This window comes from Nitrospina gracilis Nb-211, assembly GCF_021845525.1.
Classification (GTDB): domain Bacteria; phylum Nitrospinota; class Nitrospinia; order Nitrospinales; family Nitrospinaceae; genus Nitrospina; species Nitrospina gracilis_A.
In genome coordinates this window covers 287,028-402,370 of sequence record NZ_JAKJKD010000001.1, presented here as the reverse complement: position 1 = coordinate 402,370, position 115,343 = coordinate 287,028, and the positions used below count along the sequence as shown (strand labels likewise).

Annotated in this window: 101 protein-coding genes, 3 tRNA genes and 1 other RNA gene (2 of these 105 cut by a window edge); 56 read left to right on the top strand and 49 right to left on the bottom strand. The window is 55.3% G+C overall.

Annotation, left to right across the window (positions count from 1 at the left end; translation table 11 throughout):
- The 11 genes from J2S31_RS01955 to J2S31_RS01905 form a co-directional block, all read right to left on the bottom strand.
- On the bottom strand, positions 1-258 hold the 5' portion of the coding sequence (locus J2S31_RS01955) for a response regulator (RefSeq protein WP_237097365.1). Its footprint begins 138 nt before the window's first position; 258 of the gene's 396 nt are visible here — the first part of the coding sequence; its start codon is at positions 256-258; its stop codon lies off the left edge, out of view.
- A gap of 294 nt (positions 259-552) precedes the next feature.
- Positions 553-936 (bottom strand): response regulator, encoded by a 384-nt coding sequence (locus J2S31_RS01950; RefSeq protein ID WP_237097364.1) that lies wholly within the window; start codon positions 934-936, stop codon positions 553-555.
- A gap of 302 nt (positions 937-1,238) precedes the next feature.
- Complete coding sequence (locus J2S31_RS01945) at positions 1,239-1,622, bottom strand: hypothetical protein (RefSeq protein WP_237097363.1); 384 nt, start codon at positions 1,620-1,622, stop codon at positions 1,239-1,241.
- Positions 1,619-2,926 carry a sulfite oxidase gene (locus J2S31_RS01940; RefSeq protein ID WP_237097362.1) on the bottom strand — a complete coding sequence of 436 codons (1,308 nt, stop codon included), beginning with the start codon at positions 2,924-2,926 and terminating at the stop codon, positions 1,619-1,621. The genes J2S31_RS01945 and J2S31_RS01940 overlap by 4 nt, the downstream gene beginning before the upstream one ends.
- Before the next feature lie 163 nt (positions 2,927-3,089).
- Positions 3,090-4,091 carry an NADPH-dependent aldehyde reductase Ahr gene (gene ahr / locus J2S31_RS01935; RefSeq protein WP_237097361.1) on the bottom strand — a complete coding sequence of 334 codons (1,002 nt, stop codon included), beginning with the start codon at positions 4,089-4,091 and terminating at the stop codon, positions 3,090-3,092.
- 155 nt (positions 4,092-4,246) lie between these two features.
- Positions 4,247-4,552, bottom strand: a complete 306-nt coding sequence (locus J2S31_RS01930) for a hypothetical protein (protein WP_237097360.1) — start codon at positions 4,550-4,552, stop codon at positions 4,247-4,249.
- Between the two features lie 156 nt (positions 4,553-4,708).
- The gene (locus J2S31_RS01925) at positions 4,709-6,250 is read right to left on the bottom strand and encodes a glutamate synthase-related protein (RefSeq protein WP_237097359.1); all 1,542 of its coding nucleotides are present in this window, start codon (positions 6,248-6,250) and stop codon (positions 4,709-4,711) included.
- Positions 6,251-6,387: 137 nt separating this feature from the next.
- Positions 6,388-6,795 carry a VOC family protein gene (locus J2S31_RS01920; RefSeq protein WP_371831638.1) on the bottom strand — a complete coding sequence of 136 codons (408 nt, stop codon included), beginning with the start codon at positions 6,793-6,795 and terminating at the stop codon, positions 6,388-6,390.
- Between the two features lie 92 nt (positions 6,796-6,887).
- Positions 6,888-8,195 (bottom strand): magnesium transporter, encoded by a 1,308-nt coding sequence (gene mgtE, locus J2S31_RS01915; RefSeq protein WP_237097357.1) that lies wholly within the window; start codon positions 8,193-8,195, stop codon positions 6,888-6,890.
- Positions 8,185-9,042 carry a magnesium transporter MgtE N-terminal domain-containing protein gene (locus J2S31_RS01910; protein WP_237097356.1) on the bottom strand — a complete coding sequence of 286 codons (858 nt, stop codon included), beginning with the start codon at positions 9,040-9,042 and terminating at the stop codon, positions 8,185-8,187. The genes mgtE and J2S31_RS01910 overlap by 11 nt, the downstream gene beginning before the upstream one ends.
- On the bottom strand, positions 9,035-9,877 hold the full coding sequence (locus J2S31_RS01905; RefSeq protein WP_237097355.1) for a mechanosensitive ion channel family protein: 843 nt from the start codon (positions 9,875-9,877) through the stop codon (positions 9,035-9,037). Before J2S31_RS01905 ends, J2S31_RS01910 begins: the two co-directional genes overlap by 8 nt.
- 394 nt (positions 9,878-10,271) lie before the next feature.
- Between J2S31_RS01905 and J2S31_RS01900 the strand changes: the two genes are divergently transcribed.
- Positions 10,272-11,006, top strand: coding sequence for a PepSY domain-containing protein (locus tag J2S31_RS01900; protein ID WP_237097354.1), 735 nt, complete (start codon positions 10,272-10,274; stop codon positions 11,004-11,006).
- Positions 11,007-11,157: 151 nt separating this feature from the next.
- Here the strand turns inward: J2S31_RS01900 and J2S31_RS01895 are convergent, their stop codons facing one another.
- Entirely contained in the window at positions 11,158-11,541 is a 384-nt protein-coding gene (locus J2S31_RS01895) for a VOC family protein (protein WP_237097353.1), read from the bottom strand.
- A 685-nt stretch (positions 11,542-12,226) separates the two neighbouring features.
- Here J2S31_RS01895 and J2S31_RS01890 point away from each other — a divergent pair.
- Complete coding sequence (locus J2S31_RS01890) at positions 12,227-14,680, top strand: ATP-binding protein (protein ID WP_237097352.1); 2,454 nt, start codon at positions 12,227-12,229, stop codon at positions 14,678-14,680.
- A 384-nt stretch (positions 14,681-15,064) separates the two neighbouring features.
- On the opposite strand, the gene J2S31_RS01885 is transcribed toward J2S31_RS01890, so the two are convergent.
- From J2S31_RS01885 to J2S31_RS01865, 5 genes are all read right to left on the bottom strand, one after another.
- On the bottom strand, positions 15,065-15,544 hold the full coding sequence (locus J2S31_RS01885; protein ID WP_237097351.1) for a response regulator: 480 nt from the start codon (positions 15,542-15,544) through the stop codon (positions 15,065-15,067).
- Positions 15,545-15,985: 441 nt separating this feature from the next.
- Complete coding sequence (locus tag J2S31_RS01880) at positions 15,986-16,636, bottom strand: response regulator (protein WP_237097350.1); 651 nt, start codon at positions 16,634-16,636, stop codon at positions 15,986-15,988.
- Positions 16,629-18,464, bottom strand: a complete 1,836-nt coding sequence (locus J2S31_RS01875; RefSeq protein ID WP_237097349.1) for a PAS domain-containing protein — start codon at positions 18,462-18,464, stop codon at positions 16,629-16,631. Before J2S31_RS01875 ends, J2S31_RS01880 begins: the two co-directional genes overlap by 8 nt.
- A gap of 6 nt (positions 18,465-18,470) precedes the next feature.
- Positions 18,471-19,034 carry a YfiR family protein gene (locus tag J2S31_RS01870; protein ID WP_237097348.1) on the bottom strand — a complete coding sequence of 188 codons (564 nt, stop codon included), beginning with the start codon at positions 19,032-19,034 and terminating at the stop codon, positions 18,471-18,473.
- A gap of 10 nt (positions 19,035-19,044) precedes the next feature.
- On the bottom strand, positions 19,045-21,189 hold the full coding sequence (locus tag J2S31_RS01865; RefSeq protein ID WP_237097347.1) for a TonB-dependent receptor plug domain-containing protein: 2,145 nt from the start codon (positions 21,187-21,189) through the stop codon (positions 19,045-19,047).
- Positions 21,190-21,480: 291 nt separating this feature from the next.
- Here J2S31_RS01865 and J2S31_RS01860 point away from each other — a divergent pair, with 291 nt between their 5' ends.
- The 4 genes from J2S31_RS01860 to J2S31_RS01845 all read left to right on the top strand — a co-directional run bounded on the left by J2S31_RS01860 (position 21,481) and on the right by J2S31_RS01845 (position 25,117).
- On the top strand, positions 21,481-21,711 hold the full coding sequence (locus tag J2S31_RS01860) for a hypothetical protein (protein WP_237097346.1): 231 nt from the start codon (positions 21,481-21,483) through the stop codon (positions 21,709-21,711).
- 117 nt (positions 21,712-21,828) lie between these two features.
- Positions 21,829-22,911, top strand: a complete 1,083-nt coding sequence (locus tag J2S31_RS01855) for a TOMM precursor leader peptide-binding protein (RefSeq protein WP_237097345.1) — start codon at positions 21,829-21,831, stop codon at positions 22,909-22,911.
- Positions 22,898-24,277 (top strand): YcaO-like family protein, encoded by a 1,380-nt coding sequence (locus tag J2S31_RS01850; RefSeq protein ID WP_237097344.1) that lies wholly within the window; start codon positions 22,898-22,900, stop codon positions 24,275-24,277. The genes J2S31_RS01855 and J2S31_RS01850 overlap by 14 nt, the downstream gene beginning before the upstream one ends.
- A gap of 21 nt (positions 24,278-24,298) precedes the next feature.
- A complete protein-coding gene (locus tag J2S31_RS01845; RefSeq protein WP_237097343.1) occupies positions 24,299-25,117 on the top strand; it encodes a SagB/ThcOx family dehydrogenase in 819 nt (272 codons plus the stop codon).
- Between the two features lie 320 nt (positions 25,118-25,437).
- On the opposite strand, the gene J2S31_RS01840 is transcribed toward J2S31_RS01845, so the two are convergent.
- From J2S31_RS01840 to J2S31_RS01830, 3 genes are all read right to left on the bottom strand, one after another.
- The gene (locus tag J2S31_RS01840) at positions 25,438-27,078 is read right to left on the bottom strand and encodes a sensor histidine kinase (protein WP_237097342.1); all 1,641 of its coding nucleotides are present in this window, start codon (positions 27,076-27,078) and stop codon (positions 25,438-25,440) included.
- Positions 27,079-27,276: 198 nt separating this feature from the next.
- On the bottom strand, positions 27,277-28,428 hold the full coding sequence (locus tag J2S31_RS01835) for a hypothetical protein (protein WP_237097341.1): 1,152 nt from the start codon (positions 28,426-28,428) through the stop codon (positions 27,277-27,279).
- 114 nt (positions 28,429-28,542) lie between these two features.
- Entirely contained in the window at positions 28,543-29,328 is a 786-nt protein-coding gene (locus tag J2S31_RS01830) for an outer membrane lipoprotein-sorting protein (protein ID WP_237097340.1), read from the bottom strand.
- A 349-nt stretch (positions 29,329-29,677) separates the two neighbouring features.
- Between J2S31_RS01830 and J2S31_RS01825 the strand changes: the two genes are divergently transcribed.
- The 6 genes from J2S31_RS01825 (at position 29,678) to J2S31_RS01800 (ending at position 36,352) form a co-directional block, all read left to right on the top strand.
- A complete protein-coding gene (locus tag J2S31_RS01825; RefSeq protein ID WP_237097339.1) occupies positions 29,678-30,829 on the top strand; it encodes a helix-turn-helix transcriptional regulator in 1,152 nt (383 codons plus the stop codon).
- Positions 30,826-31,980, top strand: coding sequence for a helix-turn-helix domain-containing protein (locus tag J2S31_RS01820; protein WP_237099882.1), 1,155 nt, complete (start codon positions 30,826-30,828; stop codon positions 31,978-31,980). The genes J2S31_RS01825 and J2S31_RS01820 overlap by 4 nt, the downstream gene beginning before the upstream one ends.
- A gap of 63 nt (positions 31,981-32,043) precedes the next feature.
- On the top strand, positions 32,044-33,135 hold the full coding sequence (locus J2S31_RS01815) for a helix-turn-helix transcriptional regulator (RefSeq protein WP_237097338.1): 1,092 nt from the start codon (positions 32,044-32,046) through the stop codon (positions 33,133-33,135).
- A gap of 3 nt (positions 33,136-33,138) precedes the next feature.
- On the top strand, positions 33,139-34,290 hold the full coding sequence (locus tag J2S31_RS01810; RefSeq protein WP_237097337.1) for a helix-turn-helix domain-containing protein: 1,152 nt from the start codon (positions 33,139-33,141) through the stop codon (positions 34,288-34,290).
- Positions 34,291-34,672: 382 nt separating this feature from the next.
- Complete coding sequence (locus tag J2S31_RS01805; RefSeq protein WP_237097336.1) at positions 34,673-35,095, top strand: response regulator; 423 nt, start codon at positions 34,673-34,675, stop codon at positions 35,093-35,095.
- Positions 35,096-35,215: 120 nt separating this feature from the next.
- Positions 35,216-36,352 carry a c-type heme family protein gene (locus tag J2S31_RS01800; protein ID WP_237097335.1) on the top strand — a complete coding sequence of 379 codons (1,137 nt, stop codon included), beginning with the start codon at positions 35,216-35,218 and terminating at the stop codon, positions 36,350-36,352.
- A 166-nt stretch (positions 36,353-36,518) separates the two neighbouring features.
- Here the strand turns inward: J2S31_RS01800 and J2S31_RS01795 are convergent, their stop codons facing one another.
- Both J2S31_RS01795 and ssrA read right to left on the bottom strand, forming a co-directional pair.
- Positions 36,519-36,689, bottom strand: coding sequence for an Arm DNA-binding domain-containing protein (locus tag J2S31_RS01795; protein WP_237097334.1), 171 nt, complete (start codon positions 36,687-36,689; stop codon positions 36,519-36,521).
- A 163-nt stretch (positions 36,690-36,852) separates the two neighbouring features.
- Positions 36,853-37,216, bottom strand: a transfer-messenger RNA (tmRNA) gene (gene ssrA, locus J2S31_RS01790).
- Positions 37,217-37,682: 466 nt separating this feature from the next.
- Between ssrA and J2S31_RS01785 the strand changes: the two genes are divergently transcribed.
- The gene (locus J2S31_RS01785; RefSeq protein WP_237097333.1) at positions 37,683-38,114 is read left to right on the top strand and encodes a hypothetical protein; all 432 of its coding nucleotides are present in this window, start codon (positions 37,683-37,685) and stop codon (positions 38,112-38,114) included.
- 72 nt (positions 38,115-38,186) lie between these two features.
- Positions 38,187-38,321, top strand: coding sequence for a hypothetical protein (locus J2S31_RS14555; RefSeq protein ID WP_272908494.1), 135 nt, complete (start codon positions 38,187-38,189; stop codon positions 38,319-38,321).
- Between the two features lie 141 nt (positions 38,322-38,462).
- Here J2S31_RS14555 and J2S31_RS01780 read toward each other — a convergent pair whose 3' ends face one another.
- The 3 genes from J2S31_RS01780 to J2S31_RS01770 are packed head-to-tail and all read right to left on the bottom strand — an operon-like array spanning position 38,463 to position 41,132.
- On the bottom strand, positions 38,463-39,224 hold the full coding sequence (locus J2S31_RS01780; protein ID WP_237097332.1) for an amino acid ABC transporter permease: 762 nt from the start codon (positions 39,222-39,224) through the stop codon (positions 38,463-38,465).
- A 2-nt stretch (positions 39,225-39,226) separates the two neighbouring features.
- Positions 39,227-40,033, bottom strand: coding sequence for a transporter substrate-binding domain-containing protein (locus tag J2S31_RS01775; protein WP_237097331.1), 807 nt, complete (start codon positions 40,031-40,033; stop codon positions 39,227-39,229).
- Between the two features lies 1 nt (position 40,034).
- Positions 40,035-41,132 (bottom strand): ABC transporter ATP-binding protein, encoded by a 1,098-nt coding sequence (locus J2S31_RS01770; RefSeq protein ID WP_237097330.1) that lies wholly within the window; start codon positions 41,130-41,132, stop codon positions 40,035-40,037.
- 263 nt (positions 41,133-41,395) lie between these two features.
- Here J2S31_RS01770 and purD point away from each other — a divergent pair, with 263 nt between their 5' ends.
- Positions 41,396-42,667, top strand: a complete 1,272-nt coding sequence (gene purD / locus J2S31_RS01765; RefSeq protein ID WP_237097329.1) for a phosphoribosylamine--glycine ligase — start codon at positions 41,396-41,398, stop codon at positions 42,665-42,667.
- Between the two features lie 30 nt (positions 42,668-42,697).
- On the opposite strand, the gene J2S31_RS01760 is transcribed toward purD, so the two are convergent.
- The gene (locus J2S31_RS01760; protein WP_237097328.1) at positions 42,698-43,078 is read right to left on the bottom strand and encodes a hypothetical protein; all 381 of its coding nucleotides are present in this window, start codon (positions 43,076-43,078) and stop codon (positions 42,698-42,700) included.
- A gap of 95 nt (positions 43,079-43,173) precedes the next feature.
- Here J2S31_RS01760 and J2S31_RS01755 point away from each other — a divergent pair, with 95 nt between their 5' ends.
- Positions 43,174-43,974 (top strand): isoaspartyl peptidase/L-asparaginase, encoded by an 801-nt coding sequence (locus tag J2S31_RS01755; protein WP_237097327.1) that lies wholly within the window; start codon positions 43,174-43,176, stop codon positions 43,972-43,974.
- 182 nt (positions 43,975-44,156) lie between these two features.
- Positions 44,157-44,232: transfer RNA gene (locus J2S31_RS01750), tRNA-Thr, on the top strand.
- A 111-nt stretch (positions 44,233-44,343) separates the two neighbouring features.
- Here J2S31_RS01750 and J2S31_RS01745 read toward each other — a convergent pair.
- From J2S31_RS01745 to J2S31_RS01720, 6 genes are all read right to left on the bottom strand, one after another.
- Complete coding sequence (locus tag J2S31_RS01745; protein WP_237097326.1) at positions 44,344-49,329, bottom strand: glycosyltransferase; 4,986 nt, start codon at positions 49,327-49,329, stop codon at positions 44,344-44,346.
- Between the two features lie 335 nt (positions 49,330-49,664).
- Positions 49,665-50,690, bottom strand: coding sequence for a phage/plasmid replication protein, II/X family (locus J2S31_RS01740; RefSeq protein ID WP_237097325.1), 1,026 nt, complete (start codon positions 50,688-50,690; stop codon positions 49,665-49,667).
- A gap of 25 nt (positions 50,691-50,715) precedes the next feature.
- Positions 50,716-50,910 (bottom strand): helix-turn-helix transcriptional regulator, encoded by a 195-nt coding sequence (locus J2S31_RS01735; RefSeq protein WP_237097324.1) that lies wholly within the window; start codon positions 50,908-50,910, stop codon positions 50,716-50,718.
- Positions 50,911-51,045: 135 nt separating this feature from the next.
- Positions 51,046-51,987 (bottom strand): MrcB family domain-containing protein, encoded by a 942-nt coding sequence (locus J2S31_RS01730; RefSeq protein WP_237097323.1) that lies wholly within the window; start codon positions 51,985-51,987, stop codon positions 51,046-51,048.
- Positions 51,988-51,989: 2 nt separating this feature from the next.
- Positions 51,990-52,817 carry a hypothetical protein gene (locus tag J2S31_RS01725; RefSeq protein ID WP_237097322.1) on the bottom strand — a complete coding sequence of 276 codons (828 nt, stop codon included), beginning with the start codon at positions 52,815-52,817 and terminating at the stop codon, positions 51,990-51,992.
- Between the two features lie 84 nt (positions 52,818-52,901).
- On the bottom strand, positions 52,902-54,203 hold the full coding sequence (locus tag J2S31_RS01720) for a tyrosine-type recombinase/integrase (protein ID WP_237097321.1): 1,302 nt from the start codon (positions 54,201-54,203) through the stop codon (positions 52,902-52,904).
- A gap of 114 nt (positions 54,204-54,317) precedes the next feature.
- On the opposite strand from J2S31_RS01720, the gene J2S31_RS01715 reads away from it, so the two are divergent.
- Positions 54,318-54,385, top strand: a tRNA-Leu gene (locus tag J2S31_RS01715).
- A gap of 160 nt (positions 54,386-54,545) precedes the next feature.
- Here J2S31_RS01715 and J2S31_RS01710 read toward each other — a convergent pair.
- Positions 54,546-61,337, bottom strand: coding sequence for a glycosyltransferase family 4 protein (locus J2S31_RS01710; protein WP_237097320.1), 6,792 nt, complete (start codon positions 61,335-61,337; stop codon positions 54,546-54,548).
- Positions 61,338-61,771: 434 nt separating this feature from the next.
- On the opposite strand from J2S31_RS01710, the gene J2S31_RS01705 reads away from it, so the two are divergent.
- Positions 61,772-61,969: a hypothetical protein gene (locus tag J2S31_RS01705; RefSeq protein WP_237097319.1), complete on the top strand. Its 198-nt coding sequence runs from the start codon at positions 61,772-61,774 to the stop codon at positions 61,967-61,969.
- Positions 61,970-62,007: 38 nt separating this feature from the next.
- Here the strand turns inward: J2S31_RS01705 and J2S31_RS01700 are convergent, their stop codons facing one another.
- Complete coding sequence (locus J2S31_RS01700; RefSeq protein ID WP_237097318.1) at positions 62,008-62,223, bottom strand: hypothetical protein; 216 nt, start codon at positions 62,221-62,223, stop codon at positions 62,008-62,010.
- Positions 62,224-62,550: 327 nt separating this feature from the next.
- On the opposite strand from J2S31_RS01700, the gene J2S31_RS01695 reads away from it, so the two are divergent.
- The 14 genes from J2S31_RS01695 (at position 62,551) to J2S31_RS01630 (ending at position 75,146) form a co-directional block, all read left to right on the top strand.
- Positions 62,551-62,623, top strand: a tRNA-Thr gene (locus tag J2S31_RS01695).
- 53 nt (positions 62,624-62,676) lie between these two features.
- Positions 62,677-63,036: a hypothetical protein gene (locus J2S31_RS01690; RefSeq protein WP_237097317.1), complete on the top strand. Its 360-nt coding sequence runs from the start codon at positions 62,677-62,679 to the stop codon at positions 63,034-63,036.
- A 53-nt stretch (positions 63,037-63,089) separates the two neighbouring features.
- Positions 63,090-63,371: a hypothetical protein gene (locus J2S31_RS01685; protein WP_237097316.1), complete on the top strand. Its 282-nt coding sequence runs from the start codon at positions 63,090-63,092 to the stop codon at positions 63,369-63,371.
- A gap of 580 nt (positions 63,372-63,951) precedes the next feature.
- Entirely contained in the window at positions 63,952-64,227 is a 276-nt protein-coding gene (locus tag J2S31_RS01680) for a helix-turn-helix transcriptional regulator (protein ID WP_237097315.1), read from the top strand.
- A 65-nt stretch (positions 64,228-64,292) separates the two neighbouring features.
- Positions 64,293-67,310, top strand: a complete 3,018-nt coding sequence (locus J2S31_RS01675; protein WP_237097314.1) for a DUF2309 domain-containing protein — start codon at positions 64,293-64,295, stop codon at positions 67,308-67,310.
- A 132-nt stretch (positions 67,311-67,442) separates the two neighbouring features.
- Positions 67,443-67,949 (top strand): Na+/H+ antiporter subunit E, encoded by a 507-nt coding sequence (locus J2S31_RS01670; protein ID WP_237097313.1) that lies wholly within the window; start codon positions 67,443-67,445, stop codon positions 67,947-67,949.
- Positions 67,946-68,212: a monovalent cation/H+ antiporter complex subunit F gene (locus tag J2S31_RS01665; RefSeq protein WP_237097312.1), complete on the top strand. Its 267-nt coding sequence runs from the start codon at positions 67,946-67,948 to the stop codon at positions 68,210-68,212. The genes J2S31_RS01670 and J2S31_RS01665 overlap by 4 nt, the downstream gene beginning before the upstream one ends.
- A gap of 1 nt (position 68,213) precedes the next feature.
- Positions 68,214-68,513 (top strand): monovalent cation/H(+) antiporter subunit G, encoded by a 300-nt coding sequence (mnhG, locus tag J2S31_RS01660; protein WP_237097311.1) that lies wholly within the window; start codon positions 68,214-68,216, stop codon positions 68,511-68,513.
- A complete protein-coding gene (locus J2S31_RS01655) occupies positions 68,510-69,040 on the top strand; it encodes a DUF4040 domain-containing protein (RefSeq protein WP_237097310.1) in 531 nt (176 codons plus the stop codon). The genes mnhG and J2S31_RS01655 overlap by 4 nt, the downstream gene beginning before the upstream one ends.
- Positions 69,037-69,489, top strand: a complete 453-nt coding sequence (locus tag J2S31_RS01650) for an MnhB domain-containing protein (RefSeq protein ID WP_237097309.1) — start codon at positions 69,037-69,039, stop codon at positions 69,487-69,489. Before J2S31_RS01655 ends, J2S31_RS01650 begins: the two co-directional genes overlap by 4 nt.
- Positions 69,482-69,859 (top strand): cation:proton antiporter subunit C, encoded by a 378-nt coding sequence (locus J2S31_RS01645; protein ID WP_237097308.1) that lies wholly within the window; start codon positions 69,482-69,484, stop codon positions 69,857-69,859. Before J2S31_RS01650 ends, J2S31_RS01645 begins: the two co-directional genes overlap by 8 nt.
- Positions 69,856-71,325, top strand: coding sequence for a complex I subunit 5 family protein (locus tag J2S31_RS01640; protein ID WP_237097307.1), 1,470 nt, complete (start codon positions 69,856-69,858; stop codon positions 71,323-71,325). Before J2S31_RS01645 ends, J2S31_RS01640 begins: the two co-directional genes overlap by 4 nt.
- A gap of 8 nt (positions 71,326-71,333) precedes the next feature.
- Entirely contained in the window at positions 71,334-73,514 is a 2,181-nt protein-coding gene (locus tag J2S31_RS01635) for an NADH-quinone oxidoreductase subunit L (RefSeq protein ID WP_237097306.1), read from the top strand.
- 135 nt (positions 73,515-73,649) lie between these two features.
- Complete coding sequence (locus J2S31_RS01630) at positions 73,650-75,146, top strand: complex I subunit 4 family protein (protein WP_237097305.1); 1,497 nt, start codon at positions 73,650-73,652, stop codon at positions 75,144-75,146.
- Here the strand turns inward: J2S31_RS01630 and J2S31_RS01625 are convergent.
- The 4 genes from J2S31_RS01625 to J2S31_RS01610 form a co-directional block, all read right to left on the bottom strand.
- Entirely contained in the window at positions 75,136-75,954 is an 819-nt protein-coding gene (locus J2S31_RS01625) for a class I SAM-dependent methyltransferase (RefSeq protein WP_237097304.1), read from the bottom strand. The two genes, J2S31_RS01630 and J2S31_RS01625, sit on opposite strands and share 11 nt — an antisense overlap.
- Positions 75,955-76,073: 119 nt before the next feature.
- Positions 76,074-76,502 (bottom strand): GlcG/HbpS family heme-binding protein, encoded by a 429-nt coding sequence (locus J2S31_RS01620; RefSeq protein ID WP_237097303.1) that lies wholly within the window; start codon positions 76,500-76,502, stop codon positions 76,074-76,076.
- Positions 76,503-76,700: 198 nt separating this feature from the next.
- Positions 76,701-78,254, bottom strand: a complete 1,554-nt coding sequence (locus J2S31_RS01615; protein ID WP_237097302.1) for a BCCT family transporter — start codon at positions 78,252-78,254, stop codon at positions 76,701-76,703.
- Between the two features lie 106 nt (positions 78,255-78,360).
- Positions 78,361-79,215, bottom strand: coding sequence for an SAM-dependent methyltransferase (locus J2S31_RS01610; protein WP_237097301.1), 855 nt, complete (start codon positions 79,213-79,215; stop codon positions 78,361-78,363).
- A gap of 51 nt (positions 79,216-79,266) precedes the next feature.
- Here J2S31_RS01610 and J2S31_RS01605 point away from each other — a divergent pair, with 51 nt between their 5' ends.
- The 3 genes from J2S31_RS01605 (at position 79,267) to J2S31_RS01595 (ending at position 82,022) form a co-directional block, all read left to right on the top strand.
- On the top strand, positions 79,267-79,488 hold the full coding sequence (locus tag J2S31_RS01605) for a hypothetical protein (RefSeq protein WP_237097300.1): 222 nt from the start codon (positions 79,267-79,269) through the stop codon (positions 79,486-79,488).
- A 505-nt stretch (positions 79,489-79,993) separates the two neighbouring features.
- Complete coding sequence (locus tag J2S31_RS01600; protein WP_237097299.1) at positions 79,994-81,388, top strand: sensor histidine kinase; 1,395 nt, start codon at positions 79,994-79,996, stop codon at positions 81,386-81,388.
- A complete protein-coding gene (locus J2S31_RS01595) occupies positions 81,372-82,022 on the top strand; it encodes a response regulator (protein ID WP_237097298.1) in 651 nt (216 codons plus the stop codon). The genes J2S31_RS01600 and J2S31_RS01595 overlap by 17 nt, the downstream gene beginning before the upstream one ends.
- A gap of 106 nt (positions 82,023-82,128) precedes the next feature.
- On the opposite strand, the gene J2S31_RS01590 is transcribed toward J2S31_RS01595, so the two are convergent.
- The 8 genes from J2S31_RS01590 to J2S31_RS01555 all read right to left on the bottom strand — a co-directional run bounded on the left by J2S31_RS01590 (position 82,129) and on the right by J2S31_RS01555 (position 89,534).
- Positions 82,129-83,817 (bottom strand): B12-binding domain-containing radical SAM protein, encoded by a 1,689-nt coding sequence (locus tag J2S31_RS01590; protein ID WP_237097297.1) that lies wholly within the window; start codon positions 83,815-83,817, stop codon positions 82,129-82,131.
- 119 nt (positions 83,818-83,936) lie between these two features.
- Complete coding sequence (locus J2S31_RS01585) at positions 83,937-84,467, bottom strand: hypothetical protein (protein ID WP_237097296.1); 531 nt, start codon at positions 84,465-84,467, stop codon at positions 83,937-83,939.
- Between the two features lie 4 nt (positions 84,468-84,471).
- On the bottom strand, positions 84,472-84,990 hold the full coding sequence (locus tag J2S31_RS01580; RefSeq protein WP_237097295.1) for a hypothetical protein: 519 nt from the start codon (positions 84,988-84,990) through the stop codon (positions 84,472-84,474).
- 52 nt (positions 84,991-85,042) lie between these two features.
- A complete protein-coding gene (locus J2S31_RS01575; RefSeq protein ID WP_237097294.1) occupies positions 85,043-85,858 on the bottom strand; it encodes a glycosyltransferase family 2 protein in 816 nt (271 codons plus the stop codon).
- A 35-nt stretch (positions 85,859-85,893) separates the two neighbouring features.
- Positions 85,894-86,478, bottom strand: coding sequence for a D-sedoheptulose-7-phosphate isomerase (locus J2S31_RS01570; RefSeq protein WP_237097293.1), 585 nt, complete (start codon positions 86,476-86,478; stop codon positions 85,894-85,896).
- Positions 86,479-86,491: 13 nt separating this feature from the next.
- Positions 86,492-88,024, bottom strand: a complete 1,533-nt coding sequence (locus J2S31_RS01565) for a PfkB family carbohydrate kinase (protein WP_237097292.1) — start codon at positions 88,022-88,024, stop codon at positions 86,492-86,494.
- Between the two features lie 15 nt (positions 88,025-88,039).
- The gene (locus tag J2S31_RS01560) at positions 88,040-88,522 is read right to left on the bottom strand and encodes an adenylyltransferase/cytidyltransferase family protein (protein ID WP_237097291.1); all 483 of its coding nucleotides are present in this window, start codon (positions 88,520-88,522) and stop codon (positions 88,040-88,042) included.
- Between the two features lie 22 nt (positions 88,523-88,544).
- Positions 88,545-89,534 carry a hypothetical protein gene (locus J2S31_RS01555; protein WP_237097290.1) on the bottom strand — a complete coding sequence of 330 codons (990 nt, stop codon included), beginning with the start codon at positions 89,532-89,534 and terminating at the stop codon, positions 88,545-88,547.
- Positions 89,535-89,934: 400 nt separating this feature from the next.
- Here J2S31_RS01555 and J2S31_RS01550 point away from each other — a divergent pair, with 400 nt between their 5' ends.
- From J2S31_RS01550 to J2S31_RS01530, 5 genes are read left to right on the top strand one after another with little or no spacing between them, the layout of a single operon-like run.
- Entirely contained in the window at positions 89,935-91,350 is a 1,416-nt protein-coding gene (locus J2S31_RS01550; protein WP_237097289.1) for a radical SAM protein, read from the top strand.
- Positions 91,351-91,380: 30 nt separating this feature from the next.
- On the top strand, positions 91,381-91,830 hold the full coding sequence (locus J2S31_RS01545) for an NUDIX domain-containing protein (protein ID WP_237097288.1): 450 nt from the start codon (positions 91,381-91,383) through the stop codon (positions 91,828-91,830).
- A gap of 23 nt (positions 91,831-91,853) precedes the next feature.
- Entirely contained in the window at positions 91,854-92,963 is a 1,110-nt protein-coding gene (locus J2S31_RS01540) for a radical SAM protein (RefSeq protein ID WP_237097287.1), read from the top strand.
- 2 nt (positions 92,964-92,965) lie between these two features.
- Positions 92,966-93,907, top strand: a complete 942-nt coding sequence (locus tag J2S31_RS01535) for a thiamine pyrophosphate-dependent dehydrogenase E1 component subunit alpha (RefSeq protein WP_237097286.1) — start codon at positions 92,966-92,968, stop codon at positions 93,905-93,907.
- Entirely contained in the window at positions 93,898-94,959 is a 1,062-nt protein-coding gene (locus J2S31_RS01530; RefSeq protein ID WP_237097285.1) for an alpha-ketoacid dehydrogenase subunit beta, read from the top strand. Before J2S31_RS01535 ends, J2S31_RS01530 begins: the two co-directional genes overlap by 10 nt.
- Positions 94,960-95,002: 43 nt before the next feature.
- Here J2S31_RS01530 and J2S31_RS01525 read toward each other — a convergent pair whose 3' ends face one another.
- Entirely contained in the window at positions 95,003-97,102 is a 2,100-nt protein-coding gene (locus J2S31_RS01525) for a cation:proton antiporter (protein WP_237097284.1), read from the bottom strand.
- 334 nt (positions 97,103-97,436) lie between these two features.
- On the opposite strand from J2S31_RS01525, the gene J2S31_RS01520 reads away from it, so the two are divergent.
- The 8 genes from J2S31_RS01520 (at position 97,437) to J2S31_RS01485 (ending at position 105,117) form a co-directional block, all read left to right on the top strand.
- Entirely contained in the window at positions 97,437-99,065 is a 1,629-nt protein-coding gene (locus J2S31_RS01520; protein WP_237097283.1) for a ferredoxin--nitrite reductase, read from the top strand.
- 109 nt (positions 99,066-99,174) lie between these two features.
- Positions 99,175-99,999: a formate/nitrite transporter family protein gene (locus J2S31_RS01515; protein WP_237097282.1), complete on the top strand. Its 825-nt coding sequence runs from the start codon at positions 99,175-99,177 to the stop codon at positions 99,997-99,999.
- A gap of 150 nt (positions 100,000-100,149) precedes the next feature.
- The gene (locus J2S31_RS01510; RefSeq protein WP_237097281.1) at positions 100,150-100,344 is read left to right on the top strand and encodes a hypothetical protein; all 195 of its coding nucleotides are present in this window, start codon (positions 100,150-100,152) and stop codon (positions 100,342-100,344) included.
- 152 nt (positions 100,345-100,496) lie between these two features.
- Positions 100,497-100,664, top strand: coding sequence for a hypothetical protein (locus tag J2S31_RS01505; protein WP_237097280.1), 168 nt, complete (start codon positions 100,497-100,499; stop codon positions 100,662-100,664).
- Between the two features lie 13 nt (positions 100,665-100,677).
- Positions 100,678-101,088 (top strand): hypothetical protein, encoded by a 411-nt coding sequence (locus J2S31_RS01500; RefSeq protein WP_237097279.1) that lies wholly within the window; start codon positions 100,678-100,680, stop codon positions 101,086-101,088.
- A 74-nt stretch (positions 101,089-101,162) separates the two neighbouring features.
- The gene (gene murJ / locus J2S31_RS01495) at positions 101,163-102,689 is read left to right on the top strand and encodes a murein biosynthesis integral membrane protein MurJ (RefSeq protein ID WP_237097278.1); all 1,527 of its coding nucleotides are present in this window, start codon (positions 101,163-101,165) and stop codon (positions 102,687-102,689) included.
- Positions 102,690-102,703: 14 nt separating this feature from the next.
- The gene (locus tag J2S31_RS01490; RefSeq protein WP_237097277.1) at positions 102,704-103,261 is read left to right on the top strand and encodes a sugar transferase; all 558 of its coding nucleotides are present in this window, start codon (positions 102,704-102,706) and stop codon (positions 103,259-103,261) included.
- Positions 103,262-103,362: 101 nt separating this feature from the next.
- Complete coding sequence (locus tag J2S31_RS01485) at positions 103,363-105,117, top strand: hypothetical protein (RefSeq protein WP_237097276.1); 1,755 nt, start codon at positions 103,363-103,365, stop codon at positions 105,115-105,117.
- Between the two features lie 26 nt (positions 105,118-105,143).
- On the opposite strand, the gene J2S31_RS01480 is transcribed toward J2S31_RS01485, so the two are convergent.
- A complete protein-coding gene (locus tag J2S31_RS01480; protein ID WP_237097275.1) occupies positions 105,144-106,748 on the bottom strand; it encodes a B12-binding domain-containing radical SAM protein in 1,605 nt (534 codons plus the stop codon).
- Between the two features lie 423 nt (positions 106,749-107,171).
- On the opposite strand from J2S31_RS01480, the gene J2S31_RS01475 reads away from it, so the two are divergent.
- A complete protein-coding gene (locus tag J2S31_RS01475; protein ID WP_237097274.1) occupies positions 107,172-107,738 on the top strand; it encodes a hypothetical protein in 567 nt (188 codons plus the stop codon).
- On the opposite strand, the gene J2S31_RS14680 is transcribed toward J2S31_RS01475, so the two are convergent.
- A complete protein-coding gene (locus J2S31_RS14680; RefSeq protein ID WP_237097273.1) occupies positions 107,716-109,869 on the bottom strand; it encodes a YfhO family protein in 2,154 nt (717 codons plus the stop codon). The two genes, J2S31_RS01475 and J2S31_RS14680, sit on opposite strands and share 23 nt — an antisense overlap.
- Before the next feature lie 262 nt (positions 109,870-110,131).
- On the opposite strand from J2S31_RS14680, the gene J2S31_RS01465 reads away from it, so the two are divergent.
- The 6 genes from J2S31_RS01465 to J2S31_RS01440 all read left to right on the top strand — a co-directional run.
- Positions 110,132-111,472 (top strand): hypothetical protein, encoded by a 1,341-nt coding sequence (locus J2S31_RS01465; RefSeq protein WP_237097272.1) that lies wholly within the window; start codon positions 110,132-110,134, stop codon positions 111,470-111,472.
- Between the two features lie 8 nt (positions 111,473-111,480).
- Positions 111,481-112,260, top strand: a complete 780-nt coding sequence (locus J2S31_RS01460) for a class I SAM-dependent methyltransferase (RefSeq protein WP_237097271.1) — start codon at positions 111,481-111,483, stop codon at positions 112,258-112,260.
- Positions 112,261-112,308: 48 nt separating this feature from the next.
- Positions 112,309-112,968 (top strand): hypothetical protein, encoded by a 660-nt coding sequence (locus tag J2S31_RS01455; RefSeq protein ID WP_237097270.1) that lies wholly within the window; start codon positions 112,309-112,311, stop codon positions 112,966-112,968.
- Between the two features lie 9 nt (positions 112,969-112,977).
- A complete protein-coding gene (locus tag J2S31_RS01450; RefSeq protein ID WP_237097269.1) occupies positions 112,978-114,210 on the top strand; it encodes a hypothetical protein in 1,233 nt (410 codons plus the stop codon).
- Between the two features lie 119 nt (positions 114,211-114,329).
- Entirely contained in the window at positions 114,330-115,307 is a 978-nt protein-coding gene (locus J2S31_RS01445) for a Gfo/Idh/MocA family protein (protein ID WP_237097268.1), read from the top strand.
- On the top strand, positions 115,304-115,343 hold the 5' end (the start) of the coding sequence (locus J2S31_RS01440; protein ID WP_237097267.1) for an acylneuraminate cytidylyltransferase family protein. The gene runs 653 nt beyond the window's last position; the window shows 40 of its 693 coding nt (coding positions 1-40); its start codon is at positions 115,304-115,306; its stop codon lies off the right edge, out of view. The genes J2S31_RS01445 and J2S31_RS01440 overlap by 4 nt, the downstream gene beginning before the upstream one ends.

Here is a 115,343-nt window from a genome sequence, read left to right as displayed (position 1 = left end):
GCAATTGCAGAGAACAATCACCGTCGTGCGCGGCCGCACCTGCCGGATGGTTTTGATGAGCGACATCCCCCACTTCTCGGAAAACCGCGGGTCCACGACCACGAGGTCGGGACCGCTCTGCAACGCCAACTGCACCGCGTCCTCCGGCTTGCGGGCTTTTTGAATACGCCAGCCACCGCCTTGCGGCGAGGCGAACCGGATCAAATCCTCGAGCAGGTCCAGCAGATCGGATTCTCGGTCGATGAGCAAAATGTCCATGGGGAACCTCCCTGATTGAGCTATATTGATATTGATAATCATTATCAATAATGAGAGGAATTTGTCAATGATTTTTTCAGAATTGCTTTTAACTTTTGAATTTAAAGGGGTTTTTAAAAAGCGGGGGATTCTCAGGAGATGAGGGAAGGGGCCGGAAGAAGGTTCAATCCGCCACTCCAGCGCGAGGCCTCATATCTGCAAAGCGGTTTCTCAATCGGCTCCAGGCTGGGTCTTGGGTTTTACTTAGGTACTCCGATCTGCTCGAAATGGAACGCGGGAACGGTAAGGAGAGCTCTAGCGCGGTTTGGCTTTTTCCCGAATCATTTGTGGGACACTCAGGAAGTCTTTCGCCTTGTCAAAATGCCGGTCGGCCCCTGCTTCCAGACATTGCTCCCGGCAATTGCCAAAGCACGGTTCGCTTAAACAATTACTGAAGGCAAACACGACGGTATTGGGTTGGATTTCCTTCAACGTTTTAATGAGGGGCATGCCCCATTCCTTGGAAAATTGTGGATCAATCACCACAAATTCCGGACCGCTTTGCAAAGCCATTTGCGCCGCCTGGTGAGGTGTATCCACAGTTTCGATTTTCAGATGCGACGTCAAAATCGAAAATTCGATCAACCCTTCTATTAAATGGAGCAGGTTTTTATCACTGTCTATCAGTAGGACATTCATGGCTTCCTCCCAGGGATTTCCACGAAAAAATATTTCCCTGAAGCAGTTTTTTAAAAGGTTTTATTTTTTTGGAATACCTTAAATTTATACCCTGAGACGAATTAATCAATCTGTATCTGCTTACAAAATGCGGAAAAACCCCCATAGGCCAACAACCGCCCTGTTTTTAAAACGGTTATCATCGAGCCCATACGGGAAAATATTTCGGGTCGGCTTCAGGGGATCAAAATTCCATGCCAATCCGGGCAAACCCCGAACGCTGGCTCACGGATTGAATCGCAATTTATAACTCGATAATGGTATTAAAGCGGATTCGGCGGGTAGTGAAACTCGTACATCGGGTTGGCGTGCGGCCCCCCTTCCCTGTCCGGCGAGGCGGCGGTGGGTCCCCGGTATTTTGCCAGGTAATCCAGAATCGATTTGCGCACATCCGGGTCCAGCTCCCACAACCCCTGCTCTTTTTGCATCCAGGTGATGAGCGCATCCCAGCCGCTTCGGCTCATGCGGTTCTGCAGAATGAGCGCGGCGTTGTGGCAGGCGGTGCAGTTGGCAATCACCGCGTCGCGGCCTTCGCCCTGCGGCAACCCGGCGTTGGGGTCAACCTCCTCGGCCCACGCAACAGACGCAGCCAATACAACGGACACGAAAACCAGCACGGCTCTCAAGACGGGAAGCGGCGGTTTCATCTTACGGTCACCGCGATGCGGTGCATGGCATTGTTGAGGTAGCCAGATGGATTCCATCCCGGCACCACCATCGGTTGCATGACGCCCGCCTCATCCGTCGCCCGCGCCCACACTTCGTAATACCCCGGCATGGGAAACCGCACCTGCGTCTGCCAGCGTTGCCAGGCGTAGCGGTTGACCGGCTCTTTCAATTGCGCGCCCTGCCAGGTGGCGCCGAAATCGACCGACACATGCATTGCCGCCACGGACCGGTCGCCCGCCCAGGCGTGACCGCGCAGAACCAGCGGCTGGTCTTTTTTGATTTCGATCCCGGTTCGAGGATGCGTGATGAGCGACTTCACCAACATCGATTCGATGATCACCGTGTCCTCCAGCGGCACCGGCGTGCCGGGCTTCACCGGATGACGCGGCACGCGGTAGTGATCCATCTTCATGCCATCGTGCACGCGGTCGCGCACCCAGATGCGCTTCAGCCATTTGGGCGACGTCGAGCCCGGCCAGCCGGGCGTGACGAGCCGCAACGGAAACCCATTGAGAAGCGGCAGGGGTTCGTCGTTCATCGCCCACGCGATCAGCGTGTGTTCGTCCATCGCCTTGGCGATGGGCGTGCCGCGGGAAATCGACACCTTGCCCGGCTGACCCGAAAGGTGCAGGTCGTCGCCATAATAGCCGGTGTACACGGCGGAGGCCTTGACGCTCGCGGCATTCAACACATCGCACAAACGCACGCCGGTGAAGCGCGCGCACCCGATGGCCCCGAACCGCCACTGGTTGCCTTTCGCCGATGGATAAAATCCGGCGCGCCCGTTGCCGCCGCACTCGATCTGCAGCGCCAGCGTGTGATGTTTGAATTTACGTTTCAATTCATCGAGGGTGAGGGTCAATGGCTTGCGCACCTCGCCGTCCACGGTGAAGGTCCATGCGCCGGGGTTGTCGGTCGCGCCCGGCGGCAGGCCGTTGTTGCGCACGAAGAAATGTTCTTTCGGTGTGAAGTCGGCATCGAGCAGGTGCGGCGGCGGCTCGGCGTTGATCGGTCGATCATTGTGCACGATCAAGCCGCTCTTGCCTTCGATGACGGGAGTGGTTTTGGATTCGGCGAGCGCGACGGGGATCAGCCCTTGAGGAATGAACCGCGCGTGAGGGATGTGCGCGCCCACGGTGAGCGCCATGAAAGCGAGCCCGGCGTCCTTCAAAAAACCGCGGCGGGAGACGGGGTCGGCCTCGCGCCCCCACAGTTCCCAGTCGGCTTTTTCGGGATCATCGCGATACAGTTCAAACAAACCGCGTTCTTTTTTTCCGGGCATTCTCACCCTCCATAAAAGGGCAACGCACTCAATACAAGAATAACCCCTTCGAGCAGGAAAGCAAAAATTTAATGGAGGGGAAACCGCTCCTCCCGCCGGAACGCGGGAAATGCCAGAATGACGGACATCAGTGACTCAACGCCACTCAGTGACTGAGCACCCGTCAGTGACTGAGCACCGCGCGGTAACGCACGTTGCCCTGCTTGAGTTTGGCGATGGCGTCGTTCACCTGGGAAAACTTGAATTGCTCGATCACCGGTTGGATGCCGTGGCGCTTGCAGAACTCCAGCATGGTGGCGATGGTGGCGGGAGAACCCACCGGCGAGCCGGAGACCGAGCGTTGTCCGACGAGAAGCGGAAACACCTGCAAGTCGAGTGGCTCCAGCACCGCGCCGACGAAATGCAGACGGCCTTTCGGTTTGAGCGCGTTGAGGTACAGGTTCCAGTCGAGCTTCACATTGACCGTGGAAATGATGAAATCGAAGTGCCCGGCGGCGGCCTCGATGACTTTCGGGTCGCGCGAATTGATGACATGATGCGCGCCCATCTCGCGCGCTTCCTTTTCCTTCGCCGTGCCGGAGGTGAGCGCCGTCACCTCGCACCCCCACTTGCCGGCGAACTGGAGCGCCAGGTGACCCAGCCCGCCGATGCCGATGACGCCGACTTTGTCGGTCGGACGGACATCGAACTGCACAAACGGATTGAACACGGTGATGCCGCCGCAGAACAGGGGGCCGATGGCGGCGAGGTCCATGCCGTCGGGCAGAGGCACCACACTGTGCGCCCGGGCGCGGACTTTGTCGGCGAAACCACCGTGATGCCCGACGATCGTCTCCTGCGGCGCGGCGCACAGATTGTGATCGCCGGTGGCGCAGGACCCGCAGGTTCCGCAAAAGCCTGCGTGCCAGCCCAGCCCCACGTGCTGACCGATCTCCAGGTTGCGCACCGCATCGCCTTTCTTTCCGACTTTACCCACCACCTCGTGACCCGGCACCACGGGAAATTGCGTGATGCCCCAGGCGTTGTCGATGATGCTGACATCGCTGTGGCACAGGCCGCAGTGCAGGACGTCGATTTCCACTTCGTCCGGTCGCAGTGCGCCGGGATCGTATTCGAACGGTTCGAGCGATTGTCCCGCCTGTTTCGCGGCGTAAGCTTTAATCATGACTACGATCTCCTGATATGAAAGGGGAGAGAAAATTTATTGAACTCCGGATCATCGTTCGCCCGCCAGGACTCTTCCCAACAAAATTCCCGCGTTGGCCCCGTTCGCACCCCGCCGGGCGTGGTTCGCTCCACGTCGTGCGTGGCGTGGCCCGGTCAGTCTTCGGCCATGGCTTCGGAGAATTCGAGGATCAGGTTGAGCGCGCCAACGACGCGGGTGCGGTCTTTGTCCAATCCATCCATGTCTTCGATCGATTCGTGATAACCGCTTTCTATCAACGCATCGCGCACCGTGCGCCCGTCGGGCAGCACGCCGTCGAGACTTTTGAAAGCGCTCATCTCCTGTCTCGCGTGCTCGACGATCACCTCGTAATCCTCGATCGCGTGGATGGACTTGTAGGTTTGCAGGCTTTTCGGGATCTGCCCCGAGTATTCATTCAAAATCGGATGGACGCTACCCATGATACAACACCCTCCTCTTTATATTTCCATGAGGAACCGGGGGCCGCAAGGAGTCTCCCGGTTCAAAAAATAAAAACACGATTCCCGACTTTATGATAAGTCCGCAGAGCCTGTCAGGAAAAAACACGACGGCAAGGAATTCACCCCCGGCATCGCTTATCGACCAGCCACACCGCTGTATGGAATGCCGGAGAGGTCGCTCATCTCGCGTTTCCACGTGGTGAGGTCGCGCATCGAAAACCGGTTGAGGTGATCGTGACCGCAGGCGCGCGCCATGACCTGCATCAACTCCACCGACGCATTTAAAAACCGCGTCAGCCGTTTCGGCGCTTCCCTGGTATCCAGAATCTTGCGGCGCTCCGGGTCCTGCGTGGCGATGCCCGCCGGGCAGTTGTTGGTGTGGCAGATGCGCGCCGCGATGCACCCGATGGCCTGCATCGCCGCGTTCGACAGGGCGATGGCGTCCGCCCCCATCGCCAGCGCCTTCACGAAATCCGGAGGCGTGCGCAGGCCCCCGGTGACGATGAGCGTCACGTGATCGTACCCCTTGTTATCTAGGTACCGCCGGGCGCGCGCCAAGGCCGGGATGGTGGGGACGGAGATGTGATTGCGGAAGAGCAGAGGCGCCGCGCCGGTGCCGCCACCGCGTCCATCGACGATGATGTAATCCGCGCCGGCCTGCACCGCAAACTCGATGTCGTCTTCGATGTGTTGCGCCGAGGTTTTGAATCCGATGGGAATGCCGCCCGTGACCTCGCGCACACGATCGCCGAACTTTTTAAAATCGTCCACCGTGTGCAGGTCGGTGAAAGTCGGGGGAGAGACGGCGTCCTGCCCCGGCTTCAGACCGCGGATTTCGGCGATGCGTTCGGTGACTTTCCTGCCCGGCAGATGACCGCCGGTGCCGGTCTTCGCGCCCTGCCCGCCTTTGAAGTGAAACGCCTGCACTTTTTTGAGAAGCTCTTCCTTATAACCGAACTGCGCCGACGCCAGTTCATAAAAGTAACGCGAGTTGTTTTCCTGTTCTTCCGGAAGCATGCCGCCTTCACCGGAACAGATGCCCGTGCCCGCCGCCTCCGCCCCTTGAGCCAGCGCGATTTTCGCTTCCTCCGACAACGCGCCGAAACTCATGTCGGAGACGAGCAGGGGAATTTTAAGAGTGAGCGGTTTCTTCGCGCGCGGGCCGATGACCACTTCGGTGCCGACTTCGATTTTTTCCTGCAGGGGTTGATTGGAAAACTGCGCCGTCAGGATCTGAATGTCGTCCCAGCGCGGCAACTCCGGCGCAGGCACGCCCATCGCCGCCACCTCGCCGTGGGGTCCGACGCGCCCCAGCCCATGCGACGCCAGTTCGTGGATGTACTGAACCGTCGGTTCCTCTTTAGTCGGCTTGGGGAGGGCCGCGTCCCCCGAAACCTGCGAGTCGGCACCCTCCTCCTCTCCTTCCTGGTCGTCTTCAGGAAGAGAGGCATGCGAGCCGTCGCAGTACGGCGCATCTTTCGTGTGTTTGCACATGCACAGGTACGCCGTATCATCCTTGTCCACCTTGAACATCTTCGGCTGGAACGACGTGCCTTTGTGCGAACCGTCGCAGAACGGCTGGGTTTTGGATCGGCCGCAGGAACACCAGGCGTAAACCTTGCCTGCTTTCAGTTGCACCTCGGCGGGTTGGGTGTCGGCCACCACGGGTTTGTCCACGATGCGCTCCTTCAAAATTTTTTAACGGTGAAGTGCCCTCAGTGTATCAAGGCCTGCCGGTGTGGGCCACTGTTTCTGGTTCGTCGCAGATCCACCCCCATTCTTTCACCGTGTCAACCACGGGAGTTCCGTTTGGCTCAATCCCGTGGACCCACCCAGAAATGCGGATTGTAGGCGATCTCCCACAGATGGCCGTCGGGGTCCTGGATGTACCCCGTGTAGCCGCCCCAGAACACCGTTTGCGCCTTGCGCGTGAGCGTCGCCCCCGCCGCGAGGCATTGCGCGATGACCTGATCGACCTCCGCTTCCGAGCTCACATTGTGCGCCAGCGCGAAATTGTGAAAGCCATTCCCTTCCGCGGAAACGTCCGCATCTTCCGCCAGCGAGCGGCTCGAGAACAGCGCCAGCCATGTGCCATTGAGAGTGAAGAACGCCACCTCCGGCGGCGATTCTTTCCGTGGGAACCCCAGCCCCTGTTCATAAAATCGGACGGCGCGTTCCATATCCTCCACACCCAATGTGATCATGCTGATTCGTGGTTTCATCATACAACTCCGGCTGTGAATAAAAGAAGCCCCCCAATCCCCTGCGACAGAGCCGAGGCGCTTTTCCCAAAATGATTACGCTGATTTTTCCATCAAAGAAATCCGGAAAGCAAGGTGGCGGTGCCGAGGAAGGAGAAGAAGCCCATGACGTCGGTGACGGTGGTGAGGATGATCGACGACGCGGTGGCGGGGTCCTGTCCGACGCGCACCAGCACGATGGGCACCAGTGCGCCCGCCATACCGGCGATGACCATCGAAATGATCATGGAGATGCCGATCACTCCCGTCAATCCCGCCGACTGGCTCCACAGAAACACGCCGAGGCAGGTGGTGGCGCACACGCCGACGCCGTTCATGAATCCGGCCTGCGATTCCTTCCACACCACGCGCACCCAGTGGCGGGTGGTGATCTCGCGGATGGCGAGGCCGCGCATGGTGACGGCCAGGGCCTGCGCGCCGGTGTTGCCGCTCTGCCCCGCCACCACCGGCAGCAGAACGGCGAGCGCGGTGAAGCGTGCGATCATGTCCTCGAACAAACCGACCACCGCCGCCGCGAGAAACGCGGTGACGAGATTGATCTGCAACCACGGCTGGCGTTTGCGCACAGCGAACGTCGCTTTCGACAGCGCGCGTTCGTCGCGGCTCGCGCCCACCATCGCCTGCACGTCGGAGGTCGCGTCCTCTTCCACCGCGCGCACCAGGGTGTCCTGCCAGATGACGCCGATCAACTCGCCGTGCAGGCCGACCACCGGGATGCTTTGGAAACGGTGCTTGTCAAACAGGGCAACGATCTCTTCCTGCGGCGTGAGCGGCTCGACGAAAATCGAAACGGGTCCTTTGATCTCGTCGAGCGACTGGTCCGGCCGCGCCGCCACCAGGGTTTGCAGGCTGACGCGTCCGCTCAATCCGCGCGAATCGTTCTGCACGAACAGCACCGGCTTCACGCGGTAGCCGGGCTGGCGCAAGCGTTTCAATGTTTGCTCAACGGTGAGTGTGCCCGCGTACGGTTCGACGCGCGGGTCCATCAAATTTCCCGCGGTGTCTTCCGGATACTGCATCAACGCCGTCAGTTCTTTTTTGACCGCGGGGGACACGCGGTCCAGATACGCGTCCGCCTGTCCGGCATCGAGCTGGTGCAGGATGGCGACCATCGCCTTGGGATCGGTGAATTCGATCACTTCCTTAACCCGGTCTTCACCCAGGTGCGGCAGGATGGCGGCGGCGGACGATGGCGATAGTTGTTCGAACACCGGGGTCAGTTGCGCCGGGGGCATTTTATTGAGCAGAGCCGCCGCCGACTCCGGATCCAGTTCCTCCAATCGCCGTGCCGCGGCGAGAGGATGCTGTTGCAGGAAACGGCGGTTGAGCGCTTCGGCCACGGTGTTGGCATCACCGTTCATGTTCGTTTTCCTTCGTGGCAGGCGGTTTGGGCGGTTCGAGAAACGGCAGGGACACCATGCCGCGCACCCACGCGGTGGCGGCGAGAAGAAACAACGGCACCAGGCTTTCGAACAAGGACGTGTCCTCCACAATCACCTGCCCCGTATCCAGCGCTTCACGCACCTGCGCCTCTTTCAGCACGCCTTCGAGTTGATGGTCCACATTGAGGACCGGCAGGGCATGGGCATGGTGCCAGGCGGGGAATGTCCGCACGGTGGTGAGCGGCGCCTGCACCAGCACCGGCTCCACCCGCGGGTCGAGCAGTTCCGTCACCTGCCGGTTCGGCGACTCCTGCAACAGTCTTGCAATTTCCACCGCACCGACATAACGGCCGTTTCTCTGCATCACGAAAAAGTGTTGTCTCTCGTTGGGCCCGGCGCGTCGGAGCTGGTCGAGCGCATCCTGCACCGTCGCCTGTTCGGACACCACCGGCAGGGGCTCCTCCATCCAGTGCCCCACCGTGTCCGGGCGAAAGGTGATCTGGCGGGACAACACCTTTTGTTTCTTTTTCGGCAACGCTTCAAGCAGGCGCTTGCGGGAGTCCGCATCGCTCAATCGCAGGACATGACACGCGCGGAACGAGGAAAGAAGATCAAGCCGCTCCGCCGCTTGTTCCGGCGTCCAGTGCGCGACGCATTGCTCCAAGTACCAGGGAAGCATCTGCTCCATCACCCACGCCGCCTCCTCCGGCTCCATGGACGCCAGGTAGGCGGCGGAGTCCCGCGAGTCCATGCCTTCCAGAACGCGCGCCGCCTCTACGGGGTACTCCGCCAGGTAACTCCGGGTGAATGCAAGCGTGTCATTCATTTTCTTTTTGACCGATCAATTGCTCCATCGGTTCTTCCTCGAACAGGCTGGCGGGGAGGATCAGGCGTCCCTCCTTGGTGGCCAGCACCACGGACGTCGGGGTGAATTCCAGAATCACGCCCTCGCGTTTGCCCCAGCGCACGCGCTGGCCCACCTGGTACTGCTTGTGCACGAAATGCGCGCCGATGAGGTTGCTGACGAAGGTGCGCCCGCCCAGACCGAACGCCAGGGCGAGACTGCCAAGGAACGCGGCCGCGCCGATGGCGATGAGAGTGGACAGAAACGAAACCTCGATGCCGATCTGGTCGAGCCCGATCACCAGCGCGGTGATCAGCGTCGCGCCCTGCGCCAGCGTGCCCAGCAGGCTGGCCTGCGGAATGCCCGCCGTGTCCGCGGTGGTGATGGTGAGGTCGCGTACCAGAACGCTCAGCAATACACCGGCAATGAGGATGATGCCGCCGGCAAGAAACGTCGGCAGGTAGGTGACGACTTGGTTGAGCCACTGCGCTACTGCATGCAGGCCAAGGATATCGGTGGCGAACTTGACGAAAAACAGGATCACCGCCCAGAACACGATTTTGCCGAACAGGTCGAGCGCGGGATGCGTTACCTGCAGGTGCGGAGCGGTGCTGCGTTTGATCGGCGTGCGGCTGAGTACCCGGTCGAGGGCGACCACGGTTTTCACGAAACCCACCTGCGCCAGGCCGGCGACCAGCCAGCCTACCGCAAGAAGCGCGGCGGCGCCAAACAGACTCGGTAAATAACCAATGAGATTTTCCAGCGCGGGAAGACTTGCCGTTTTGATCTCTTGAAACCAGGAGGAGAGGAGTTCCATGCAGGTCACCTCATCGTGTTCCAGGAAAATAGAATCGAAGCAACGCCAGGAAGCGCAGACACGCCGTTTCTGGCCCTATATTGTAACTCACTTAAAAGGGATTGAAAGGTAAAAGCAGAAAGCGTGTGCGACGCTTTAAGGAAAGAAGTTTGCGACGCGCGCCTTGCGGACCAGGGAAGGGACTGGAGGGGCAACCTGTGGTAAAATTCACCATAAAAAAGACGGCTCCCTGAGCCACGTCACCATCAACAATTCATCCAACCGCGAATATTGGACAGTGCGGCGCTCAAGACCATTCGCAACGCGGCCCCGTTTCCGCACATTCCTGAGATTTTGAACGAAGACAAAATGGTTCTGGAAATCCCCATTTCATTCATCCTGAACAAATAAGATCATGACCCGACCGATTCATTCCATCGCTTTGACTGCATTTGCGGTGCTTGCTCTCCCCACCGCTTCCGCATTCGCGGAGGTCCACGAAATCGATTCCGACTTCGATGGCAAGGTGGATCAGTGGCAACACCTGTCCGCAAGTGGCAAGCCGGAAAAAGTGGAGTTCGACAAAAGCGGCGACGGCAAGGCGGACCAGGTGGAGTATTACGATGGAAAGGGAAACCGCATCCGCGTGGAGTTCGATCGCAACCACGACGGCAGGATGGACCAGTTCCAGCACTACTCTGCTTCCGGCAAGATTGAGAAAATGGAGCTGGACTCCACCCACTCCGGAAAAATCGACTGGACCGAAACGTACAACAGCCAGGGCAAGCTGGCGAAAGCCGTAAGAGATGAAAACGAGGATGGCAAACCCGACCAGTGGCAGTTCTTCAACGCGTCGGAACAACTGGAGCGCATCGAGTACGACACCAATCACGATGGGCAGGTGGACCGCTGGGATCGGCTGAACAGCTCCGGGAAAATCGCCGAGTCGTCGTTCGACACCAACGGCAACGGCAAACCCGATCAGTGGCAGTCCTTCAACAGCTTCGAGATGATGGAGAAGGTGGGGTTCGACACCAACGGCAACGGCAAGGCCGACCAGTGGCAGATTTACGGACCGGACGCCAAAGTGGTGCGCGTGGAGATCGACCGCAACCACGACGGCAAGCCGGACCAGGTGATCAATAAATAGCCCGCCCCCACCACCTCGCGTTCACACCAGACAACTTCCACTCACAAAAAAAGCCCGTTTGCAGCGGGCCATCGGCTTTTCGGTTTTAATCGGAGCGAACGCACGTGGGCGCGGAATCATTATGATGGAGGACGCGCTCCCTCCCTGCCACTCACCCGCCACTGCCGTAAGGCCGGGTGAGGATTTCCAGCAGGTGGCCGGAAGGTTCTTCAAAATAAACGCCGCGTCCGCCATCGCGGTGATTGATCTCGCCCTGCTTCGTCTGCTGGGGGTCGGCCCAGTGAGGCAGGCCGCGTTCCTTGATGCGGCCGAAAATCTGGTCGAACTCCTTCTCGCTTACCAGAAACGCATAATGCTGGGTGTCGATGGCCTCGGTGATTTGCAGAAAATCCAGGCTGACATTGTTGCTGGTTTTTATAATGAGAAAATGGTCGAATTTTTCGGGAGCGGGCAGGCCCAGAATTTCCGCCACAAAGTGGGCGGACTTCTTTTTGTCCGCAACGTAGATGATGGTGTGGTTCAGCTCAACGCCCATGAGGTTTCCCATGCCGGGGGGATGCCGGGATCCCGACGCCCTGTGCAGACAGGTGAAAAGGTCATCCTGCTTTCTTTCCGTCATGATAAACAACCCGGCGGGCCGATTCAACGGTTTCAGGAAACGCCGGGTCGGGATCGGCCGGAACGGAGTGCCTCCACGCCACAACGCCAGTTGCAGAACCACGGCAATTGCCGCCCGGAAACAACCTCGTCTGGCACCGGAATTCACCCCCCCCACCCGGCTTGCTCCACTCAAAATTTCAAGGCCGCCCTCTTATTTTTTAATCGGAAATTCCAGCTGGCGTATAATTAAGAGACCCCAGCAATGGCCGGCAACGTCTGCGACGACGCAGAGGAGTGTGCGGAAGGACCCTTCCCGGAGCTTGAAATCAAATTGAATCTCATTGATTTTTCAAAAATAATCAAATATTCAGCCATTCTGACGCCATCCACAAATCTTTCCAGGGGCAAACGGCATCCAAAAAAATCGATGTTGAGATGTGTCGCCCGCGGCCCACGACGGCTTGCCTCAAGCCAAGGCCGCGCAACTTTATAAGAACTGAACCAACAATCTGGTCCCGGCTGGAAAGAATGTCTTTTCAGGGCGGCTTTGAATGAGCTTCCAGGTTACAGGGCCAATCCCGGCCACGTACCAGTTTTAAAGGAATGAATTTTTCAACTCTATGATTACACCATTGATCGATGGTTCCAATACGATGTCTTCCGTGGAAAACGGTTCCTTTTTTCCGGCGCGGCCCGGCTACTCCAGCGCCTGCTCGGAAAACATGCCTTCCAACCTGAAGTTGGCTTACGGGTTTTATCCGGGAATCACCGCCCACATTGAAGAACTGGAAAGCCTGCTGGCGATGGACGACGAACCCCTGCTCTCAGCCATTCGGAAACAGCAGGTCATGAGCTTCATTGCCCGCCACTACAATGACCGCGACCGCAGGACGACCCCCATCAAGCCGCAGGAAGTGCAGGATCTGGTCCGTCAGGCGGAGGGCAACTGGGAGGTTTTTTATCAAAGCCATGCGCTGGCCGACCCACAAAAACGGAGCGCTTACTGCGAACGCCTGAGGTTCGGTGTGATGACCGAAAAGCGGGCGCTCTCCACATGGGCCGCGGAAGTGAACCCGTACCCGCCCGCGGAGTACGTGGTCGTCGCCAACCGGGGCGAGGTGGCGTGCCGTATTCTTGAGGCCGCGCATGCCCTCAACAAGAAAGTCATTCTCCTGCACGATGGAAACGATCTGCCCTACGACGGATTACTGCGTGAGGGCGATTTCCTCTATTACGTCCCCTGTTTCAAGGACACCAGCCGAAGGGGCAACATCCGGTACGACATCGTCGGCATGCACGCCCTAGCCCAGGCCCTGGAAAACGATAAAATCGACCTGCATACGGTCGCGGTGCATCCCGGCTGGGGGTTCAACGCGGAAGATCCGGAATGGGTGGCGGAAGTGGAACGGCTGGGGTTCCGCGTGGTGGGACCGCATTCGCAGATCATCCGGTACCTGGGCAACAAGACCAATGCCGTGGCGTTCGCCCGCGCCGCCGGGCTGGACACCCCCATCAGCTCCGGCAAGATCGTCGGACGAAAAGGCCTGCCCACCGGCGCCGATCCCGAGACGGAATGGAACGGGGTGGAGATTCTCGTCCGGCAGTTCTTCCACCAGTGCGGCGAGCAGGGCATTTCTCTGCTGATCCTGAAAGACGCGCTGGGCGGAGGCGGTGCGGGGCAGAAACTGCTCACCCGCCCCACCGTGACGGAACTGGTCGAGGCCGTGCGGCAGTACTGGCAAACATACATTGAGTTCAGCGTGGACCAGTTCCTCGCCACCACGCGTCATGTCGAGTTCCAGGTGGTGTCCGATGTCATGGGCAACGTCCGGTTCGGCGAACCCAGGGACTGCACCCTGCAACGGGCACGCCAGAAATACAACGAAGAGACCACCGGGTTTCCCCCGGCGCTTGCAACGGCCATGCAGGAAAAAATCCGCAACTTCCTCGTGCGGGTTCACCAGAAGCTCGGCTGGCATTACACCGGCGCCGCCACGTTCGAGTTTCTTTACGATCCGGAAAGCGAACGGTTTTACTTCATGGAAGTGAACACCCGGTTGCAGGTTGAAAACTGCGTGTCCGCCTGCGTGGACGGCATCGACTACTTCCGCACGCAACTCGATATTGCCGACCGCAAAATTCTTTTGAGCCAGGAGGAATTGGATCGGCGCAGGCATGAAGACCGCGCTCATGCCATTCAGGCGCGCATCTGCCTCGAGCGCATTCTCGGTGAAGACGAACGGACGGCGCTTTCCAGATCGCTCAAGCATGAAGTCGAATGCATTCCCGTTGGCGGCCCCGGCGTATTCCTCACCCGCCTGGACGTTCCGGCGCAGCAGGGGGTTTACTTGTTCGGCGACGACCGCCTGCTCTGGCAGATTCGCCGGCAGGGCCAGGCGCCCATCCCGATGGGGTACGACTCCATGGCGATGAAAATTGTGGCGACCGGCAAAACGGCGGAGGAAGCGCGCTGGAAACTGCACGAGGCCATCAGCCAACTGGTCGTCGAAGGACCGGGCATCCATTCCAACAGGGACCTGATCCTGCTGACGCTGGAGCACGCCCATCGCGGAGAGGCGCGCGAACTGGCGCGGAGAAAAATTGCCGACGATGCCCTGGCGATCCTCCGCGCGCAAAAGGAATGGGAAACACTGGCGGCGAGGGGCACCATCCGCCGGCACGAGTTCCAGATCCTAACCCTTCGCGAAGGCGCGTTGACGGCGGAGCAGTGGGCCTTCCTGGAAACCGTTCTCGACGGGTACAATTTGAAAACGTTTTACCCAAACCGGTTCAAGATTTCCTGTCTCTGGATTGGGATGCTGAATCCCTTGTGGAGAAAACTGAACCGGTACGGCATCTCATTCGTGCATCCCACCATAGAAGTGATCATTCACGAGCGGCTGGTTTCGTTTCTCTCCTCCTTGCTGCGGTGCATGACGGGTCTTGACCCGCAGGAGATCGTGCTCCGGAAAAAAAGCGCCGGCCTGTTGCCGCGGGACCTCGTTTCTTTTTCCGGATGGGATCAGGCGAAACTAAGAAGTTATTTCCGGCAAGCCACGCTCAGCGGACTTTGATTCCCGCTCACGCCCCGTTACAGTCCGCCGACCGTTGGGATTCACGGACACAATGAGGAAAGAAAATGAAACGTGGCGCGTCGATGCGGCCGCCTCCCCAACGGACCCGCACTCGAAAAATAAAAAGCCCGCTATACACGGGCTTATGGACCTGCTCGGATTTCATCGGACTTGAATTTGGTGGGCGGGGACTCCTGAAAGAACTATACACCCAATTTTTTAAGATAGTTTACCCAGATCGGACCTTGAACCCCGCCCCCCAGAGTTGTCCTCGCTCAACGTTTTCACTTCTACCATTCAGATTTTTTATCAAAGCTCCCTCTTCCAGGATGGCATCTCTTTAGGAAAACGATTCACTTGCCCCCATCACAAATTCCCACTTCGTCAACCTGCCGAGACTGTGGAATATTTTATTATGGACACCGGCTGCTTCCCCATTTTTTCCCGCAACAGTGTCTCCAGAAGGCGGGACTGATGGTAAAGTTTCAGATGGGTTTTGATACGCGCCTGAACAATGGAAATGTTGATAGGCTTGGTGATGTAATCCATGGCCCCGACTTCGAACCCTCTCGCCACCTCCTCAATCCCATGCAACGCTGACAGGAAAATAACCGGAATGTTTTTTGAAACAGGGTGTGCCTTAAGGTACTTACACACTTCATACCCGTTCATTTCCGGCATGCAAATGTCCAGCAAAATCAGATCCGGGGGCTTGTGCGACTGGGCCAGCCGGAGCCCCTGTATCCCGTCCAGGGCGACCTGAATTTCGTAGTCATTCTTCAATACTTCGACCATGAGCTTCAAATAATCCAGCGAATCATCAATCAAAAGTATTGTGGGTCGGGTGGTTTCTGAATGAGTCATGATGCTTTTCTTTCTCAAGAGGGGGTATTGAGCTGGTTTCGGCCTCCGATTCAACCTCTATTGGCCCCAGCCGTTCTTTTCCTATGAGATAAATTCTATATCTTAACTGAGACACGGACAATCGTCTGGCTTGCTATTGATTTTTAGAATAAACGAGGAACAACCTAGTAGTCTTAAGGGGGTAAATAGCGCTTATACTAGGCTGGGAATTCACGAAAAAAGAGGGGGGACTTCACTTGATCTAATCTACGGGAATTCAACAATCTTGAGGTTCTACCTGGTGGGTTCCAACCTTCTCCGGTTGGCAAAATCCATCAAACCCTCGCTGCGTAACCAAAAACCGGGTGAACGACTCAAAAAAAGTTGAATGGGGGCTTCCAACCAAACCTTAGGGTCCGGTTATTTTACTCAACCGGGACGGCTATTGAAATTCTGTATTAATTAAATGATTCCATTTTTCAGGGCGTACTGGATGATGTCCGCATTATTTTTCATTCCCATTTTTGCCAGGATGTTTCCGCGGTGCGTGCTGACGGTGGTGATCCCCAGCGCCAGCTCATCGGCGATTTCTTTTAATTTCTTTCCGGCCGCGATCTGGCAAAAAACCTGGAACTCACGATCCGTCAAGGTCTCATGAGGGAGCTTATCCGAACTGCTGTCCAGATTGAAAGCCAGTTTTTCCGCCAGGCTGGGACTGATGTATTTGCCCCCGGCGGAGACCTTCCGCAGGGCATCCACCAGCAACTCCGGCGCGCTGGACTTGGTCAGGTACCCGGAAGCGCCGGCGCGCAAAAAGCGGAGTGCATAGTGATCTTCCGAATAAATGCTCAAAATTATGATGGGCAGTTCGGGAGTCTGGATTTTTAACTGAACCAGGGTTTCCCAACCGCTCTTTTCCGGCATGTCTATGTCCATCACCACCACATCGGCTTTGACATTTTTTACCAATTCCAAAACTTCATTTCCGTTTTCCGCTTCTCCGCACACGACCATATCTTCCGTTTTGGACAAAACCTGAATCAGTCCCTTCCTGACGATGCCATGGTCGTCTGCAATGAGAACATGGATTTTTCCGCGAACAACACTATTCATAATTATTTACCGGGATGGTCACATGCACAATGGTTCCTTTCCCCACTTCTCCGCTGATAACAGCCTCCCCTCCCCAATGGAGGGCGCGTTCCTGGATGCCGATCAACCCAAATGATTTTGGATCCGCCATCTGACTTTTTGTGATGCCCGCCCCATTGTCTTCAACTCTCAGCACCAGCTGGTTGTCTTCGTTGAATAAATGGACCTGAATCTTAGTTGCTTCGGCGTGCCGGGCGACATTGGTCAGTGTTTCCTGAAAAATCCGGTAAATGGTCGTGGCGCAGTCCTTGTTCAAATCGGTCAGGTTGTTCTCAATAATCATCTCACAGTAAATCCCGGTCCGCTTTTGAAATTCGGTGGCCTGCCATTCAATAGCCTCATTGATGCCGAAAATATCCAGTATCTGGGGCCTGAGTTCTGTGGTGATGCGTTGTACCGTTTCTATAGTTCTATCGACCAGGAGGGACATTTCCTTAATTTTGTCCTTGATAGGCCTCTGGTCCGGTGGAAGGTCGCTGTTGACATTCGTGAGGTCGATTTTCAACGCGGTCAGGGTCTGCCCCAGTTCGTCATGGACTTCCCTTGCGATGCGTTTGCGTTCGTCCTCCAGCAGATTTTGCGCATGAGAATACAACTTCCGAATCTGCTCACGGGAAACCTTGAGAGCCTCTTCATTATTTTTGCGCTCGGTAATGTCCCTGAACGTTCCAACAATCCGGGTGGGATTTCCTTCCTTATCCCTGGCAACGATTTTACCCCGCACCAACGTCCAAAGGTGGTATCCGGACTTCGTGATCAATCGGCTCTCGTACTCATATAGAGGCGTCTTCCCCTCCGTATGAGCACGGGTCGCATGGACAGCCAGCTCCATGTCATCCGGATGAAGAAGGCTGCGGAAAGATTCAATGCTGGTTTCGAATCCGTCCGGTTCATAGCCCAGCATGGTGTAACACCCCGGGCTGAAGAATACCTTTCCGGTGGTGACGTCCCAGTCCCACACACCATCTGTAATGGCCTCCAATGCCAGCTTGAGCCGTTCCTCACTGTCCCGCAACGCCTCCTCGGATCGCTGACGCTCCAACATCTCATTCATCAATTGCCGGTTGGTGGCGGAGAGCGCGGATTCCCGCTTTTCAATCTGGGACACCATTTCGTTAAAGCCATTGAACAGAATGCCCAGCTCATCCTGGTTCTGGTGCTTGACCCTCAAGGAGTAATCGGGCTCTTGTGAAATTTTCCTGGTTGTGTTCGCCAGGGAAAGGATGGGTTTGGAAATGATGCTTTGAAGCTTGAATGCGATGGCCACCGATACCAGGATGGTGACGAAAAGAATGCTCCCAATCAGATAAATGTAGTTGGACAGGACTTCTTCATATTCCTTCAGGTGAGCCTTCAGGTAAATCCGGCCTATGATTTTCCCGTTCAGCTCAATGGACCGGATCAGCTCCAGGCTGTTGTTATAGGAAGCCTGCCCTTCCTGGTTGACCGGAAAAACGGGGGGCACGATGTTGACGGTTTCATCGCGCCGGTACGTCACAAAGGAATTGCCATCCGCATCGTAAAGAACCGCGAAAAGGATTTGAGGATCCACTTTAAGAGAAGAGAGGATGTTTTCCGCGGTGTTAGGATCTTCGAAATAAACCGCGGCACGGCTGTTGGCGCCAACCGTCTTCGCCAGAATGTCCAGGTTCCGCACCAGGCTCTTTCGGAACAGGTTCAGATCGTTATAGAGGAAAATCGCACTGCACAGGGCAAAGGTGATCAAAGTCATAGTCAGCAGGATAATGATCAGCTTGCTTTTTATGGAAAGATCACCAAAGTTTTTCATGGCCCGTCACTCATCAACCAAAATGGCTAAGTTTAGCAGTTCCGAACTAATTCGGATATCCCTGTCTTCCACGGCCCTCCGATTGATTTTAAACCGGATCCTGTTATTTAAAATCACAAAATTGATTCCCACACCGCGCTGAGAATATCCTGGCGTGTCACCGACAAACAGGATGGGCCTGCCCTTTGTGCGATGAAGTACCTCTTCCAAATTCTCATTCTCCGATTCACCAATATAAGCCAAATGGCAGGAGTCCAGATCGGAGCCCGACGAAAAGTTTTTGACAATCAGCTTGTTCCGGAAGACACCCTCCTGCTGAGCCCGCTGAAACAGGTTACCGAAAGGGTTGCTGCCCACGATACACAGGACAAACTGGGGCTCGCTGTTATGAATCATTTTTTCTTCCGGCCATTTTATGAATTCAAAGATTTTCAAAATGATACTGGTTTTCAGGACATATTCACGCGGGACGGATTCCTCACTGTAGGCGTATGGCGTTTTCTGGGAAAGCACCGCCATAATGGCCAGGAAATAACAGATAAATAGTTTAAAAAGGTCGCGCCTTAGCATTCAGTAAGTGTCAGTCAAAATTATATGTGACTTTAAAGTAGAAGCTTCTCTGGGTTTCAGTGGAGGCTTCCAGCAATTCGGTCAGTTCAGAATGAGCATTGTCCTGAAGGTTTTGGGCCACTAGGGACAGATCTAGAGAATCCACAGGCTTCCATCCCAAGCGCAAATCGACCCGCGTGTAAGCTGGTATTTTCCGGCTTGAATTCCTGGATATGTAATAAAGGAAAGAATCGAACTCCAAATTGTGAGGGAGGTTCAGGTAGGAGCGGATGTTAAAAATGTGTTCGGGTTCGCCTTCCGCGTCCAGGTCCCCTTCGCTGTTGAAGGAACCCGGGTTGAACACGTTTGACAGTATGGGCTTGAGGTCAATTTGGGTGAATGTGTAACTTCCCGCAATACGCCAGTTGGTGAGAGGCTGCCATTGTGCGGCCAGCTCAAAACCATAAACCTCCCCCTTCAGGGAATTATCGCTTTTGAAGGGAAGAACCAGGTGCGGCGGCGGTGGGCCGGCCTCAAAAAAAACCGATCCGGTGGTGAACTCGATTAGATTGTCGTAATCGAAATAATAAGCCGTGGCATCAAAATTCAATTCCTTTCGAGGCTTGAAACGATACCCCACCTCATAAGCGAGTAACTCTTCAGCATCCAGGTTGTCCTGGTTCCGCTCCCGAAGCAGTAAAGGGGGCGCCCCCGGAATCAATGCGCGATTGACGGTGGCCGTGGCCTCCGTGACCGTCGGGATCCGCACGGCGCGGGAAACGGCGGACCACAAGGTATGCCGGGAATTCGGAGTCCATACGGTGCGAATGCTGGGTTGAAATTCAAAACCGGAAAACTCGTTGTGCTCGATCTTGATGCCGGCAATCAAATTCCAGGTGTCGGGAATAAGGGAAATTTCATCATGAATGAAAAAGCCGAAGAGGTTGGTATCCCGTTCAGGGAGGTCGAGAATGGCGGTGCGGTCGAAATCGAATCGCGTGTAACGGTAGTTGAGCCCCCACGAAATATTGTGTTTCTTGTTCCAGAACTCGGTTAAAAAATCATACTGGAACTCGAAGTCCGCCTGCTCGACCAGGTTGTCAAACGGAACGCCATCGGCCTTTCTCAACAACCGGTCGTAATAAGCCTGCACCTTGAAGGCCGAAGCATTTTCCAGTGACCGGTCCCAGCGCGTCAGGAAGTTATAACCTCGTTGCGTGGTGGTTCCCTGAAAGGGAGCGTTTCCCTGAGACAAAGACACAAACCGGCTGTTGAAATCCAACCCGGCATCCAGGCTGTAATGGTCTCCTTGAAAAGTCAGGTGATTTTCCGGGTTCACCTGCCAGTCCGAACGAAACCCACCCTGATACATTTGTTTGTCATCGATACCGTTGTTTCCATCCGGCCTCAGCCCTTCGTCACGGTCCCGGTATCTTGCATAAAACCGGTAATTCAGCCCCTCCTCCAACTCACCCGCATAGCGCATGGAGCCGAACCCTTTTTCTTCCGTACCGGCCCCCCCAGACACCAAAAGCCCGTCGGTTTCGTGAGCGGACTTGGTTATGATATTGATCACCCCCGCGACGGCATTGGACCCCCACAGGGCTGCGCCCGGTCCGCGGATGACTTCAATGCGGTCGATATCCTCCAGCATCGTATCCTGACCAATCCAAAATACACCGGCCGCTGACGGGCTATATAAAGTGCGGCCGTCCATAAGAACCAGCAGTTTGTCCGAACCCAGTCTGCGGTTGAAACCACGGATGGAAATAGCGTACCGGTTCTGATTGATCTTTGAAACCTGAACACCCGGAACGATGCGCAATGCTTCCATGATGTTCACCGCACCGGTTCTCCTTATGTCCTCCTGCGTGACGACATAAATCGCCGACGCGGTCTCGTGAAGTTTTTGAGGACGCTTGCTTACGGAGGTCACCACCACCTCCGTTTGCATCAGTTGCTGGAGGTCCATTTGGAAAAATTGCTTTTCTTCTTCCGTCAAGGTTCCGCTTTGCTGGGTGAAAACGGAATGGTTTTCCTGGGGATAGGCGGGGTCAATGGGTATATGAAAAACGGAAAACCAGACCAGGAGCAAAACAAAAATCTTGGACTTTGCTAACTTGGCTGTAAGGAAGGGGCCGAAAGGATACCTGATTGAGGGTGCTAGTGAAGCCATACCGTTTTTTTCTCCATTTCGGACAAGCTTTTTTATCCTGGCGGTACAGGATTTTAACACAAAAATGAATGACTTAGCCTTTAAAAACAATAACTTATAGTAGCTATACTATCAAAATATAGTAGTTTCGAGGATTGAATATTAGTACCCTAGGCATTACGTTTGGGGCGCAAATTGTGATTTGTTAGGACTTTTCGTTGACCGGATTCCTAGTCTTCAAAAAGTTCTAAAACACGATTCAAAGTGGATTATTCCAACCGAACCCATTACAAACCTACCAAGGGGGACACCATGACCCACAAGAATCTCCAGGACGCTTTGGCCAAAATCTCCAGTGATGCCGATTATTGCGAAACCATTGTTATCGACCCGGAACGCCTGAAAAAGGACTTCGGGTTGGAATCTGAGGACTTGGATTTCTTGAAGACCGGCGGAGTTCCCGGCATGAAGGATGGCGCGATCCGTCCCGTAGCTATTTGTTGCACCTGCTACGCAGCACCTTCGGATCCGTCTCGGAACTGATCGTTCCGAGTTTTCACAATTGGCATCTCAGCCCAACCGGGGGCTCTGCATTTTCTTCATATTCGCTTCCGGATTCAATGTAACTATCCTTAAAATCCTCTACTTCATGGGTGTTCTATGAAGGGAGTCCAATACACGCCGTCGGATTATCTCGCCGTTACTCTCCCGAGCCGGCCTTGTTTGGCTCCTTGGGCCACATTGTTGGAACTTGAAGACGGCCGTCTTCAGTTTTGTGGAGCAGAATTCGATTACGCTCTACGGAACGATCTATTGATCGAAGCGTTCCACACCATCCAGCCTCTGCTGGATGGAAACCACAATGTCGATGAGATCGCCAATGCCGGGGGCAACGAAATTCTGCCCACCACGATCGTCTTTCTTCTCAAAATCCTGAGGGCGCATGGCTTGTTACAGCAAAGCCTTGCGCCCTCTTTGGATTCGGCTCCCTCCGGGGCATTTCATCAAGGAAACGGCGAAATCCAATTCTTTTCCCATTTTGTATCCGATGCTCCTGGTTCCCTGGACAAATTGCAACAATCCCGGGTAGGAGTGGTTGGAGCCAAATCCCTGAAGGACTCGGTCGAAACCTCCCTGTTTTCCGTCGGAATTGAACAAGTCATTAAAATCGGAATTTCCTCTGCAAATCCTGAATCAAAAACCCTGCAATCCAGGGCGCTGATGAATTTCCTGAAAGGCGTGGATTTTCTCATCGCCTGCCAGGACGCACCGGCATATTCTTTTTTCGAAATCGTCAATGCCGCCTGTCTGGAAGCGAAAAAGCCCTGGTTGCATCTCGCCATCGAGGGCACGAAAGCATTGCTGGGACCGACGTTCATCCCGCACCAGTCGGCCTGTTATGTGTGTTTTGACAAACGCCTCGCTTCCAACGTGCCGGACCTGGAAACACACGCCGCTTACCAAAAGCAATTGGCCGCCCAGCCGCATTCCAGCAACGAAGGCGTGTTCCAACCCCTGTGGTCTGTCCTCGCCGCTCAGGCTGCCATGGAAGTGAGCCGCAACCTTTCCGGATATGCACCGCCTGTCACGATCGGACGGTTTTATGAAATGCCGTCCACCTCGCCTGTGGCGGTGGGGCACGATGTCCTCAGGCTTCCCCGTTGCCCCGCCTGCAACCCAAAACGTCCCCGGCACGAGGCGTGGGACAGCACTTCACCCGTGAAGAACAATGGAAACCACTGAGACCATGCTGGAGGCCCGGCACGCACCGGCCGGCACCACCACGCCGTCTTTACAGGATAGCTTGAAACGCGCCCGCCGGCTGGTCAGCGACCGTACCGGCATTATTCAGAAGGTCGAGTTTGAGGAGCTGGTGTGTGGCGAGCCCAATGTGTTTTTCGCACGCAGTCATCCCGCAAACCTCAAACCCATCTGCGGCCAGGAAGCGTTGAACAACGGCGACGCCGCCTCCACCGATCCCGACCGCGCCATCATGAAAGCCGTGGGCGAAAGCATCGAGCGTTATTGCAGTGCCCAATACGATGAAGACGACCTCCTTCTCTCCACATACTATGAGTTGGACAGCCCGGCGGTGCCCCCCCAGGCCTTTGCCCTGTTCAGTGAAAAGCAATACGCGTCACCGAATTTCCCCTTCACCGCTCCCGGGACCAAAACCCCTCTATGCTGGGCCCAGGGATACTCGTTGACCCATGAAAGGCCGACCTACGTCCCCGCCGCCTTCGTGTATGTGCCCTATTATTACAGGGCTCCGCACGAACCGCCCGTGCAGGATTCCATCTCCACCGGTCTGGCCTGTGGACCCAGCCTCGCCGCCAGCGTGTACAAGGCCATTTGCGAGGTGATTGAACGGGACGCGTTCATGATCGTCTGGCAAAACCGCCTGCCCCGTCCGCGCATCGATCTGGCAACCGTCCACGACCCCTTCGTCCATCAATTATTGCAGGCCTTGGACGGCATTCCCGTTACCTGCGAAGCATTTGTCCTGACGCTGGATATTCCGGTGCCGGTCATCGCGGTCATGTTGCAAAGCACCGAGGGGCACATTCCCCATACCGTCATGGGACTCGGCACCTGCCTGAATCCCAACAAAGCTTTGTCGCTGGCCCTGGAAGAGGCGTTGCTGACGTACATCGGGATGAGCCGGTATGCGCGGAACAACCCGGATTTTCAACCCGACCCGGACTACAGCAATGTGGACAAGCCAACCCTGCACGCCCTGGCTCATGCCCTGCGCCCGGAGCTTCGAACCGCCATGGATTTTCTGATGACGTGGCCGGACAAGATCCCGATCCAGAACCTGACCAACCACTTTCAGCCTGATATGTCCGCGAACGTGCAGTTTCTTACAAACCAACTGAAAAAATACAACCTCGAGACCGTGGTGCTGGACTTGACCACATCGGATATTGATGAAGCCGGGTTTAAAGTGGCGCGGGCGGTGGTGCCCGGCATGCAGCCCCTGGATTTGAATCATGCCCGCCAGCATCTCGGTGGCCGCCGATTGTACGAGGTGCCCCATCGACTGGGATTGGTCGGACGGCCGAGAACCGAGGACGAATTGAATCCTTACCCACACCCTTTCCCCTGAATTGTGGAGGCATAGCGCATCATGGCCGATATGCTCAAACCCGTCATTGCCCTCGGACCTCGAAAAGACCCGGAGAAGGTCTCCCTCTCCGAGCTGTATCACGAGAACACGAAACTCCACCCGGATCTGCTGGCGGGGATGATTCCCAGTTCCTTTTCACGTACGGAACTGGTCGCCATGACGCACGGCTACAAACAGTATTCGCATGCCAAAAAAGTGAAGCTGATACCGAAGGAAGAATTGAGCACAAACGACCGGCCGTTTGACGAGACGATCACCACACGCCGCTCCATCCGCAATTTCGGGAGAGCGCCGCTGAGTTTCTGGGAGCTTTCCAAAATCCTGCACCAGAGCTACGGCATCACCGGGGAGATGCCCATCCCCGGCGGCGGTGTGCAGACGTTGCGATCCGCCCCCTCCGGCGGCGGCCTTTATCCCGCGGAAATCTATCTGGCGGTGAGGAAGGTGGAATCCATCGAGCCCGGCATTTATCATTACAACGTGCCCCGGCACGAACTCGAACTGTTGATCCCCGGCGACCCCACCGACTCCGTTTACGAAGCCTGCTGCAATCAGGAGCACGTGCGCCGGGCGGGTGTGGTGGTGTTGATCTCCGGCGTGTTCCAGCGCACCAAACGCAAATACGGTGAGAGGGGTTACCGCTACGTCCTGCTGGACGTCGGGCATCTGGGCCAGAACATTTATCTTTCCTGCCACAACCTGGGGCTCGCGGTCATGACCACCTGCGGCTTTTTCGATGACATCGCCAACGATCTGCTCCGCCTGGACGGCGTCGACGAAACCATGCTCTACGTCGCCTTCCTCGGCAAACGCAAATAATCCAACCAGCCCTCACCCCATCCCACCGGGGGATCCCGGCGTCGGCTTCGAAGCCATAAAAAAAGCCCGCTTTTACACGGGCTTATGGACCTACTCGGATTTTATCGGACTTGAAATTGGTGGAGGCTTGGCGAAAAAGTTCGAACCAGGCTTGGGCGAATCCCCATGCACTGCGAGCCGCCCATCGAACCTGAAAAACGGAACCAGTGTCACACGGGTGGGCGGGGACTCCTGAACAAATCCCATAAATAATTATGCTTAAATTCTTTGAGTAATTAAAAATTTCTGACCTGCCCCCAAACTACTTAAAGAAATACTAATTATATCGGTAGGTCAAAATAGAAGGTGCTACCCATTTCTTTTTCACTTTCCACTCCCATTTCCCCGCCATGAAGATTTATGATTTTTTTTGATATGGCAAGCCCTAGGCCAGTCGCTTTCTCCCCTCCCGTTGGCTTGGCGCTCAGCGTCTGGAACTCCTCAAACGCCAGGGCCATTTCCTCTTTATCCAGACCGGGCCCTTCGTCCTCCACCGAAAACCTCCATCGGTTTCCGTTTTTCCGCGTCGAAACAATCACCCGGGCACCCGGAGGGGAAAACTTGATGGCATTGCCGACCAGGTTGTCAACAACCTGGATCATGGAGCATTTATCAACGGCCACATCAGGCAATTCGTCGGGAAAAAACTCAAGGCGGATTTGCTTTTTATCAGCAAGTTGCTGGCTCATCTCCACCTGGGACTGAACCAGCAAATTGAAATTTGCTGGTTTCTTATCCAGATGAAACTGACCGCTTTCAATTTTCGAAATATCCAGCAGATTGCTCAGTAGATCCCGCATGTATTCTCCCGAATAGATGATTTTGTCGATGATTTTTTCCTGCCGGTCGTTCAACTTTCCCAAAGACCCTTCGGCTAAAATACTGCAATAAGTCAAAATCAAGTAAATGGGATTTCGCAAATCGTGAGAGGCGATTCCAAGGAACCGGTTTTTCATAAAATTGAACATTCTTAACTGCTTGTTCTGCTTTTGGATTTCCTTTTCATATTGACGGTGCTTGATGGCGTTTCCTATAAGCGCCGCAATGGAACGAAGCACATCCCGGCTACCTTCGTAGCACGGAGGAGATTCCGGAGTGTAAAGAAACAGAACGCCCATCGTTTCATTGCGGCATTTGAGCGGGACGATGTAGGAACCGTATTGGTTTTCCTTCCCAAAAGGACCGGGCTGCTGTGGATAAAACATGCACCAGTCCCGCACCACCATTTCTCCAGATGTGAAACACCGTCCATAGGGAATGTTGTAAAAGGGAATCTCCTTCAAGTTTTTAAGAAAGCCGGCGGGGAATTTCCCTATCCTGACCGCGAGGCGCAACACCTGCTTCTCCTGGTCGGCGAGAAAAATCCCCGCCTTGTTTTCAACATGGAGCTCCTTGCTTCGACTGATTGCCCCCAGCGCTTCCCGCAACATGGCTTCCATGCTGTTCGAGTTCTGAAGCGCCTGCGCCACTTCATGCAGAATCTTGTATTCTTCTTCGCGCAACTGGGCCTGTCGGATGGCGTTCTTGCTTTCCGTGATGTCTCGAATGATCCCGGTGAACACGACCCGGCCGTTCTGACGCGAGGGCACGATGGAAATTTCGACAGGAAGCTCACCACCGTTGCGATGCAGTGCGCTCAATTCCAAATGCTGATTCAACACACGGGCTTTACCCGTATGCATGAAACGCCGCAAACCCTCGGTGTGGGCGGCACGGTATTTTTCCGGAATGAGGACCTCGGAAAGTTTTTTGCCAACCACCTCTTCGGCTTTCCAACCGAATGTGGACTCCGCGCTCAGGTTCCAACCCAAAATCGCTCCCTCGGTATCAATCGACACAATCGCATCGAACGAGTGATCCAGCAGGGCCTGATGCATATCTTTAAGATCCAGTTGACATTCTTTTTCGTCGATGGGAACCATGGCCATCCCCCTTCCTCCCGCTTGCTCGAAGGAAGCGTCATCACCTTTTTTATGGGTCCATTCTAGATTTGGACCCAAGCCGGGTAAATAGCCTGAAAAAGTCATTTTTGCGGAGACGGAAGAAAAACGGTCCGACGGTGTTTCCCTGATGACGGGTTTATCCTGAAGGGGCAAATCAATGAGGATCTTTGAGTGCTGTCAAAAATGGTAGGCAAGCGTGATCTGGCCAAAATCTTCATCGCGCAGAAATATGAAGGGATCGTCGTCCGGTTGATCCATGATGCCGCGCAATTCCACGGTCAGGCGCCAGTGTTCGTCCAGCCGGGAGCTGGCCTCGATGAAAAACGCCTTGCTGGGGTCTTCCAGATCCTGAATGAAAGCGAACAAGACTTGCGTTCCGTTGATATCGTTCCAACCCCAGCGAAAGCCAAACGTGAGGTCATTCTGAAACAGCGTGGTGGCGCGGGACTGGCGCTCGTCGTACGACCACTCCGTGAGCACACCGATGTCCATGCCCGTGCCAAACACGCCGGAGAAGGTGTATTCGTAGCCAAACGTGGTGGCATAAAAATCCTCCGGACGCATGTCCCAGCGCTGGATCACTTCCAGCTTCCAGATCCAGTTCGCATAGATGTAAAGCAGGTCCAAACCCACCTGATGAATCTGCTCGTAAAAGGGAACGAGAACGGGGGAGCCCGATGGCGACACGCCGAGATCAAACGTGGGCTCCCGGCCGGTACCGGAAAACGCGGACAGGCCGATGTCCCACTTGCCGATGTTCTGGAAATAACGGACGGCGAAATCGGTGTGCCATTCTTTGGCGGAGCTTTCGTAACGGGGGTTGTCGATATCGACGAGGAGCGGTGGCCGCAGGCGGCCCCCGCCGCCGGGGAAGGTGCGCTCGCGGAAATACGGCAACACGAAAAAATCCACAATGCCCCAGTCGGTGACCAGGGCGACGTTCACCATGGGCTGGCCCAGCTTGTCCTCCCCGTCGAGGCCTTCCAGAAAATCCGTCTGGTTGACGATGTCCACGAGGTGCACCGTCTCCGTAACGCCCCAGAACACCTTGCGCACGCCCACCCGTGCGCTCCAGAAACTGCCTGAAAAAATGAAATCGAGCTCGCGTAGATCGAAATGCGTGCGCTCGGAGTCGGCATGATCGTAGCGGTAAAACGGGATGAGGTAGAACTGCGTGCCGCTTTCAAACTCGTGAAAGAGTTCCGGGTTGAGGGCGACGGATACGGTGTGGTCTTTTTGTCCAGGAAAACTGGCCGAAGTGAAAAACGGGCGGGCTTCACCTTCCACAAAACCGCGCAGGTCCCAGGCATGAGACGGATCATTCCACATCAGGGCAAAAAAAATTCCGACCGTCCATCGACAAAGGTGCTGGTGTGATTGTCTCCCCAACCAATCCCACATAGAACACCCATTTTTTGAACAAGGAACTTGAAAGTTTACCAATCAACGGATGTTCTGCAATCCATTCACCGTAAACTGGCTCTCTTTCAAACCAATATTGAATCTCCAGTTGATGAAATCTGAAACGGTCACCTCTCCCGTCCGGTGGTCCGTCAACTCGTGCCGGTCCCAACGCCAAAATCGATCCTTATACAGTTTGTAACCGAAAAACTTCAGCGTTTTGACATGGTTTCCGGAAAGGTCGTAAGAATCGATCTGTTGAAAGCGAAAATGATCGGTGTCGATCCACAGCACCTGCCGGGAGTAGATCGTGCTTTTTTCTTTTGGAAAACGATTCACCAGGTAACATTCCAGCTCCCCGCAGGATTTGGTTTCCAAATACTCGTAGGTGTACTTTTCCGGCTCGGCGCGGATCAGGTCCTCAGTCTGGAACTCCGTGCCCATGAAGTTGCTACCCTTGGTCTGGGTGCTGATGCGCTTCACCCGGCGCCGGTCGGGAATGTACACCCACAGATCGTCGAAGGTGTCCTTGTGCGTCCAAATTAAAAAAGCCATGCCCTTGACGTCCGCCGGATGATAAAACTGCATGAGCGCCTTGTCGGTGTTCTCTTCCGTCACCAGAACCTTCAACGACATTTTTCGGGTGATCGTGGTTTGGTTATTTTTTTTTATATGAATGGCCACTTCGGCCGTGTTGTCGTTGAATTTGTCGAAGGTTTCTTCTGCCTTGAAGGCGATGGCCCGGCCTTTTTCCCGGGAAGATCCGGAAGGCAGATCATTGATGGTGGGTGTAAGGGCAAGCAGAATTGTCAGCGTGATGATTTTCATGGGCGTCTCCTCCCCTGCCCACAATATATTCCTTTCGGAAAAAAAAATGCCAGAATTTTTACTTCACTGAATTTTTATTCGGAAAGGCTGTTCCTTTTCGCAAGAGATTGTAGCCAAAAACAATGGATGGCTGTAAAGCTCAATTGTTAAAAGGCATTGCTCGAACAAACTGTAGTTTGGTTTAGACTTATCCGCATGCCCCCGTTCCTGTAGTCTTTAACAACGTGATCTGTGGGGAATCCATTCAATGCCCCCACTGCCATTGTCTTTTCTTCAAATCCCTATAAAATGGACATACCCCCTTCTTCAGAATTTGGTATTCGAATAGTTTCAGTGAAAGGATAAGGTCATGTCTTCATCCTTTCAGGTGTTGAGCGAACGGGATTACCTCAACCTCATTGAGTTGATCCACAAACTTGAAGAATGCGAAACGCAATCCGATCTCGAGGGGGTTGTCCGAACGCATCTATTTCCCCTGTTCCAGATTGAGGCGTTCGGCAGTGCGACGCTCGCAGCCAACCCTGAAAATCCTTCCGCCAGCACATTGACCCCCATCGCCACCGCGGGGTATTCGCCACAGGAAATCGAGTGGGCGTTTCTTTGCCAACCCTACATGGAAGATTTCACCCGGCTGTATGCCACCGGCATGCGCGCGGTGCTGGCCACCGGCACCGATCTGCCCGGCGACACTCTTTCCAACAGCCTCCATCGTTTTTTTGAAGACCATCCGGAGATCGATCCCAACGACGCCCCCACTTTGAAGAATATGAGCGGGCATTTATCCATAGTGAATGGGCCGGAGGCTTCGCTTACCGTCGGCTTAAGCCGGGTGCGGAATGACAAGCCGTTCACCTACCGCGAATTGCGCATGGCCGAGTTGGCGCAACCCAGTCTTTTGCACGCCTGCCAGTACGTAGCGCTTCGACGCGATCTGCATCACTTCAGCGCGCTGGCCGACCACTTGGCCGACACCTCCACTCCCATCGCGCTGGTTCAGCCGGAGGGGCGCATTCTTTTCTGCAACGGTTCCTTTCAGAAACGGTTTCAACTTCAGCAGGGAGAGCGGTTGCCGGAAGAGATTCGGGAATGGATACAGAAACAAGACGACCTGTATTCCCCGGCGGAAAGGCTTGATGAACTGTCACGGTTTTCTCCCTTTTACAAACACAAAAAAGAGGTGTACCGCCTGAACCTGACACGGCTGGACCCGTTGCAGGATTACGACAACCGCTGTTATCTATTGCAGTTCAAATCCGCACTGGGGCCGCAGTCGCGCGTGGGCGTTGCCATGGATGAGGCGCGCCTGACGGCGCGGGAGATCGAAGTGGCGTCCCTGGTGTGCGACGGGTTCAGCGACAAGGAAATCGCAGAGCGCCTGTTCATCAGTCCCAACACCGTCAACAACCACCTGAAACGGATATTCAAGAAAATGGGAGTGCACACCCGCGTGCAACTGCTCCACCACCTGCAGGGCATCATGAAGGGGAGGGCCACACAATGAAACCAAGCGGAGACGTTCCTCCATCCCTGCCGGAAGAAGATTATCTGCGAGTCATAGATCTGATCCGGCATCTACAGCAGTGCCAAACCCGAAGCGATTTAAAGACCTGTTGCAGACAATACGTGCTTCCTTTTTTTGAAGCCGATGACATCAATTTGTTGAACATTTCTTTCATCGGCGGCGAGGCTATTCCCGGTAGAAATCTCGACAGCATCATGATTCCTGAAGAGTTGTTTCAGGTAATCGAAAAAATAAGAGAGTATATTGTTTCCATTCCCCAATTCTTCGCCCGCACCACCCGCCAGGTCATTGCTCATGATGTGGACATTCCCCGTGAAACCCTGCAGGCGGAACTCGAAAATTTTTTCAAGGATCACCCCGAATACGCGCCTTCGGATATATACCCCATAAACGTGGGCTATCGGACCTCGCTGGCGGCTGTCGACCGTGCGGAAAATCTGGCCATGGGACTCAATCGCTATGGCCAGAATGATAAGGTCTGGACAAGCCGCGAAATCCGCCTCATGGAACTCCTGCGCCCCAGTTTTTTTAACACCACAATGCGGGTTGCCGTTCAAGAGGAACTGCAAACCTACAAAGCCCTGGTCACGGCTTTGGGAGAAAACGGCACACCGTTTGCGCTGGTGCAGAAGGACGGCAGAGTGCTGTTCCGTAATGATGCCTTTCATGCCGCGAATCCCGTCGAACCCGGAAACCTGCTTCCGAAAATGTTATGGGATCTGGTCGAGCAACAGTTGGTTTTTCTGAGCCTCGATCATCCGCCGAAAACCAGCGCGCCGCCGATGGCATTTTATCAGGATGGTGACAGGGTTTATCGGCTCAGCATAATACACCTCCGCCCCGAGCAAGATAAAGTGAACCCCGCGTGGCTGTTGAGCCTGCAGACGGCGGACGATCCGCACACCCAACTCCATTATAAATTGCAGGCGGCCGAGCTCACCCCGCGCGAGGTGGAGGTCGCCATTTTGGCGGGCGACGGTCTTGATGATGGCGACATCGCGCAACGGCTGTTCATTTCCTCCAACACATTCAAAAACCATCTCAAGAATATCTACAGAAAACTGGACGTCCATTCCCGCACGCAACTTGTGACGCGCCTGCGGTCGACCCCTGCTGAACAGGAGTTCTAAATTATGGATAACAACGGACCCCATTCGCTTCCAGAAGAGGATTATCTTAAAATTTTTAAGATCATGGAGAAGCTGTATCAATGCCGCGCCAAGCCGGACCTGCGCTTGTGCATGAAAAATGAAATCAAGCCCCTTTTTAATTTTCAGATCGGGGGTTATGCCTGGACGGACCTGAATTTGTGGAAAGGCATGGTAAAACCCGCGCAGGCCATCGATATGATCGGACTCGACCCCAGCCAGTGGCCCTGGGCGAACAAATTGCATACCTATTTAAGATCTTTGTTTGACATTTCTTATAACGCGAACCGTCCGGTTATTGCCCACGATATCGATGTGCCGAGGGAAGTATTGCAGAAGGAACTGAAACAATTTATCGAGGACCATCCTGAATTCAACCCCCGTGATTTTGTGGGATTTGAGAGCTACAAAGCCACCATGGCGGCATTGGACCGTGAGAACCATATTGGCATCGGGCTTCACCGGCATGCCCCCAATGATCCATTCTGGACACCTCGCGAAGTTCGTCTCCTGGAGCTTCTTCTGCCCAGCTTTGCCAACGCCATCAAGGGGGTGGCCATTCAGGATCAACTACAGACATACAAGGCGCTGATCACCGCGCTGGAGGAAGGCGGGGCGCCCCTGGCGCTTTTGCGCGAGGACGGGCGGGTGATCTTCCGCAATGCTGAATTTCAGGCCTTGATTCCGGTGGACTCTGGAAAATTTCTGCCAAAAGCACTGCGGGATCTGGTCGAACAAAAAATTGCTTCAGACGTTCCCGATTGGCTTCCGGAGTCCGCCAAGCCTCCCATGGCGTTTTATCAGCATGGCGACACGGTGTACCGGCTCAACCTGACACAACTCCGCCCCGAACAAGACGACTCGGAACCGGTCTGGCTCCTGCGCCTGCGCACGGTGGACGATCCCTATTCCACTCTGCACCACAAACTCCAGCAGGCGGATCTGACTCCCCGCGAGGTGGAAGTCGCGGTCCTGGCGGGCGACGGTCTTGATGATGCCGACATCGCCGGACGCCTGTTCATTTCAACTCACACGCTCAAGAACCACTTCAAAAGCATTTATCGAAAGCTGGATGTGCATTCACGCACACAACTGATGGCGGTTCTCCGGCCGCCCGCCGCTGAACAGGAGTTATAGACAATGAACGACACAGTGACTTCTTCCCTTGCAGAAGAGGATTATTTGAAAGTTTTCGATATCATCAATAGTTTGACACGGTGCAAATCCATGCACGATCTCAAACAGGTTCTTGAAATCCAGCTTTTTCCTTTAATCAAGGTAGAGATGGGCGGGTTCGTTTGGAGTGGCCGTGATTTTCTCAGCGGGGGAAACCCTGTTCAGGGATTGATCTGCTCTGTAGGTATTGAGGATCAGGAACGGGATCAAGCCTGCCTGCTGGAAGTTGGACCGTATCATAAACAATTTATGAGTCTTGTCACCACCACTCACCGGAATGTGCTTGCCGGCGATGTGGATTACCCGCGTGAGACCTATAAAAAAGAAATCCGGGAATTTTTAAAGGACCATCCGCGGTTTGAAGGAACCCGGTACGCCCAGTCACATGTCACCATTGCTCTGCTCGACAGGCCGGAATTTAACGTCGGCCTGGGGTTATGCCGGATCCATCCCAACGAAGACCCCTTTACCCTGCGCGAAGTGCGCATTCTGGAGTTGTTGCATCCCGGCCTGATCAGCACGGCGAAAACCATTGCTCTCAATACCGAACTCAAAACATGGCATGCTTTGATTGAGGGGTTAACGAATAACAGGGACCCATTTGTGCTGGTCCGCAAAGATGGCCGGGTGCTGTTCCGCAACACCGCGTTTCGCGCCATCGCGCCGGTGGAGGCAGGAAGCCTTCTGCCAAAAATGCTGCGGGAGCTGGTCGAACAGAAAATTGCGTTAGACGTTCCAGATCAGCCTCCGGAGTCTTCTATTTCTCCCATGACGTTTTATCAGTATGGTGACACGGTGTACCGTCTCAACGTGACGCAACTCACTCCTGAAGAAGGCAACGCGGAGCAGGTCTGGTTGTTGCGCCTGCAGACGGCGGACGATCCACATACCCAACTCCATCATAAATTGCAGACGGCCGAGCTCACCCCGCGCGAGGTGGAAGTCACCATCCTGATGGGCGACGGCCTGGACGACGCCGACATCGCCCAGCGCCTGTTCATCTCCCCCCACACGCTCAAGAACCATCTCAAGAATATCTACCGGAAACTGGACGTCCATTCGCGCACGCAACTGGTGGCGCGCCTGCGGCCCCCTGCCTCATCACAGGAGGGATAGAGCATGGACGATCCAGCGTAGACCTCTCTACCTGAAAAAGCTTACCAGGCCATCAGAGGCGGAAGTGGCGGTGCTGGCGAGCGACGGGCTAGAGACGCAGGCATTGCCCGACGCCCGTCCATCAGTCCCCACACGGTGCAGTTGGTCACCAGGCTGAAGCCGGTTTGACCCCACGCCGCCTCCCTTCTCGGCCGACTCTTTTTTAACGCGTCCTACTCTGTAGCTGATTTGAGCCATTTTTTATGGCGGGTTTTATTTGACTGATTTGGGTTATTTACTTTCTTTTGTGTAATTTCTATTGTTAAGGCAAGTTCAATCCTTCCGAAATAAATGACGCCTTTGGGGGGATGCGTGTCCAACAATCAAATGAAGGGGAATGATCATGTCTATCATAGATGACTGCGCAGGCACTCACGGGAAAATTTTGATTATTGAAGACGACCCCGACATTCGGGAAGTGCTCCGGATCCAATTGGAGCAGGCCAATTACAAAGTGATCGACGCCGAAAACGGGGAAGAAGGCATCGATCTGATGAAGAAGGGATCCAACCTGTTGCAGGTAGGCCTGATCATTACCGATATTCGCATGCCTAAAATAAATGGGGTCGAGACCATCGAATACATCAAGGCGAACGCCCCGTCTATTCCGATCATGGTGATCACCGGATATCCGGATACGGATTTAGCGGTGGATTTACTTCAAAAGGGAGTCAAGGATTTTCTAGCGAAGCCGGTGGGAAAGGAAATCCTGTTGAACAAAGTGGCCAAGATTCTTTCTTCGCCGCAGGAATTCAAATACGCCTGAAGCCGGACGGGTCGTTTCGTAGCCGTGGGCCGAAAACAGGGTTTCACCGTACCCATTCAAACGGCCGGAAAAATCGAACACATGATTCCCAACGGTTTCTGGAAATACTGGAGGTGTGCTATGCGAACTCCAACTCGAATTCTGCTGCTTCTTTGCATACTTTCATGGGCATGGATGGCCCCTGTTATTGAAACCTCCGCCGAGGACAGTGTACCTCTCGACGGAGTGCCCCCGGACCGGGTGGCACACTACCTTCATTCAGTTATTGAAGGAAGTCGAACCATCTATTCCCAATACCTGGTCGAGCGCCTCAAGGAAACCGTTGGACTGGATGCGACGGAAAATTGGGAGGAGGACAATACCCTGCCCCTGCCTGCTCAGTTTTTGGCGATGACGTCGGAACATGTGCGGTCTCAAAACCTGGGCTTGAGCTACAAGCTGATGAGCCTGTGGCCCATCAACCCGAAGAATGGTCCTGCTAGCCTCCTTGAGAAAAAAGGACTGCAGGACGTTCTCGCATCCCCGGACGACCCCTTTGTCTGGATTGAAGAAAATAAAAACAGCCTCTCTTACAACACGATCTTTGCAGACAAGGCCGTGACCCGCCAGTGTGCCGCCTGTCACAACAATCACCCTGAAAGTCCCAAAAAAGATTTCAAACTGGGGGATGTTTTGGGAGGCATCCACATTCAATTTCCCATCCATCGCAGGACGGAGGGTGGAAAGACCGACCATTATGTTTTACCTGAAATGGCGGCCGACTACATCCACGCCATTTTGGAAGCCGACCGCACAATCTATGCTCAATATGTGGTTCATCGTCTGGAAAAAAAGAAGGTCAATTATGCATCGGCAAACTGGTGGGAAAACAACGCACTGCTCCTTCCGGCCCAGTTTCTGCTCAATGCGTCGGAGTTGATCAAAACACTTCGGCTGAACTTTGATTACCGACTGATCAGTTTGTGGCCCATCAATCCCAATAACAGGCCGGCCAATGAGTTTGAACGGACCGGATTAAAGTTTATGTCGGAATCGCCGCACCATCCGGTCAAAGGCATCATGCGGTCCGGCAACCAGAAATATTTTCAGGCGATTTATCCGGACCGGGCGGTCACGACTTCCTGCGTGAAATGCCACAACGCCCACCCAGATAGCCCCAAGAACAATTTTCTGCTGAACCAGGTGATGGGAGGCATTGTGGTGAGCTTTCCTCTGGACAGGGAGGAGGGACTGGTGTCATTCACCCCGGGGGAATAGTAATTTTAGGGGTGGGTGTATGAACCGGCTGACTGCTGAAGAAGGCATCGGTTAAACACATTCATTCTGATAGAGGTTCTGCTCGATCTTAATCAGAATGCCGTTCCGTGGAACAGGCTTGGGTGTGAACTGGGGAGAGCACATCCATTAAGGCAAAGGGACTGGCTCACGGAACAAAAAGGCCCTGCACCTTGAAAAAGATGCAGGGCCTTTTCTCAAATCGCCACCACTTCCCGCCATTCGGGGAAATTTCAAGATACAGGCCACGTTCATCGTAAAGGCGGAGGGTTTTCGCGGAGGGCTTGGCGTTTTTGACGGCAGTGCTGGCAAGAGCCATTTGGGGGCAACTCCTTTTTGAGTTCCATTGTTGCCCCCAATAATGCCCCCAGTTGCCCCCGGATGTCAATACATCCCATCGGGTGAGCCCGGACCCCATAAAAAGAAAAAGCCCGCATTTACACGGGCTTACGGACCTACTCGGATTTTATCGGACTTGAAATTGGTGGAGGCGGGGGGAATCGAACCCCCGTCCGGAAGTCTTCAACAAAAGGCATCTACATGCTTAGTCCGCGTTTTGGATCTCACCGGAATTACTCCCGCGAACAGGATTGCATTCCGGCCAGCCTCTAAAGTTTAGCCACACACTCCCGAGACGCGAAGTGTACAGCGAGTCCGCAGAGATGACGTCCATATCCTCCTCGCGGACCGAAGAGAACGGGACGGTAGCAGGTAAGGGTTAGTTACGCAGCTACAGCTACTTCATAATCATTGGCGATTATGTTTTTTACCGTTTTTTAAGGGGCCAACGGTATCCCCTGCATGCAACCTTCGTCTCCTTACTCCCGTCGAACCCAGATCGCCCCCAAATGGGTGAAGCGCGGGTGAGAGCACAAACGAAGTGTTCCTATACTATTAATATAACACCGCCCTTCCCGTTTCCCAAGGTGACAAGTTACTTTTAAGTATCCCCGCCTCCGCCATTCGTGGAGGGCCCATGCAAACTAAAGCACCCCCCCAACCCGCGATTGGAGGGTGCGGCCAAAAGGAGAGGGATGGCGGAGCCGGGAGCTTCCCAAAACCCTTGCGGCTCCGTTTGCCAAGCCAGGCCCAACCGTCCACCGGCCGCACCCGTTTTAATTATCGGAAGCGCCCCGTAAAAAGTTGATTTTATTCGTTTTATGCCATAACATAGAACCTCTCCGAAGGGCTCGCAGAGCCCGGAAATTCATTGATTTATGCACTTTTAGGACTTGGAGGAAGCATGCGTGGTTTCAGGTTGGCTGTGATTTGGATGATGGTTTGGGGACTCCCGGCAACGGCATTTGCGGATATGGACCCGAAATATTCTTGCCTCGACTACTTTTCGCGCCAGGTGACGGTGGTGAAGGCAAAGGACCGGAAAGCCCCGGCGGTGGAGGCGTCGTACACCTTCCGCGGCCTGCCGGTGCTGAACGTCAACTTCCACGCGCTCGCCGCCTTGAAACCGAGCACCCTCATGCAGGAGTTCATGTACTACCGCGAATGCGGCCGCCATGTGCTGGGCTTCGTCGTCAACCCCGCCACCACGGCTTTCCAACTGCGCAAACAGACAGAGCTCGCCGACTGCTGGGCGGTCAACCGCCTCTACTACTACAACGGCACCAACAAGGAAACGGTGATGAAGGTGCAGGAAGTGCTCAACGCCCTGCCGCGCGGCCACTGGCAACACTTTCCCGGTCCCATGCGCATGGTCGATTTCCCGAAGAACTGCTACCTGCGCTGATGGGAAGCGGTTCCGTTTCCCAGTCCTTGGGCGCGGTGTCGTCTCGCGGATGATATGTGCTAGAGTGAGCGCATGGATAATGATTCCCCAAAACCGCCGCCGAAGCGACGCGAGAATCCCATTTTTACCGTCTGGGTGCACGTCGGCTACACCATCCTGGTCATCTCCATGATCGGCTGGATGGTGTACATGGAATTCTTCATGTAGCGGAGTGCCTCCGTAGGCAGATGGCTACTGCTCAACAATCCCTGCGATGGTCGGTGGGCGCGATTCAGATTTCAGTGCATTCAATACACATTACCCGATTGCCGCGGGCCATGCCCGCCGTTGGCTTTCGGCGCCGCCGGGTCAATGGAATGCCACGCGGCGTTCCAAGAGATCCACCACTTTCGAGAACAGCAGGGTGAGCAAAAGGTAGGTGAGTGCGACGTAGGTGTACGTCTCGAAGTAATTGAAGTGCGTCGCCGCGTACTGGTTGGCCACGCGCAGGATGTCGCTGATGGCGAGCACCGAGACGAGGCTGGTGTCCTTCAACATGCCCAGCGTCTGGTTGCCGATCGCCGGGATGATGGTCCGCCACGCCTGCGGCAGGATGATTTCAAACATCGCCTGTTGTGCGTTCATGCCGAGACTGCGCGCCGCCTCGCCCTGCTCTTTCGGCACCGCCTCGATCCCGGCGCGGAACACGTCCGCCATGTACGCGCCGTAACTGAAGCCGAACCCCAGAATCGCCGCCAGCAGTTTCGGCACCGAAAAGATTTCCCCCAGCGCGTAATAGATGTAAAACAGAAACACGAGGAGCGGTATGCCGCGCAGGGTTTCTGTGTACAAGGACGCGGCCAGTTGCAATGGACGCCTGCCCGACAGCTTGCCGAACGCGACGACGAGGCCGACGAAGATGGCGGCGAGGCTGCCCGCCACCGTCACCCCCAGCGTGTACAGGATGCCGATCGGCAGTAGTTCGGCCAGTCCGCGGTAACTGCCCGGCACGGCGCGTCCCATCAGCGCGTCTTCTGCGGGCAGGTAGACGAGCAGGATGAAACTCGCCGCCACCACCAGGTTCCACGCCAGTTGCGTGACCGTACCGGAAGGTTTGCGCGCGGGCTCCACGATCAGTTCTCCTTACCCGACGCAACGGTTTTCGGCACCATCGCCGCCTGACCCAGCTCCCACTTCTCATGCAGGCGTTGCACCGTGCCGTCGTCCAACAGTTTCTTCAACGCGTCGTTCACTCTCTGCAACAACTCCGTCTCGCCTTTGCGCGCGACGATGCCGTAATGCTCCTCGGTCAAAATGTCGCCCACCATCTTGATCTCGCGGAACACCGCCGCGTCGTTGTTTTTGTAATACAGCGTACCCGTGCTCTCACCCAGCACGGCGGTGATCTCGCCCTTGATCAAATCCTGAATGGCGTGACCGTACAACTCGTACGCCTGCTTGTTGAGTTCGGGGTAATCTTCGAGATAAAAGAATGCGGTGGTGGCGCGTTGCGCCCCGACGACGCCGTCCTGTGCCTGCACGTCCTCCAATGAAGTCACACCTTCCGTATCGCGTCGCACCACCAGCGACAATCCGCTTTGCAGGTACGGCACGCTGAACGCCATGCGTTCCTTGCGCTCCTCCAGGATGGTGACGGAACTGATGACAAGATCGTATTTTTTCGTGATGAGCCCGCCGAACAGCCCGTTCCACTCGACGTTGATGAGGTCGTACTCGAATCCCGCTTCCCTCGCCACCGCGCCGATGAGATCGACTTCGAATCCCGCGAGTCGATTCTGGTCATTCAAAAATGACATCGGCGGCAGGGTGGCGTCGGTCGCCACGATCAATTTGCGTTTTGCGTTTTGCGGTTCTTCTCCCCCGCACGCGGCAAGCAACACCATCGCCGCACAAAGAAGAAGAATCAAAATTTGTCGCATCTCACGCACTGGCCGCCTCGTTTTGTTCGCGTTCATAAATCAACGTGTCCTCCGCCGCCACCTGCACCCACACCGCCATGCCCGAACGGAGGCCCGCATCATTGCCGTGCCGCACCTGCACCGTCACCGCACTTCCGTTTTTGAGCGCCACCCGGTAGCGCGTGTGACTGCCGAAAAACGATTTGCGCTCCAGCACCCCTTCCAGCAGGTTCCTGCCACTTTCGTAATTCGGAGACGAACACAACACCGCCTTTTCCGGACGGAAGAACACATCGACGAGCGCACCTGATTTGAGCTTCCTGCCGTCCGCAACCGTCATGACTTCACCGCCGCCATCGAGCCGCACCGTGCAACCGTTTTCCATTGCGCTTTCCACCACGCCGGGCAGGCGGTTGACGCCGCCCAGAAACTCGGCGACGAAACGGTTTGCCGGCCGGTCGTACAACCGTTCCGGCTCCCCCACCTGCAGTAATCGTCCGTCTTCCAGCACACCCATGCGGTCGGCCAGACTCATCGCCTCTTCCTGGTCGTGGGTGACGAACAGGAAGGTGATGCCGAACGCCTTCTGCATCTCCACCAGTTCGTCGCGCAGATTCTGCCGAAGAGTAGCGTCGAGTGCCGACAGCGGTTCATCAAGCAGCAGCACCTGCGGCCGGTTGATGACGGCGCGCGCCAGGGCGACACGTTGCGACTCGCCGCCGCTCAATTGACCCGGCCACGCATGGCGCAACGCACTCAAACGCGTGATGGTCAGCAGGGCGTCGATTTTGTCGCGGATGTCCGCCTCCGCCTCGCCGCGAATGCGCGGTCCGACGGCGATGTTGTCGTACACGGTTTTGTGAGGAAACAGGGCGTGGCGCTGGAAGATGAACCCGACGGGCCGCCTCTCAACCGGCAGGGAATTGACGACGCGGCCCTGAATGGAAATGGTTCCGGCATCCGGTTGTTCAAACCCGGCGATGCAACGCAACAGCGTGGTTTTGCCGCATCCACTGCGGCCCAGAAGAACGAAGCGTTCTCCTTCCGCGATCTCCAGCGACAAATTCTGGAGCACGGGTTTGCCGCCGAACGATTTGGAAAGTCCTTCGATGCGGATCATGCACACCTTCGCGGATTACAGCCACGGCGCCCGGCGGACGCCGTCAATAGGAAACAGGCTGATGCTTTGCGGGCGAACGAGGGTTCCGGAGAAAATTTCCAAATAAACCCGTCCGCTGTGCGCCAGGCGCACCCGTATAAAAATAGCATGGAATCCCGGCGGCGGGGCGGCGCACGATTAAAATTGTACGGGGTGCCGTTTTTCTATAAAATTCAGGCCAGCCACGAAATCCGCACTCATTCATAACAAAGGAAACAAGGGTAATGAAAATACTCGTCATCGGCGGCGGTGGCCGCGAGCACGCGCTGACGTGGAAAATCAAGCAAAGCCCGCTGGTGACGGAAGTCTTCTGCGCGCCGGGCAACGCGGGCACCGAATCCATCGCCCGCAACATCGCCGTCTCCGCTACCGATCTCGACTCGCTTCTCGCCATCGCGATGGAAAATCAGGTCGATCTCACCGTCGTCGGCCCGGAACAACCACTCGCCATGGGCATCGTCGATCTGTTCCAGAGCCAGGGATTGAAGATCGTCGGCCCCACCGCCAAGGCGGCGCTCATCGAAGGAAGCAAGGCGTTCGCCAAGGATTTGATGAAAGCGAACAACGTACCCACCGCCGATTTCGAAGTGTTCGAAGACATGGAAGCGGCGAAGGCGTATTGCCGGGGACGCGGCCCGGTGGTGGTGAAGGCCGATGGGCTGGCCGCGGGCAAGGGCGTGTTCGTCTGCAACGATGAAGCGGAGGCCATCGACGCCGTCGAGCAGATCATGGGCGCCAAGGCGTTCGGCGATTCGGGCAAGCAGGTGGTCATCGAGGAGCGGCTGGAAGGACAGGAGGTGTCGCTCCTCGCCTTCACCGACGGCCACATGGTTCTGCCGCTGGAAGCGGCGCAGGATCACAAGGCCGCCTTCGACGGCGATGCCGGACCCAACACCGGCGGCATGGGCGCGTATTCACCGACACCTATTTTCACCTCCGCTCTCAAGGACGAGGTGGTCGAGCGCATCATGCTCCCCGTGCTTCGCGGCATGCAGAAAGAAGGCGTGCTTTATAAAGGCATTCTCTACGCGGGGCTGATGCTCACCGCCGACGGACCGAAGGTGCTGGAGTTCAACTGCCGGATGGGCGACCCGGAAACGCAGCCGCTCATGATGCGCATGAAGTCGGACATCGTGCCGCCGCTCAAGGCCTGCGCCGATGGCACACTGGAAAAACTGACGCTGGAATGGAAACCGGATGCGGCGGTGTGCGTGGTGATGGCGGCGGGAGGTTACCCCGGATCATACGAAAAAGGCCATACCATTACCGGTATCGAGCAGGTGGCGTCGATTCCCGAAGCGCAGGTGTTCCACGCCGGAACGAAAATCGATGGCGACCACATCGTCACCCACGGCGGCCGCGTGTTGGGCGTCACCGCATTGGGTGCGGACATCGAACAGGCCATCAACAACGCCTACCGCGCTGTCGATAAAATCCGCTGGGAAGGCGCACACTTCCGCCGCGATATCGGGCAAAAAGCAGTAAAAACGAAATGAAGGGTGAGTGCGGCGCAGGGGTTGGAGGGATCAGTCCAACTGCGGTTCCTTGAGGGTGTGGACGTCTTTCATCTTGCGGCTGAAGACCTTCGCCGAGCCCCACCAGGTGAGCCAGGCGACGCCCAGCACCAGGCTGATAGCAACGGTCGCCCACAACCCCACGTTGCCGGAGGCGGACGCGCCGCGCAGAAACACGAACATGCCGAGCGGCAGGGCCATGACAAAACCGAAGCAGGTCAACAGCATGGAACTGCGGGCAAAATATTTCGGACGCACGTCGATGTTGAGCTGGCTCAGGTATTTCTGGTTTTCCGGCACGGCGGCATCGAGCAGTTCGATGTTGCCCTCGCAGTTCGGGCAGAACTGGCCTCCCCAGAAAGCGTCCTTGCATTGCAGGCAGAATTTGACCATCCGTCGGTCTCCAGCGAAAATGGTACCTTATATATAACGATGCCTTATCATAAACCATCCCGGCGCCCGGGACCAAGCGGAAAGCGGCTTTTTTCATGACGGCACACCGATATGCCCTGCTCGCCCACGGCGGCGCGGGCTCCGACAACGCGAATTCCGACGGCACCGACCGCGCCTGCGAGCGCGGCCTGGAATTGATGCAAAGCGGTTCCTCGGCTCTGGATGCCGCCTGCGCCGCAGTGGAAGTGCTGGAAAACGACGGCCGCTTCAACGCGGGCGTGGGATCGCGCCGCCGCGACGACGGATCCATCCAGATGGACGCGGCGTGCATGGACGGCGCCCGGCACAAGTTCGGCGCAGTGGCGGTGGTCGAGGGATTCCAGAACCCGGTGCACATTGCCCACGCCCTGCTCGACGAACCGTATCACCTGTTGGCCGGGGACGGCGCGGCGCGGTACGCGACAGAACGCGGCTTCACCGCGCTGGATGAAAGCCGCGTACGCGGCACCGGCGCCAAGAGCTCGGACACCGTCGGTGCCGTCGCGTGGGACGGCAAACAGTTCGCCGCGGCGCTCAGCACCGGCGGGACAGGCAAAAGCTGGCGGGGACGCGTCGGCGACGTGCCCTTGATCGGATGCGGCCTGTACGCCGGTCCCAGCGGAGCCGTCGCCGCCACCGGGCACGGTGAATCGATCGCCCTCAACATGACCGCCTACCGCGCGTATCAACTGCTGGAGGCGGGCGCTCCCGCCGACACCGTCATGCAGGCGGTGTTGAGCTGGTTCGAGGCGGCGCAGGATATCGGCATCCTGGTGGTGGGCGCAAAGGACTGGGCGGGCGGCTCCAACCGCAGTATGGCCTGGTCGGGCAGGCAGGGCCTACAACAAACGGGCTGATTTCCGGCGGGCGAACGATGGCCGGTGGGCGCAGGCTACGCCTGAGGAGAATGGCTAATACGTTGAGGGCGAACGATGGCCGGTGGGCGCAATTCAAGGTGAAGTGCTTTGCAGGCCGGCGCGATTTCGGCATTGATTTTCGAGGCCAAAACCGCTTTAATACACAATTCCAACCCAAGCAAGCCGACGTAGCTCAGTTGGTAGAGCAACTGATTCGTAATCAGTAGGTCAGCGGTTCAAGTCCGCTCGTCGGCTCCATTTTTTAAATAACTTATGAAACCGTCCCACAGGCCCCTATTGATTTTGTAGACATTATGTAGACTAGTAACTTATGCAACCTTATTTATCCTTAGAATGAGCATTAAGGCCTTAGGTATAACCTTGTAAAGATTTCTGGATAAACTCAGAAAAATCGCGAGCAATTTTGGACCAAACTAGATGCGGGGAAAGGCTTTTTCTAAAATTATCCGCATTTTTATATGCCGAGCCTAAGTCCGATAAAACTTCGTTTATTGCCTTGGCCCACCTATCCGTTACTTCGTCGTCATTACCCGAAACTGACACGACACATTTCTTTCCCATCCCAGGTGGTAGCTGACCCTCAATATCCATTGTAATTAGCATCATACCGAGCCCGCTTTCATCACTAACCAAGACAGGAATTCCGGCAGAAATTGCTTCCAAACCTACCAACCCAAAACCCTCTGACCTGGAAGGCATGATTAAAATACTTGAACTTTGAAAATCTTTGAGAATTTTTCCGATTTCTTCCTCGTAAGGTAGGGGCTCAAAGTATTGCTTAATAGTTGAATCCTTAATGCCAAAACTATCAAATTTTAGATTAGGATCTAACCCACGAATCCTTAATTTAGGCTTGTAGGGCTTTCTATACAATTCCTTATCATGAACTTTCTTTAAAATATGCAAGGCATAATCCAACCCCTTCAACGTGGGGTCATCACCCATTCTTCCGATAATCAATATAATGGGTATTCTATCCCATGGATCATTGTGAGTTAAATTCATAAACTCTTTATTTAAACCAGGGCAAAGCTGGAATATTTTATTAGTATCCACATGACTTTTTAGGTTGTAACCAATCCTTGGACCTATTGGAACGACAAAGTCGGCTTTTTTACAGAGTTCCATTTGCCTTTCATCTCTTTCAATACCTTCCTTGTATTTGTCGGAATCCTCATTGTGATTTTTATAAATCTCTATTTCTTTCGGTAAAGTGTGAACAAAGTAACAAAATTTACTATCTGGGAAAAAGGTGCCAGCTATATGATTTGCACCCGGGCCTAGTTTTGGTCCATGGCCAAAAATCACCTCTGGAGACAAGCCCCCAAAATCATCTTTCTGAAACAATAAAAGTCGATTTATTCCTTCTACTCCAATATTTTTTGGCGCACCAATTAAATTCACATTGTTTGATTCAGCGTCAGCAATCTCGTCCTCTGTGGGATCTAAAACGATACAAGTGACCCCGTGCCCTAATGCAGAAAGGGAACAACATATATCCTTATTTAATCGAGAAATACCACCTTGCCTTGGAAACCATTCATCCGCAACAGCCAAAATTTTTAGAGATGAAACAGGTATGCCTTGACTTATTCTTTCTTTCTCTAGCCCTTCTTTCTGTGTTTTGGGGACTGTCAAACGATCATCTTGAGGATCATATTGCTTGTCATTTTCCATTTCCTCATAATAGGAAATGATAGATTCCTTTGTACTTATTTGCCTATACTGGGGAACCTCTCCAAATATTAAAGTTAATATTTCCTTCGGGGAAAACCAGAACCAAACATTTTTATTATGATTCTGCCTTGCTTCTTTTACGCTCCATTTTAGCCATTTTTTTTCAGGTAATTTTTGTGATATTTTTTCTAGAGCAAGTATCCCATCATATGTCCCATCATTAACCAATTTATCTATAATTGTTTTGTTCAGAGAAAGCACATTTTCTTCTGAAGTCACAAAATGGGCTTCACCGTCATTATTTTGTTTCTTTACATCCTCTTCAAATTTTTCGTCGGCCCATATGTATATGTCTGCTAATTGGTTTGAATTAATTTTTGAAACAAAGTCATAGTTACCCCACAACCGGAAGCCAGTGGAAACCATTTTCCAAATTTCTTTTGCCTTTTGATTATTTTTCTGGGCTACTTGCCAAAAAAGAGGCAAACCAATTTCAGGATTAAATTGAATTAACCTAGCCGGCCCTATAATTTTATTTTTCTCATTCTCAGAAACTGTAATCCCTTCGGCTGTTATTAACTCGTAAAATTCGGTTTTAATTTTATCGATGATCCCCAGATTTCCTTTTTCAAGAAGAATCTCAACTAAGAGCTCATATTCATTTTCACCTTTTACTCCCTTCATAACCTTACTCAATAGCACATTGGCTATTTTTTGATCATAACAATATTTAACGATCTCCTTTAATTTAGTATAGTTTTCGTTCTCTATGACGCTTTTTAATGAGGCCAGAAATTTTTCAGGCGCCTTTTTATACGCGTCCCCCGTAATTTTGGAAAATATTTCTCTCTCTTCATCATTTTTGAAGTTGGTTACAAAACCAACAATAGCTGGGGTCCAGGTTTCCCAAATAGGCTCTTTCAAACTATAATATCGGTCTTTATCTTGACCAAATAATAATCTAAATGCTCTATATCCAGCTTGAGCTGGTCGATGCACAGTATTTTTTTCAAAGCATTTCGAGAATTCAATTTCATTTTCAATTAAATAATTTTTTGCAACTTCAATTATTTTTGCTTTTTCCTTATCGCTAGATTTAATCCACCCTGAGGACTCTAAAAGGTTACTTTCAAATTCATCAAGCCCATTACCAGGCTCCTCTGAATCCAACAATGCGAGATTAAGACGCCACCAATTAAAGCTATCCTGCTCACATTCTTTTATAAGGGTATTTATTACCTGCCTTAAACTCGGTCGCTCTTCTTCTGTTGCTACATTCTTATTATGCTGGTATTCCTCTCTAAGCCACCTGGCATGCTCTGAATCTAGATTTATTACATATAGGCCTTCAAGAATTGAATTCAGTTCTTGGTTTTTCTTAGCAAGATCTATTACCTCGGGGATATCATCTGGTTTTTTGTCTCGGATTAAGTTAATTAATAATTCGATAAAATATTTTTCCTTTATGGATTCTCTTTTATTTTTAAGCTCCTCGACCAACCAAGCCCTATCTACATCAAAAACCAATTTCCATGGCCACAAATTAATCCACCCCGGGCTAATACCTTCTTCTGAAAATTTTTCCAATATTTTAATTACAAAAGCCCTGCGTATTTCCAGTTCACTTTTTTCATATAGGGGACTCAAATCGGCCAAGGGTGCAATATGGTATTTATGCTCCCTAATAATATGAACAAATACTACAGCCATCTTCTCTAAAACCCTGGGAGCTTCCACAAATTCCCATGCTCCAAATAAAACCTGTCGAATAACATTTTGAAAATCATAATCTGCCCTTTTATTTTTTATGGCATATTCAAGCCATTTCAGGCCTTCCAAAACATCTTCCTCGGCCCATTTTTCAAAATTTATTTTATGGAGAAAATACCTATATGAGCCGAGAAAATTTTTCGCTTTTGGAACTATTAAATTATTAAATAGCTCTTTCTTATTAAGATATTTAGGCCATAGACTTGTTATCAACTCCCCTTTAATTTGATCCATTGGATCATCACCTATTCCCGAAGACAAAATATCCTTTAATTCTTCTTTATATGAAGAGATATCCAGTTTCCTTATTGCTGAAATTGCCTCCTTCCTTATTAAATGGTTATCCTTTTGATTTTTTGCAATTTTTAAAATTTCCCCTCCTAATTCTTGCAATCCACATGCTTCTGCAATATTTATGGCGACTCTTCTAACAATTATCCCCCTCTGTAGGTTTTGAATATACGGCTTCAATTGCTCTGTAATTCCCGGATGAATTAATTCTTCATACCGGACTCTTTTGTCTTGCCAAAAATCGTGAATTTCCTCCTTATCAAACTTTTTTAATAGCTCATTAAGAAGTAATTCTTTAATGTCATAAGGAAGAGATGCAACGTCACTTGCCAGCAATATTTCGGGATCAATCTCAATTATGCGTTTGCAAAAGGATGACTTAAATACCGCTAACCATCTAACAACTTCTCTAGTTTGTGGAGGAATTTGAATTTTTTCGTCATTTACAAAACTGACTAAGGAAAGAATTTTTAGATCTGACAGACCATTAACGACCAAATAGTACGCAGCTAAATATTCTGCGAAAGATAGATGGCTCCATTGATAAAGGTCAGTTTTTATGCTGTAGAAAAGCTCTGTATTTAATACCTCTCTAACAGCCGCCTCATTTACAACAATCTCTTTATTTAAATAAACTTCTTTTCCCCCACATATTTCAGAAATAGCCAAACTCTTATCTGGAAAATTTTCTGAATATAACCCAGCCCAGATATAATTTCGGTTTGATAAAATGGTTAAAGTAGCAATCCTACCAGCAATAAGATTCCTTTCTTCCACATCCAGCAATCCGGTTTTCCCTATTTTTCTTCTTGTCCCGCTGGATTCTTCAAGTGCAGCCAAAATACCTCTTTTAAATAATTCGGCCTGCCCACTTGGCAATTCTTCTCTATTCCTAAAAATTCTTAATAACATTTGAAGAGTTATAGGTCTCCGAGCAAACCCATGCAATCTAAACACTTCAATTATTTCTTCATACTTATCTTTTTGTTCTTTGAAATTTGAGGCAATTGCGCTCTTAATTTCATAATCATTTAAAGGCAGCAAATAAAATTGCCTTACCTCCCTTTCTCCAAGCATTCCTTTTAATTTTTGCTCAAATTCCTTCGGCCACTCTTCACTTCTACAGCTAATTCTTATATAAATTTTTTGGGCCTTACTTTTTTCCCTTACTTCCTTTATATTTTTTATTTTTCTAATTATGGCTGATGTAAGCTCATTTATATCTATGCGACTTTCATCAAGCCCATCAAAAAACAAATAAACTTCATTAGAAGGATCATTAATTTTTTCAATTTCATATTCTTCTTTGAAAATTTCATTTAGGGTATCTTTAGAGGATATCTGATTAATTGGAATGAATACGGTAATCTTGCCCTCCCCCTCTCTTTTTATTTGTTCCTCTTTTAACAAAACCGTCTTTCCGATTCCTGGGGGGCCCAAAATCACAGCACATTCATAATCGTCTAAAGAATCAATAGTAGTTGCTTTTATTTCTTTTAAATATTCACTGGAATTAAGCTTATCTTCATCTATTGAAGTAATTTCTGGGTTTTCTGGCATTAACGTTCTTTTCAATTTAATTTTGATTTTATTCATGAGCTTCATTTTCCAGTTATTAATTAAAATCAAATTCGTACCATTTTGGTACAAAAGTGCGGTATTACCAATACCGCACTTATTTATTTTGGAATCAGATTTTGCCTTCTAAGAGGGGCTCACCAAAGGGAATCATTGATTCCCTTCTCCGCCCCCCCCGGCCGGGGTGAGGGGGCGGCTCCGAAGGGAATCAATCAGCCCTCCTCTAATATTATTCATTCTAATCTTGCCGGCCCTTCGGGCCGACCACTGAATAAATAAACTTAGTTGGGGAATAATATCTAATTTTAGAACTCAGGATTTTCTTTATTACCCCCCCCCCCCATAAAAAGTTATTAATCTATTTTAGGTAAATAAAGAAGGCCACTTTCTATTGCCCACTTTGGAACCCTAATAAATTCCTGATCCAAAATATTTCGGATAGGAATTAAGTCCTTATCTGGATTATTTCTGGGGATTCCAATATCAACACCATGCTTTAATATTTCCCTCCTATAACGGTAAAAGGTATTTTTGGCTAAAACAGCTTTCAAATCCGTTCCACTTTTCCAAGCTTCAAATACCACTTGAAGTCTAGGTTTTAAAAATCTGTATTTTTCACCTGTTAACCTAAATTGATCAGCTAGATCCAACTTCTTTAAAAAAGACCTTAATAGGATGTTTGGCGTTTTAATATTCCAGGCACCTGCATAATCCAATTCTAATTCCTCTAATTTTGGCCTTCTTAATACCAACTCATATCTGAGTTTATTTTTTGAAAATCTAATCAACTTTTCATTATTTGGTAAATCTGGGGAAATCCTGTGGCCTCTAGCCATTATTTCCTCTCCTTTACAATAGAATTTCAGTGAATACCTTCGAGAATGTTTCCCAAAGTATAGGGTCCCGCCGGTTGTTATGGGACGTCCATGCCGACTTTTCGATTGAAACTGAGCCGCGCTAAGCCAGCTCGTTACATCCTCCATGCAACGAAATTCCCACATATCGGCACAATCTACTCTCGTCACCCTATATAATCCGCCTCTCCAAGAATCCAGATCCTTTTCACATGGTTTAAATTCCCAAATATCTGAAAGACGTATCAGAACCGAATAGACCAAACCCACCAGGTCATTGGATCCAAACAAATTGTGACCTTGTAACCATTTAATTGGGTTCCCATCTACTTTGATATGCATTCCGGATGAAATAGGGTAGCTACTTATCCTGATATTTGAATCATACGAGCCGGGTATGGTTTTACCGATTTCCCTGGACCATTCCACTTTTCCGTCAACGTTGATTCGGCAAATGTGCCCATCATTCAATCTGGAAATATTCAAATTTGAACAGGGAATGATTGCCGTCACCCAATCGATCATTTTGGAACCTGAAAGAAAGGGTGATTTAATTGTCGCTAGTTGATTTTCTTATGCAGGACTTTACGTATGCCTCTAAGGCGGACAACTCATATCGGACCGCCCGCGAGCCAATACGAACGAAGGGGATTTTTGCGCCTGCCCAACGATCCCTCTCAAGAAAGGCTTCACTGACACCGAGGAACTTTGCTGCCTGTTTGGTAGTTAAGAGGTTATTGTCCATTTTGTTCTCCAAGTAAAAGTTATTAACTGGAAAACAATTTATAGACTTGGATATTTATTGAATAGAGCGCCTGCATGCAGACGTACTATTTTGGTAGAAATTAGATATCCTTCTGCATGCACAAGGTGGGAAATGTTACTTTTTTATACAGGCCTTAAATGCAGCTAAATCGGCGGGGTTTTCTGTCCTATGAATCATTCGATGACAATTTGAACAAAGAACTGCAAAATCTTTTCTAGGGTCTCGATCTACGATTTTTCCCTTCAATTGGGAAATTGGGGTTAAATGATGGGCCTCAATATACTTTTCCCCTAATTCACCGTAATATTTTTTAAAATCAAAGCCACAGGCCTGGCAAATATAACCGTGAATTTTTTTTGCTTTTTTAGTAAGCCTAGAAGGCCTCTCTATCCCCCAGTGGAATTTGAATTTAGTTAAATCTTCCTTCTCCAATCCAATATAAATGTCATCATTTTGGAATCGCTCCTCCCCTTGGGCTTGATTTTGAATTAAAGCTTCATAATGCTTCAAAATATTAATGAGGTCCTTTTCAAATTGCTCATTAGAAGGCAGATAATTCTTTGGATAGTATTTTGCAAAAATATTCCCTTTTTCATAAAAAGCCGCAAGGTCTCCTGAGTTTTTAATTGTGAGATCTATAGCAATTTCTGGAAAAGTATTTGGATTTGAACCGATTTGAGCTCGAAAATCCTTTGCTTTTATTTCTAATACTTCTTTTGGGTTTTTCTTATATTTTTCCCTAATTTCCGTAACACCCTGGTTTAAGGATAAATAGACCCCGGACATATCTCCTTTAAATAGATAAACTGGGTAAAACCCTTTATGAGCTGTCTCCGTTATCAGGGTGTCTAAAATAACCACTCCAGGACAGCGTGACCATCTCCCTTGGCCTGCCAACCCCTTAATTAAATAAGGTTCTGTATTTGAAATTAATCCTCCGATTGCAAGGGGAAATTCTTTTCGAATAAATTTAGCCAAGGGATGCTTGGGAAAGGGCTCTTCTTTTGCGTCTAAATAATTATTTAAAACCTCCTCGATGCATTCTCGTAAATTCATAATCAATTCTTCTTTATATCTTTAATAGAATTAACCAAAAACCTTTCAACATTGTCTTCGCTTAAACACCCCTTTTTATATTCCGATAACTCTTTATAAAAATTTCGTGCTGCAGCAGCTTTAGTCAAATGCAGATTTTCTAAATAAAACTCTCTAAAATCTTCCTTTATTTCATTGGTTATCTCATGACGTTTTATTGCCGCTTCTTGATTTCTTAAACTAATTTGTTTTTTAGCCCCTTTTTCCACAAGGACCTTTAATTTTTCTTGGTTATTAAATATTTCTGCAAAAGAAACTGCCTCCATTGCATTTAAGAGAAAATGATTAAAACAATAATATTTGTTTATCTCAGGGTCTTCATCCCCAATTTGCGAGGCATGCATTGGGTTCTTTAATTCCTTTATCAACACCTCGATAATCGCCAGGGCCATAATTGCAAAATACTCAGCGTAAATTGCATTAGGGAATTCAGTTTGATTGCTAATGTCATACTTGCCAATTTCATTCAATAGCATCATTGCCGGCGAATAATAGGCCGATGTATTCGTTTCATCGTTTCCAATTTCTATTTTTACCGATTTTGCAGGAATCTCCCTATCTTTTGTTGAGGGTGATTTAGTAGAAACAAATTCAATTGGGTCATTATTAATATCAGCCATTTCCATGATCCAATTGACCGTCTTAATTGCATAATCCAATTCTTTTCTTTTTCTACCCTTTAATATTGATCTTGCCTTATTAGCAATATATTCCAGATTTCTTTTTTCAAATTCAGGCAATTCCCCTTCAATGGGGTCGAATTCTGAAAAAGGCTGAAAATAATATTCCATAATTTAAGAAATGAATTAATCAATTAAGCTTTAAAACGAGATTAATTATATATTTTCTTAAATTTTAAGGAAAGGATGGCGTGCTCACGGTTGTTCAAAGAACTGCATACGGGAGGCAGGCTTGGGGCCTGGTTGGGAAGGGGAATAGGTGGGATTTTGTTTGAAGGGGCCTGAGGAATCTAATAAAAATTGTGAAATCTCTTCCATCGGTTTTCGGAGGCGTTCGATATCTGAAATGATATAACCGGCCGTCACATCATCCCTCAGTTTATGATTGGCCAGTCTTTTGATGGTATAAGGCGAAATATTGAGGCTTTCCGCAACCGTGATAAAAGTACGCCTGAGATCATGAAGGACAAAATCTGCCTTGAACTCCTTTATCACATGGGCAATTTGGCGCTTGGGTTCGATCAGGTACCCCTCCCCTTCCTTTCCCGGAAAAACGTATTCGTTGATTCTTTCTTCAAACCGGGAATGAAGCAAATCTCTCAGGAAACCAGAAAGAGGCAAAGTAAGAGGAATTGAGTTTTTAGGGTCTTGAATCAATACCGATCGATCCTTAAAATCCACATTCTCCCAAAGGATCTTGGCCGCTTCCTGGCGCCTGAGGCCTGTGAAGAGCAGGAAGATCAAATAATCCCCCACCGTTCTTGAGAAATAAGATTTTTCCGGACCTCTCAAAGTATCCACCGCCTGGAACCATGCCGGCAACTGGTGAGATTTTAGAACCGTGCGCCTCCGTTCCAATCGATACCAAGCCCGAGTTCGGGTGAGAACGCAGACCGGATTCTCCAAGAGAATGGAATGGCCGTTTTCACTGTCGTAGTGGGCCATAGCAAAATTGAGGACGGACCTTAAAAACCGCATGGAGAGGTTGGCATAGGCTGGCCCCCGCTTATCCCCCAGGGCTCGGTGTTTTTCGGCCACCATCGATTTGGAAATCTCCACCAGGGGCTTTTGGGCCCAATCCTCAAAGGCCACCTCCATAAGCCGCTCATAATCGTAAAGGGTTCGGGGCTTGAGGTTCTTTCGGGCTTTTAAGAATTGCTTGTAGGCTTGTTTTAAAGTGGTGCTGTGCAGACGACGCTGGCGACTCTCGGCTTGGGGATCGATCCCCTGAGCCACCTTCCCCAGGTATTGCAGGGCCATCTTGCGGGCCTGCTCCACGGTCAACTCTCCAAAGCGGCCCAGGGTTTTCCGTTTGACCTTGCCGTTGACCCGTTTTTCTATAATGAAGGCTTTGGAGCCGGAGGCGGTGGCGCGAAGGCCAAACCCCTTAAGGAAAGTGTCACGCAGGAAGGCTTGGCCGCTTTCTGGAATAGGGAACGCATCGACCGTGGACTTGGTGATTTTGACCTTCTGATTGCCGGGTTTTGTAGACCCCATGTAGACACCTCGTTTAAAACTCCTGACAGGGAGCTTAAAACAGGGTCAGCCGGGAAATCAAGTAAAATAGGGGTTTTCAAAGGGTTATCCAACAATTTCAAAAAATATCAAACTGCCTAAAAGGGCACAAAAACGGATTCGTAATCAGTAGGTCAGCGGTTCAAGTCCGCTCGTCGGCTCCATTTTCCTATCCGCTTAAATAATTCCGCTTCGGAAAAACCAGCTCTGGGCCCATACCATGGCTGGCGAATGCATCGACCACTGCCTGCTGGTTTCCCCCTGCCCCGCTTCATCTCAGAGGCAACAGACTCATCCTGCTCGGGGCCCCGGGAAAAGAATGCCTCAACGCCGGATGGTTTCAAGGTTTAATAACGGGACGACGGGGGAGTCGTCGTATATATCGAACAGGGCGTTGATGTGATCGCGCAGTTCCCTCTCTATGACGGTGGCCCGCCTTCGAGACGCTTTTGGAATCACGAGAATGTAAGTCAGCTCGCTGACAACGGGCAATTGAGGACCACCCCCCGATCCGGTATTGATCCGGTGGCGCTGGTGGTTGATCCGCACCCATCTGGTGATCTGCCGTTTCATGCGCGCGATTTTCATGAACAGGTCGCGGCCGCTCATCACCGATTTCACTTCGATGGCGTGCTCCGGGCTGAACAGGAAATCCTGAAGCTTCAACGGCCGTCCGGCGGCGTTCAGGCCCAGCGGCGACACGTAGCGAATTCGTTCCCCGAAACGTCTGAGTGTTTTCAACTCACCCAGAACGCCGTTGATGTTTCTCCACCGCGGCTTGCGCTGGGGCGACCGCGCCGCCAGTCCGCTCCACAAATCGTGCAGGATGCGCAAGCGATCGTTGGCTTCCAGTGTCATCGGATTGCCGGCGAAATCCAGCGGACGCAGGTCCTGCACCAGGCGGCGGGCGTGATCGCAGTCCTGCAGGACTTCAATCAGCTCCTTGGTGATTTTGCCGTCGGGACAGAAGTTTTTGATCAGCTTCACCGCGCGGTGGGGGCCGGAAGCCGCGGTGAAAGCCATGAGCCCGCGCAAAGCGGTGGGACTGATTTTGGGAGCCGCATCCTCCATAAACCGTGACAGGAATCCCATGGATTGACCGAGGATGATGTTTGCCCGAAGACGCTGGTTGGGGCCGCGCAGATGAATGTTCCACTTCATGGCGCTGGAAGACCCGGCCACATCCGAGTCGTAAACGGTTTCCAGCATACGCAGGAGTTTTTCATCGCGCACATTGGTGGTGCCCCGCAGGCGGCGGAAGAACCCGCACAACTCCTGAATATGCTCCGCACTGAAGATCGCGGGATTGAACATCTTTGCCAGGATTTCAATGCGCGTGGTGACGGTGCGGAGGGCATCGTTGATGGCCGGGGTGGCGCCTGCCAACGCCAGCGCGGCGGGTGTGGTGTTGAAGTCCGGCGGCCCCGGATACGGCACACCCTGGAAGTGCCCCATGATTTCGTTCAGGTGGTTGTCCATGCCCTCAAAGAAAAACTCGATGAAATCCTCGCCGAGCAATCGCTTCAACCCCGACAGCTCGTTGATGGTGACACCCACCTGCACGGCCTGACCGATGCGGATGCCGTGCATCTCCACCAGCAGTTTCCGTGCGTAGTAGCCAATGTAGCGGGCCACGCGCATGCTCTCCGGTGTCGCCAGGCGGCGCGCCAGGGACATGAGTTGTTTGATCACCGCCACCACCGCATTCGGCGCGGCCGCCGCCCCGGCGGTGAAGAACTGCGCGACGTCCAGTCCCAGTCCCAGAACCGAAAGCCAGAACACCTTCCAGTCCGGCTCCCGTCCGCCCGGCACGCAGTAGGCCAGGTTCTTGATGATGTCGCGCAAATCCCCCCAGCCCAGCATGCCCGCACCGAAATCCCCGGCGAACCCGACAACGGTCCGGCTTTCTCCGAACAACACGCCGTTGGCCAGATCCGACACGTAATGAAACACGCGCACCGCCTCCGGACTCAACGCGGCGATGTCCGCCGATTCCCAATCCGTTGAATCGCAGTAACCGAAGGTCATCTTGCCCCACGGCGCGATGGGGTTGTTGTGAAACTCGTAATCGGTTTGCGGCGTCTGGCGATCGACCTGGTAGCGTTGCACGCTTCCATCGAAGTGGGTGACGACCCACGGCGTGCGCATGCCGTCCTGCCGCACGAAGTTCAACGTGTCCGATTGCAGGTAACTGTATTTGAACTCGTGCAACCAGCATGCGCCGCGGTCGGGAATGCCCACGGACATGTGGTACACGGGGCCCGGAAGAAAGTTGAAGCCGCTGATCTCCCGGACATAGGTCTGGGCACCCGCACCGCGGCCAAAGGTCATCCGCACGTAGGTTTTGTTTTCCTGCATGTTCGGCTCGACCTGCACCTTGACCGCAATCCACTGGCGGGTGGGTACGGATTTGACAAACCGGCGCATGCGGGCGCGGCCCAGCCCCCGGCACCCTTCCGCTTCGAACTCCACTTTCACGTGGGTGATGACCTGATCGTTGTCAACAAAGGACAATTTCAAGAATCCTTTTTCCGGTAACCGGTCGCCGTTGGCACGACTGCCTTCGATCTTGATGCATTCGCAGATACAACGCGGATCGCCGCGGAGAATGATCGAAAACTCGAACCCGGGAGACGCAGGCATGGACGCTCCATAGCGGTACGCACCCAGAGCCGTCCCCATGTGGGTGCCGACCACACCGGGGGTCACCCGAAGCGCGGCGGTATCGGTTCCCAACGGCGGCGCCAGCCGGGTGGACAGACTGGTGTGGCCATAAATGCCGGGGGTCAGCCCCTGGGTTTCCAGGGTCGAGGTGAACGGCAACTGCGGGTCCGCCGGAGCGAGGTTGTTGAAGCTCGGATTCGGGTTGCTGTCAGCCGTTCCCGAAAGGGAAAAGTGGACGATGTTCTTCACCTGCAGGCGTTGCCGCAACTCGATCAATCCGGTTTTGTTGGCCGCGCCGTGCACTTCGACGGGATCGTTGGCACCGGGGGCCGTGACCGGCGTGCCGAGGACGTCCGCCGGCCGCGCCACCCACTGGAAGGTTCTCTGCTCGACGAAGGGCATGCCGGCGAACAACAGGCGCAACCTGCGTTCGATGGAACGGACGCTGTCGTAATCGACTTCAAACATCGCCGCCCCGCCGCCCACGGCCACATGCAGATTGGCGCGTCCCCAGGCGTCGAACTTGAGGATGTTGCGCGATCCGTCGGCGTTGTAGCAGACGGGAGTGAGCGTGATGCGCGCCCGGCCCTGGCCGTTGAGCTCCACCACCGCGTTGGGCCCGAACTTGTTGTTCTTGTCCTGAACGGAACCATCGGAAACGCGCAGGTGCACTTCCGTCCCGGCGGGCAGGTTCACCTGCTGTCCCTGTTGATCCAGATAAACGCGGACGTCGATGGAGAACCGTTCGTTGCTGGTGAGGGAAGTGATGCCGCGCGGACGCAGGTCGGACTCTCCATGGATGGGAATCAATTCGAATTGAGCGGCGGCGAGTTTGTCGCCGAGAAAAAATACCTTGTTGCCGATGGTGAACTTGATGAGGGATTTCAGAACGGACTGGCCTGAGTCGGTCCCTTCTCCCGGCTCGTACTGGAAGTGGGCGGTGCCGTGTTCGTTGATCTCGGCCTCGTCGCGCGCACCGGCGCGGCTTCCCAGACCCAGGGAGCCGTCGCCAAACAGGTCGGCATTGATCGGCGTGCCCACGGGCAGGAGGTTGCCGAACCGGTCGTGGACCCGCAGGGAAATGCCGAGACGCTCGATGCGGTCCGGCGCATCGGCCTTGAACCGCGACCAATCCATGGCGAACTTGCCCCAGGAGTTGGCGGCACTGTTGGCGGCGGGATCGTTGTAAACGTCGCGGCCGTTGCTGGTAAACTCGTGGATCTCCACCCACTCGTTACTGCGGGGCCGCCCCGGATATTGCAGGCGCGCCTCCACCTTGTCCGCTTCCCCCGGACGCAGCTGGATGTCGTCGATGGTACGGGTGAGATTCAGTCGCGATACATCAATCGGACCGTTGGATCCGTAATAGCTGATGCTTTCGACCGTCCCTTCCACGCGAATCCGTTCCGAAGGATCCCTTCCCAGGGAATATTGCGTGGAGAAGGCGTCATTTTCACGGTGAGGTCCCGCCGCGCCGCGTCCTCTCCAGTTGATGACGGGACGGAACACGAACTGCGTCCAGCGGGTATGACGTCCCCCTTCCAGTTTGAAATCAACATGGCCGGACACATCCAGCACCCGTTGATCGAGGGACAGGACCGGGGCCGTGTCCTGCTCCGTGGCGTGCGGGTCTTCATCGCCCAACGCGTCGCTGGACAATTCGAAGCCCACTTCCACCGCCTGGAAGCGGAACGTTCCCATCGCCAGCGGATTTTCATGGTCGGTGATGGCGCGCGCGGCAATCACGTATTCACCGGGCTTGAAGGCGCGCACGCGGGCTTTCTCCTGTTTCGATCCATACGGATCGATGACGATGCCGCCGAGCTTCGGACCGTAAATCACCTCCCAGGCAAAACGACGGACGTCCCCGGCGCCGTCGCCGGTGACGGCGGCCTCGAACTCGTGTTCCAGGTTGCGCACTCCCTGCGGCTCTCCGGTATCCGGGTTTCTTTCATAAGAGAGAAAACAATACGGCTCGCCGGTGACGGAAACCCGGAACAGGGGAATCTCAAACGGGCAGTCCGGATACGCCGCGTTCAAATGAGGATCGTGGTCCACCTCGTTTTCCAGGCGGAACACGTGATCTTTCACGCGACCGGGAGGCGATTGTTGGCTGTCCGGCCAGAACCCGTAACGGGACAATACACAGAATGCTTCTGGGTCGATGGAAACCAATTCGCCACCGTTGTTGCTGAGCACGAAGGGAACGTTCTCGACGGTCCCCGTTTCCGCGGGCGGCGCGGTGCAGTCGATGGCCGTGAGACGGTAACGGGCCGTGTCCGGGAGCACCGCCGGCAACGGACGAGATTCGCCCGCAGTCCAGAACGCGGCGAACGAGTCCATTAAATTCCGCACACCGGTTTCCTTATCATTGCGGATGGGGTCCAGTGCGGTTTCCAACTCCTGGTGGAGCGTGTTCAGCGTGGCTTCGTCGAACTGCGAACCGGTCTGCATGTAATCCTCCACCCGGTCGAGCCACTGCTGTTTTTCCTGCTCCATGCGGTGGTCGATGTCGTCGAGCAGGGACCAGTAGTCGCTCGGATAACGCACGGTGCCGGTGAGGATCTGGATCGCCTGCGCACCCGTGTGACCGGTGACTGACAGTTGCAGGGTATGACTGCGGATTCCTTTCAGTGTCACCTCGAACAGAAACGCACCATCGGCCGCAAGCTCGATTTCATCCTCGGCAAACTCCAAGCCGGAAGTGCCTTCAATTCTCAGGATCAGCTTTTCCACACCGAGAGGATCGACCACCTGGCCCGAAACGGTGAACCGGCCCTCAAAGTTTGCCAGACTGGTTCCCTGGATGTTGCTGAGAAGTCCCAGCTCGTCTTCACTGCCGGAGACCACAGGGGTGTGCAATACGATGGAAGGAGGATGGCCCAGAATACCCACGCTCTCCACCGATTCGAGTGTGCCGAGAGCGACACCGGGTTCCGGCACCGAAAGCGTGTCCTGGTCCGAACACTTCTTCTTGCCCGTATCCAATGTGACCTTGACCGTCGGGCATCCCGGCTTGACGGCACGGTAAGTGATCTTTTCCGTACCCTGCCCCGTCAGAATCCGCAGTTCGGATCCGACGGTCCAGTTCAGAGCGCCGGCGCCCTTTTTGATTTCCGCCTCCGCCGAGCCTTCTTCACCCAGGCACAGGTAGTCTTCATTCAAAGTCAGCTCGACCTTGCACTGATGGTCGTCGGGCGGAGGCTTGTCCGTGTAGATATAGTCTTCGTAATCCAGATAGTCCGGGTAAATCGGCTCGTAAACGGGATCGTAAACCGGGTCGTACACCGGATCGAACGGCGGGTAAACCGGATCGCCTGTTTCCGGGTACACCGGATCGATGGGAAACAGCGGAATGCCCTGCGGCGGTGGCACCTGCGTGCCGAGATCGCCGCGTTCACGCAGATTCGGGAAAAAACGTTTTTTGCCGGCCGGTTTGTTTTTCAGCACCCGCTCATAAATGGCGACGTGCTCCAGCGTCTTGTTGAGGACGTTGAAGTGTTCCAGCGCAAACTCCCGGTTCAGTTTGCGAAGCGACGCGATTCTCTCCGGTTCATTGAGCACCGGGTGCAGGTCGCGCACGATGGCGTCGGCGATGGCATGCCGTCCGGAAACCTCGGGCAGTATCGAAAAGTCCAGCGTCTTCTGCCCGGCGAGCGTGCGCAGTGTGGGTGGATGCACCAGGCCGTGGTAGGCGCGGCCGAGGATCAGGCCGATGGCGCCCGTCGCCATGCCTTCGCGCAGGGACTGGCCAATGCCCGCGATGAACGTCAATCTCTGCATGGGGGGCCGGGGATCCATGAACCAGCCGAGGTACTTGACATGGCGCGGGATCAACGGCCGCGGACCGGACCCGATCAGCACCATCTCCAGGTTCAAACGTTTCGCCGCCTCGGCCAGCGCCAGAAATCCCGGCAGACGCGAGGGATCGACACGGCCCACGTAACCGAGCCGCACAGCCGAAGACGGTTTCACGGCCCGGTAATGATCGAGGTCCACACCCAGACGGATGACGTGCAGCTTGTCCGCGTCGATGCTGGTGATCGAGTTCGCCGTGGTCGGTCCCGGAGCCAATATCGCATCCGCCGCCTCCAGCAATTTGCGGTAGGGAAGCTGGTCGAGCCCCACGCCGTGGGCGGTGAGCACAAAGCCCGCGTTCGCCGCTTTCGCAATTTTTTTGGCGAGACTCCAGGTGGTGGAGGAATGCGCGTGCACAATGTCCGGTTTGAAGCGGCGGATCTGGGACACCAGCTGATCGAACCGGTTTGCGATGAAAACCGGAACCCCCGCCTGGTGCGCCGCGCGGAAGATATGGGAATACCGGGGGAAGGAGATGGGAGACAAGTAAGCCACCAGCGGCTCATGACCCAGCTTCCGCAGGGAGGCGGCGAGGGTGTCGACAAACGTTGTCTGCCCGCCGGGATAAAACCGGTTCAAAAGCAAAATTCGCATGGCTGACTTTCAAACTAGAGTAGCAGAAAGACTCTGGGAGGAATCAAAAGGTAAAAAACCCTTCCGAATACGGGCACCGAATGACCGCCCCCCTCCATTCGACCATGCGTGCCGTCACGCCATTATTTTAGCTTTAATATTGCATATCCGAAGAAGGCCCAATCCTACCACAATTTTCGGTTTTTGAACGATTCAAGGGGGGAATCCTTAGCGGCTCATGGGCACCCGCATAGGGGGAAAATTTTAAATACCTGAATTCGATGCCCTTAATCCATGCCCCCGGCTCGACGCTCATCCTTCTCCGGGCCCGCACATTTCCCGAAATCGTCCGTTCCGTTGCCCCGATCCTCCACGCCCTTCAAAAATAGTGGCTCCCGCCGGGCACAGTTCCTATTTTCATACATATGATGAACGCATTCGCAAAGGAGGGCATCATGGCCGACACCACACACCCCACTCCGCAAACCCAATCCCCGCGCCCGCCGGGCAGGAAAAAATTCTTCCGCTACCTCACGTACAAGGAACCGCGCTGGTTCCACATTTTCATCCACACGGGATTCCTCTTCGCCATCGCCATCGCGCTCATCATCATCGGCATCGCCTTGTGGATGAACCCCGAAATGGCGCACTGATTCCCGCGCGCTTCTCCCTACGGCAAACGCGCACGCCGTCATTCGAAAATCGTGAAGGCGTACTGCAACTGCACGCGGTGATCGGCGAAGCGTTCGTCGGCGCGGTCGGCGGTGATGACACCGAAGCGGTAGCGGACGGAAAATCCTTTCAGCATTTCCTGGAAGCAGTACAGGATATCGAAGTTCGTCTCGGCGGAATCCGCGCCGCCCACTTCTTCCGGCAGGTCGTAATGCGCGTGGCTGAGCTTCACCATCACCTGCTCGCCGTAACGGTAGATGGCGGTCCGCCTTCACCGCCCAGCCGGCCTGCACGGTGGGCTTCACGGTGAGGCCCCGCATCATGCTGTTGGTGAACAGCGCGTCGGTGGAAAAGTTATACGGCGACAAAAAGCTTCCGCTCCGGAACGCGGCCGCGCTCGGCGGGGTGGCACAACATCCCCACCGGGCGCGGGGGATTGTCTGCATGAGGTGCGTGGGCAGGGAATGGCGGACAGGGCTTTTAAATTTCGCAGGTTGAGATATACTTAGCGGAGAACTTGCAGACGGAAGTTTCTGATCTTTCCTGAAATCCAGCCAAGCATGCCGGTGTAGCTCAGTTGGTAGAGCAACTGATTTGTAATCAGTGGGTCGGGGGTTCGAGTCCTCTCACCGGCTTCATATTTTATTGACTAGCACTCCTGCTCCTAATTTTTAGGGCTATATAAGAATTGAAATACAACAAAAAAACATATGTCTTTCTGGCGATCATAGGATTTCTTGCGGTTTCTATTTCATGGCTAATTCCCACGACGGACCTAATGAAAGGCATTATTGCAAGTCCCGTAGCTGGCTCTTTATTCGCAGCCTTATATCAAATATTCCGAGACCAAGCCGCATTTGAAAAACAAAAATATTTTGAACTGCGAAAACGGGTATTTGATATCGGCGCAACGTCTCATATGGCCAACACACTTTTTGATAAACACGTCATTTTTTGTGAGAAGTACATTGAAGAGCTTTACAAAACTCTTTTAACTCTTTTCAAAAAGGACCAACAAAAGAAGCTGTCGACCATGCGAACCAATTAACTTTACTCAGGCAAGAATATGCAGCATGGCTATCAAATGATATTACTTCTGAGTTGGAGCTATTCGAATCGGCATTAAGGAAATTTGGCGCTGAAGCTGGCTTTGTCGAAGATACACTTGGCGTACCTGAATATAATAAAGATAGACAAGAAACCATAAAGAGAAACTATGAGATGGTTAGCAAGTTATTGGGAAGAGTAGATAAAAAAGAAGTTGATGAAACCTATGCAATAGAATCAGTGATAGAAAAAGTTAAAAAGATATTAGGTATTGAGGAACTTACAAAAATAAGAAAATTCTTAATAGAAGAAGCCACAAAAGTACTAGAAGGATAAACTGCTACTGAAAATGAAGCTCCCCTTTCATATAAGGATCATTGAAGCGCCGTCCCCTCTTTCCTGATTTTTCACCCACTTTCCATTCCCGCCGAACACTCTAATTGCAGAAATCCCACCCACGTGCCGCATGGTTCCCGGATTTCGTTTTCTAAAATCGATCGTCCTCCTTTCCAAAAAATGCCCGTCCCCTTTAAGGGCCGGTGCTGGGCCTAGCAGGAAACTCTGTCCAAGGTCGGCGGCTGATTTCGACATTTCTCCGAACATACCCCAAACACCCCCTTGAAACTCACTCTTATTAAAGGGGTTGTGCTTTTTTCATAACTCCTTTTTCTCGTGGGAGGCAATCCTATGGCGCTTGTGGTTCGGGTGCCGCTCCTCCGCGGAGCGGAGGTGCTGCAACACCTGAAAAGCGCCCATCCCACAGGCCCTTTAATTTGGTTGACTTATGAAATCCATTTCATGTATCGTATTTCTTCTATAGGTAGATCGAATTCATTCTATTAATGGAATCGCCGGTGGGACCCTGGAAACATGGCGGGGTCCTGATGGGGTTGTGGTGGAAGAGGACAGAAAAACAGTGACTCCGTCGTGGACGTTTTTGACGAACCATGCGCACGTTCTGTTGTGCCTGGCCAAAAACCCGTCTGAACGGATACGGGAAATTGCGGTGGAAGTGGGCATCACGGAGCGCGCCGTGCAACGCATCATCGCAGAGCTGGAGGCGGACGGCTACCTGAAGCACCAACGGGATGGCAGGAGAAACGTGTACCAGGTTTTCAGCCGCAAGCCGCTCAGGCATTCCATTGAAAAACATCGACAGGTGCATGACTTGATCCGGATGATCAACAAGTGACGGAACGCACATCGGAAACCCTGCTTGGACTAACTTGACAAGGCTGAAAGAATGGGTCGCTCTCTATGAGTACTGTTTCAGTGAAGCCCCTTTCCCCGGAAGATCGCGACCGGGTTCGGCAAATTGTGCTGGACGCCTGCGAGCCCATTGCGCCGTTCTGGCCCATGCGGACCATGGTCGCGCAGAATCCCCTGCACGGATTGGAATACCTTCCGTTTGATGAGGCGGTTCGAAAAGGCAAGGACCTGCTTGGCGGGAATGGGTATCTCGCCAATGAGGAGTACCGCCGGTTTTACCGCAACGGCCGCATCACCAGAGAAAGCTTCGAGCGCGCGTTCTTAAGGACCGGGCCTCGCCCGGATGAGCCCGCTTCCATAAAAGTTGGAAGCCGAATCATCACCGCCGAAGAGGTCTGGCAACTGCACGTGCTTTTCGGCTTCGAGGAACTGCCTCTCCCGCTCCTGGAATGGGAGCTGAGCGGAGGCCGCGCGACAAAACGGTTCCGGCAGGACCTGCCCGAAGCATCCCGCCAACGCATCATCGAGCAGACCAGCAAGCAAGGTGATCCGGGCCGAAGGCATCCGGAAGAAGCCTACCTGACGGATTTATGGAAGAGCGCATTATCCGCCCTGGAGCTGTTTGATTGGCATGCGCCCTCTCACGTCTCCGAGGAGGCGCATTCGCAAACCGGCGCGCCCGTTTCCCTGCCGCCTCAGCGCACCCTCAGCGATTGGGTGGACAGCTTGACCGGGGGCGAGCTGGTCGAGCAAATCAACAACCAACTCATCAAATGGGTGACGGCGTTTCTCGATGAAGGCCTGGCCGGCTGGGAAATGCCCGGCCGGGAAGAAGGTTTCTACCAGGCATGGCGGAACCTGGCGCCGGAGGATTTTTCGGCGCGCCTGCTCGGGATTGACGACTTTTCCGAAAAAGTTCAAAACCTCCCCGAAGCTCCCGAGGACGCGATCCTCGCCTGCCTGCACCGGCTCGAAGTTCCCCGGGAACGATGGAAGGACTATCTCTCCCGGCAACTGTCCTCATTGCCGGGCTGGACGCGGTACATACGGTGGCTTGGGGAACACCCGGCCTACCATGCGCAACGCGAACATCCCATCGACACCACACAATACCTGGCCGTGCGTTTGTTCTATGAAGTGGAGTTGAGCCGCATCAAGTGCCAGGAGGAATGGGGCATCGATGGAACGGTTTCCGCCCTGACGGCATACTGGAATGATCGACCTGAAGAATATGACCAGCGAGCTGGACATGGAGAGCCATCCGGCAATTCCATCAAAGAGATGGCATGCCGGCATGCCTGGCGATTGTTTCATTTGGCACAGTTTCTTGAGCTGTCCCCCGGAGACGTTCATGATCTGCCGCTTGCCGATGCCCGGCGGTTGTTGCAGTGGTTGGATGAATTTCCGGCCGATCGGCATGGGCGGGTCTGGATTGAGGCATACGAAGATTCCTTTCGCGAGAGGTTGCTGAGAAAAATTTCAGCGCATCTCGGAACGGTTCCGGAATCGGACACACGCCCCCGCGCACAACTCGTCTTTTGTATTGACGTCCGTTCGGAATCGTTTCGCCGCCACATTGAAGCCCAGGGCCCTTATGAAACGTTTGGGTTTGCAGGTTTCTTTGGCATCCCCATCAGTCATCAGCCTTTTGATTGCGATCAGCGCGCCTCTTTATGCCCGGTGTTATTGACTCCCAGCCATGCGGTGATGGAAACCCCGCGGCCGGAAGGAAGCGCGGCGTTGGAAAATTATTCTTCCGGCTCCCGCTGGTGGCAACTGGGCGATCATCTTTTTCACGATATGAAGCAGAATCCCATTGGATCGATGATGGTGATCGATGCACTGGGATTCTTTTTCAGCCTGGGGCTGGTGGGCAAGACCCTTCTGAAAAAAACATTTCGGCGAATGACCTCTGCCGTTGAAAGCTGGTTGACGCAACGGGTTCCGACCCGGATCTCGATTTCCAAACCATCCGACCCTCAGCACACAAGGATAGGAGAAGTGATTGCGGAAGCGGTTCCGGACGGGCTGGCTCCTGGCTTTTCTCTTTCGGAGCGGGCGGGGTTCATCGAAAACAGTTTGCGCGCCATGGGGCTCACCAAAAATTTTGCGCGGCTGGTGTGCCTTTGCGGGCATGGCAGTGAGACGGACAACAATCCCTATTACGGCGCGCTGGATTGCGGGGCCTGCGGGGGCAAACCGGGTGATGCCAATGCGCGGGTTTTTGCCGCGATGGCGAATGAACCGGAAGTTCGCCGCATTCTGAGGGAACGGGGTTTGCCGATTCCCGATGACACCTGGTTTCTTCCCGGAAAACACAACACGACGACGGATCGGGTTGAATTTTACGACCTGGAAGAATTGCCCGATTCGCATCAGGAAGATTTGCGGGCGTTGCAGAAGGATCTCGAGAAAGCGGGTGCGATGCAGGCGCTTGAACGATGCCGCCGCATTCCCAAAGCTCCGACGGAAATTTCTCCGGAGCGGGCTTTTGCGCATGTCGATGAACGCAGTTGCGACTGGGCCAACACCCGGCCGGAATGGGGATTGGCGGGCAATGCCGCGTTTCTCATTGGAAGACGAAAACTGACCCAGGGGTTGGATTTGGGCGGCCGGGTTTTCCTGCATTCTTACGATCCCATTGCGGATCCTCAAGGCGCCATTCTCGAAAAAATCATGACCGCCCCATTGATCGTCGGCGAGTGGATCAATACGGGCTATTACTTTTCCGCGGTGGATCCATGGAAGCATGGAAGCGGAAGCAAGGTGTTGCACAATGTCGTCGGGGGTGTCGGGATCATGCTGGGAAGCCAGAGTGATCTGCAAATGGGATTCCCCCTGCAAACGGTCAATAACGGGAGCAATCACTACCACGAACCGATGCGGCTTTTGGCCATCATCGAGCAGACACCGGACGTGATCTCATCGATCATCCAGAAACATTCTATCCTCCAGCAGTTGCTACACAATCAGTGGCTGAATCTTGTAGCCCTGGACCCGCACCGGCTTGAGTTTCATCGATACAACCCGACTGCGACATGGGAAAGAATCGTGTTTCATGATTAGACATCAATTGAAGATGGGCGTCTGGACTGCGGCAGGAATGCAGATGCTACATGCTGAATCTCTGGTTGGTTTTTCACAGCAAAAACCCGAATGGACTGATATTCATCGGACAAACCCGTATCGGATAGTTTCATGATAATTCGACCCAGGCCCATATCATCTGGATTCCTGTTCTTTAAAACCATGGCGCTCTTTGCGTTTTGGATTTTGCTGTCTGCCAGCTTTGACTGGATTCATCTTGGCTTGGGGCTGGCCCTTTCCTTCGCCGTAGCCTGGATCAATGCGGGCCACTCCCCCTTTGTTCCGAAATTCCGCATATGGCACCGAATCCTTCTGTACCTGCCATGGCTTTTTTACAAAATCTTTCAGAGCAGTCTTCACTTGTCCAAGCTCATTCTTCACCCCGCGCTTCCCATTTCACCCCGTTTGATTTATGTGGAATCAAACCTTCGTCACCACGGCGCGGTGGTTCTCCTTGGCAATTCCATAACATTAACCCCTGGAACCATTACCGTAGAGGTGGATCGCAACAACCTCATTGTGCACGCGGTGGACGAGGTTTCAGGCGAAGATGTTACAAGCAAGCTGATCGAATCAAGAATTGCGGATATTTTCAAAGACGAAAAACCGGATTTATGAAAATTTTTCTTTTCAGTGTTTTGGTGTTGCTGGCCGTTCTCATTGGCGCGTATCTGTACCGTGTCCTGCAGGGGCCCACAATTTTCGATCGCGTGCTGGGTCTCAATGGCATTTCCACCAAGGCAATCATTTTGCTTATTGTCATTGGAATGTATTTTGAACGAGTCGATATGTTCATCGACATCTCGACCGGATACGCCCTGCTGAATTTAGTCGGCGCGCTTGCCGTGGCCAAATATCTGGAACAACGGGGGCATCATTAGCATGGACATTTTTTCCATTATTTTTATAGTCGCGGGATCATTCTTTCTGATTGTCGCCGCAATTGGCGTGATTCGATTGCCCGATGTGTTCAGCCGCTCTCATGCCGTATCGTTGACAGACTCTCTCGGGGCATTTCTGGTTTTGGTTGGAATCGCCTTTCATGAGGGGCCGGACAAAAATTCGCTGAAAATCCTGGTGGTGCTGGCCCTGCTGTACATTCAAAATCCGGTCATTGCGCATGCCACGGTTCGCGCCGCTCTCCGATCTGGCTTAAAACCCTGGAAAAAGGAGACCTCATGACCTTTTCATATGAAATTCTTCTGCTCCTTCTTCTGATTGTGACCGCCGCCGGCGCCATTCTGGTTAAGGATTTGATGAGCGCCGTTCTGCTCCTGGGTTCTTATAGTTTTTTCCTGTCGCTGGTCTGGGGATTGCTTGGCGCTGTGGACGTCGCCTTTGTGGAGGCCGTCGTAGGGGCCGGGCTGGCTACGGTTCTTTTTCTATTGACCCTGTTCGGCACCGCGCCCAAGGACACGCGCCTTCGACGCCCTCCCCCCTCTTTGACGACGCTGATTGTTTTTCCTCTTCTGGGGGTTCTCCTGCTCTATGGCGCGAACGACCTTCCGGAATTCAGGGACCCGAATTCTCCAGCAAGCGCTCATGTTTCTCCGATCTATCTCGAGCAGAGCTATCAGGACGCCCACACTCCGAATGTTGTGACTGCGGTACTGATGGACTATCGATCGCTCGACACGATGATCGAAACCGTGGTGATTTTTGCAGCGGGCATTGCTTGCGCCTTACTGCTTAGGAGGAATGCCAAATGATACGGCCACACGACAGCATTATCGTTCAGACTTTAGGACGCTTTCTCATTCCGGTGGTTCAGATTTTCGGTTTGTACGTGTTGTTTTTCGGTCAATACGGACCCGGCGGAGGGTTTGTTGGCGGGGTGATTCTGGGCACGGGGATGATCTTGTCGGTTTTGATTTTCGGCCATGATGCGTCCCGGAGCCAATTTGGCAAAAGCATTTTACATGGCGATGGAATCGGGATGCTGATCTATGCGGGGGTGGGGGGCTTATGCATGATTGGAGGTGGAGAGTTTCTCAATTACGCGAATCTGCAAATCCCAGGCCTTGAAACAGCTTCACGCAGATCTTTGGGAATCGTCCTGACGCAAATCGGTGTGGCGGTGGATGTCATGGTAACGGCCGTCTCCATTGTTTTCAGTTTGTCTGCTGAAGAGATCATCGAGGATTCAATAAATGGTTGATGCAATTTTCGCGGTTTTCCAGCGGCCCAACTTTTTGACCTTTGTCATCATTTTCCTGTGGGGCTTTTTCATCATGATTACGCGGTACAACCTCATCAAGAAATTGATCGGGATGTATTTGGTGCAAACCAGCGTGATTTTTTTCCTGGTGTCTATCAGTGCGAAGAAGGGAGCGACGGTTCCTGTGCTCTTATCAACCACGGAACCGGTGCAAGCGGCAACTTATGTGAACCCATTACCTCATGTCTTGACGCTGACGGCTATTGTGGTGGGCGTGGCCATCCAGGGCGTGGGATTGGCTCTGTGCTCGGCAATTTACAGAAAGTATGGAAGCCTGGACGAAGAAAAAATTCTTGAGAAATTAGAATGAGCCACCAACTTCCCGCAATTTTATTTCTTCTCCCCTTGTTTGCCGCTATTTCGATGCCGGTGGTGTGCCTGCGACACCGTCATTGGAGCTGGCCCATTTCCGTGGCAGTGCTCACGATCATGGTCCCGGTCTCCATCTGGAACCTCCACAACGTGATTGATCACGGAGAGGTGCGGTACATGTTCAGTGGCTGGACCGCACCCCTTGGCATTGAGTGGGTGGCGGATGGCCTTTCAAGTGTCATCATGGTGTTATTGAGTGTCCTGGGTTTGCTGGGTGTGTTGTTTGCCGGATCAACGGCCCCAAGGGCTTTGGGCGGCCGAATTGTTCATTACTACACGATGATTTTGCTATTGGTTTCCGCTCTGACCGGCATTGTTTTCGCCAGGGATTTATTCAATATTTTCGTGTTTCTGGAAGTCGCCTCCATCTCGAGTTACGCACTTGTTGGTGTTGCTGGCGGAAGAGCGCTGTTCGCCTCCTTCCGCTATCTCATATTAGGAACCCTGGGTGGTTCCCTATACCTTCTGGGAGTGAGTTACCTTTATGCATTGGGCGGCACACTGAATATGGCTGACATGGCTGACAGGCTTTCTCATTTACTGAGCTCGAAAGCTTTAGTGAGCGGACTGCTTTTCATTTTTATTGGCTTGGGGATCAAGATGGCCCTGGTTCCGTTTCATGCCTGGATGCCCGAAGCCTATACCCATGCGCCCGAGTCCGCTGTACCCATCCTAGCCCCACTCGTCACAAAAGTGGCGCTCCTGGTGTGGATCAGAATCATATTCTGGGTCTTTAACGCATCCATGATTATCAACACCCTCCCGATTCTGTTGCTGGTGGCGGTGGTCGGCGCCTTGGCGGCGGTCATAGGTGCAAGCCTGGCCCTGGCCCAGCGCGATATCAAAATGATGTTCGCTTATGGCGGGATTTCACACATCGGCATCATTCTCATCGGAATCGCCCAAGGCAATCAAACCGGATTTGCCGGAGGGGTTTTTTATTTATTGAACGATGCCGTTATGCAGGCGGCCTTGTTTTTTTTGGCCGGCGTGGCGTTTTTTCTTTATGGGGTCAAAACCATTGACGACCTCGGGCGTATTGGAAAACAAACTCCATGGATTACCGGATCTTTGATCGTTGTGGCTTTGGGCATGATTGGCCTGCCTCCGACGGGCGGATTTTTTGGCAAATGGTACATCATTCTCGGAGCGCTGGAAGCGGAAGATTATGTTTCCGTCGCGGCGGTGGTGCTCTCCACCCTCTTGACGCTTGCTTATTTCGTCAAACTGTTTGAGCGCATTTTCCGCCAACCTGCAACTCCATTGGACGTTCCACCGGGGGAGATTCCCTTTTCATTCAAACTGACTCTGGGAGTCACGTCTGCGGCGATCATGGTTCTTGGTATCTTCAGCGCTCCTATTGTTCAGCTTTTGTTGAACCAGGCTCTGCCACCGCATCTTTGAGGGAAAGAATGACTCTTTTTGTTCTCATTCCTTTGCTTCCTCTCCTGGCTTCTCTCATTCTTCTGCTTGGAGGGCGCCGCTGGGGTGAAAGCGGTCACCGGATCGGGATTCCCGCCATCGGCCTTTCCTTCGGCTTATCCGTCGCCGCATTCATTGATGTGTTGCGAAATGGTCCGTTTACGATTTCCCTTTATCGCCTCTTTCAATCCGGTTCCCTGACCATTGACCTAACCCTGTTTGTTGACCAACTGACGGTTCTGCTTTTGCTCCTGGTCACCGGAGTGAGCGCGATTGTGCATGTGTATTCTTCCCGCTACATGATAGGCGAGCCCAGATATAATCGCTTTTTCGCCATCATTGCGTTGTTCACTTCCACCATGATTTTGTTGGTCATGAGTGGCAACCTTCTGATGTCACTGGTTAGCTGGGAAGTGATGGGAATCTGTTCTTATCTGTTAATTTCTCATGCCGCGGAGCGGCCTTCCGCCTGCCGGGCCGCCACCAAGGCTTTCCTCGTGAACGCGGTCGCGGATGTCGGATTCAGTTTTGGCATCATTCTGACCTTCTTCACCTTTGGCACCCTCGATATCCAGACCATTCTTGCCCAGGCTGAAGGCATGCAGGACCACACCGTCAACATCCTTGCGTGGATGGGATTGGATCTTCACATCCATCCTGTAACGCTCATCCCCTTCTTTCTCTTTATGGGGGCCATGGGAAAATCCGCGCAAATGCCGTTTCACGTGTGGTTGCCCTTTGCGATGGAAGCGCCGACGCCGGTATCGGCACTCATTCATGCCGCTACCATGGTGAATGCGGGGCCTTTTTTGTTAGTGCGCCTGAGCCCGCTGATTGCCCTCTCTCCATCCGCCATGGCGTTCATTGCAATCATTGGCGCCACGACCGCCGTATTTGCCGGAATCGTTTCCCTGACTCAGTCGGACATCAAAAAGATCCTGGCCTATTCCACAATCAGTCAAATCGGGTTCATGGTGATGGCCTGTGGATTGGGCGCGTTTGCGGTTGCGATTTTTCACCTCCTGGCCCACGGCTGCTACAAAGCATACTTTTTTCTATCTACCGGCAATGCGTTGCGATCCGTGGAACGACACCTTGAACACGGTGGCCATAAACACCCTGCCCCTGAAAGAATGGGGAGCTTGCATGGCGGGGCCTTGTTGCTGGCGCTGATTCCACCGTTCGTATTGTTTTCCGGTTCGTATGAAAACCTGTGGGGAGTTACCGGGTTCGCTTCCGCCACGATTGGATTCAAGGTCATCGGCTTGGTCACGGTGTTTGTGGCTTCTCAATATATTTTTAAAGGCGTCGCTTCGCTGTTTGCTCACGGTCCAAAGACGTACTGGCCCGCTTCGGGACAGCAGGGTTTGCGGACGCAATCCGTCCAGCCACGGTTTTTGAATGTTCCCCTTCTGGCCGGTCTTTTCCTGGCTACGGTTTTTGCCGGTGGGTTGTTGACTCTGACCTGGGAGTGGTTCGCCAACTTTCTGGCTCCGGCCCTGGGCCTTCCGGGGATCACGGCAGACCAGGGTGCCGCCCAGCCTGGCTTTCCAGTGTGGCTTGCGGTTTCCCTTGGCGTGGCAGTGGCGGGGTGGGCCTATGCTTACTCAACGCAGATTCGACCTCGACATCAGGCCTCGAGAGCAAATGCAACAGTCCATCGATTGTATGTCCTGTTTTGGAATAAAGGCTACTTTGATGAAATCTACGACGCTTATCTGGTCACGCCAACCGTTCGGCTCGCACACTGGCTGTGGCGTATTGTTGACTTAAGGCTCATAGATCGTTTCATTCATTCCATCGCGACTTATTCCGTATCTTTCGCCAGGTTGCTGTGGCGAATCGTTGACATGCGGGTGATCGATCAATTCATCCATTCCGTCGCGACATACTCCGTGTCATTCGCCAGGTTGCTGTGGCAAATCGTTGACATGCGGGTGATCGACCGTTTCATCCATTTCATCGCGAATTATTCTGTCGTTTTCGCCAGGTTATTGTGGCGAATTGTCGATATCCGGATGCTGGATCAGAAAGTGGAGCGCGTGGCGGGACAGGTCAATACCGCGGGTCAATTACTGCAGGAGATGGAATCCCGCACGATCGAGCGTCAATTGCTGGTAATGATATTTTGGTTGGGGGCAATGACAGCCCTCCTGTACTTCTTGGTTTAATGAGCTTTCGGTTTGTATTTCTGTCATGAACAATGGATCCGATTATGAACATCCTCAATCATGTTTCCGGTACCGACTTGAAAACCGCAAGCCCGCTTCCTTCTTGGAATAGAGGTTTCTAAAATGGCCATATTGATGGATAACCTGATCAGTTGGATGATTGCCGTTCCATTTTTAGGAATCGTCATTCTGGGATTTGTGCGTAATGACGAATCGATTCGGCGAATTGCCTTCGGCGCCACAATGGTGGAATTTTTCCTTTCCCTGATCCTATGGAAAAATTTTGATTTCAGCCTGAAAGACATGCAGTTTGTGGAACGGGTGGAATGGATGCCCACGTTCAACATTCAGTATGCGGTCGGTGTTGACGGCATCAGCATTTTGCTGGTGATCCTCACCGCCCTGCTTTGTCCACTCTGCATCCTTTGCTCGTGGACGGGAATCACAACGCGAGTACGAGCCTACCTCTCGCTGATCCTGTTGGTGGAAGGCGCCATGATCGTGGTCTTCACCGCCCTCGACCTGTTCCTGTTTTTCATGTTGTGGGAACTCACCATGATTCCCATGTATTTCATGATCATCCTCTGGGGCGGGCCGAATCGCATTGCCGCCGGGCTCAAATTCGTTTTGTACAGCCTGACAGGAAGCTTACTGCTCCTGGTGGGAATACTGGGTCTTTATCTTGAGGGCGGGCATACCTACGACCTGCTGGTGTTGACGGGGCAGACTTATTCTTCCGACACGCAGTTCTGGTTATTCCTGGCGTTCTTTCTGGCTTTTGCCATCAAGATGCCAATGGTTCCCTTTCATACCTGGCTCCCGGACGCGCACTCCGAAGCGCCGACGGCTGGCAGTGTGATCCTAGCGGGGGTTCTGCTGAAAATGGGAGGATACGGGTTCTTGCGTTTTTGCTTGCCGATGTTCCCGGGGGCTTCGGAGATTTTCGCCCCGTATATTTTGTGGTTATCGGTCATCGCCATCATCTATGGTGGGTATATGGCCCTGGCGCAGTCCGATCTTAAAAAGCTCGTGGCCTATTCTTCCGTTTCCCACATGGGTTTTGTGACTCTCGGAATTTTCGTGTTCAACAGTCAGGGCATCCAGGGGGCCGTCCTGCAAATGTTCAATCACGGAATCACGACGGCCGCCTTGTTCATTGCTGTCGGGCAATTGTACGACCGCATGCACAGCCGGGCGATTTCCGATTACGGCGGCCTGCATAAAACCATGCCGCGGTTTGTTGCCTTGTTCTTTTTGTTTTCGGTCGCCGCCTTTGGCCTGCCCGGCACCTGCAATTTCATTGGAGAGTTTTTGGTCCTGGTGGGAACTTCCTATGTCAGCTTTGCCATGGTTTTCATCTCTATCGGCGGGATTCTTTTGGCCGCCTCCTATATGCTGTGGATGCTCCAAAGGGTGGCGTTGGGAGAGCCTTCGACGAAAGCCGCCAAAGCGCTCCCGGATTTATCGAAATGCGAATTGGCCACGCTGATTCCACTGGCCATCCTGATATTGGGCATTGGCTTGTATCCCTCACCCTTGATGGAAACGATGGATGCGAGTGTGATTCACCTCATTGAGCAAACCACAGGACTGCAGGTCGATAAAGCGTCTTCACTTCAGATCAGCCCCTGAACAAGCCTCTATCCCTCCCGTGCAGTTCCAGAGGCATCCACCCGCTCACCACTCCTCTCTGGGCGGTGAGGGGAAGAAAGCCGTCGAGATCGGCAGCGATGGTCTGCATGAATTCTTCCGCCTTTTCCTGATCGTCGAAGCATTCGTACACGTCGTCCAGGAACCCGCTCCTCAGTAGCGGATGATCGAGGAACTCCTTGCCGGGTCCGGTCTGGATCTCCAGCGGCCACTCCACCGTCTCTATATTTTCCATTCCCAGCTCGCACAACCAGCCGCGCGCGTCGTCCGTGGACGGCCGTTCGTCGAGGTAATCGTGGAAGCGCTCGAGTTCCGCGGTGAGGGCGCGCGACTGCATCTCCTGTTCCACTCTCCGCCACAGGGAATCGAAGGTGCCCTTGGTGGGCCAGGTGAGGACGATCTGCCCGCCGGGCTTTAAAAACTGCACGAGATTTTTGAGTGCGGCGGGCCGGTCCGGGCGGAAAAACATGAAGGCGATGTTGCCGGTGATGCGGTCGAACTTCGGCAGGTTGGGCGGCAGGTGGCGCATGTCGCCGACTTCAAACTGGAGCCAGGGCATGCGCGTGCCCTGCATGCCGCGCGTGCGCAAAACCTGCGGATGGTGGATGTCCACCGCGAGCACATGCCCCTGCGGCCCGACTTGATCGGCGATGTAAAACGCAGGAATGCCCCCGCCCGCGGCGATGTCCAGCACCCGCGCACCGGGAAACAGGTCGAGATGGTGCAACAAGGCGTGCGCGAACGGCGTAGACCAAGGATTGCCCTCCGGCAGGGCCCAATGCGATTCCATAAAATTTCCCCCCTCAAATCTTACAGGACTGGACAGCGGCCGCACCCCCCTCAGAATGCGCCTGCCCGTTGTATCCCTTACTTCTACTGCCTACGGCATCGTCTGCCGCGCCTGCGGACTTACTTTTTCAGCAGGTACTGCGCGCCTGCGGAGGCGACTTCGTGATCCTTTTCCACCGCATCGCCGGACACGCCAATGGCGCCAACGATGTCCCCATCCTTCGTCTTCAGCGGCACACCGCCGGGAAAGGTGATCAGCCCGCCGTTGCTGTGCTCGATCTGGTAGAGCGACCCGCCGGGCTGGCTGATGTTGCCGATCTCACCCGTGGGCATGTTGAAATAGCGCGCGGTTTTGGCCTTGCGGATGGCGATGTCGATGCTTCCCATCCACGCACCTTCCATGCGGAAGAAAGCCTTCAGGTGCCCGTCCGCGCCGACGACGGCAACGTTCATTTTCGCGTCCAGTTCACGGGCTTTCGCCGTGGCGGTGCGCAGGATATGCCGCGCGGAATCGTCGTCGAGATCCTTGTAGCTCTTTAGCTCTGCCATGTGGGTGTCCTTTCCTGACAATTCAGATCTAGGGGGGGAATGAATTGCCGATTCTTTTTCAAGTTCCAGTTAAATTGTATCGGCACGGTATAAAACTTCAAGGTTTTTTAGGCTGAAAAAACAGTGAGGGATTTCCTATGCCCGGCGCAACCTAAGGGGTTGGAAAAAGCTGGGTTGGAGCCGGTTTTCCTAGGCGCCTCAGGCTTCCTGCTCGCGAATGGCCTGCTCCCGTTTCTGGGCGCGGCGTTCGTTGAGCAGCGCGATGCGCAATCCGTAGATGAGGCCGATCAGCACGATGGCGAACGGCAGGCCGGTGGTGATGGCGGCGGTCTGCAACGCGTTCAGCCCGCCCGCGATCAACAGCACGGTGGCGATGACGCCCTCGGTGACGGCCCAGAACAGGCGTTGCAGTTTGGGCGGATCGGGGTCACCCCCGGCGGTGATCATGTCGATCACAAAACTGCCGGAGTCGGACGAGGTGACGAAGAAGGTGATGATGACCACCGTGGCGATGGTGGCGGTGATGGCATCCAGCGGCAACGACTCCAGCATGAAGAACAGCGCGGTGCTCACGTTCTTGTCCACCGCTTCGGCGATCGCTCCGCCTTCGACCAGGTCCAGATGAATGGCGGTGCCGCCGAACACGCTGAGCCACGCAAACGTCGCCAGGCATGGCGCCAGCAGGCATCCGAGGATGAACTCGCGGATGGTGCGGCCGCGCGACACGCGCGCGATGAACATGCCGACAAACGGCGACCAGGCGATCCACCACGCCCAGTAAAACGTCGTCCAGCTCGAACGCCATTTGACGTCGTACATGGTTTCGCTGGCAACGCTGAGCACGAATAAATTCTGCGCGTAGTTGGCGAGCGTAGTGCCGAAGGTGGTGAGGATGTAGAGCGTCGGCCCGGTGAGAAACACGAACAGGAGAAAAAGACCCGCCACCCACAGGTTGAAATGACTGAGTCGGCTGATGCCCTTGTGCAATCCGAGCATGACGGAGACCGTGGCGATGAGCGTGATGAACGCGATCAGCGTCACCTGCACCCACACCGATTGCGGCACGCCGGCGATGAAATGCAGGCCGGAGTTCACCTGCATCGCTCCCAGCCCCAGGGACGTCGCCACGCCGAACATGGTGCTGACGACGGAAAAGATATCGATGACGTGCCCGAACGGACCATAGATGCGGTCACCGAGCAACGGGTAAAACGCGGAGCGGATGGTGAGCGGCAGTCCTTTGCGAAACGCGAAGTACGCCAGCGCCATGCCGACGATGCAGTAGATCGCCCAGGCGTGCAGGCCCCAGTGGAAGAACGTCAACTGCATGGCCTGCTCGGCGGCGCGCTCGGTTTCCGGCACGCTGATCGGCGGGTTTTTGTAATGGCTGATGGGTTCCGCCACGCTCCAGTAAATGAGGCCGATGCCCATGCCCGCGCTGAACAGCATGGCGAACCACGTGGCGAAGCTGAACTCCGGCCGGTCGCTGTCTTTGCCCAGCCGGATTTTCCCGTACGGGCTGAACAGCAGAAACAGCGCAAAGAGCAGAAGCAGGCAGGTGGTGATGGTGAACACCCAACTGAAATTGCCGGTGATGAACGTCTGCACGGCCGCGAAAACATCCTGCGCCGTTTTGGTGAACAGCGTACCGTACAGGATGAACAGAAACATGATGGCCGCGGCGCTCACGAACACGGGTGGATTCGTGCGCGTGAAAAACCACAGCGGCCGGGTCGGGATTTCCTGTTTCATGAGGGGACCTCAATCCCCGCCCACAGTCCACCGGAACGAAAAGGCTTCGTTTTGGGAGTGTCCGGGACGGTGGAATGACGGAAGGCGCTCGAATGAAACCGCACGCTCACGAAGCCGCGGGTTTCTCGAACAGGGTGATGCCCCAGGCCAGGCGGCCGCTTTTGCCCGCGTCCACCCAGTGGCCGAGTCCGGTCAGCATGCGGTCGATGTAGTCCTGTCCGCACAGCTTCACCACTTCGTCGTAGTGCTTCAGGGTCTCGTCGCGCACGCGGCTGTAGTGCCGGGTGAGCTGATTCGAATGGTCCTCCATCCGTTTCAGGCGGAATCCCTGCTTGCTGGCTTCGTCGTAGTAAAACCGGAACGATCCCAGCGTGGACAGGTGAATGCGCGCGAGGATGGGACCGAGCACGTCGTCCGGACAATCGTCCTTCTTCATGATGTCGGTGAAGATGAACAGGCCGCCCGGTTTCAGCACGCGGTACGCTTCCGAAACCACGCGCGCGCGGTCGGCGCTATGCAGGAACGAATCCTGGGACCAGATCACATCGAACGATTTGTCCTCAAACGGAATTTCCTCGAAACTGCCGTGCGCGACATCGACGAGGCGGTCGAGCCCGCGTTCCTTGTTGAATTCCCGGTTGCGGTTGTTCTGTGTCTCGCTGAGGTTGAGGCAGGTCACATGGCACCCGCGCTGGGTTGCGAGGTAGCGCGCACCGCCGCCGTACCCCGCACCGAGATCCAGAACCCGCTTGAATATATTCAGATCCAGGAGGCTCATCATGTGGTTCACGATGCGTTTGCTGGCGATGCCGATCGGCTCCTCATCGTAGTTGTACTGGCCGATGTGGATGTGCTCGCCGCCCCAGATTTTGAAATAAAATTCGTCTGCGTTGGAACTGTCGTAATACTCCTCCGCTTTTTCCACCGCGGTGGCCGTATCGTTTTTGGTCAAACTGCTCATTGTGCATCCCCCAGATAAATGAACGCTCACGCGCGATTTCGATTGGGTCGTGTGAAAATCACGATTCACAAAGACATGATGGAGAAGCGCGTGGGACAAAAATTAGAAGTGAGAACCAATTATATGGGTTTGATGCTGATTTTTCAAGGAAGCGGGGCAGAGTGCGCCCCGCGCAACCGGCTCCAACCGCTTTTGAATGAGGCGATTAACGCGGAATTCCTTGCGCTGAAAAGAAAACCGCAAGGGAGCCGGGATTGTATTCACGGACGGTGAAATGCCCTCGAAAACGAAGTCAGAGTCGCTCCCGCTACGATCGAATTGATTCTATCGAGAATTAAACAAAACAATGATGGATTGGGCCTTGCAATGCGCCTATTTTAGAATACTTGTGGGGCCTTCATTTATATCCGGAGTTCGGATAAAGCGCGGTCACCCGGGGGGACGCGGTGCCGTTGCCAACCGGAAACACGTTAAAAAAGAAATATTTTTGACGATCAGCCTGTCAAGACCCTGTCGACCGGAAATGCCATGCGAACGCCTCCCCTTGAGATACTTGAAATTATTAACGTGACCGGTGACTTGTCTGGTACCATTGAAAGCCAGTAGCGGTATGATTTTGGCAAGTTTCAGCCATTTTGCGGGACCGGCCCCTTCACCTGTTTTTAAAGATTTTGCAATGGTTTTGAAGAAGTCCTTGCGGCCGCCCGACAAAGTGGCTGGTATTTTCTAACGGTTTATTTTGGGCCTTTCCGGCCCGGCGGCCTCGCCATCTCTAGCCATGAAACTGGGGATTTACAAAGTCAAACTGGAAACATCCCATTGGTGGATTCCCATCGCCAATATTTTCCTGGGCATCGCCATGCTCGCCATGATGGGCTTCAGTTTCTGGAAGGGGCTGGAAATGAATACCGTGTACGCTCCCCTCATCAACGCCGACACCGAGGTCAAATTGAAGGTGGTGGCCGCCCACATGTGGGTGGAGGAAATTTTGGGCGGCGACCAGACCAAGAGCATGGAAGGGGTTTGGGATTTTCTCGATCAGGCGGACTGGTATGCGGACGCCATGCTGGAAGGCGGCCAGAATGCCGAAGGCACCATCATGCCGCTCAACGACCCGGAAATCCGGGCCGTGATACGCGAGGTCCGCAACAACATCGCGGAGTTCCGCAAAATCGCCCACACGCGCCTGTCCAACCGCGCCACCTCCGGTGCCGGTTCGCCCATGGACAAGTATTACGACGAGGTGTACCTGAGCTTCAACCGCAAGGCCGACCGCATCAAGCACCGCCTGCAGGAGCTGATGGCCACGGACCTGCAATACTTCAAAGTCACGCAGATCACGCTGATGGGGGTCATGTTTCTGCTGTCGATGTCGATGGCCCTGGTCGTGTTCCGTTTCGAGCGCTCCCGCGACAAATGGATCCACGCCCTGCACGAGGCCAACCTGAACCTGGAAAAGGAAGTCGAGGAACGCAAGCAGGCGGAGGTCAAGCTCACCGAATACGGCAACCAGCTCCGCCGCCTGACCAACCAGTTGCAGTCGATCCGCGAGGAAGAAAAAACCCGCATCGCACGCGAGGTGCACGACGAGTTGGGACAGACGCTCACCGCGCTCAAGATGGAGCTCGCCTGCCTGGTCAACGATGTCAATAAAGGTTCCGACGAGGTGCCCCAGCGCACACGGTCAATGAGCCAGTTGATCGACAGCACCATCCAGTCGGTGCAGCGCATCGCCACGGAACTGCGGCCGCAGATTCTCGATGTGCTGGGTTTGTCCGAGGCCATACGCTGGGAAACGGCGGAGTTCGAAAAGCGAACGGGCATGCACTGCCATGTCAAATTCACGCCGGAGAAGGTCATCCTCGAGCGCAACCTGTCCACCACCCTGTTCCGCATTTACCAGGAAGCGATGACCAACGTGGCGCGCCATTCCGGCGCGAAAAACGTGACCATCCATGTGGAAGAAAAAGAAAACGAAGTGGTTCTGGAAATCTGCGACGACGGACGCGGCATTCAGAAGCATCAGTTGTACAACTCGCAATCCCTCGGTCTGCTCGGCATTCAGGAACGCGCACGCGCTCTGGATGGCGATACGACCATTGAAGGCAACCCTACGTCCGGCACCACCGTCCGCGCCGTGATTCCAGTGAAACAGTATGAAAACACACCCTAATAAAATTCGAATCTTTGTGGTGGATGACCATGCCGTCGTCCGCCAGGGCATCAAACACATCATCGTGCAGAACTCGGACATGGAGGTGGTGGGCGAAGCCTCTCATGGCAACGAGGTGTTGGAAAAAATCAAGAACCTGAAAGTCGATGTCATGCTGATGGACATCGAGATGCCGGAAAAAAGCGGGTGGGAGGTGATGTCGCAGTTGAAATACAGCCATCCCAACCTGGGCGTCATCATCCTCAGCATCTTTCCGGAAGACCACTACGGTGTACGGCTGATCAAGGCCGGCGCCTCCGGCTACCTCACCAAATCCAGCGCGCCGGAACAACTGGTGCAGGCCATTCGCACGGTCTCCGGCGGCGGCAAGTTCATCAGCCCGTCACTGGGCGAAAAGCTGATTCAGGAACTGGACAAGAAGGAGGGGCAACCCCTGCACGCGGTCCTTTCCGAGCGCGAGTTCCAGGTATTCTGCATGATCGCCTCCGGCAAGAAGACGAAGGAAATCGCCGACGAGCTGTCACTCAGCATCACCACCATCAGCACACACCGTTCGAACATCCTGGAGAAAATGAGGATGAAGAACAACGCGGAGCTCATCCACTACGCGCTCAAAAGCGGGCTGGTCCGCTGAAACGCCCCCCTCCCAGGGGGGAGGGTACGAGGCGCGCAAGTGAACGCTCCTTCTGCGCGGCAATCATTTTCGGAGAAAAAGAAGATCGGGGAGGAACCCAGCCGGATCAGCTGGGGGAGGACCACCGCAGCCATTCGGCACGGCCCTGTTGCGGCCGTTCCTTCGACTCGCTGTCCGCCACGGCAACGGAAGGCTCCGTCTCCGAGGGTTGCGCGTCCTTGGGCACGCGCGCACGGCGAAAGGTACGGTCCTTCATCTTCACATCTTTCGGAGCCGCTTCCGAGCGGCCGCGTTTCAGAAACGCGAACACCGCGTTGCCTACAAACGGCGGCAACATGGAGAACAGCAGGTTGGTGCCCAGGATGAACGCCATGCCGGTGAGCGACGCCACCTCGCGCGGTTTCAACAACCAGTTCGGCGGCAGGGAAACCCAGCCCACGCCCTTGTCGCGGAGCATGATGGATTTGACGATCTTCCACTGGAAGTAGTATTGCAGGTTGCGGCGGATGATGTCGCGCTTCAACTCGAACTCAGTCACACCCTTCGGCACGTAGGCCAGCGGCATGGTGTCGAAGATACTGCGGGTGATCGACAGCGTGCTGTTGAAATTGCGCCAGCCCTCCAGGATGTGCAGGCGGCCTTCCTTCTGCGCCACGTCGTAAATCGGCGTGCCCGGATACGGAATCAGGTTGTTGAACTTGACGAAGCCCACGTTCGCGCCATTGACCACCCGCCACGACTCGTCGCGGTCTTCCTTGCTTTCGCCGGGGAAGCCGTAAATCATGAACAAGGACACTTTGAAGCCGTACTTCTTGCACAGCTTCACCGCTTCCATGTGCTGGGCCACCGTCTGGTCCTTGTTCGCCTCCTTGGCAATGCGCTCAACGCCGGTTTCCATGCCCATGCCGATGGTCTGGAAATTGGCGCGTTTCATCGCCGGCAGAATCTCTTCATATATGTTGTCGGCGCGGGTCTGCACCGCGAAGGCGCACTTCTCGTGCAGTCCGGCTTCCACAATGCCGTCGCACAGCTCGATCACCCGGCGCTTGTTGACGCTGAAGATGTCGTCGTAAAACGTAATGTTCTCAATTTTGTATTTGTTGACCAGGATCTTGACGTTCTCGATGATGCGCTCCATCGAGTGCCAGCGGTAGGTCAGACCGGTGAGGATGCGCTGACTGCAATAACTGCATTTGTAGGGACAGCCTCGGGCTCCGGTGAGGAATCCCATGTCGTATTTGGGGTGCTCAAACAGTTCGTAAGGGAAAATCGGCACGTCGTCCAGGTTGTCGATCAGGTCGTTGTCCTCGTTGGAAACGAGTTCGCCGTCGTCGCCGAGAAAACTGATGCCGCGGGTTTTCTTCCACGCGTCGCCCCCTTCGCGCAGGGCGAAGTGCAACTGGCGCATGGTCTCTTCCCCCTCGCCGCGCACTACGATGTCGGCCGATCCGTTGCGCAGGGGTTCCTCCGGCAAAGCGGTGACGTGCACGCCGCCCATGACCACCGTGCAGTCCGGGTACGCTTCCTTGTACATGCGCCCGATGGCGTAGGCGCGGCCCGCCTGCGCCGTAAGCACAGTGATGCCGATGATCAGCGGCTGTTCCAGACCTTCGGTGAACTGGCGGAAGTTGTCCTCGGTGATGGTCTCGATTTCCTCATCGACCACACGGATATTCTTCACGCCGTATTTGCGAAGATACGCGGAAATGACGCCAATCGATACGGGAATGCCGACCGGGATGTAACGGGACAGCATGCCGCCGAACTTTTCGTAAGCCGGATTGATGAACAGCATGGGTTCGGAACCTTTCGTATATAGGGGGCTCGAACTTACACGAATGCCGGGATTGCGAGGCCGCCCTCCTGACCTCTTAAGGAATGTGTCTACCTATAGTAAAGGATAACGGAATAATTTCAATCAAATTCACTGCGTTTTCCGAGAACAATGCGTTTGGTCAGCACAATCGCCTGGGAAATCCACAGCATGACCGGCTTGCCGATATAATACCGCCCGTCCCGTTCCACGATCTGCCCGGTTCCGAGCAGTCGTTGCAACCGGATTTCCACCATATGCGAGGCGTTGTAGCGGCCGAGCAACTCCTCCAGCGCCAGCACCCCTCCCGCCTCGTGCAGTTCGCGGAGCAGGCGGATGCGCCGGGCGGTTTCACCCAGATTGATGAAATGAAAGTAGCAGTAGCCCAGCATGCCGTAAGTGGCGACGTTGACAAACAGCAGCGCCACGGAATCGGTAAGCGCCAGGCCCGATCCCTGGGCGATCACCCATTCTCCGGCCAACAGCGCCCCCAGGCCCGCGGCGAAGCCCAGGTACACGGATTTGAGCAGGCCCCATTTCCCCCACCGCGCCACGGCGATCTGGACCACCACATTGATCGCCAGGCACAGCACCGGGCTCAGAACGTGGGCGATTTCGCGCGCCGTCACCATCGCCTCAGCCTCCCTTCCCGGCTTTGAACAAAGACCGGTACACCACGAACAGGCGCGCCATCAGGCGGCCTTTCGGCGTCAGGCGGTAACGCCCGTCCTCCAGCACCGCCATCTTGTCGGTCAACAGATCGCGCAGGCGCGGTTTCACCAGCACATCATCGTTCATGCGTTCAAAAAACGTTTTCACGGGCAGGCCCGGCTCGCCCGCCTCGGCGACCACCTGCACCATCACCAGCGACGGGCTGTCCGCTTCCAGCCCGGAGTAGGTGATCATGTACGCCAGTGTGAAAGCGGTGAACAACAGGGCGATGTGCAGGAACTGCGTCCAGCGCGTGGGCGCGGTGACGTCGAATAGGGACGCCTCCGGGTTCGCCCACAATACGGCGGAACCCACCCCCAGCGTACCGAAGAAGATCTGCAACAGCACCTTGGTCTGCCGGTGCGGCAGTCGGATTTTCCACACGATGAGGTGCAGGGCCAGGGCAAGAATCAGGAGCGCCAGACCCCAGACGAGAACTTGCATGAGAACGGATTTAAAGGAAACGGGTTAAAAACAGGTCGCGGCCGCACCGGGCTCACTTCTTGACCTTGTACAGGACGTTTTCAGTGGCATACCGGCGCGAGGTGGAACTGCCCGCGACGAAGTCGTCCTTGTCCACCTTGCTTTTCTTGCTGAAATAAAAATCGCGCACCAGCTTCAAATAGCCCCGCGCCACGCGCACAAGCGACGGGTACGACACCGCCTTCGATTTCCCCTCCAATCGAAGGCCCAGCCGGTACGGCACTTCCGCAAACAGGTAACCTTTTTTCACCGCGCGGATCAGAATGTCGGTCTGGAAGAAAAAGCTGGCGCTCCGGTATTCGAGCTCCTTCAGGATGCACTTGCGATAGAGCACGGTGCCGTTGGTGTAGTTGAAGTTGACCATGAAGGTGGAGTTGATGACACTGCGGTACACGAACGACAGAATGTTGCGGAAGGCGCTGCGCACGCCGCGGTTGTACACAAAGGGAATGACGATATCCACATGCTCGAGCAGGCGGAAGTACTGCATGATTTCCCAGGGATCGTTTTCGTTGTCGCCGGGAAGCATGATGACGATTTCGTTGGCCGCATCGTCCACCCCCTCCCAGAACGAGGCGCCAATACCGCGCGGGGCGTCGTGATGGATCACGCGCACCCGCGTGTCGTGGGCCATGAACTCTTCAATGATTTGCGGTGTGCGGTCGCGACTGCCGTCGTTGACGGCGATGATCTCGCCCGGAATGGAAAAGTGGTCCAGGGCATCCAGCGTATTCTGCAAGGCGAGCGCGATGTGCGCCTCCTCGTTCAACGCCGGCATGATGACGCTGAGCGTCGGATGTCCTCCCATATATTTGTCTGTATCCGGCATCCCCTGCCCCCTCAGGTTGGTGCCTCAGGCAATGGCTACCCGTCGGCCTGCTGGTTCATGATCATGGTGTCGAGGATGCAGTGGCAGATCGCATGGTGCAAAACCTCGACCGGGCCGTATCCCGGAAACGGCACATAAAAATTGAGGTCGCCCTTGGACCGCAACGGGTTTTCCTCCTTGAACCCGGAAAACGTGACCACGTGACAGCCCCGCTCGCGCGCCGCCTTGATGCCGTTGTGGATGTTTTCCGAATTGCCGGAACTGCTGATGGCGAACAGGATGTCGCCGGGATCGGCCAGGAACTCGATCGGTTTCTGAAACACATATTCGTAGCCGAAGTCGTTGCCGATGCAGGTCAACAACGCGCCGTCGTTGAACGCGGTGGCGCGCTTGCCGCCGGCTTTGGTGAAATCCGTCGCCATGTGGCTGGCAATAGAAGCGCTGGCCCCGTTGCCGATGAACATAAGACGTTTCCCCGCCTGCGACTGCTTGTTGATCAATTCCACCGCCGCCACCACGCCATCGGGAAAACTGTAAGCCTCTCCGTTCTGGCCGGTCACGCGGATGCCGTCCATCGCCTTTTTCAAATTGCCAAAATACTCCTCAACCATACGCTGCATAAAACAACCCCTGTTATTTGGCCAGTGAATGAATCAGTTCCAGAACTTCGTTTTTCTCGACCGAGCGTTTGTTGCCCATGATCTGCACCGCCAGCGCCCCCACCGCATTGCCGACGAAGGTGACCATGTCCATCGGCATCGACTGCGCCACACAAGGCGCGGTGTAGGCGAAGTAAGCATCGCCCGCGCCGATGGTGTCCACTACGTTCGTCGAGAAGATGGGCGTGCGAAACACCTGTTGCCTGCCGTTGACGCCCAGCGAGCCGCGCTTGCCCAGCGTCACCACCAGGTGGTTGGCCCGAATCTGTTCCTTGATGGCGAGTGCGATTTCGTCGATGGCGCCGTGCTTGTCCTGCGCCGCCAGCCGCACTTCCGGTTCGTCCAGGCAGACGTAATGCGGTTGGGCGTACTTGGTGATCAGATTGTAACCGGAGTTCGCGGCGTTGGTCTGCGTGTTGACCGCGAGCACCTTGGAATTTTCCACCAGCGCCCGGTAGATGGCCTCCGACACGAAGCCATGCCCGAAATCGGAAAGCAGGACCAGATCGTATCCCTGAACCTGCTGTTTCAGATAGTCCGCCACTTCCCGGTCCAGTGACGGCGGCAGTTTGGTGTCGTTGATGTAATTGACCTCGAACAGCTTCTGGTTCAGGTACTGGTGCACGAAGCGGGTCTTGGTAATGGTCGGACCGTCGTCGCGGTAAAAGAACCGCGTGGTGACGTTCGGCTTCAGGTTGTCGCGGATGAACTCGGCACGCGGGTTGTCCAACCCCAGCATGGTCACCAGGTGCACCTCCTTGCACAGGCCCGCCACGTGGTTGGCGATGGCGAATGCGCCGCCCGCAAACACCTCGTGGCTGAGAAAACGGTTGACCACCAGGTTCGCCTTGCCCGCCTTGCCCATCGGTTCGCAGTAATGGTATTCGTCGATGATGCCGTCGCCGATCAAGCACACGCGCAGGCTTTCCATGCCGTGCAGGTAATCGGCGATTTCCTTGAAGGTGTGGCGCTTGAAAAAGTTCTTGAGGAAGAGCTTGGTGTCTTCCGGGTACAGGTCGAAGAAATTGCGCAGAATGTGCGACGAACGCATGGAGAAACCGTCGGTCTCGCGGATCTGGATTTCGCCCCAGAACAGGTCGCGTTCCTCCTCGAAGATTTTGCGGTTCACTTCCTGGTCGCGTTCCTGGTGCGCCTGCCCCTTGGCAAACACGTCAGGATTGAGGATGCGCACGCATTCGAACGGGCGTTCGTCATCCACCAGGCAGACGTAGTCGACCTGCGCGAGCGACGCCACGTTGTTGAGCCGCAGGACTTCCGGGAACACCGGGCGGCCGGGACCGCGCCGGACGTCCTTGTCCTTGATGACCGTCACGATCATCACGTCGCCCATGCTTCGGGCCGAGTTGAGGTGCTGGATGATTCCGGGATGAATGAGATCGAACACGCCGTGCGACAGCACCACCTTCTTGCCTTCGGCCTTCAGGTCGCGCACTTTGGCGGCAAGGTCTTCAAAAGAAAAGATTTTGTCCTGCGGATCGACAGCCATATAGCCCCTGCCCGATTATTTGATGTATTTGTTGATGAGTTCCGTGGAGGAGAACACGATCTCGTGGGTGAAGCGCATCTCGGCGCCGATCTCCTCCAGCACCCGGAACTCTCTCTGAATCTTGCCGGTCTTGTCTTCCAGCTTTTCGAACTCCTGCCCCTTCACGTAGATGTCGGGCCTCAGCAGGCGCAGGGTTTCCTCCGCCGTCGGCCACTCGTTGATGCCGGCGTAATCGACGCATTCCAAAGCGGCCAGCGACTCCGCCCGCAGGCGCTCGCCGAACACCGGACGGCCGGGTCCTTTATCGACATAGCGGTCCGGACTGACGGTGACCACCAGCACGTCGCCCATCTGTTTCGCCGCCTGCAGGTATTTGATGTGGCCGGGGTGCATGAGGTCGAAACATCCGTGGCACAGCACCACCTTGCGCCCGCGGGCTTTTTCTTCTTTCAGCTTTTCCGCCAGTGAGGTCAACTCGAAGATCTTGCTATCCGACATTCCGGAGTTCCTATAAAACAGCTTAACGGGTTTTTGCCGATTTGTGTTCCAAATTTTGAATCGCCTGCCACAGGGCGGGCACCGTATCCGCGTGCGAACCCTTCACATAGTGGCTGTCACCGCCGTCGGCGACGGTGCGCACCAGCATGGTCTTCCACGGGCGGTAATAATACCCGGCACTCGACCGGGGCGCTTCCTTGCGGAAGTTGGACGGCAGATCGTGCAGGTCGCACACCAGTGTGGTGAAGCGCCGCACTTCCTCGCCTTCCTGGTGTGCCAGGTTGCGCGCCATGCTGAGCGCCTTGAGGTACACCTCCGGCGCCATCACCGCACTGCCGAAATTCATCACCACGCCGCCTTCCAGCCGCCTGACGGCCGCGGCGAACCGGAGAAAATCCGTATACGACAACGCCCCCGTCGCCGCGCCGTCGAAGTTCGGGTGCTGATGGATGATGTCCTGGCCGATACACACATGCACCGTGGCGGGAATGCCCAGCCGCTCGGCATGAGCGAACAGGCTGATGTCTTTGTGCGGGAACGCGCTGCCGAGGATGGCGCGTCCCACCGCCTGCCCCAGTCCGAGGTGAGGATCTTTTTTATACGCGGCGTTGACGATGTCGTTCAGCTCCGCCGTCTCCTTCCAGAAGCCGAACTCCCCGGTCTGGATGTATCGCGCCACGCTTTCGGTGGTGGCGCCGATGCGCGCAAACTCGTAATCGTGAATGATGCCCGCGCCGTTGAACGCCAGGCAGTCGAGGTAGCCCCGCTCCATCAGGTCGATGAGGTAACGCTGGACGCCGGAGCGGATGACGTGCGCCCCCATCATCAGAATGCGGGCACGGCCGGTTTCCTTCGCCCGCATCAGACATTCCGCCACCGGCTTCAGCACCTCGACCATGAGCGGCGACGCACCCCTTTCCAATCCGCGGATGCAGTCCACTTGCAGATCGTGCCTTCGTTCGGCCAGTGGCTTGATTTTCAGGGAGGTCAGGTTGAGTGACGGTGATTGCATCGGGCAGCCCGTGGCCGGTCAAAGAAAGACAGGAACCCGCCTCACAGTCCAACCGGGTTCCTCTAAGTCTGTGAATTGTATAATTATAGGCCGCATCTGGCAAATTGGAAATCTTTTCTGCCCTGCCTCCCTTTCCTTTTTTACAAGGGCAGGTTGCCGCGGATAAAACGAAAAGGCTCCCGGTCCCGGTTCATCAATGGAAACCCCCTCTAACCTGTTGCCATTTCAGGAGTTCCTATTTGGTTTTGATTGATTTCAAGGGTGTTCCTTGGCATAATAGCGTGATGGCCAAACAGCCTGAAGGCGCGCATCCGAAAAAACCCGACCCCGCTACGGTTTTCGCGCGTTATCGGCCGAAACCCGATTGCACCAACAACCCTTAGTCCATAAAGGCACGCCAATGAGTGACTCTCATTCGAATAAAAACCGTTTTGGTCTGGACGCAAACACCCACATCCCCAAGGACGTTCCCTTGGCCAAAACGCCGGGGCATAAACTCCGCACCTCCAACACCATCGTCGATCGCAGCGCCCTGCATCAGGCGCAGATCAAATTGAAAGAGCAATCCGTCGATTCCAAGAAGCTCGACAAGATGGACGATCAGGAATTCGAGTACGTTCAGTTCGAAGACCAGGTGGGCGTGATCCGAAAAAGCGCGGGAGAAGAGGAAGAAACCAAAGCCGAGCCGGTGCCCAACATGTTCACCGGACCCAGTTACCGCAACCAGAAAGAGCGGTTCCGTTTCGACGGCCACAAAATGATGCACCACCTCGACCGGGTGATGTCCTGGATGCAGGGCGGCCGTTTCGCCCCCATCCACATCGACATGGGCCTGACCAAGTTCTGCAACACGGCCTGCCTGTACTGCTACGCTGTGGTGCAGAACATGACCAAGGGCACCATGATCCAGCGCGACGCCCTGCTCCGCTACATCGAGGACTGCGGCAAACTGGGCGTGCGCTCCATCGGCTTCATCGGCGACGGCGAGCCGACGCTCAACCCGGCGCTCTACGACGCCACCGTGCTGGCAAAACAGATGGGCGTGGACACCTCCATGGCCACCAACGGGCTCATCATCGACATGGACCGCGCGCACGAACTCCTGCGCGACATGACTTTCATCCGCATCAACCTGTCCGCGGGCACGCCGGAAGGCTTCCGCCGCGTGCACCAGTCCACCGAGGAAAACTTCCACCTGCTGGTGGAAAACATCCGCCAGCTGGTGCGCATCAAAAAGGAAAACAATTACCCGTGCACGATCGGCCTGCAGATGGTGCTCATCCCGGAATGCTTCGAGGAAGTCATCCCGGAAGCCAAGCTGGGCGCGGAGCTGGACGTCGATTACTTCGTCATCAAGCACTGCTCCGACTCCGAGTACAAGGAGATCGGCATCAATTACGAAAACTACCTGTCCATCGAAGACATCCTGCACGAAGCGGAAACCTACAGCAACGACAACTACGTCGTGCAGGTGAAGTGGAACAAGATCATGGCGGCGGGCGAATCCGACCTGTACAAGGACGGCTACCGCAAGTACGACGTCTGCTACGGCACGCCGTTTCTGCTCCAGATCTCCGGCAACGGCAAGGTGTATCCCTGCGGCCCGTTCTTCAACAAGGACCGCTTCTACATCGGCGACCTGCACACCGACTCGTTCTACGACATGGTGATGGGCGACCGTTACTGGGAGGTGCACGAGGATGTCGCCAACTCGGTGGACGTGCACAAAGACTGCGCCATCGGGTGCCGGCAGGACTACGTCAACAAGTTCCTGTGGGACCTGAAGAACGCACCGGAACACGTTAACTTCATCTAACAAGCCGCACCCCCCGGGGGAGGGGAACGTGTGACCGATTCCAACAAGAGCGAATCCCTGCCCGTGTTCGTGGGCGCGATCGTGAGCGACCCCGATGGCCGCGTCCTGTGCCAACTGCGCGACAACAAGCCCGGTATCCAGTATCCGGGGTACTGGACCTGTTCGCCGGGCGGCCACGTGGAGCCGGGGGAACCGCTCACCGACGCCATCCTGCGCGAACTGCACGAAGAATTTGAAATCGAGGTGGACGGACTGCAACCGCTGACCACCCTGCGTTACACGGCGGCCGATTCGGAACCCCCCGGCGTGTACAACGCCTTCACCGCCCGCCTCTGCACCCCGGTGGCCGAAGTGCGGTGCAACGAAGGACAGAAGGTGGACTTTTTCCACCCGGACGCCATCCGGAACCTTCACGTCCACCCCATCAGCCTGCGGTTTCTCGATTTGTTTTTGACAGGGAAAACCGAGGCGTTATCCTGAACAGGAGCACTCGAAAGGAAGCAATGGCAATCCAGATCAACGAAAAGACCGAAACCGTAAGCGACAAACACAAAATCGACGGGCACAAGCTGAACTACCACGTGGACCGCGTCAACGAATGGCTGTCCGGCTCGCGCGCGGTGTACCCCATCTATATAGAAATCGCCCCGACCGGCGCCTGCAACCACCGTTGCACCTTCTGCGCCGTCGATTACATCGGCTACAAGGTCGTCCACCTGGACACGGACATTTTGAAAAACCGGCTGACGGAGATGGGCCGCCTGGGCGTGCGCAGCATCATGTATGCGGGCGAAGGCGAACCGCTCCTGCACAAGGACCTGCCGGACATCATCCAGCACACCAAGAAGTCCGGCATCGACATCGCCATCACCACCAACGCCGTGCCCATGACCAAGAAGTGGTCCGAGGCGGCACTGGACGCCATCACCTGGATCAAGACCAGCATCAACGCCGGCACCGCGGAAACCTACGCGCAGGTGCACCAGACCAAGGCCGACGACTTCAACAAGGTGTTGAGTAATCTCGAGAACGCCGCCAATCTGAAAGCCCAGCGCGGCGACGCCTGCACGCTGGGCGCGCAGATGGTCCTGCTACCGGAAAACGAGCACGAAGCGGTCACGCTGGGAAAACGCATGCGTGACATCGGCATGGACTACCTCGTCATCAAGCCCTACTCCCAGCACAAGAAAAGCATCACGCGCAAGTACGAGAACATCGATTACTCCAAGTCCATCCAGTTGAAAGACGATCTGGCCGCGCTCAACACCGACAACTTCTCTGTCGTCTTCCGCGACAACACGCTGACCAAGCTGTTCGAGGAAGGCCACTACTACCAGAAATGCTACTCGACGCCAAACTTCTGGGCCTACGTCATGGCCGATGGTGCGGTGTACGGATGCAGTGCGTACCTGCTGGACGACCGCTTCAACTACGGCAACATCACCGAAAACACCTTCCAGGAAATCTGGGAAGGCGAAAAACGCATGGCCAACCTCGAGTACGTCGAGAAAGAACTCAATATCTCCGAATGCCGCAAGAACTGCCGCATGGACGAGGTGAACCGTTACCTGTGGGACATCAAGCACCCGCCCGCCCACGTCAACTTCATTTGAATATGATCCAGAAAGAAAACGCACGCGACCTGTACGAAAACCTGATCCGCATCCGCATGACGGAGGAAGCCATCGCGGAAGAATACGCGCAGCAGGAGATGCGCTGTCCGGTGCACCTGTCGATCGGGCAGGAAGCGGCGGCGGTCGGCGTCTCCGCCTGCCTGGAAGACACCGACGTCGTCTTCAGCACGCACCGCTGTCACAGCCACTACCTGGGCAAGGGCGGCAACCTGAACGCGATGATCGCAGAACTCTACGGCAAGCGCACCGGTTGCGCCAAAGGCCTGGGCGGCTCCATGCACCTGATCGACCAGAGCGTCGGCATGCTGGGCGCGTCGGCCATCGTCGGCGGCAGCATTCCGCTCGCCGTGGGTGCGGCGTTGTCTTTCAAGATGGACGGCACGAAGCACGTCGCCGTCGCGTACTTCGGCGACGGCGCCTGCGAGGAAGGCGTGTTGCACGAGAGCCTCAATTTCGCCTCGCTCCACAAACTGTCCGTGCTGTTCGTCTGCGAAAACAATTTCGTCGCCACCTCGTCGCACCTTCTGGCCAGGCGGCCTCTCGACAACATTCATGAACACGGCAACGTGTTCGGCGTGCCCGGCATCCGCGTCGACGGCAACGACATCGGCGAGGTGGTCAGCGCCACCCAACGCGGCGTGGCCCGCGCGCGGGAAGGACTCGGCCCCACCCTCATCGAGGCGCGGACGTTCCGCATGATGCGCCACGTCGGACCGCAACAGGACAAAAGCACCGGCATCCGCACGGAAGCGCTGTGGGAGGAATGGCAACAGAAATGCCCGGTGCGCCGCTTCGAGGATTTGTGCCTCAAGAACGGCTGGCTCACGCAGGAAGACATGAACGGTATCCGCAAGGGTATCCAGGAAGCAATCCAGGCGGCCTTCGAGTTCGCCAAATCCAGCGAGGACGCGGTATGGGTGTGAACAACGATCAACGGATTCTCAAATACCGCGAAGCCTTGAACGAAGGGCTCACGCAGGCGATGGAGGCGGACCCCGGCGTGTTCGTCATGGGATGCGGCGTGGACGACGAGGGCGGCATCTTCGGCACCACGCGCGCCGCGTTCGAAAAGTTCGGCAAGGAACGGGTGATGGACGTGCCGCTGGCGGAAAACGCCATCGCCGGCATCGGTGTCGGCGCGGCGCTGTTGGGCAAGCGGCCGGTCATCGTGCACGCGCGCAACGACTTTTTGCTCCTCGCCATGGACCAGATCATCAACCACGCCGCCAAGTGGGAAATCATGAGCGGCGGCAAGATGCAATGCCCCATGCTCATCCGCGCCATCATCGGCAGGGGCTGGGGTCAGGCGGCGCAACATTCGCAAAGCCTGCAGGCGTTTTTCTCACACGTGCCCGGCCTGAAAGTGATGCTCCCCGCGTCCGCTTACGACGCCAAGGGCCTCCTGATGGCGGCGCTGGAAGACACCGGCACCGTGCTCTCCATCGAGCACCGTTTGCTGTATGAGACCGAGTCCCACGTGCCCGCAGAAAAGTACACCGTGCCTTTAGGTAAAGCCGCGGTGAAACGCGAAGGTGCGGACGTGACAATCGTCGCATTTTCGTTTATGGTGAAGGACGCTTTGGACGCCGCCGGTCCTCTCAGTGAAGAGGGCATCGATGTGGAAGTCCTGGATCCGCGTTGCTCCAGTCCTCTGGATATGGACTGCATTCTCGATTCCGTGCGCAAGACGGGACGCCTGATCGTTGCCGACACCGGCTGGACCAGTTTCGGTATTACCGCGGAGATCGCGGCGCGGGTTCAGGAGCTCTTGTTCGATCATTTGAAAGCCCCCATCCTGCGCGTGGCGCTTCCCGACCGGAACACGCCGTGCAGCGGTCCCCTGGAAAAAGATTTTTATCCCGGCATGGAAGACATCTGCCAGGCCGCGCGCCGCGTCACCGGCGCCACCGGTGACGTGAAAGCCGGCGACCGCACCGCCCCCCTCGAACACTCCACCTTCCAGGGCCCGTTTTAAAAATCACCCCGGACCATTCGAATCGCGTTCCACCGTCTATCGGCTATTTCCATTGCGGACGTTTTTCGTCCTGACGGGCACTCGACTCGAGTTCCTGTTCGAGCCGATTGAACACGTCGCGGCTGATGACGGCGTGTTCCAGCATGCCCTGAAACTCCAAATCCTCCAGCCGCAGGGCGACCTGCGACAGGTACCGGTTTTCCAACCGCTCGGCCTCGGCGGGGTGTTGCCGCTTCAACGTCGCCAGCGCGTCTTCCATGTCCCGGTAGCGGCGTTCCAGAATCTGTGACAGTTCGCGGCCAAGCTCGTCTCCCATCAATACCGACAATGCGTCGATGCCCTGACCCTGGATGCTCTTCAGGATTCGCTTCTGTGAGATGAGAAGCGCGAATCGATTGTCCAGAAGTTCTGAGAGCCAGCGCGGAAATCCCAGACGGCTCAACCCCTGGGCCGCCATGCGGAGCCCGCCGTTGAAATCGAGACTCCGCTCGCAGGCGTGGACGTAGCCTTCCACCGACCGTTGACGCAGACCATCCAGCAAATCCTCCACCCGCGCCAGCAACAGGCGCGCCACCTTGGCATTGACGAGTCCTCCTTCCAGTAATTTCAAATAGCCGTACCGCTCCTGTTGTGTCAGCACGGTGAGCCCGATACGCCGCCAGTCGTCCTGCGAAATGGTGTCGGATCGTTCCCGGCCGGCCTTCATCTCTTCGGCACGCTTGCGGTACGTTTTCACCAGCGCCCTCACCCGGTCGGGCGCCACGTCCATGTCCTTCACCGCCGTCTCCAGCCGGTCGGAAATGTCGAGGAGCGCCACTTCCATGGCGCGGTGATGGATGGTCTGGTCGGCGGGCGACAACCGATGCAGTCCGAAAAAATGCATGACGGCGTTGAGCGTGGTGCCGTTGACGAACAGGGTGAACAGCACCAGTCCCGTCACCAGAACGCCGATGAACCCGCGCACCGGTTCGGGATAGGCAGGATTTTCCATCACCGCCAGTGCCAGCGCCAGCGGCACCGCACCGCGCAGTCCCCCCCAAAAGAGGACGGTCTTGTACGCCGTGCTCACCTCCGCCACCCAGTTGCCAATGGTGAATGCGGGCAGGATGCCATACAGGATCAACGCCCGCGCCGCAAACGCGGCCACGATGAGCACCAACAACCAGACAAACTCCTCACCCGTCATGGCCAGCATGATTTCCGGAGCGGCGATGCCGACCAGCAGGAAGATGAACGAGTTGGCGCCGAACCCGATGTGTTCCCATATTTCACCGAGCGTCTGCCAGGTGGAAGGACTGATGACCGCATGGCCGATGGACCCCATCACCAGTCCCGCCGTCACCACCGCCATCACGCCCGATACGTGCAGCACGTGCTCGGCGATGGCGAAGGACAGGTACGCCAGGCAGATGGTGAGGGTGATTTTCATGACCCGGTTGCGCGGGATGCGGTTGAACAGGGCGCACAACAGGCGCGCCAGCACGTACCCGGTCAGTGCGCCGCCGAAAAAAATTTCCAAAAATGCCGCCGCGCCGCCCATCAGCGAGGGATCTTCTGTATGCAAAACCATGCCGCTGAGCAGGGTGAACAGCACGATAGCGGTGGCGTCGTTGAACAGGCTTTCGCCTTCGACCAGGATGGCCAGGCGTTTCGGCGCCTGCAATTCCTTGAACAGGGCCATCACCGCCACCGGATCCGTGGCCGACACAATCGCCCCCAATAGCAAGCAGACCAGCAGGGGCCTGTCTGCGACGGCGAATAAACTGTATCCGACGATACCGGTGGACACCAGCAGGCCCACCACGGCGAGCGCCAGGATGGGAATCAGGTCGTGCATCAGGCGATGCACGTTGATGGCGATGGCCGACTCGAACACCAGCGCGGGAACGAAGAGGAACAGGACAGCGTCGGAGGTGATCTGGAAATGCCGCAGAAAGTGAAGGAATTCGCCAACGATTCCCGGAGTGGGCGTGTCGCCGGCTCCCGCGGCGATGCCGCCCAGCAGGCATCCCACCAGGGCCAGCAGGATGGTGTGCGGGATCTTCAACCGCTTTGCCACCGGCAACATGAGGACCGCCAGCGCCAACAGGATCGCCAGGCCGAGGACCGTGATGGGAAGTTTTGGAAACGTGTCTGTACTCATCAATGCAGTCATCCCGTTCCCATCAACCTTAACATGAAAGCCGGTGACCGCACCCGCTCCACCGGCACAACTGCTTGAAATTGCGACATTGCCTCATTTTGTGACTTCGTTTTAGGCAGGTCCGCATGGCGGAAATTGGCCCCACCCTCGCCCCTTCCCCCCTGCAACGCACTCCAGTCTATTTGCCATCCCTCCCGTACAGCCCGGATTTAAAGGGCTTTGCAGGCCTCCCGCTTTATTTTCAAAAATTTTCCCCTTCTCCCCCGGTTGCGGCACCGTTGTTGCGATAGTCCTTGGTTTTAATCATCCGCACGGGAAAGGGCACTCTGACGGCATGAACAAGATCGAGGAATTGAAACTGGAAAAGGATGGGCTGGACATCAAGGCCGACATCGCGCGCTTCGCTAAAGAGGGCTGGGACTGCATCTCCGAGGACGACCTCACGCGGCTGAAGTGGTACGGCCTGTTCCTGCGCAAACCGACCCCCGGTTTTTTCATGCTCCGCGTGCGCATCCCGAACGGCTACGTGCCTTCGTACCAGTTGAAGGCGCTGGCGCACATCGCCGGACGTTTCGGCAACGGGCAGATCGACATCACCACCCGCCAGCAGGTGCAGTTGCGTCACCTGAAAATCGACGACGTGCCGGCGGTGTTCGACCTGATGGACTCGGTCGGCCTGACCTCCATGCAGACCGGCATGGATAACGTGCGCAACATCATGGGCTGTCCGGTGGGCGGCCTGCACCCGAAAGAAATACTCAACGCCTTTCCCGTCATCGAGGCGATGAACGCATATTTTCTGGAGAACCGCGAGTTCAGCAACCTGCCGCGCAAATTCAACATCGCCGTCACCGGCTGTCCGGACTCCTGCATCCACACGGAGACGCAGGACCTGGCGCTGGTTCCGGCCTCGCGCGAGGAAGACGGTGAAACGGTTTACGGCTTCAACCTGCTGGTGGGCGGAAAAATCGGTTCCGGGGGCTACCGCATCGCTTCCCCCCTCGACGTGTTTGTGAAACCCGGCGAGGCGGTCGAGGTATCGGCCGGGGTGGTGACCCTCTACCGTGATTACGGTTACCGGGACGTGCGCACGCGCAACCGTCTGGCATTTCTGATCGAGGATTGGGGCGAACCCAAATTCCGCGAGATGCTGGTGCGCACCCTGGGCCGTGATCTTCCCCCCGCGGGTGAGGACCTGAGGAACGACCACGAGAACCCGCACATCGGCATCTACCGGCAGAAACAGCCGACGATGAACTACGTCGGCATGAAGGTTCCGGTGGGCCGCATGGATCACACGCGCATGGAAAAGCTCGCCGTGCTGGCGGAGAAATACGGCAACGGCGAGGTGCGGCTGTCGCCCGCGAACTCGGTGATCGTGCCCAACATCTCCGACAAGAAGCTGGGCGATTTTCTGGAAGAGCCCCTGCTCAAGGAATTCGATTACAACCCGAACGCGCTCATCAAGGGTCTGGTCAGTTGTGTGGGCAAGGACTACTGCGGCATGGCGACCATCGAAACCAAAGGCACGGCGATGGAGGTGGCGAAGAAGCTGGAGAAGAAACTGGACGGCATCCGCCCCATCACCATGAACTGGTCGGGATGCCCCGCCGGGTGCGGCAACCACCTCGTCGCGGACGTCGGCTTGATCGGCAAGCGCGCCCGGGTGGGCGGCCAGACGGTGGATGCGGTGGACGTTTTCGTCGGCGGCCGGAGCGGCAAGTACCCCGCGCCCGCGCTCAAAATCCTGGAAGACATCCCGTGTGACAAACTGCCGGACGTGCTGGCACAGATTTTGCCCTACCACGCCCGCGAAAAGATGCACCCGGTTAAGAATTACAAGAAGAAAAAAAAACCGCAAACCGAGTCCCGGCCGAACCGGTCTTCAAACGCTCCCGTGAATAAAGCGAACGCAGACGCACACACTCGACTGCACGCGACGGACTCGGTTCTCAAAAACTGAAGGAAGCATGGCATGGTGACTTGATAGGGACAAGGAAGGACCGGTATTCGATCCGATATGCTTCCACTCAGTTGCCATGCCATCGCGCTCCTTCTACAAGGGAGTCAATATGTTTGATACGGACATCGACAACCTTTCCGCGCAGGCGGAAAAGAAAATCGCATATTTGAAGCGCTCGCCGGGCGGCTACTTTCTGCTGTCGGCTCTGGCGGGCATTTATCTCGGTTTCGGCATCGTGCTGATCTTTTCGGTCGGCGGTCCCATTGCCCAGTCCAGCGGCGCGGCGTACCTGAAACTCATCATGGGCGCCAGCTTCGGCATCGCCTTGAGTCTGGTCATCTTCGCCGGCTCGGAGCTGTTCACCGGCAACAACATGGTGTTCGCCGTGGGGCGGCTCTCCAAACGCATCGGCATGGGACCTATCCTGTATCTGTTCGCGCTGTGCTTCATCGGCAACCTGGCGGGCTCGGTATTCCTTGCCTGGCTGGTGACGGAAGGCGGCAGTCTGTCCACTGCATCGCAGGAGTTGATCGTAAACGTCGCGGGCATGAAGATGAATCTGAGCGCGAAGGAGGCGTTTCTGCGCGGCATCCTGTGCAACTGGCTGGTGTGCCTGGCGGTGTGGATCGCCCTGCGCACGAAAAATGAAACGGCGCGGCTCATCATGATTTTCTGGTGCCTGTTTGCCTTCATCGCCAGCGGCTACGAACACAGCATCGCCAACCAGACTCTCTTGAGCCTCGCTCTCTTTCTGCCGCACGGCGCGGAGGTGAGCCTGAGCGGATTCGTTCACAACCAGCTTTGGGTGACACTCGGCAACATGGTCGGCGGCGGCCTGCTGGTGGGCATGGTGTACTGGCTGGCACACTCGCAACCGGAAACACAGACTGACCCGTCACTGATACAGGAAACCCTGCAGGAAGAGCGGGCGTGACCACAAATAGCCAATGCCGTTCTGCCTCCCGTTCGAAAGAAGGGGGTCGATGGGAGGCGGGACGGCGGCTTTCCGCTCAACTGAAAGCCCCAGGCGGCATTCCACTTTTTTCCCCTTTCCCGGAACCACTCCGGCCCGCATACTGGAAGCATGACACGATCTCCGGAAATCCATGCTTCTCCATTCAACGCGCTCGAGTTCATGGTGAGCTTCCTGTACGGCATGGCCACGTTCGCCGCGTTGACCCTGCTGTTCGCCGCGGCGGTGTTTCTTTACATCTATCTCATCTTCGACGTGCTCCCCTTCATCGGCCAGGAATGTAAAAATTTTTCCTGCATTCCCTGATTCCGGCAACACCCCGGCGTCGCACCAAGCCGGGGAAATTTCAAAGCTTCTCCATCCCCGCTTCCTCTTTCTCCTGCGGCACTCCAATTTTTTTGTGCCCGGAACCACATTTTTTTCTCTCCGTATGCCGATGATGCCCGCATAATGTTTCCATGACCTGGCCTCAAGACGCACCGCCACCGCCTGCAACGTCCCGGTTCCATGCCCGGGATTTCTTCAACAGCTTCCTGTACGGACTGTTCACTTTCATGGGCATCGCCGCCATCGTCGGTGCCGTCATCGCGGTGTTTCTGTTTTACGTAATGGAGAAAATGCCCTGACCGGGAGCGATGCGTGAAATTATTTCCACCCCTCATTTTTCAAAGCCGCTGGAACATCGCCGGATTTGTGCTGGGCTTCGTCACCCTGCCGCTTCTGTGGTGGGTCCTTTCCAGCCTGGACAGCGGTGGGGACAAGCTTCAGCGCTTTTACAGGTCGGAGGCGCACTCGGTGCTGGGCGGCATCTACTGGACCTGCAAGATGCACTGGGACGACCATGACCCGCAAAGCGAGTGCACGCGCGAAATCATCACCAGCGACGACTACCCGTTCGAACCGGCGGACCTGGTGGAGTTCGAACTCAAGGGAAACGCCACCACGTTTCGCGCCACGGCGCGGCACACCAGCGACCCGCTTCATATCGTTTACTCAATCGACGCCGACGGCAACATCCACGACGGTGCGCCCGCCACCGGGCCGGGTTGATTTTCATTCCGCGCCTTCCACGGTACAATGGTGCGCGGCCTGAAGGCCGCGTTGCCAACCCGGGGCTATTCTCAATGGAGCAAAAATCCGTTCTGCACCAACTGCTTTCGGCGGGCCTGTGGGTCTCCGGCGGCGTCCTGCTGGGCCGCATTGCGGGGTTCGTGCGCGAGATCGCCATCGCCTCGCGGTTCGGCGTCACGGGGGACGCCGACGTGGTGCTGTTTGCGCTCACCCTGCCGGATTTCCTGATCAGCATCCTGCTGGGCGGTGCGCTGGCGGCGGCGCTGATCCCGCAATACCAGCACCACTCGCCAAAAGAAAAAAACGCCCTGCTGGTGCAGTCGGGCGCGGTGGTCGGGCTGGCTTTCATCGTGCTGGCGCTGGGATTGATTGCTGTCGCCGATATCGTGGTCGCCGTGTTCGCACCGGGATTCGAAGGCGAGGCGGCGCGCACGGCGGAGTCCCTGCTCGCCATCGTGCTGTGGCTGTTGCCGCTCACCGCGCTGGCCGGGGTGACCACGGGGTTTCTGCAGGCGCAGGGGCATTTCGCGGTCCCGGCGCTGGGCACGCTGATCTTCAACCTCACCTTGATCGCGGCGTTGTGGGGGGTCATGGACGGACCCAATGGCCTTGTGCTGTTCGCCGGGGCGATGATCGTCGGCGGCCTCCTGCGTCTGCTCTCGCAGGTGCTGTGCCTGCCCAAATTCGGGTTGATGCAGGGCACGGCGCCGGGATGGTGGATCGACAAACCGCTCTTCCTGCGCTACCTGCAGGCGCTGAGCGCGGGAAGCCTCCTGCTCCTTCTACCGGTGATCGCCCGCGCGCTGGCGTCGCTGGAGGGACCCGGCGGGTTCGCCTCGCTCAACTATGCGACCAAGCTGGTGGACCTGCCGATGGGCGTCGGTCTCGGCGTGTTCTCGGTGGTGCTGTTGCCGAAGCTGTCCGAATGCTTCGCCCACGGCCGCGATGAGGAAGGGGTGTCGCTCGCCAGAAACGGCATGCTCGGCATCTTCGCCATTTCGTACACGCTGATCCTGATTTTCGCGTGGTGGGGCGAGACGCTGACGGAGATCGTGTACGGCTGGGGGGCGATGTCGGAGCAGGATACGCATGAGATCGCGTTTCTCGCCGCGCTGGGCATGGCCCTGCTTCCGGCGCAGGGCGCGACCACCCTGCTGGCCGCCACCGCCAACGCGCGCAAGGACACGGCGTTGGCGCTGCGGTCGAGCCTCGCAGGCCTCGCGGTCTTCGTGCCGGTGGCGTGGCTGGTGAGCGAGCGCCTGGGCCTGACGGGTATCGTGGCAACGCTCGTGCTCACCTACTGGGTGGTGATGGCCTATCAATCGATTCTGCTCAACCAGCGGCACGGGATACGTCTTTTTGACGGCGCGCTGGCGCTCGATTTACTGCGCATTGCGCTCGTCTGCCCGCTGGCGCTGGCTCCGTTTGCGCTGGCCACCACGGCACTGGAGTCCGGTCCGCCCGGCACCCTGCTGTTCGCGACGCTTGCCGGAGTGACCTTGCTGTTCGCCAGCGGCGCGGTGATCCCACGTTACCGCGAATATCTCATCAACCGACTGCGTCCGCGCCCGGACGTCTGAACCAGGGTGGTTTCGTGAAACGACTGTTCGATCTGGCCGTCAGCCTGTTTGTCCTGCTTTCCCTATGGCCGGTATTCCTGGCGGTGGCGGTGGCCATCCGGCTGGATTCGCCGGGCAATGTGTTTTACTGCCAGGAGCGGGTGGGGCTCGGAGGGCGTCCCTTTCTCATGTTCAAGTTCCGCACCATGGTGGCGGATGCCGACAAGATGGGATCGCACCAGACCGCGTTCGGCGATGCGCGCATCACACCGGTCGGTGTTTTTCTGCGCAAGACCAGCCTCGATGAACTGCCCCAGTTGCTGAACGTGGTGACCGGCGACATGAGCCTGGTGGGGCCGCGCCCGGACGTGCCGGCCCAGCGCAGTGACTACACGGAAGAACAGTGGGCGAAACGGACGTCGGTGCTTCCCGGCATCACCGGCCTGGCGCAGGCGACGAAGCGGTCGCTGGCCACGCCGGAAGAACGGCTGGCGCTGGACCTCGAATACGTGGACCGCCGTTCTTTTTGGCTTGATATGAAGATCATTCTCCTTACAATCAAACAGGTCCTGAAAATCAAAAGCGCCAGTTGAGCAAACCAAATACACCATGCCCCGGCCCCCGGCATGAAACAGACAGAGCTTCCGATTTTCTTTCTAACCCGGTTTCCTAAACCCAGACTTCCTTGACCTCTTTGCCCGCTACATCCAAACCCTGGAAAGACTACGCAAGCCTCGTCGGCGTGGCTCTGCTCGCGCACGGGCTGGTGCTGGTCAACGACGGCAATTACGCGGACGGCTGGCATTTCAACTTCTTTGTCGAGAATGGGTACTGGGACAAAATGAAAAGCTGGGGGTACGATGTGGGACGCCCCCTGCTCTTTTGGTGGGTGTATATTCCTTTTAAAAATTACTTCAACATTTACCTGTTCAAGTTCCTGTCCCTGCTTCCGCTGGTGCTGGTGAGCTTTATCCAATTCCACTTTCTGCACCGCTTCACACCGCTGTCCCGGAAAACGGCCTGGTTCGTGGCCGCCTTCACGTTGTGCTGGCCGTTTTACCACATGATCGTCTGGGGACAGTACCCGGATCACCTCCCGCCGCTGTGGTTCTTCGGCGGCTGGCTGTTGTACTTTCTACATCTGGAGCAAAACGGCAACCCATTATTGAAGTGGGTGTCGATCGCGCTCCTGTTCGCGTCGTATTTCTACCAGGCGTTCCTGGTGTTTCATTGCGTGATCGTTCTTGTGTTGTTCGCGTACACAATGGACTATCCGCCGCGTCCCGCATGGGCGGACATCCGGAAGCGCCTGCCCGATTTTTTGAAAGCGCACTGGGCGATCGTGCTGGTGCCCTTCGTTTTCTTTTTTGCCAAGCCGTACCTGTTTCCCGTCGTCGGCCGCTATGCGGGGTATTACAGCATCGACTTCCTGTCGCTCAAGACGCTGACGTTCTTTGCGGGAAGCGTGGCCAACGCATTGCTCGCACCCATCATCGGGCTGGGTGCGTATTACGCATCACTTCCCCTGTTGCTGATCGTGCTCGCAGGTGCGTATTGGGTGTATAAGAAAAAGGCGGGCGAGCCCGCGTCCATCCCCGCCGCGCGGCTGTGGTGGTATCTGATTTCGGGATGCATATTGATCGCCGCCCTCGCCTACGCGCACGCGGCCAATCACAAGATGGGCATGTTGTTGTCGTACCAGGCGCGGCACAACCGGCAGATGGGGCTGGGCGCGGCGTTCCTCACGCTGGCGGCGATCGGCTACATCGGCAACCGGTACGCACATTTGCGTTGGCCGCTCACGCGCTTTCTTGGATTTTCCGCGCTGGCGGTGTTGGTATGCATCAACGTCAACATCTACCTGACGTACCAGGCGCACTGGGCGAAGAACCAGGCGGTGATCCACCAGTTGAAAAATCAGGAGCCTCTGCCGGGGGTGAGCATGTACTTCATGACCAACCATCTGCCTATGGGCATGGGCGTCGATTACCATTACGCGGAAGTGTCGCTAACGCTCAACGCCGCCTGGGGCGGCGAACGCTTCCTCGGCGTGCCGCCGTATTTACAAAAGCACCGTTACGATCGGGAGTGGGTGGGCATCGTGTTGAATGAGTTGAAGCAGGGTAAGAATCCCCTGCCCGCGTCGGAGGCCTACCTGAACGAACCCATCGCCCGCATCGATGTGGCCCAACGCATGGGAGAAGAATGGCGGCAGGGACTCGGCTTCCGCGCCGGCTCGAAAAACTTTCAGCCCGGCGGGTGCCTGGGGGAAGTCATTGTGCACGCCAAAGAGCTCATGGCGGAGCCCCTCGTCGCGTTCCGTTACCTGTGGCGGCGCATGACGGCGCCGGAAACCCTGCCCGCGCTGTACGACCGGCTGGCCACGGTCAAGTTAAAGCCGCTGGGCATCGATTCTGCCGGTAAGCCGTGTGGAAATGGATTGAAGTGAGGGGGGGCAAGCCGTGATGGATCCCGTCACGCAAAGCTCTTTATTTTGAAACGGGATTCCTTGATGGGAATCTGGAATTCGCCCAGTTCCACATCCGATTCCTTCAATGGGATCACCTGGATGCTGGATTCCTTCGCGCCGATGCCGTCGGAATACTTTGCGGTGTCGATGAAGTCGGTGGGGTTCACGAACCACCGCCACAACAAGCGCATCAGCGGAATTTCCCAGTCCATCCAGTACAGCCTGCGCTTCCAGCGGAACTGAATGAACTTGCTGTACAGGCGGAACACGAACTTGGGAACGGGAAGCTTCTGGCCGTACCGTTCCGCCGTCTGCACGAACAGGCTGGTGAAATACAGGAACCGGATGACCCGCACCCTTTTGGCGTCCAGCCACGGGCGCTCCTGCTTGCCGCGCGTGATGTTGATCCACCCTTCCAGCGTTTCCGGCTCCTTGAAGCCGTAATCCCGGATGACCTGGTGCAACATCTCCGTTCCGGGCAGGGGCGTGACGGGCGAGAAACTGTTGATCACGGCCTTGGGGTTCGTGTTCATGATATGAAGCGCGAGATCGATGGTTTCTCCCAACTCATCCAGCGTTTCATCCGGAAAGCCCACCATAAAATTCACCTGGCAGTGAATTTTCGTTTCGTTCAACCGGCGGGACACTTCCTTGACCTCGTCCACCGTCTGGTTCTTCCGGATCCGCTCCAGAATACGGGGCGCGCCGGATTCGATGCCCGGCATGGCGTAGATCATGCCGCACCGTTCCATCTTCTTCAAATCGACGCGCAACAGATCGTTGACCCGGCCCTGCACCCCCCAGGTGAACTTGCCGTTGATACCTTCGGCAATGTCCGTCGCCCATTTGGCATTGACCAGGAACTCGTCGTCAAACAGCAGAATGTGATCGAGGTTGAACTGGTCCACCATCCAATGAAGATCGTCCAGTACTCTTTTGGCCGACATCATCCGGTACTTCGAAGTCAGGATGGGTTGCGAACAGTAGGTGCAGGGGAACGGACACCCTCTGCTGGCGATGAAGGACAGCAGGCGCGACACTCCCGGGTAAAGATAAGAGGAAGGCGTGGTGTATTCTTCCACATTCACCAGATGCCAGGGCATCCGCGGCAGGCTGTCCAGCTCCAACGGCGTCCCCGCCGGGGTGGAATAAATCTGTCCGTTTTTCTTGAACGTCAGCGCCGGGACTTTTTCCAGATCGGGCGACGGGCCGGTGATTTCATCCACCAGCATCTTGAAGGCGACTTCCCCCTCGCCGCGGATCACATAATCGATGTAGGGTTTCGCCACCGTCTGCGCGGGATACAACGTGGCATGCAGACCGCCCCACACCACCGGCACGCTGAGCCGCGCCTTCACAAACTTGCTGATTTCGATTCCGTGATATATTTGGGTGCCGGTCAGGCTGGTGATGCCGACGACGCGGGGTTGCGCCTTGAGAGCGGACTCGAGGTCGCCCCAGAAGTCATCCGTCGCGCGCTGGTCGACGATCTGGACGGAGTAATCCTCTAACAGCGGTCCGGCGAGAGCCAGCAGAGACAACGGCGCGGTGATGGTGACACCACGAATGTCATTTCCGGATGTAGGGCATATCAATAGGACGTCAGCCATTACCCCCTCCTCCAAATTGCCAACGAATTGCAGGATTTGACATGCAACAATTTAAAACATTTGGTTTTCCGATACAATGAAATTAACGGGTTTTGCTTATTTTTTCACTTTGCCCTGGAGCCATTTGCAAGGGTAAAAAGTCAAAACCAGACTGAATTGGTGAATTCATTCTCAATCCAAATATTTTACAGGGTCCCGCCCAGACTCCAAACAACTCTTTTTACCCGGCCCGTCCTCGCCCTTCCGGGCGCGGGGGGAGGACCGGCCGCCGCCCCGGCTCAATTTTTTTCCCAAAATACCGATTTTTTTTGTTAAGGGATTGAAAACGGCGCCACCATCGGCGAAGCCAAACGCTCCAGACATTGCACCAGGATTGTGACTTGGATTTTAAAGTCGAAACGCAAATAACAAGGGAGGAGATGCATGAATCAGGAAGGCAACCAAGCGGAGGGAGGGGAAATGGCTTATTCCCCAATGCTGATCACCAAAAACGGCAAGTACTATTTCCACATCCGGGAGTTGAGCCTCATTTCAAGCGGTGATTCGGTGGAGTCTGCCTACCGGAATCTTCTGAAAGACAAAGAGGCCAAGCTGGAAACATTTCGGGAAATCGACGGCATGGACCATGTGCCCGCCCCTGAGGGGAACGTACTGAATCAGACCGAAAAATTTCTGGCGGGCAATTACAAGGTGCGGGTGATCGTGGATCTCATGAAATACACCGCCATTGCTCTCATCTTCGCCTTCGCCTTTCAGTTTGCGGCAATAGGTGTACTGAACAAGGCCCGAACCATGATGCACATGGACCTTAAAGGCGCAAAGTTTAAACTCAAGGAGAACCTGATCAATCCTGAAAAAATCAGGCGGAACAATGAAACACTGAAGGAAGGCATCAAAAATTACGAGCCCGTGATTCAGCAGTTTTTTGCTCTCTTGCCCATAGAACAAAATACTTCCTCACAAAACCTCAACGACGGTAAAGAACCATAAATAAAGTTGGATTCCGAAGCCAGGCGGCAAAACCAATCATGCCCAGCACTCCAATCAGAATGTGCCCGTACAATAAAAAATGATAAGGCGAGTCGTATTTAAAAAGAATTTCGTGCCGGCCCGGTTCCAAAGGAATCGCCTGAAAATTCGGAGGAACTTTCCTGATGGGCGTTTCCTTTCCATCCACCCAGGCCTTCCAGTTGGGATCGTAGTTCTCCAGCCGCCACAACAATCCCTCCCCGCGCATATCCACGTGCACTTCCAACTCGCTCAGGTTTCCAGAGGGACGCAGAGCTATTTTCCCCGGTTTTTGAAGCGGTTTTGGGTTCGAAAAGATTCTCCAGTCTCTTCCTTCCGGCAATAATTGAAACAGAGGCCCGGAATGACGGCTCAGCTTATCTTCATCAATCAAATACTTTTGTGATAAATCTCCCGCATTCACCGGAAACAGGTTTTCCTGGATCAGAAAGCCTGCAAAGTCCTTCTGCAGATAAAACGCGTAGGCCGGGTGGTGCACGCTCCAGGCCGCTTCCTTGTTCAGAAAGGGATGCAGGTTGAAAGGCATGGGGGATTCCTGGGAAGGGTACACACTCCAGGTCACGGGATAGGAAAATTCTTTTATTTTCTGAGGTTCGACTTCTGGGGTTTTAGTGTATGCGATTGTGTTTATGGAAAATCCCCCCAATTGCACTATCGTGATCAACAACAGCCAGAATCCACATATATTGATGAGGTCAGGCTTCCGCTTTCGGACCAACAAACTGATCAACATCAAAAGAAGTACTGCCAGGAAAAGATAAATCACAAAGCTAAGGCGGCAGAATATAAATAAAACCAGAGTAGAAAACAGGATTGCGGTCAGTTTTCTTGCAAAAGAAACCTTTTCATCTACAAGAGCGGAAAGCCCCAGCAGCCCCCCCATCAAAACACAAAAGGTCGCCAGCCGCCCGAATGGAAACGCGTTTCTCAGCATGTCCAGCAACGGTACATTTTTCACCATCCATCCCCACACCGGGGTCTGCTCGCCCAGGCTCAAAACGGCGAGCACCGCCGCCAAACCGGTGAACAGGTGGTTGCGTATCAGGAAGAACGAAGCCAGAAACCCCAGTCCGGGCAGAACGCCCAGGTAAAACGTATTGTGGGTGGCGGTGTAAACGTCTTCCGGACGGTCCTCGAAAAAATCCACGATCTTTTTATAATGCTCCGGAAGGACCGACACGCTGGGAATGTAACTCTTTTCTCCCAGCGTCCCGCCCTGCGTGAAGCCGCGCGTCGGCGAAACATAATCCCGGGTCTCAGCGTAAGAATAAAACGCGGACCCTGCCGCCAGGACGAACAGCGCCACCCCCAGCGCGATCGCCTTCGGCCGACCCAGAAACGTTTGCGCGGCGGCCAGAAACTTTTTCTTATAATCCGGAGCGATGCCCGGCACACAGGCCAGCAATGCCAGTATCAGGAAAATGCCAATGGCGATGGAATGGTACAGCGGGATGTAATACGCCGCGGACATGCCGAGCAGCACGCAAAAAAACACCACGTTTTCCACGCGCTTGGTTTTGTAAAAATGGATCAGGAAAAACAGGAGGTAGGTCAGGAACGTCAGGTACATCAGGCCCAGCGGGCACCCCAGCTCCGACTGGAACATCCCGCCGAACACCATCGAAGCGAACCCCAGCAGGCAGATATAATAATTGGGATTCAACAGACGGATCAACAGCAGGGAACCGGTGCAGACATTCAAAAAGGTGAAGACAAAGACCAGGTTGAAAAATTCCCGGTTGGAAAGATCGAGTCCGAACAGATCGAACAGGTAATGACAGAAAAAGGTGGGGAAGACGTTGAGCAGGTTGTTGAAAATGGCAATCGGTTGCCCGCCGCCGATATACGGGTTCCATCCGAATTCATTCCCCGACTCCAGCCATTGCCGGAGGATGGTCGCGAACAGCTCCGTGGACCAGAAAGAGTCGTGGTAAACCCCCGACTCTCCCAGCACAAAATCATGATGGATGAAAAGGAAAAGGAGGTAACAAACCAGCGCCGGCAGGGCGAGAGGCCGGGTCAGAGGCCAGGCATACACCGGGAGCAACGCCACCACTGTGATGAGAGTTGCCGCAAATATTATGGAGAACACTCTGTCATCCTGTTCAATCGAATTCCGCAAGCTGGCATGTGCAAACGGCAAATCCCGATTATAATAGTACAACCCGTTCCGGTTTCAAAAAAATGTTAGGCATGCCGGATGCGGGGCCGCACCGCTCCCCGCAAACGCGATCCCCTTCCTTGCTCCCGGCCGGGAGATCTGAAATAATTGCCGGGTGCGGCGATTCGCGGTATAACAGGGACCGCATACGAATTCGTTTCCTTATTAACATCTCCCAATCTCACCGACCCTTATGACCGATTCCAACGTGGTCCACATCGTCCACGCCATCGACACCGAAGGCCCGCTCTACGAGCCGCTCTCCGCCACCTTCGAGCGCCTGCGGGACACCTTCGGCATCGGCCTCGACCCCACGCATGCCAACCTGGAAAAGCTGAAGAACAGGCAGGTGCCGCTGGACGGGCGCGAGGACGTGGTCGCGGATTTCCTCAACCCCTTCCGCATGAAATACCACGAGACATGGGCCCGCATCGAGGCCATGCTGGCAAACATCATGGGCGACAAGTTCCGCCGGGAGTTGACGGATTCTTTCGGTGGCGGCTGGGTGTACAACTGGCACTGCGTCGATCACGTCGGCTACACCTCCAATCCGCGCCACAAGGACCTCGGCTTTCACAACATCTCCGACCGTTACGAGGAGTTCCTCGACAAGTACAACAGCCGCGACCGGGACGCCATCGAATGGCATTTCCACCCCATGTCCACGTACCAGGAAGCGCACCGCTGTGCGACGTCGTACGAAAACTCGCCGCACCTGCACGAGGGGCTGTGCCGCAAAATCATCGAACGGAATTTCTTCCCCGTGGTGTTCCGCGCCGGGTTCCACACCGAGCGGCCGGACAGCCACTGGTTCCTCGAGCAGTGGATTCCCTACGACTGCTCCAACATCGCCACCGACAACGCCGAGCAGCGCGAAGCGCAGAACGATCTCAGGAACGGCCGCTTCGGCGACTGGCGCCGTGCCCCGGCGGACTGGTCCATTTACAACCCGGATTTTTACGACTACCAGAAGCCCGGCGCGTGCCGCCGTTACATCGCGCGCTTCTTGAACATCGACAGCCGGGTGGCGCGCATCACGCAGGAGGAAGTGGACAAAGCGTTCCGCCGCGCCGCGGGCGGCGAGCCCACGCTGATGGGCGTGCTCAGCCACGACTACCGCGACATCGCCGTCGAGGTGAACATGGTGCGCGAACTGATCGCCCAGGCGGCGAAGACGCACCCCGGGGTGAAGTTCAAATACTCCACCGCGCGCGAGGCGTTCAAGCAGGTGGTGCATCGGGGACAACACGAACAACTGAAGCTGGACGTGAAGCTGGAAAAAACCGGGCCCAATTACCATCTGGAAGTGCGGACGCGGCAAAGCACGGTGTTCGGGCCGCAACCGTACCTCGCCATCAAGACCCGAAGCGGCCGTTTCATCCACGACAACTTCGACTTCGGCCTCGACGGCCAAAGCTGGCATTACGTGTTCGATGCCGACAGCGTGCTGAGCTCGGATCTCGATGTCGTCGCCGTTGCCGCCAACAACCGTTTCGGCGATACGTTCATCGAAACCCTCCGCGTTGACGAGTGAGGGCCGGTATGGACCGCAAAGAATATTGGAATAAAAATTACCTCGAGTACTGGAAACAACGCGTCGAGGAAGCCGATGCCGACCAGGCGGAAAGCCGGGTGGTGCCGAAGGACCCGGTGACGGGAAGCGACAAAGTGATCCGCGACCTCCTGGCACGTCACGCATTCCGCCCGGGCAATGTGCTGGAGGTCGGGTGCGCGTGGGGACGCTGGTTCGGTTTCTACCGCGAACACGGGCTGGAGGTGCACGGCGTGGACATCTCCCGCGCCATGATCGAGGCGGCACAACAAGACTGGCAGGGCAAAGACGGCATCGGTTCCATCCGGGAAGCGGAAGCCGAGGCCCTGCCGTTCGACGACAACTCCTTCGACAACGTCACCTGCCTCGCCGTGTTCGACGCCACCTTCCAGCACCGGGCGCTGGCGGAAATGGTCCGCGTCGCCAAACCCGGCGCGCTCATCGTGGTGACAGGCAAGAGCGACCGGTATTTTGAAGACGACTCGGCGGCGCTGGATGCGGAAGCCGGAGCACGGCGCAAACAGCATCCCAATTTCTTCACCGACGTCCCGGCCATGCTGGAACAGATCGCGGCGCAATCACACACGCTGTTATCGGCGTATTACTTCCCGCGCCGCGGCGATTTCGGGCAGGGCCGCTTCGCCACCGAAACGGAACAACCGTTTTACGAATACATGCTGTTCTTGGAAAAAGGGGGACACCGGTTTGCATTCACTCCGTTCTCCTCGGATCATTCCAGAACCTTCAGCACCGTGCGCGGCTTCCGGTGAGGCCCGCGCGCCGATGAACCTATTGCTTCGATTCTTCGGGTGACCCCGATGGACCTGTCCTTAACCCGGCCGGAACTGCTTCAGTTCACCGTCGACCAGTTGAATCATTTCTTTCCCGACCCGCATCCCGCCCTGCCGGATGAGGTGCAGAAGGCGTTCGACCAGTCGCTCGAACGGCTGGAGCATTGCTTCGCGCGCGTGCGCAACCCCCATTTCCACAAGGACGGCAATCCCCGGTTCAATCACCTGAACTCCGACCAGTACGCCATGTACCTGTACACCCTGTCGCGCCTCCTGCATGAAAATGAAGGCGACCCGGCACTCTGCGAAAAGATTTTTTATTTGAACAAGGCCCTCAACGGCATCGACTGTTTTTTTACGGTCCAGCTTCCCGACGTGTTCCTGTTCATGCATCCGTTGGGCACGGTGCTGGGCCGGGCGGAGTACGGCAACTATTTCTTCGTCTCGCAGAACTGCACCGTAGGCGACAACTTCGACGGCGCCTACCCGCGGCTGGGCGAGGGCGTGGCGCTGTACGCCGGGGCCTCGGTGATCGGCGCCTGCGACATCGGCGGCAACTGCGCGGTCGCCGCCGGCGCTTCCATCTACAAAACAAAAGTCGAAAGCGGCCGTATCGTCTTCGGCAAGCATCCCCACAACGAGATGCGTCCGGTCACCACGGATGTCAAAGCCAAACACTTCCGCTGATCCACCACCATGCCTGCTAAAAAGAAAATCCTTTGCGTCGCCTACGGCGGCGGCCACGTGAACATGATCGTGCCTGTCGCCCACGCGCTCCGTGCGAATCCGGAGTACGACGTCACCGTGCTGGGCCTCACCACCGCCGGAACCGTTCTGGAGCGCGAGGGCATCCCGCACATCGGTTTCCGCGACCTCGTGCGCGAAGACGACCGGCGCGCGCTGGAAATCGGTGAACGTCTGGCCGAAGGCCTCTCCAACCCCGCCGTGCCGCACGCGGAGACCGTCGCCTACCTCGGCCTCTCATACCAGGACCTGATCGAAAAACATGGCGAGGCGGAGGCGGCGCGTTTGTACGAAGAAAAAAATCGCCGCGCCTTTTTACCCACAACCGTATTCAAGCGGTTGTATGAAGAGATGCAACCCGACTTCGTCGTCGCCACCAACTCGCCGCGCGCCGAGCGGGCAGCGCTGATGACGGCGTCGAAAATGAACATCCCCTCGGTGTGCATTGTCGATTCGTTCGCGCTCATCGAATACGAATGGATTCGTGAAAACGATTACGCCACCAAAATCTGCGTGTGGCTGGATTCGATCAAAGACTTCCTGGTGGGGAAAGGCCGCAATGCGGACGACATCCTGGTCACCGGCAACCCGGCATACGACTTCCTCGCCCAGGAAGATCTCGCGCCACAGGCGCAGGCGCTTCGCCGGCAAAAAGGCTGGGGCGACCGCAAAGTCATTCTGTGGGCCTCGCAGTTTCTGCCCGCCGTACATCCGCGCACGGGAAAGGCCGGCGACTCCGATCTGCCGCGCAAGGTCGATGCCCGGCTGTTCGAACTGCTTGAGCGCCACCCCGACTGGCAGTTGGTCCTGCGCCTGCATCCCAGCGAAACACGTCCCGTCGATGCCCTGCCGGACCGCGCCGAGTTCAGTCCCTTGGCCGACGACCTCAACGTCCTGCTGAAAGCCTGCGACGCCGTGGTCTCGTTCACTTCCACCGTCGGGGTCAAGGGCATGCTGTTGGGCGTTCCGTTCATCACGCTCGATTTTTCCGTGTACGCGGAAGACGCGCCATTTTCCAAACTGGGTCTTGCGCGCGGCGTGGAAAACCTGGATGACCTGGAAACCGTATTGACGGAAGTCCTGAAAGAACAATGGAAGCCTGCTGTGTCGCTCCCCCATTTCGGCCGCGCCACGGAAAACATTCTCGGTGTCATCGCATCCATTTTGAACCGCGGCAATTCCTGATATCCAAATGCCTTTCGACTCCGCTGTTTTCTCTTCTCCATTGCCTTTCCATCGTTTCCGGTTATCCTTAATATTTGGGCATTCAAACCCGCACACCGCGTTATTTGAGTGATAAGAGCATGCGAGCCCTGATCATCGGCACCGGGTCCATCGGCGCCCGGCACGTGGAAAACATTCGTGAACTGCATCCCGAAACGGAGTTTGTATTCCTGCGCCGCGAAGCTGCGCGCGACCCACTCGCCGAGGCCTGCCGGGCGGAAGTTGTCACCAATTTTTACGAAACACTGAATCCGCGCCCCGACTTCGCCGTGGTGTCCACGCCCTCCGGCCTGCACATGGACGCCATCACTCCGTTGATTGAGGCGGCGATTCCGTTCTACCTGGAAAAACCCGCCGTGACGCGGCAGACCGATGTCGATGCCCTGCGCCGCCTGCTCAAGGAAAACAAATTCAGCGGCCCGACGCTGGTCGGGTGCAACCTGCGGTTTCTGGAATCGATCGCACGCATCCGCAAAATTCTGAAGGAAGGCTCGCTCGGCACCGTGGTGCGCGCGCAGTTGACCGTCGGACAGTGGCTCCCGGACTGGCGCAAGACGCAGGACTACCGGCAAAGCTACAGCGCGCGGAGCGATCTCGGCGGCGGCGTGATCTTCGACCTCATTCACGAATTCGATTTGGTGCGCTGGTGGTTCGGCGAGTTCGAACACGTCACCGGCCACTCCGGCAAGTTCAGCATGCTCGACATCGATGCGGAGGACACCGCCACGGTCCTGCTCAGAAAGAAAGAGGGGCCGCCGCTGGTGACGATCAACATGGATTACGTATCGCGCCGTCCCGTGCGCCGGTACGAGCTGGTGGGCGACCGCGCCACGCTGGTGTGGGACCTGGCCGATCGGTCGCTCAAAAAGATCGGCGCGCGCGAAACAGAGGTCATCGATTGCGGTGAGGCGGGGTTCACCATGGCGCAGTCCTACAAGTCCGCGATGCGCCATTTCATTGAGTGCGTCGAGACCCTGCACCCGACCTGCCTCGACATCGCCGATGGCTTGAAAACCACCGAACTCGCACTGCGGGCCAGGCTGGGGAGCGTGCTATGACCACCATCGCCACCATATGCGCCCGCGGCGGCTCCA

Bases quoted from the DNA above. Each gene is read 5' to 3' on its own strand.
- J2S31_RS01920 (WP_371831638.1), bottom strand. From the start codon at position 6,795: ATGAAACCACGAATCAGCATGATCACATTGGGTGTGGAGGATATGGAA.
- J2S31_RS01880 (WP_237097350.1), bottom strand. From the start codon at position 16,636: ATGAATAGTGTTGTTCGCGGAAAAATCCATGTTCTCATTGCAGACGAC.
- J2S31_RS01450 (WP_237097269.1), top strand. From the start codon at position 112,978: ATGCCTGCTAAAAAGAAAATCCTTTGCGTCGCCTACGGCGGCGGCCAC.
- J2S31_RS01575 (WP_237097294.1), bottom strand. From the start codon at position 85,858: ATGCCGGATACAGACAAATATATGGGAGGACATCCGACGCTCAGCGTC.
- J2S31_RS01645 (WP_237097308.1), top strand. From the start codon at position 69,482: ATGGTTGATGCAATTTTCGCGGTTTTCCAGCGGCCCAACTTTTTGACC.
- J2S31_RS01730 (WP_237097323.1), bottom strand. From the start codon at position 51,987: ATGAATTTACGAGAATGCATCGAGGAGGTTTTAAATAATTATTTAGAC.
- J2S31_RS01895 (WP_237097353.1), bottom strand. From the start codon at position 11,541: ATGGGCGTTGAGCTGAACCACACCATCATCTACGTTGCGGACAAAAAG.
- J2S31_RS01840 (WP_237097342.1), bottom strand. From the start codon at position 27,078: ATGGTTCCCATCGACGAAAAAGAATGTCAACTGGATCTTAAAGATATG.
- J2S31_RS01700 (WP_237097318.1), bottom strand. From the start codon at position 62,223: ATGGTGAAGCTCAGCCACGCGCATTACGACCTGCCGGAAGAAGTGGGC.
- J2S31_RS01475 (WP_237097274.1), top strand. From the start codon at position 107,172: ATGAATCAGGAAGGCAACCAAGCGGAGGGAGGGGAAATGGCTTATTCC.
- J2S31_RS01565 (WP_237097292.1), bottom strand. From the start codon at position 88,024: ATGGCTGTCGATCCGCAGGACAAAATCTTTTCTTTTGAAGACCTTGCC.
- J2S31_RS01885 (WP_237097351.1), bottom strand. From the start codon at position 15,544: ATGACTCATTCAGAAACCACCCGACCCACAATACTTTTGATTGATGAT.
- murJ (WP_237097278.1), top strand. From the start codon at position 101,163: ATGGAGCAAAAATCCGTTCTGCACCAACTGCTTTCGGCGGGCCTGTGG.
- J2S31_RS01665 (WP_237097312.1), top strand. From the start codon at position 67,946: ATGAAAATTTTTCTTTTCAGTGTTTTGGTGTTGCTGGCCGTTCTCATT.
- J2S31_RS01560 (WP_237097291.1), bottom strand. From the start codon at position 88,522: ATGTCGGATAGCAAGATCTTCGAGTTGACCTCACTGGCGGAAAAGCTG.
- J2S31_RS01850 (WP_237097344.1), top strand. From the start codon at position 22,898: ATGGAAACCACTGAGACCATGCTGGAGGCCCGGCACGCACCGGCCGGC.
- J2S31_RS01720 (WP_237097321.1), bottom strand. From the start codon at position 54,203: ATGGGGTCTACAAAACCCGGCAATCAGAAGGTCAAAATCACCAAGTCC.
- J2S31_RS01710 (WP_237097320.1), bottom strand. From the start codon at position 61,337: ATGCGAATTTTGCTTTTGAACCGGTTTTATCCCGGCGGGCAGACAACG.
- J2S31_RS01760 (WP_237097328.1), bottom strand. From the start codon at position 43,078: ATGGTCAAATTCTGCCTGCAATGCAAGGACGCTTTCTGGGGAGGCCAG.
- J2S31_RS01810 (WP_237097337.1), top strand. From the start codon at position 33,139: ATGAACGACACAGTGACTTCTTCCCTTGCAGAAGAGGATTATTTGAAA.
- J2S31_RS01805 (WP_237097336.1), top strand. From the start codon at position 34,673: ATGTCTATCATAGATGACTGCGCAGGCACTCACGGGAAAATTTTGATT.
- purD (WP_237097329.1), top strand. From the start codon at position 41,396: ATGAAAATACTCGTCATCGGCGGCGGTGGCCGCGAGCACGCGCTGACG.
- J2S31_RS01855 (WP_237097345.1), top strand. From the start codon at position 21,829: ATGAAGGGAGTCCAATACACGCCGTCGGATTATCTCGCCGTTACTCTC.
- J2S31_RS01625 (WP_237097304.1), bottom strand. From the start codon at position 75,954: ATGGAATCGCATTGGGCCCTGCCGGAGGGCAATCCTTGGTCTACGCCG.
- J2S31_RS01530 (WP_237097285.1), top strand. From the start codon at position 93,898: ATGGGTGTGAACAACGATCAACGGATTCTCAAATACCGCGAAGCCTTG.
- J2S31_RS01595 (WP_237097298.1), top strand. From the start codon at position 81,372: ATGAAAACACACCCTAATAAAATTCGAATCTTTGTGGTGGATGACCAT.
- mnhG (WP_237097311.1), top strand. From the start codon at position 68,214: ATGGACATTTTTTCCATTATTTTTATAGTCGCGGGATCATTCTTTCTG.
- J2S31_RS01655 (WP_237097310.1), top strand. From the start codon at position 68,510: ATGACCTTTTCATATGAAATTCTTCTGCTCCTTCTTCTGATTGTGACC.
- J2S31_RS01555 (WP_237097290.1), bottom strand. From the start codon at position 89,534: ATGCAATCACCGTCACTCAACCTGACCTCCCTGAAAATCAAGCCACTG.
- J2S31_RS01520 (WP_237097283.1), top strand. From the start codon at position 97,437: ATGAACAAGATCGAGGAATTGAAACTGGAAAAGGATGGGCTGGACATC.
- J2S31_RS01945 (WP_237097363.1), bottom strand. From the start codon at position 1,622: ATGAAACCGCCGCTTCCCGTCTTGAGAGCCGTGCTGGTTTTCGTGTCC.
- J2S31_RS01770 (WP_237097330.1), bottom strand. From the start codon at position 41,132: ATGATCCGCATCGAAGGACTTTCCAAATCGTTCGGCGGCAAACCCGTG.
- J2S31_RS01875 (WP_237097349.1), bottom strand. From the start codon at position 18,464: ATGAAAAACTTTGGTGATCTTTCCATAAAAAGCAAGCTGATCATTATC.
- J2S31_RS01930 (WP_237097360.1), bottom strand. From the start codon at position 4,552: ATGGGTAGCGTCCATCCGATTTTGAATGAATACTCGGGGCAGATCCCG.
- J2S31_RS01860 (WP_237097346.1), top strand. From the start codon at position 21,481: ATGACCCACAAGAATCTCCAGGACGCTTTGGCCAAAATCTCCAGTGAT.
- J2S31_RS01940 (WP_237097362.1), bottom strand. From the start codon at position 2,926: ATGCCCGGAAAAAAAGAACGCGGTTTGTTTGAACTGTATCGCGATGAT.
- J2S31_RS01585 (WP_237097296.1), bottom strand. From the start codon at position 84,467: ATGGTGACGGCGCGCGAAATCGCCCACGTTCTGAGCCCGGTGCTGTGC.
- J2S31_RS01905 (WP_237097355.1), bottom strand. From the start codon at position 9,877: ATGGAACTCCTCTCCTCCTGGTTTCAAGAGATCAAAACGGCAAGTCTT.
- J2S31_RS01580 (WP_237097295.1), bottom strand. From the start codon at position 84,990: ATGCAAGTTCTCGTCTGGGGTCTGGCGCTCCTGATTCTTGCCCTGGCC.
- J2S31_RS01540 (WP_237097287.1), top strand. From the start codon at position 91,854: ATGGCAATCCAGATCAACGAAAAGACCGAAACCGTAAGCGACAAACAC.
- J2S31_RS01800 (WP_237097335.1), top strand. From the start codon at position 35,216: ATGCGAACTCCAACTCGAATTCTGCTGCTTCTTTGCATACTTTCATGG.
- J2S31_RS01505 (WP_237097280.1), top strand. From the start codon at position 100,497: ATGACCTGGCCTCAAGACGCACCGCCACCGCCTGCAACGTCCCGGTTC.
- J2S31_RS01795 (WP_237097334.1), bottom strand. From the start codon at position 36,689: ATGGCTCTTGCCAGCACTGCCGTCAAAAACGCCAAGCCCTCCGCGAAA.
- J2S31_RS01455 (WP_237097270.1), top strand. From the start codon at position 112,309: ATGGACCTGTCCTTAACCCGGCCGGAACTGCTTCAGTTCACCGTCGAC.
- J2S31_RS01705 (WP_237097319.1), top strand. From the start codon at position 61,772: ATGGCCGACACCACACACCCCACTCCGCAAACCCAATCCCCGCGCCCG.
- J2S31_RS01465 (WP_237097272.1), top strand. From the start codon at position 110,132: ATGACCGATTCCAACGTGGTCCACATCGTCCACGCCATCGACACCGAA.
- J2S31_RS01675 (WP_237097314.1), top strand. From the start codon at position 64,293: ATGAGTACTGTTTCAGTGAAGCCCCTTTCCCCGGAAGATCGCGACCGG.
- J2S31_RS01835 (WP_237097341.1), bottom strand. From the start codon at position 28,428: ATGTGGAATGATCCGTCTCATGCCTGGGACCTGCGCGGTTTTGTGGAA.
- J2S31_RS14555 (WP_272908494.1), top strand. From the start codon at position 38,187: ATGGATAATGATTCCCCAAAACCGCCGCCGAAGCGACGCGAGAATCCC.
- J2S31_RS01745 (WP_237097326.1), bottom strand. From the start codon at position 49,329: ATGAATAAAATCAAAATTAAATTGAAAAGAACGTTAATGCCAGAAAAC.
- J2S31_RS01570 (WP_237097293.1), bottom strand. From the start codon at position 86,478: ATGCAGCGTATGGTTGAGGAGTATTTTGGCAATTTGAAAAAGGCGATG.
- J2S31_RS01740 (WP_237097325.1), bottom strand. From the start codon at position 50,690: ATGATCGATTGGGTGACGGCAATCATTCCCTGTTCAAATTTGAATATT.
- J2S31_RS01775 (WP_237097331.1), bottom strand. From the start codon at position 40,033: ATGCGACAAATTTTGATTCTTCTTCTTTGTGCGGCGATGGTGTTGCTT.
- J2S31_RS01445 (WP_237097268.1), top strand. From the start codon at position 114,330: ATGCGAGCCCTGATCATCGGCACCGGGTCCATCGGCGCCCGGCACGTG.
- J2S31_RS01510 (WP_237097281.1), top strand. From the start codon at position 100,150: ATGACACGATCTCCGGAAATCCATGCTTCTCCATTCAACGCGCTCGAG.
- J2S31_RS01670 (WP_237097313.1), top strand. From the start codon at position 67,443: ATGATAATTCGACCCAGGCCCATATCATCTGGATTCCTGTTCTTTAAA.
- J2S31_RS01650 (WP_237097309.1), top strand. From the start codon at position 69,037: ATGATACGGCCACACGACAGCATTATCGTTCAGACTTTAGGACGCTTT.
- J2S31_RS01630 (WP_237097305.1), top strand. From the start codon at position 73,650: ATGGATAACCTGATCAGTTGGATGATTGCCGTTCCATTTTTAGGAATC.
- J2S31_RS01515 (WP_237097282.1), top strand. From the start codon at position 99,175: ATGTTTGATACGGACATCGACAACCTTTCCGCGCAGGCGGAAAAGAAA.
- mgtE (WP_237097357.1), bottom strand. From the start codon at position 8,195: ATGAACGGTGATGCCAACACCGTGGCCGAAGCGCTCAACCGCCGTTTC.
- J2S31_RS01845 (WP_237097343.1), top strand. From the start codon at position 24,299: ATGGCCGATATGCTCAAACCCGTCATTGCCCTCGGACCTCGAAAAGAC.
- J2S31_RS01755 (WP_237097327.1), top strand. From the start codon at position 43,174: ATGACGGCACACCGATATGCCCTGCTCGCCCACGGCGGCGCGGGCTCC.
- ahr (WP_237097361.1), bottom strand. From the start codon at position 4,091: ATGATTAAAGCTTACGCCGCGAAACAGGCGGGACAATCGCTCGAACCG.
- J2S31_RS01910 (WP_237097356.1), bottom strand. From the start codon at position 9,042: ATGAATGACACGCTTGCATTCACCCGGAGTTACCTGGCGGAGTACCCC.
- J2S31_RS01525 (WP_237097284.1), bottom strand. From the start codon at position 97,102: ATGAGTACAGACACGTTTCCAAAACTTCCCATCACGGTCCTCGGCCTG.
- J2S31_RS01735 (WP_237097324.1), bottom strand. From the start codon at position 50,910: ATGGACAATAACCTCTTAACTACCAAACAGGCAGCAAAGTTCCTCGGT.
- J2S31_RS01830 (WP_237097340.1), bottom strand. From the start codon at position 29,328: ATGAAAATCATCACGCTGACAATTCTGCTTGCCCTTACACCCACCATC.
- J2S31_RS01865 (WP_237097347.1), bottom strand. From the start codon at position 21,189: ATGGCTTCACTAGCACCCTCAATCAGGTATCCTTTCGGCCCCTTCCTT.
- J2S31_RS01820 (WP_237099882.1), top strand. From the start codon at position 30,826: ATGAAACCAAGCGGAGACGTTCCTCCATCCCTGCCGGAAGAAGATTAT.
- J2S31_RS01460 (WP_237097271.1), top strand. From the start codon at position 111,481: ATGGACCGCAAAGAATATTGGAATAAAAATTACCTCGAGTACTGGAAA.
- J2S31_RS01535 (WP_237097286.1), top strand. From the start codon at position 92,966: ATGATCCAGAAAGAAAACGCACGCGACCTGTACGAAAACCTGATCCGC.
- J2S31_RS01890 (WP_237097352.1), top strand. From the start codon at position 12,227: ATGATTACACCATTGATCGATGGTTCCAATACGATGTCTTCCGTGGAA.
- J2S31_RS01590 (WP_237097297.1), bottom strand. From the start codon at position 83,817: ATGCTGTTCATCAATCCGGCTTACGAAAAGTTCGGCGGCATGCTGTCC.
- J2S31_RS01785 (WP_237097333.1), top strand. From the start codon at position 37,683: ATGGACCCGAAATATTCTTGCCTCGACTACTTTTCGCGCCAGGTGACG.
- J2S31_RS01815 (WP_237097338.1), top strand. From the start codon at position 32,044: ATGGAGAAGCTGTATCAATGCCGCGCCAAGCCGGACCTGCGCTTGTGC.
- J2S31_RS01870 (WP_237097348.1), bottom strand. From the start codon at position 19,034: ATGCTAAGGCGCGACCTTTTTAAACTATTTATCTGTTATTTCCTGGCC.
- J2S31_RS01615 (WP_237097302.1), bottom strand. From the start codon at position 78,254: ATGAAACAGGAAATCCCGACCCGGCCGCTGTGGTTTTTCACGCGCACG.
- J2S31_RS01900 (WP_237097354.1), top strand. From the start codon at position 10,272: ATGACCCGACCGATTCATTCCATCGCTTTGACTGCATTTGCGGTGCTT.
- J2S31_RS01725 (WP_237097322.1), bottom strand. From the start codon at position 52,817: ATGGAATATTATTTTCAGCCTTTTTCAGAATTCGACCCCATTGAAGGG.
- J2S31_RS01825 (WP_237097339.1), top strand. From the start codon at position 29,678: ATGTCTTCATCCTTTCAGGTGTTGAGCGAACGGGATTACCTCAACCTC.
- J2S31_RS01610 (WP_237097301.1), bottom strand. From the start codon at position 79,215: ATGAGCAGTTTGACCAAAAACGATACGGCCACCGCGGTGGAAAAAGCG.
- J2S31_RS01620 (WP_237097303.1), bottom strand. From the start codon at position 76,502: ATGGCAGAGCTAAAGAGCTACAAGGATCTCGACGACGATTCCGCGCGG.
- J2S31_RS01635 (WP_237097306.1), top strand. From the start codon at position 71,334: ATGACTCTTTTTGTTCTCATTCCTTTGCTTCCTCTCCTGGCTTCTCTC.
- J2S31_RS01640 (WP_237097307.1), top strand. From the start codon at position 69,856: ATGAGCCACCAACTTCCCGCAATTTTATTTCTTCTCCCCTTGTTTGCC.
- J2S31_RS01550 (WP_237097289.1), top strand. From the start codon at position 89,935: ATGAGTGACTCTCATTCGAATAAAAACCGTTTTGGTCTGGACGCAAAC.
- J2S31_RS01600 (WP_237097299.1), top strand. From the start codon at position 79,994: ATGAAACTGGGGATTTACAAAGTCAAACTGGAAACATCCCATTGGTGG.
- J2S31_RS01950 (WP_237097364.1), bottom strand. From the start codon at position 936: ATGAATGTCCTACTGATAGACAGTGATAAAAACCTGCTCCATTTAATA.
- J2S31_RS01480 (WP_237097275.1), bottom strand. From the start codon at position 106,748: ATGGCTGACGTCCTATTGATATGCCCTACATCCGGAAATGACATTCGT.